The organism is Zunongwangia sp. HGR-M22 (assembly GCF_027594425.1).
Classification (GTDB): domain Bacteria; phylum Bacteroidota; class Bacteroidia; order Flavobacteriales; family Flavobacteriaceae; genus Zunongwangia.
Genome location: NZ_CP115159.1, coordinates 3,833,775 through 3,949,117, shown reverse-complemented (window position 1 = coordinate 3,949,117; position 115,343 = coordinate 3,833,775). Strand labels below are relative to the sequence as shown.

101 protein-coding genes and 2 tRNA genes (1 of these 103 only partly in view) are annotated in these 115,343 nt (G+C 35.6%); 53 read left to right on the top strand and 50 right to left on the bottom strand.

Features of this window, described 5'->3' with window-relative positions; genetic code table 11:
• Nucleotides 1–67: 67 nt before the first annotated feature.
• From hemB to hemA, 8 genes are read right to left on the bottom strand one after another with little or no spacing between them, the layout of a single operon-like run.
• Nucleotides 68–1,060, bottom strand: a complete 993-nt coding sequence (gene hemB, locus PBT91_RS17125) for a porphobilinogen synthase (RefSeq protein WP_270059675.1) — start codon at nucleotides 1,058–1,060, stop codon at nucleotides 68–70.
• A 39-nt stretch (nucleotides 1,061–1,099) separates the two neighbouring features.
• Nucleotides 1,100–2,002, bottom strand: coding sequence for an oxygen-dependent coproporphyrinogen oxidase (hemF, locus tag PBT91_RS17120; protein WP_270059674.1), 903 nt, complete (start codon nucleotides 2,000–2,002; stop codon nucleotides 1,100–1,102).
• A gap of 1 nt (nucleotide 2,003) precedes the next feature.
• Entirely contained in the window at nucleotides 2,004–2,402 is a 399-nt protein-coding gene (locus PBT91_RS17115; protein WP_270059673.1) for a hypothetical protein, read from the bottom strand.
• Nucleotides 2,403–2,405: 3 nt separating this feature from the next.
• On the bottom strand, nucleotides 2,406–2,885 hold the full coding sequence (locus PBT91_RS17110; protein ID WP_270059672.1) for a DUF6973 domain-containing protein: 480 nt from the start codon (nucleotides 2,883–2,885) through the stop codon (nucleotides 2,406–2,408).
• Nucleotides 2,885–3,913 (bottom strand): uroporphyrinogen decarboxylase, encoded by a 1,029-nt coding sequence (gene hemE / locus PBT91_RS17105; protein ID WP_270059671.1) that lies wholly within the window; start codon nucleotides 3,911–3,913, stop codon nucleotides 2,885–2,887. The genes PBT91_RS17110 and hemE overlap by 1 nt, the downstream gene beginning before the upstream one ends.
• A gap of 43 nt (nucleotides 3,914–3,956) precedes the next feature.
• Complete coding sequence (locus PBT91_RS17100) at nucleotides 3,957–4,622, bottom strand: uroporphyrinogen-III synthase (RefSeq protein ID WP_270059670.1); 666 nt, start codon at nucleotides 4,620–4,622, stop codon at nucleotides 3,957–3,959.
• A 5-nt stretch (nucleotides 4,623–4,627) separates the two neighbouring features.
• A complete protein-coding gene (gene hemC, locus PBT91_RS17095) occupies nucleotides 4,628–5,542 on the bottom strand; it encodes a hydroxymethylbilane synthase (RefSeq protein ID WP_270059669.1) in 915 nt (304 codons plus the stop codon).
• Nucleotides 5,539–6,792, bottom strand: a complete 1,254-nt coding sequence (gene hemA / locus PBT91_RS17090; RefSeq protein ID WP_270059668.1) for a glutamyl-tRNA reductase — start codon at nucleotides 6,790–6,792, stop codon at nucleotides 5,539–5,541. The genes hemC and hemA overlap by 4 nt, the downstream gene beginning before the upstream one ends.
• A gap of 202 nt (nucleotides 6,793–6,994) precedes the next feature.
• Here hemA and PBT91_RS17085 point away from each other — a divergent pair, with 202 nt between their 5' ends.
• The 8 genes from PBT91_RS17085 (at nucleotide 6,995) to PBT91_RS17050 (ending at nucleotide 14,959) form a co-directional block, all read left to right on the top strand.
• Complete coding sequence (locus PBT91_RS17085) at nucleotides 6,995–7,891, top strand: AraC family transcriptional regulator (RefSeq protein WP_270059667.1); 897 nt, start codon at nucleotides 6,995–6,997, stop codon at nucleotides 7,889–7,891.
• Between the two features lie 161 nt (nucleotides 7,892–8,052).
• On the top strand, nucleotides 8,053–8,760 hold the full coding sequence (locus PBT91_RS17080) for a ThuA domain-containing protein (protein ID WP_270059666.1): 708 nt from the start codon (nucleotides 8,053–8,055) through the stop codon (nucleotides 8,758–8,760).
• A gap of 118 nt (nucleotides 8,761–8,878) precedes the next feature.
• Complete coding sequence (gene hemH / locus PBT91_RS17075; protein WP_270059665.1) at nucleotides 8,879–9,913, top strand: ferrochelatase; 1,035 nt, start codon at nucleotides 8,879–8,881, stop codon at nucleotides 9,911–9,913.
• Nucleotides 9,913–11,265, top strand: a complete 1,353-nt coding sequence (locus PBT91_RS17070; RefSeq protein ID WP_270059664.1) for an MATE family efflux transporter — start codon at nucleotides 9,913–9,915, stop codon at nucleotides 11,263–11,265. Before hemH ends, PBT91_RS17070 begins: the two co-directional genes overlap by 1 nt.
• The gene (locus PBT91_RS17065) at nucleotides 11,265–11,960 is read left to right on the top strand and encodes a ZIP family metal transporter (RefSeq protein ID WP_270059663.1); all 696 of its coding nucleotides are present in this window, start codon (nucleotides 11,265–11,267) and stop codon (nucleotides 11,958–11,960) included. The genes PBT91_RS17070 and PBT91_RS17065 overlap by 1 nt, the downstream gene beginning before the upstream one ends.
• Before the next feature lie 55 nt (nucleotides 11,961–12,015).
• On the top strand, nucleotides 12,016–12,564 hold the full coding sequence (locus tag PBT91_RS17060) for a CopD family protein (protein ID WP_270059662.1): 549 nt from the start codon (nucleotides 12,016–12,018) through the stop codon (nucleotides 12,562–12,564).
• Nucleotides 12,565–12,662: 98 nt separating this feature from the next.
• A complete protein-coding gene (locus tag PBT91_RS17055; RefSeq protein ID WP_270059661.1) occupies nucleotides 12,663–14,117 on the top strand; it encodes a sensor histidine kinase in 1,455 nt (484 codons plus the stop codon).
• A gap of 59 nt (nucleotides 14,118–14,176) precedes the next feature.
• Nucleotides 14,177–14,959, top strand: a complete 783-nt coding sequence (locus PBT91_RS17050; protein ID WP_270059660.1) for an enoyl-CoA hydratase/isomerase family protein — start codon at nucleotides 14,177–14,179, stop codon at nucleotides 14,957–14,959.
• A 67-nt stretch (nucleotides 14,960–15,026) separates the two neighbouring features.
• Here the strand turns inward: PBT91_RS17050 and PBT91_RS17045 are convergent, their stop codons facing one another.
• Together PBT91_RS17045 and PBT91_RS17040 are read right to left on the bottom strand one after the other, a co-directional pair.
• The gene (locus tag PBT91_RS17045; RefSeq protein ID WP_270059659.1) at nucleotides 15,027–15,821 is read right to left on the bottom strand and encodes a hypothetical protein; all 795 of its coding nucleotides are present in this window, start codon (nucleotides 15,819–15,821) and stop codon (nucleotides 15,027–15,029) included.
• Nucleotides 15,814–18,213 carry an erythromycin esterase family protein gene (locus tag PBT91_RS17040; RefSeq protein ID WP_270059658.1) on the bottom strand — a complete coding sequence of 800 codons (2,400 nt, stop codon included), beginning with the start codon at nucleotides 18,211–18,213 and terminating at the stop codon, nucleotides 15,814–15,816. Before PBT91_RS17040 ends, PBT91_RS17045 begins: the two co-directional genes overlap by 8 nt.
• 165 nt (nucleotides 18,214–18,378) lie before the next feature.
• On the opposite strand from PBT91_RS17040, the gene PBT91_RS17035 reads away from it, so the two are divergent.
• The 3 genes from PBT91_RS17035 (at nucleotide 18,379) to PBT91_RS17025 (ending at nucleotide 22,817) form a co-directional block, all read left to right on the top strand.
• Entirely contained in the window at nucleotides 18,379–19,455 is a 1,077-nt protein-coding gene (locus tag PBT91_RS17035) for a PA0069 family radical SAM protein (protein WP_270059657.1), read from the top strand.
• Nucleotides 19,456–19,671: 216 nt separating this feature from the next.
• Nucleotides 19,672–20,463, top strand: a complete 792-nt coding sequence (locus PBT91_RS17030) for an Fpg/Nei family DNA glycosylase (RefSeq protein ID WP_270059656.1) — start codon at nucleotides 19,672–19,674, stop codon at nucleotides 20,461–20,463.
• 89 nt (nucleotides 20,464–20,552) lie between these two features.
• Nucleotides 20,553–22,817: a S9 family peptidase gene (locus tag PBT91_RS17025; RefSeq protein WP_270059655.1), complete on the top strand. Its 2,265-nt coding sequence runs from the start codon at nucleotides 20,553–20,555 to the stop codon at nucleotides 22,815–22,817.
• A 122-nt stretch (nucleotides 22,818–22,939) separates the two neighbouring features.
• On the opposite strand, the gene PBT91_RS17020 is transcribed toward PBT91_RS17025, so the two are convergent.
• The 3 genes from PBT91_RS17020 to PBT91_RS17010 form a co-directional block, all read right to left on the bottom strand.
• Nucleotides 22,940–23,596, bottom strand: a complete 657-nt coding sequence (locus tag PBT91_RS17020; RefSeq protein ID WP_270059654.1) for an HD domain-containing protein — start codon at nucleotides 23,594–23,596, stop codon at nucleotides 22,940–22,942.
• A gap of 3 nt (nucleotides 23,597–23,599) precedes the next feature.
• A complete protein-coding gene (locus PBT91_RS17015) occupies nucleotides 23,600–24,331 on the bottom strand; it encodes a lysophospholipid acyltransferase family protein (protein ID WP_270059653.1) in 732 nt (243 codons plus the stop codon).
• Nucleotides 24,332–24,507: 176 nt separating this feature from the next.
• Complete coding sequence (locus tag PBT91_RS17010; protein WP_270059652.1) at nucleotides 24,508–24,918, bottom strand: BrxA/BrxB family bacilliredoxin; 411 nt, start codon at nucleotides 24,916–24,918, stop codon at nucleotides 24,508–24,510.
• Nucleotides 24,919–25,096: 178 nt separating this feature from the next.
• Here PBT91_RS17010 and PBT91_RS17005 point away from each other — a divergent pair, with 178 nt between their 5' ends.
• Both PBT91_RS17005 and PBT91_RS17000 read left to right on the top strand, forming a co-directional pair.
• Nucleotides 25,097–25,834, top strand: coding sequence for a TerB family tellurite resistance protein (locus PBT91_RS17005; protein ID WP_270059651.1), 738 nt, complete (start codon nucleotides 25,097–25,099; stop codon nucleotides 25,832–25,834).
• 209 nt (nucleotides 25,835–26,043) lie between these two features.
• Nucleotides 26,044–26,556: a hypothetical protein gene (locus PBT91_RS17000; protein WP_270059650.1), complete on the top strand. Its 513-nt coding sequence runs from the start codon at nucleotides 26,044–26,046 to the stop codon at nucleotides 26,554–26,556.
• Here PBT91_RS17000 and PBT91_RS16995 read toward each other — a convergent pair whose 3' ends face one another.
• Together PBT91_RS16995 and PBT91_RS16990 are read right to left on the bottom strand one after the other, a co-directional pair.
• Nucleotides 26,557–27,036, bottom strand: coding sequence for a thioredoxin family protein (locus tag PBT91_RS16995; RefSeq protein WP_270059649.1), 480 nt, complete (start codon nucleotides 27,034–27,036; stop codon nucleotides 26,557–26,559).
• 360 nt (nucleotides 27,037–27,396) lie between these two features.
• Nucleotides 27,397–29,757 carry a TonB-dependent receptor gene (locus PBT91_RS16990; protein ID WP_270059648.1) on the bottom strand — a complete coding sequence of 787 codons (2,361 nt, stop codon included), beginning with the start codon at nucleotides 29,755–29,757 and terminating at the stop codon, nucleotides 27,397–27,399.
• A gap of 100 nt (nucleotides 29,758–29,857) precedes the next feature.
• Between PBT91_RS16990 and PBT91_RS16985 the strand changes: the two genes are divergently transcribed.
• The 4 genes from PBT91_RS16985 to PBT91_RS16970 are packed head-to-tail and all read left to right on the top strand — an operon-like array spanning nucleotide 29,858 to nucleotide 33,711.
• A complete protein-coding gene (locus tag PBT91_RS16985; protein WP_270061485.1) occupies nucleotides 29,858–30,520 on the top strand; it encodes a metal-dependent transcriptional regulator in 663 nt (220 codons plus the stop codon).
• The gene (locus PBT91_RS16980; protein ID WP_270059647.1) at nucleotides 30,513–32,405 is read left to right on the top strand and encodes an Nramp family divalent metal transporter; all 1,893 of its coding nucleotides are present in this window, start codon (nucleotides 30,513–30,515) and stop codon (nucleotides 32,403–32,405) included. Before PBT91_RS16985 ends, PBT91_RS16980 begins: the two co-directional genes overlap by 8 nt.
• A gap of 14 nt (nucleotides 32,406–32,419) precedes the next feature.
• Entirely contained in the window at nucleotides 32,420–33,241 is an 822-nt protein-coding gene (locus PBT91_RS16975; protein WP_270059646.1) for a ZIP family metal transporter, read from the top strand.
• A gap of 50 nt (nucleotides 33,242–33,291) precedes the next feature.
• On the top strand, nucleotides 33,292–33,711 hold the full coding sequence (locus tag PBT91_RS16970) for a hypothetical protein (protein ID WP_270059645.1): 420 nt from the start codon (nucleotides 33,292–33,294) through the stop codon (nucleotides 33,709–33,711).
• 183 nt (nucleotides 33,712–33,894) lie between these two features.
• Here PBT91_RS16970 and feoB read toward each other — a convergent pair whose 3' ends face one another.
• The 3 genes from feoB to PBT91_RS16955 form a co-directional block, all read right to left on the bottom strand.
• Complete coding sequence (feoB, locus tag PBT91_RS16965) at nucleotides 33,895–36,000, bottom strand: ferrous iron transport protein B (RefSeq protein ID WP_270059644.1); 2,106 nt, start codon at nucleotides 35,998–36,000, stop codon at nucleotides 33,895–33,897.
• The gene (locus PBT91_RS16960; protein ID WP_270059643.1) at nucleotides 35,997–36,227 is read right to left on the bottom strand and encodes a FeoA family protein; all 231 of its coding nucleotides are present in this window, start codon (nucleotides 36,225–36,227) and stop codon (nucleotides 35,997–35,999) included. Before PBT91_RS16960 ends, feoB begins: the two co-directional genes overlap by 4 nt.
• Nucleotides 36,228–36,308: 81 nt before the next feature.
• Nucleotides 36,309–36,983, bottom strand: a complete 675-nt coding sequence (locus PBT91_RS16955) for an SCO family protein (RefSeq protein ID WP_270059642.1) — start codon at nucleotides 36,981–36,983, stop codon at nucleotides 36,309–36,311.
• 153 nt (nucleotides 36,984–37,136) lie between these two features.
• Between PBT91_RS16955 and rseP the strand changes: the two genes are divergently transcribed.
• Nucleotides 37,137–38,456, top strand: coding sequence for an RIP metalloprotease RseP (rseP, locus tag PBT91_RS16950; protein ID WP_270059641.1), 1,320 nt, complete (start codon nucleotides 37,137–37,139; stop codon nucleotides 38,454–38,456).
• A 110-nt stretch (nucleotides 38,457–38,566) separates the two neighbouring features.
• On the opposite strand, the gene PBT91_RS16945 is transcribed toward rseP, so the two are convergent.
• From PBT91_RS16945 to PBT91_RS16915, 7 genes are all read right to left on the bottom strand, one after another.
• Nucleotides 38,567–39,466: a carbohydrate kinase family protein gene (locus tag PBT91_RS16945; protein WP_270059640.1), complete on the bottom strand. Its 900-nt coding sequence runs from the start codon at nucleotides 39,464–39,466 to the stop codon at nucleotides 38,567–38,569.
• Nucleotides 39,466–40,230, bottom strand: coding sequence for a type I methionyl aminopeptidase (map, locus tag PBT91_RS16940; RefSeq protein ID WP_270059639.1), 765 nt, complete (start codon nucleotides 40,228–40,230; stop codon nucleotides 39,466–39,468). Before map ends, PBT91_RS16945 begins: the two co-directional genes overlap by 1 nt.
• A 26-nt stretch (nucleotides 40,231–40,256) precedes the next feature.
• A complete protein-coding gene (locus PBT91_RS16935; protein WP_270059638.1) occupies nucleotides 40,257–41,837 on the bottom strand; it encodes a glycoside hydrolase family 32 protein in 1,581 nt (526 codons plus the stop codon).
• Between the two features lie 376 nt (nucleotides 41,838–42,213).
• Nucleotides 42,214–43,506: a PepSY-associated TM helix domain-containing protein gene (locus PBT91_RS16930; protein WP_270059637.1), complete on the bottom strand. Its 1,293-nt coding sequence runs from the start codon at nucleotides 43,504–43,506 to the stop codon at nucleotides 42,214–42,216.
• A gap of 2 nt (nucleotides 43,507–43,508) precedes the next feature.
• Complete coding sequence (locus tag PBT91_RS16925) at nucleotides 43,509–45,977, bottom strand: TonB-dependent receptor (protein WP_270059636.1); 2,469 nt, start codon at nucleotides 45,975–45,977, stop codon at nucleotides 43,509–43,511.
• A 356-nt stretch (nucleotides 45,978–46,333) separates the two neighbouring features.
• Nucleotides 46,334–46,407: transfer RNA gene (locus tag PBT91_RS16920), tRNA-Asn, on the bottom strand.
• 57 nt (nucleotides 46,408–46,464) lie between these two features.
• Nucleotides 46,465–46,538: transfer RNA gene (locus tag PBT91_RS16915), tRNA-Asn, on the bottom strand.
• A 519-nt stretch (nucleotides 46,539–47,057) separates the two neighbouring features.
• Here PBT91_RS16915 and PBT91_RS16910 point away from each other — a divergent pair.
• From PBT91_RS16910 to PBT91_RS16900, 3 genes are read left to right on the top strand one after another with little or no spacing between them, the layout of a single operon-like run.
• On the top strand, nucleotides 47,058–48,467 hold the full coding sequence (locus PBT91_RS16910; protein ID WP_270059635.1) for a nicotinate phosphoribosyltransferase: 1,410 nt from the start codon (nucleotides 47,058–47,060) through the stop codon (nucleotides 48,465–48,467).
• A 5-nt stretch (nucleotides 48,468–48,472) separates the two neighbouring features.
• On the top strand, nucleotides 48,473–49,075 hold the full coding sequence (gene pncA / locus PBT91_RS16905; RefSeq protein WP_270059634.1) for a bifunctional nicotinamidase/pyrazinamidase: 603 nt from the start codon (nucleotides 48,473–48,475) through the stop codon (nucleotides 49,073–49,075).
• The gene (locus PBT91_RS16900) at nucleotides 49,065–49,688 is read left to right on the top strand and encodes a hypothetical protein (protein WP_270059633.1); all 624 of its coding nucleotides are present in this window, start codon (nucleotides 49,065–49,067) and stop codon (nucleotides 49,686–49,688) included. The genes pncA and PBT91_RS16900 overlap by 11 nt, the downstream gene beginning before the upstream one ends.
• A 3-nt stretch (nucleotides 49,689–49,691) precedes the next feature.
• Here the strand turns inward: PBT91_RS16900 and PBT91_RS16895 are convergent, their stop codons facing one another.
• Nucleotides 49,692–50,450: a THC0290_0291 family protein gene (locus tag PBT91_RS16895; RefSeq protein WP_270059632.1), complete on the bottom strand. Its 759-nt coding sequence runs from the start codon at nucleotides 50,448–50,450 to the stop codon at nucleotides 49,692–49,694.
• A gap of 201 nt (nucleotides 50,451–50,651) precedes the next feature.
• Between PBT91_RS16895 and gdhA the strand changes: the two genes are divergently transcribed.
• From gdhA to PBT91_RS16855, 8 genes are all read left to right on the top strand, one after another.
• Nucleotides 50,652–51,995 (top strand): NADP-specific glutamate dehydrogenase, encoded by a 1,344-nt coding sequence (gdhA, locus tag PBT91_RS16890; RefSeq protein WP_270059631.1) that lies wholly within the window; start codon nucleotides 50,652–50,654, stop codon nucleotides 51,993–51,995.
• Between the two features lie 86 nt (nucleotides 51,996–52,081).
• Nucleotides 52,082–52,801: a DNA repair protein RecO gene (gene recO, locus PBT91_RS16885; RefSeq protein WP_270059630.1), complete on the top strand. Its 720-nt coding sequence runs from the start codon at nucleotides 52,082–52,084 to the stop codon at nucleotides 52,799–52,801.
• Complete coding sequence (locus PBT91_RS16880; RefSeq protein WP_270059629.1) at nucleotides 52,801–55,197, top strand: TonB-dependent receptor plug domain-containing protein; 2,397 nt, start codon at nucleotides 52,801–52,803, stop codon at nucleotides 55,195–55,197. The genes recO and PBT91_RS16880 overlap by 1 nt, the downstream gene beginning before the upstream one ends.
• A 235-nt stretch (nucleotides 55,198–55,432) precedes the next feature.
• Nucleotides 55,433–55,834: an ExbD/TolR family protein gene (locus PBT91_RS16875; protein WP_270059628.1), complete on the top strand. Its 402-nt coding sequence runs from the start codon at nucleotides 55,433–55,435 to the stop codon at nucleotides 55,832–55,834.
• Nucleotides 55,835–56,262: 428 nt separating this feature from the next.
• Nucleotides 56,263–59,667, top strand: coding sequence for an isoleucine--tRNA ligase (gene ileS, locus PBT91_RS16870; RefSeq protein ID WP_270059627.1), 3,405 nt, complete (start codon nucleotides 56,263–56,265; stop codon nucleotides 59,665–59,667).
• A 4-nt stretch (nucleotides 59,668–59,671) separates the two neighbouring features.
• Nucleotides 59,672–60,055, top strand: a complete 384-nt coding sequence (locus PBT91_RS16865; RefSeq protein ID WP_270059626.1) for a TraR/DksA family transcriptional regulator — start codon at nucleotides 59,672–59,674, stop codon at nucleotides 60,053–60,055.
• Nucleotides 60,056–60,121: 66 nt separating this feature from the next.
• The gene (locus PBT91_RS16860; RefSeq protein WP_270059625.1) at nucleotides 60,122–60,757 is read left to right on the top strand and encodes a DUF4097 family beta strand repeat-containing protein; all 636 of its coding nucleotides are present in this window, start codon (nucleotides 60,122–60,124) and stop codon (nucleotides 60,755–60,757) included.
• Nucleotides 60,758–60,792: 35 nt separating this feature from the next.
• A complete protein-coding gene (locus PBT91_RS16855) occupies nucleotides 60,793–61,401 on the top strand; it encodes a lipoprotein signal peptidase (RefSeq protein ID WP_270059624.1) in 609 nt (202 codons plus the stop codon).
• Nucleotides 61,402–61,599: 198 nt separating this feature from the next.
• Here the strand turns inward: PBT91_RS16855 and PBT91_RS16850 are convergent, their stop codons facing one another.
• Genes PBT91_RS16850 through PBT91_RS16835 form a run of 4 tightly spaced genes read right to left on the bottom strand, consistent with a single transcriptional unit; the run spans nucleotide 61,600 to nucleotide 64,458 of the window.
• A complete protein-coding gene (locus PBT91_RS16850) occupies nucleotides 61,600–62,163 on the bottom strand; it encodes a 5-formyltetrahydrofolate cyclo-ligase (RefSeq protein WP_270059623.1) in 564 nt (187 codons plus the stop codon).
• Nucleotides 62,156–63,142 carry a succinylglutamate desuccinylase/aspartoacylase family protein gene (locus tag PBT91_RS16845; RefSeq protein WP_270059622.1) on the bottom strand — a complete coding sequence of 329 codons (987 nt, stop codon included), beginning with the start codon at nucleotides 63,140–63,142 and terminating at the stop codon, nucleotides 62,156–62,158. Before PBT91_RS16845 ends, PBT91_RS16850 begins: the two co-directional genes overlap by 8 nt.
• 7 nt (nucleotides 63,143–63,149) lie before the next feature.
• Nucleotides 63,150–64,022, bottom strand: coding sequence for a 30S ribosomal protein S6--L-glutamate ligase (rimK, locus tag PBT91_RS16840; RefSeq protein ID WP_270059621.1), 873 nt, complete (start codon nucleotides 64,020–64,022; stop codon nucleotides 63,150–63,152).
• Entirely contained in the window at nucleotides 64,012–64,458 is a 447-nt protein-coding gene (locus PBT91_RS16835) for an ATP-dependent zinc protease family protein (RefSeq protein WP_270059620.1), read from the bottom strand. The genes rimK and PBT91_RS16835 overlap by 11 nt, the downstream gene beginning before the upstream one ends.
• Before the next feature lie 177 nt (nucleotides 64,459–64,635).
• Between PBT91_RS16835 and uvrC the strand changes: the two genes are divergently transcribed.
• Genes uvrC through PBT91_RS16820 form a run of 3 tightly spaced genes read left to right on the top strand, consistent with a single transcriptional unit; the run spans nucleotide 64,636 to nucleotide 69,023 of the window.
• Nucleotides 64,636–66,438 (top strand): excinuclease ABC subunit UvrC, encoded by a 1,803-nt coding sequence (uvrC, locus tag PBT91_RS16830; protein WP_270059619.1) that lies wholly within the window; start codon nucleotides 64,636–64,638, stop codon nucleotides 66,436–66,438.
• Nucleotides 66,439–68,655 (top strand): patatin-like phospholipase family protein, encoded by a 2,217-nt coding sequence (locus tag PBT91_RS16825; protein WP_270059618.1) that lies wholly within the window; start codon nucleotides 66,439–66,441, stop codon nucleotides 68,653–68,655.
• A 35-nt stretch (nucleotides 68,656–68,690) separates the two neighbouring features.
• Nucleotides 68,691–69,023, top strand: coding sequence for a ribosomal maturation YjgA family protein (locus PBT91_RS16820; protein WP_270059617.1), 333 nt, complete (start codon nucleotides 68,691–68,693; stop codon nucleotides 69,021–69,023).
• A 1-nt stretch (nucleotide 69,024) separates the two neighbouring features.
• On the opposite strand, the gene PBT91_RS16815 is transcribed toward PBT91_RS16820, so the two are convergent.
• Nucleotides 69,025–70,041 carry an LLM class flavin-dependent oxidoreductase gene (locus PBT91_RS16815; RefSeq protein ID WP_270059616.1) on the bottom strand — a complete coding sequence of 339 codons (1,017 nt, stop codon included), beginning with the start codon at nucleotides 70,039–70,041 and terminating at the stop codon, nucleotides 69,025–69,027.
• A gap of 201 nt (nucleotides 70,042–70,242) precedes the next feature.
• Here PBT91_RS16815 and PBT91_RS16810 point away from each other — a divergent pair, with 201 nt between their 5' ends.
• The 11 genes from PBT91_RS16810 (at nucleotide 70,243) to PBT91_RS16760 (ending at nucleotide 86,899) form a co-directional block, all read left to right on the top strand.
• Nucleotides 70,243–71,412: a homogentisate 1,2-dioxygenase gene (locus tag PBT91_RS16810; protein WP_270059615.1), complete on the top strand. Its 1,170-nt coding sequence runs from the start codon at nucleotides 70,243–70,245 to the stop codon at nucleotides 71,410–71,412.
• Nucleotides 71,413–71,444: 32 nt separating this feature from the next.
• Nucleotides 71,445–72,587: a 4-hydroxyphenylpyruvate dioxygenase gene (gene hppD / locus PBT91_RS16805; protein WP_270059614.1), complete on the top strand. Its 1,143-nt coding sequence runs from the start codon at nucleotides 71,445–71,447 to the stop codon at nucleotides 72,585–72,587.
• Between the two features lie 297 nt (nucleotides 72,588–72,884).
• Nucleotides 72,885–73,661, top strand: a complete 777-nt coding sequence (locus PBT91_RS16800) for a DUF3108 domain-containing protein (protein WP_270059613.1) — start codon at nucleotides 72,885–72,887, stop codon at nucleotides 73,659–73,661.
• 1 nt (nucleotide 73,662) lies between these two features.
• Nucleotides 73,663–74,622: a tryptophan 2,3-dioxygenase family protein gene (locus tag PBT91_RS16795; RefSeq protein WP_270059612.1), complete on the top strand. Its 960-nt coding sequence runs from the start codon at nucleotides 73,663–73,665 to the stop codon at nucleotides 74,620–74,622.
• Between the two features lie 9 nt (nucleotides 74,623–74,631).
• Nucleotides 74,632–75,864 carry a peptidoglycan DD-metalloendopeptidase family protein gene (locus tag PBT91_RS16790; protein ID WP_270059611.1) on the top strand — a complete coding sequence of 411 codons (1,233 nt, stop codon included), beginning with the start codon at nucleotides 74,632–74,634 and terminating at the stop codon, nucleotides 75,862–75,864.
• 67 nt (nucleotides 75,865–75,931) lie between these two features.
• Nucleotides 75,932–77,566: a glucose-6-phosphate isomerase gene (gene pgi, locus PBT91_RS16785; protein ID WP_270059610.1), complete on the top strand. Its 1,635-nt coding sequence runs from the start codon at nucleotides 75,932–75,934 to the stop codon at nucleotides 77,564–77,566.
• Nucleotides 77,567–77,931: 365 nt separating this feature from the next.
• Nucleotides 77,932–80,601: a TonB-dependent receptor gene (locus PBT91_RS16780; RefSeq protein WP_270059609.1), complete on the top strand. Its 2,670-nt coding sequence runs from the start codon at nucleotides 77,932–77,934 to the stop codon at nucleotides 80,599–80,601.
• A 601-nt stretch (nucleotides 80,602–81,202) separates the two neighbouring features.
• Entirely contained in the window at nucleotides 81,203–83,764 is a 2,562-nt protein-coding gene (locus PBT91_RS16775; RefSeq protein ID WP_270059608.1) for a TonB-dependent receptor, read from the top strand.
• A 23-nt stretch (nucleotides 83,765–83,787) separates the two neighbouring features.
• Entirely contained in the window at nucleotides 83,788–85,200 is a 1,413-nt protein-coding gene (locus tag PBT91_RS16770; protein WP_270059607.1) for a hypothetical protein, read from the top strand.
• A gap of 91 nt (nucleotides 85,201–85,291) precedes the next feature.
• Nucleotides 85,292–86,434 carry an endonuclease gene (locus tag PBT91_RS16765; RefSeq protein ID WP_270059606.1) on the top strand — a complete coding sequence of 381 codons (1,143 nt, stop codon included), beginning with the start codon at nucleotides 85,292–85,294 and terminating at the stop codon, nucleotides 86,432–86,434.
• Between the two features lie 24 nt (nucleotides 86,435–86,458).
• A complete protein-coding gene (locus tag PBT91_RS16760; protein WP_270059605.1) occupies nucleotides 86,459–86,899 on the top strand; it encodes a hypothetical protein in 441 nt (146 codons plus the stop codon).
• 36 nt (nucleotides 86,900–86,935) lie between these two features.
• On the opposite strand, the gene PBT91_RS16755 is transcribed toward PBT91_RS16760, so the two are convergent.
• Nucleotides 86,936–87,970 carry an endonuclease/exonuclease/phosphatase family protein gene (locus PBT91_RS16755; RefSeq protein ID WP_270059604.1) on the bottom strand — a complete coding sequence of 345 codons (1,035 nt, stop codon included), beginning with the start codon at nucleotides 87,968–87,970 and terminating at the stop codon, nucleotides 86,936–86,938.
• A 114-nt stretch (nucleotides 87,971–88,084) separates the two neighbouring features.
• On the opposite strand from PBT91_RS16755, the gene PBT91_RS16750 reads away from it, so the two are divergent.
• Genes PBT91_RS16750 through PBT91_RS16740 form a run of 3 tightly spaced genes read left to right on the top strand, consistent with a single transcriptional unit; the run spans nucleotide 88,085 to nucleotide 92,703 of the window.
• Nucleotides 88,085–90,904, top strand: a complete 2,820-nt coding sequence (locus tag PBT91_RS16750; RefSeq protein ID WP_270059603.1) for a TonB-dependent receptor — start codon at nucleotides 88,085–88,087, stop codon at nucleotides 90,902–90,904.
• Between the two features lie 2 nt (nucleotides 90,905–90,906).
• Nucleotides 90,907–92,274, top strand: a complete 1,368-nt coding sequence (locus tag PBT91_RS16745) for a DUF5689 domain-containing protein (protein WP_270059602.1) — start codon at nucleotides 90,907–90,909, stop codon at nucleotides 92,272–92,274.
• A 30-nt stretch (nucleotides 92,275–92,304) separates the two neighbouring features.
• Nucleotides 92,305–92,703 carry a hypothetical protein gene (locus tag PBT91_RS16740; RefSeq protein WP_270059601.1) on the top strand — a complete coding sequence of 133 codons (399 nt, stop codon included), beginning with the start codon at nucleotides 92,305–92,307 and terminating at the stop codon, nucleotides 92,701–92,703.
• On the opposite strand, the gene PBT91_RS16735 is transcribed toward PBT91_RS16740, so the two are convergent.
• Complete coding sequence (locus tag PBT91_RS16735) at nucleotides 92,704–93,441, bottom strand: hypothetical protein (RefSeq protein ID WP_270059600.1); 738 nt, start codon at nucleotides 93,439–93,441, stop codon at nucleotides 92,704–92,706. It lies immediately after the preceding gene.
• A gap of 70 nt (nucleotides 93,442–93,511) precedes the next feature.
• Here PBT91_RS16735 and PBT91_RS16730 point away from each other — a divergent pair, with 70 nt between their 5' ends.
• The gene (locus PBT91_RS16730; protein WP_270059599.1) at nucleotides 93,512–94,024 is read left to right on the top strand and encodes a ClbS/DfsB family four-helix bundle protein; all 513 of its coding nucleotides are present in this window, start codon (nucleotides 93,512–93,514) and stop codon (nucleotides 94,022–94,024) included.
• A 62-nt stretch (nucleotides 94,025–94,086) separates the two neighbouring features.
• On the opposite strand, the gene hflX is transcribed toward PBT91_RS16730, so the two are convergent.
• The 13 genes from hflX to PBT91_RS16665 form a co-directional block, all read right to left on the bottom strand.
• Nucleotides 94,087–95,307 carry a GTPase HflX gene (gene hflX / locus PBT91_RS16725; RefSeq protein ID WP_270059598.1) on the bottom strand — a complete coding sequence of 407 codons (1,221 nt, stop codon included), beginning with the start codon at nucleotides 95,305–95,307 and terminating at the stop codon, nucleotides 94,087–94,089.
• 118 nt (nucleotides 95,308–95,425) lie between these two features.
• The gene (locus PBT91_RS16720) at nucleotides 95,426–96,322 is read right to left on the bottom strand and encodes a DUF3078 domain-containing protein (RefSeq protein WP_270059597.1); all 897 of its coding nucleotides are present in this window, start codon (nucleotides 96,320–96,322) and stop codon (nucleotides 95,426–95,428) included.
• A 2-nt stretch (nucleotides 96,323–96,324) separates the two neighbouring features.
• Complete coding sequence (locus PBT91_RS16715; protein ID WP_270059596.1) at nucleotides 96,325–96,840, bottom strand: DUF2480 family protein; 516 nt, start codon at nucleotides 96,838–96,840, stop codon at nucleotides 96,325–96,327.
• 10 nt (nucleotides 96,841–96,850) lie between these two features.
• Nucleotides 96,851–97,174, bottom strand: a complete 324-nt coding sequence (locus tag PBT91_RS16710; RefSeq protein ID WP_092539958.1) for an iron-sulfur cluster assembly protein — start codon at nucleotides 97,172–97,174, stop codon at nucleotides 96,851–96,853.
• A gap of 1 nt (nucleotide 97,175) precedes the next feature.
• Complete coding sequence (locus PBT91_RS16705) at nucleotides 97,176–97,553, bottom strand: SufE family protein (RefSeq protein WP_084841237.1); 378 nt, start codon at nucleotides 97,551–97,553, stop codon at nucleotides 97,176–97,178.
• Nucleotides 97,554–97,596: 43 nt separating this feature from the next.
• A complete protein-coding gene (locus tag PBT91_RS16700; protein ID WP_270059595.1) occupies nucleotides 97,597–98,058 on the bottom strand; it encodes an META domain-containing protein in 462 nt (153 codons plus the stop codon).
• Complete coding sequence (locus PBT91_RS16695; RefSeq protein ID WP_270059594.1) at nucleotides 98,051–99,289, bottom strand: aminotransferase class V-fold PLP-dependent enzyme; 1,239 nt, start codon at nucleotides 99,287–99,289, stop codon at nucleotides 98,051–98,053. The genes PBT91_RS16700 and PBT91_RS16695 overlap by 8 nt, the downstream gene beginning before the upstream one ends.
• Before the next feature lie 48 nt (nucleotides 99,290–99,337).
• Entirely contained in the window at nucleotides 99,338–100,651 is a 1,314-nt protein-coding gene (gene sufD, locus PBT91_RS16690) for a Fe-S cluster assembly protein SufD (RefSeq protein ID WP_270059593.1), read from the bottom strand.
• A gap of 73 nt (nucleotides 100,652–100,724) precedes the next feature.
• Nucleotides 100,725–101,477: a Fe-S cluster assembly ATPase SufC gene (gene sufC, locus PBT91_RS16685; protein WP_270059592.1), complete on the bottom strand. Its 753-nt coding sequence runs from the start codon at nucleotides 101,475–101,477 to the stop codon at nucleotides 100,725–100,727.
• Nucleotides 101,478–101,520: 43 nt separating this feature from the next.
• Nucleotides 101,521–101,904: a hypothetical protein gene (locus tag PBT91_RS16680; RefSeq protein ID WP_270059591.1), complete on the bottom strand. Its 384-nt coding sequence runs from the start codon at nucleotides 101,902–101,904 to the stop codon at nucleotides 101,521–101,523.
• Nucleotides 101,905–101,916: 12 nt separating this feature from the next.
• The gene (gene sufB / locus PBT91_RS16675) at nucleotides 101,917–103,362 is read right to left on the bottom strand and encodes a Fe-S cluster assembly protein SufB (protein WP_270059590.1); all 1,446 of its coding nucleotides are present in this window, start codon (nucleotides 103,360–103,362) and stop codon (nucleotides 101,917–101,919) included.
• A 35-nt stretch (nucleotides 103,363–103,397) separates the two neighbouring features.
• Entirely contained in the window at nucleotides 103,398–103,787 is a 390-nt protein-coding gene (locus tag PBT91_RS16670; protein ID WP_270059589.1) for a four helix bundle protein, read from the bottom strand.
• Between the two features lie 33 nt (nucleotides 103,788–103,820).
• Complete coding sequence (locus PBT91_RS16665) at nucleotides 103,821–104,150, bottom strand: HesB/IscA family protein (RefSeq protein WP_270059588.1); 330 nt, start codon at nucleotides 104,148–104,150, stop codon at nucleotides 103,821–103,823.
• Between the two features lie 297 nt (nucleotides 104,151–104,447).
• Here PBT91_RS16665 and thiL point away from each other — a divergent pair, with 297 nt between their 5' ends.
• A complete protein-coding gene (gene thiL / locus PBT91_RS16660; protein ID WP_270059587.1) occupies nucleotides 104,448–105,503 on the top strand; it encodes a thiamine-phosphate kinase in 1,056 nt (351 codons plus the stop codon).
• Here the strand turns inward: thiL and PBT91_RS16655 are convergent.
• The 4 genes from PBT91_RS16655 to PBT91_RS16640 all read right to left on the bottom strand — a co-directional run bounded on the left by PBT91_RS16655 (nucleotide 105,500) and on the right by PBT91_RS16640 (nucleotide 108,981).
• Complete coding sequence (locus tag PBT91_RS16655) at nucleotides 105,500–105,757, bottom strand: DUF1660 family phage protein (protein WP_270059586.1); 258 nt, start codon at nucleotides 105,755–105,757, stop codon at nucleotides 105,500–105,502. The two genes, thiL and PBT91_RS16655, sit on opposite strands and share 4 nt — an antisense overlap.
• A 93-nt stretch (nucleotides 105,758–105,850) precedes the next feature.
• A complete protein-coding gene (locus PBT91_RS16650) occupies nucleotides 105,851–106,621 on the bottom strand; it encodes an alpha/beta fold hydrolase (protein ID WP_270059585.1) in 771 nt (256 codons plus the stop codon).
• A 67-nt stretch (nucleotides 106,622–106,688) separates the two neighbouring features.
• Complete coding sequence (locus PBT91_RS16645; protein ID WP_270059584.1) at nucleotides 106,689–107,987, bottom strand: aminopeptidase P family protein; 1,299 nt, start codon at nucleotides 107,985–107,987, stop codon at nucleotides 106,689–106,691.
• A 229-nt stretch (nucleotides 107,988–108,216) separates the two neighbouring features.
• Complete coding sequence (locus PBT91_RS16640) at nucleotides 108,217–108,981, bottom strand: SDR family NAD(P)-dependent oxidoreductase (protein WP_270059583.1); 765 nt, start codon at nucleotides 108,979–108,981, stop codon at nucleotides 108,217–108,219.
• A 288-nt stretch (nucleotides 108,982–109,269) separates the two neighbouring features.
• On the opposite strand from PBT91_RS16640, the gene asnB reads away from it, so the two are divergent.
• The 5 genes from asnB to PBT91_RS16615 form a co-directional block, all read left to right on the top strand.
• Nucleotides 109,270–110,952 (top strand): asparagine synthase B, encoded by a 1,683-nt coding sequence (gene asnB / locus PBT91_RS16635; RefSeq protein WP_270059582.1) that lies wholly within the window; start codon nucleotides 109,270–109,272, stop codon nucleotides 110,950–110,952.
• Between the two features lie 329 nt (nucleotides 110,953–111,281).
• Nucleotides 111,282–111,944 (top strand): succinate dehydrogenase cytochrome b subunit, encoded by a 663-nt coding sequence (locus PBT91_RS16630; RefSeq protein WP_270059581.1) that lies wholly within the window; start codon nucleotides 111,282–111,284, stop codon nucleotides 111,942–111,944.
• A gap of 12 nt (nucleotides 111,945–111,956) precedes the next feature.
• Complete coding sequence (locus PBT91_RS16625; protein WP_270059580.1) at nucleotides 111,957–113,960, top strand: fumarate reductase/succinate dehydrogenase flavoprotein subunit; 2,004 nt, start codon at nucleotides 111,957–111,959, stop codon at nucleotides 113,958–113,960.
• Nucleotides 113,961–114,034: 74 nt separating this feature from the next.
• Nucleotides 114,035–114,781, top strand: a complete 747-nt coding sequence (locus PBT91_RS16620; protein ID WP_270059579.1) for a succinate dehydrogenase/fumarate reductase iron-sulfur subunit — start codon at nucleotides 114,035–114,037, stop codon at nucleotides 114,779–114,781.
• A 110-nt stretch (nucleotides 114,782–114,891) separates the two neighbouring features.
• On the top strand, nucleotides 114,892–115,343 hold the beginning of the coding sequence (locus tag PBT91_RS16615) for a DUF3427 domain-containing protein (protein WP_270059578.1). 2,686 nt of this gene lie beyond the right edge of the window; 452 of the gene's 3,138 nt are visible here — the first part of the coding sequence; the start codon lies at nucleotides 114,892–114,894; its stop codon lies off the right edge, out of view.

Here is a 115,343-nt window from a genome sequence, read left to right as displayed (position 1 = left end):
AAGAAAACCTCATAGATTTTAAAACCTATGAGGTGCTTAAAATTAACTTTGTAAAACTAATTGCTAATTATTGAAGCAATTTTGCAGCTTCCTTAGCGAAATAAGTAGAAATAATGCTTGCGCCGGCTCGCTTGATGCAAAATAGCTGCTCTAGCACAATTTTATCGTGATCTAACCAACCTTTTTCAGCAGCAGCTTTAATCATGGCGTATTCTCCGGAAACATGATAAACCGCAACAGGAACATCTACATGATCTTTAACTTCTCGAACTATATCCAAATAAGCCATACCTGGTTTTACCATTACAATGTCAGCTCCTTCTTCAACATCATCAACCGCTTCTTTAATAGCTTCAATACGGTTGGCATAATCCATTTGATAGGTTTTCTTGTCTTTAGGCACAGGTTCTGTACTTGCTTTTGGAGCAGAATCTAATGCATCTCTAAACGGGCCGTAAAAGGCTGAAGCATATTTAGCACTATAGCTCATAATCCCTACATTATGGAATCCGTTTTCTTCTAAACCATTTCGGATAGCAAGGATACGCCCATCCATCATATCACTAGGTGCAACAAAATCGGCCCCCGCTTCAGCATGGCTAATACTCATTTGGGTTAGCGCATCTACGGTAGCATCGTTAATAATTTGCCCATTTTCAATAATTCCATCGTGACCGTAAATCGAGTAAGGGTCTAAGGCTACATCGGGCATCACAATCATTTCAGGTACAGCATCTTTAATGGCTTTTATGCTTTGTTGCATAAGACCATCTTTGTTCCATGCTTCTTTACCGGTGTTATCTTTTAGATTTTCACTAACTTTTACATAAAGATTTACCGCTTTTACGCCCAGATTCCATAATTCTTTAACTTCTTTTACTGTGCCATCTATCGATTGGCGGTAAATGCCGGGCATCGACGGTATTTCTGTTTTTATTCCTTTACCTTCCGCAATAAACATTGGAAACATAAAATCTTGCGGACTCAAATTTGTTTCGCGAACTAAACTTCTTATAGATTCATTAGTTCGTAATCTTCTACTTCTTCGTAATGGAAACATAATTTTTCTAATATCAATTCAAAATTCTAGTGATCTATTTTATACCCACTCTTTAGGTTTCTTCAAAACCTCTAAAAGTTTATCTTCTTCGGATCCTGCTTTCGGATGGTGATCGTAAACCCATTGTACATGCGGAGGTAAACTCATTAAAATACTCTCAATCCGGCCGTTGGTTTTTAATCCGAACAGCGTTCCTTTATCATGAACAAGATTAAATTCTACATAGCGACCGCGACGAATTTCTTGCCAGTTCCGGTGAATTTGGTCGTATTCCAGATCTTTTCTTTTCTCAACAATTGGTACGTAAGCTTCCAGAAAGCTATTGCCAACTTCAGTCACAAAATGGTACCAATCGGTAATGCTATGTTGTTCAGAATCTTTTAAATAATCGAAAAACAATCCGCCAATGCCACGCGCTTCATTACGATGAGCATTCCAAAAGTAGAGATCACATCTTTTTTTATATTCAGGATAAAATTTTGGATCATGTTTGTCGCAGGCATTTTTAGAAACCTGATGAAAATGAATCGCATCTTCTTCAAAAAGATAATAAGGTGTAAGATCCTGCCCGCCACCAAACCATTGATCTAGCGTTGTTCCATCTTTATCGTACATTTCAAAATAGCGCCAATTGGCGTGTACTGTAGGAATCATTGGGCTTTTTGGATGAATAACTAAACTTAAGCCGCATGCGAAAAAATTAACATCGCCAACGCCAAAGTATTCTTGCATTGCAGGATTTAGCGGCCCGTGCACCGCTGAAATATTAACGCCGCCTTTTTCGAAAATTGCTCCATTCTCGATCACTCTAGTACGGCCACCGCCTCCTTCGTCACGTTTCCAGAGGTCTTCTTTAAATTTTGCTACTCCGTCGATTTCCTCTAGTTTCGAGGTGATCGTATCCTGAAGTTCCTGTATATATTGATAAAATTGGTCTTTCATGCTAATCATTTATCCAACTTCTTGCTTCGTTAATTTTTTGTGTAAGACTGAACGAAAACGTACTACTTATCTCTTGTGCGGTTTTATAAATTATAAGCGTTTTTTGAGCAAGATCGGCCTGCTTCTCTTCGGCTTCTAACTCGATACTTCTAAGAAGAATATCGCCAAGCGCTTCATAATGCGAAAATTCTAAGTTAAGATTAGCTAAGATCTCCATTAATTTTTCTTCATGAAGATTTTCGATTTCTTCTAAGCCAATGCCAATGGCCTCTTTTAATCTTCGATCTAGATCAAGCCTAATTTCTTCCCATTCATCGGGAACATGTCCCATTTCCATAATCGCACGCAGTTGTGTATCAATGCGCTCTTTCTCTTCGTCTCGATAATTTTTGTTCAGCATAATCTAGTTTTCTATAAAAACGAGTTTATTTTTATCTAATTTCGATAGATCTGGATCTTTAATTTTTATTGCGGAATTCATTAAATCTTGAAATTTTTTAACGATATTTTCTTCTGGATTATTGCTGAAGATGTTTCGTCCCACTGCATTATTATGAAGATCCATTGCTCGTGCTAGTGCTTTATTTGGAGCCAAACGCTCATGAAGATCGGTAATTTTCTTGGTCCAGTTTATCGACTCTTCAATCGAAAAGTTTTTTCTGAAAAGTTTTTCAGCAATAAGAAAATTCCAATAGGCATGTCTAAACGCGTTTTCTTTGGTATCGCTATAATGTTTTTTTCCAAAAAGCCGATCGCAAGATTTTAAAGTTTCTCGGGTAGCTTTATATATTGGAAAAATATATGATGGTTTGGGCAAAAATAACTTCAGCAGAATAAAAATTTCTTTAAAATTAAGCTGTTGTATTCTCGCCCCAATTGCCATTATTTAGCGCGATATTCTTTAACCGCATCTACAAAAGCTTTGGCATTATCTACGGGAATATCTGGTAGAATACCATGGCCAAGATTTGCGATATAACGATCTTTACCAAACTCATCAATCATTTGGTGTACCATTTTTTTAATTTCTTTAGGTGGAGAGTATAATCTTGAAGGATCAAAATTACCCTGCAATGTGATTTTTCCACCACTTAAATAGCGTGCATTTTGTGCACTACAGGTCCAATCTACGCCTAAAGCGGCAGCACCAGAGTTTGCCATTTCCTGCAAAGCAAACCAACAACCTTTACCAAAAGCGATTACAGGAATTTCATCTTTTAAAGCATCTATAATTTGCTGAATATACTTCCAGGAAAATTCCTGGTAATCTACAGGACTCAACATACCGCCCCAAGAATCAAAAACCTGAACAGCATCTACGCCAGCTTTTACCTTTGCTTTTAAATAAGCAATGGTTGTATCTGTAATTTTTTGTAATAATTGGTGCGCTGCTACTGGATTCGTAAAACAAAATTTCTTGGCTTTATCAAAGTTTTTGGAACCTTGTCCCTGCACCGCATAGCACATGATCGTCCATGGAGAACCGGCAAAACCAATTAGCGGAACTTCATTATTTAATTGTTGTTTGGTTAGTTTAATGGCATCCATAACGTAACCAAGCGTTTCTTCGATATTGGGAACAATAACCTGCTCTACATCTTTTGCGCTACGAATAGGATGTGGTAACCAAGGGCCAAGACCGGGTTTCATCTCTACCTCAATATTCATGGCCTGCGGTACCACCAAAATATCACTAAATAAAATGGCAGCATCGGTTCCTACCTGTTCGATGGGCATTACGGTAATTTCTGTAGCCAACTCTGGAGTTCGGCAGCGCGTAAAGAAATCGTATTTTTCTTTTAGCTTCATAAAATCAGGAAGATAGCGGCCTGCCTGGCGCATCATCCAAACAGGTGGTCGCTCTACAGATTCTCCTTTTAAAGCTTTTAAGAAAAGATCGTTTTTAATCATGTTTCTTGGTTTATTGCAAAATTCGGTAATTCCCAGTTAAAATTCAGGAATTAGAGATTTCATTTTTATTGAATGTTTTTACTACCTGCACGATTACATTTTCTATACTAGGTTGGGTAGCCATTATAATATTTTCAGTATAATTTTTTGCTGAATTTGCTGTAGTGGTACCAATACAAAATGCCGTAGTGGTTTTAATTTTATTTTTGCTGAAATAACTTTCTACTCCGCTTGGACTAAAGAATAAGATTCCATCAAATTCTTGGTGAAATTCAGCATAATTCAGTTTGGTTTTATATACCTGAATTTCTTCAAAAGAAATTTCATTTTTGTTTAGTTGAATTTGCAATTCATCTCGGCGTTTATTTCCGCAGAAAAAAACAAAGTGCTTATTTTGATGATTTTCGATGATTTTTTTTGCTAATGCTGAAGCATTATCCGCAACTTCAGTAATCTCGATATCATTTTCCTGAAGTAAATTAGCGGTTTTAGTACCTACCACAAATGCTTTTTCTACTTTCACTTTATCTTGAATCGCTTTGAAAGCATTTTTACTAGTGATAATAGCATTTTTTACTAGTTTAAAATTAAATGAAAAAGGGATAAATTCTATTTTTATGGCGTTGTATTCCACCAAACCAATTTTAGCACCAAGCAATAATTGCTTTTGCGAAACGCTAAGTTTTTTTGTGGAAAGTACAGTGGCCATAAGCCTTAATTTAAAACTTCCTTGATTTGTTTCATCAATTCAGCGCCACCTTTGGCAAGAATTTCTTCGGCACAAAATTTTCCGAATCCCTCAACATTTTCGGCAGCGATCCTCTTTTCTACTTCAATTTTTTGTGTTCCATCTAAACTTAAAAGAGCGGCTTTAAAATGTAAAATCTTATCATTGTCGATTTTTGCCAACCCGCCAATAGGTGCTGTACAGCCTCCCTCTAAAGTTCTTAAGAACTCTCGTTCTACATGTACCTCAAGATCTGTTTGATAATGATTTAATGCACCAATTGCTTTTCTGGTAAATTCATCTTTCTCTAAAGCAACGATTAGCATTGCTCCCTGTGCAGGTGCTGGGATCATCCAATCGAGATTGATAAAATTATCAGGTTTTATTTCGATTCTTTCTAAACCAGCAGCGGCGAAAATAGCTCCGTTCCAGTCATTATCTTCCAGCTTCTGCATTCTGGTATTCACATTTCCGCGAAGATCTACTACCTGGTGATTTGGATAGCGATGTAGCCATTGCGATTTTCTGCGCAGGCTTCCGGTAGCAATTGTTCCGTTGCCATCTAAAAAATCGGTACCTTTATGAATAAGTATATCACTAGTGTTTGCACGTTTTAAAACAGCCGCTTCAACAATTCCTTTTGGTAATGCTGTAGGGACGTCTTTCATAGAATGTACTGCGATATCTACTTTGCCGGTAAGCATGGCAACATCTAAAGTTTTAGTAAAAATCCCGGTGATTCCCATTTCGTAAAGCGGAACATCCAGATTTAGATCTCCGGTAGATTTTACGGGAACAAGTTCGGTTTGGTGGCCTAGCTTTTCTAGTGCCGATTGTACAGTTTTTGCCTGCCACAAAGCCAGCTCGCTGTCTCGTGTTCCTATACGTATCACTTTATTCATCGTGCTTGTTCTTCTAACTGAAAGACTTTTTGGATAAGCTCAAGGCTCTCATCGGTAGTGTTTGAGTCTTCTTTAAGATGATTGGCAAATTGCTTCATGATCTTTTGGATAATCCTGTTGCTCACTATTTCTGCCTGTTCATCATTAAAATCTTCTATCTTTTTTCGCTGAAAGTCAAGCTCTGCATCTTTCATCATTCTTAGCTTTTTCTTTAGCGCTTTAATTGTAGGGGCAAATTTTCTGGTTTCTAGCCATTTACAAAATTCAGCCTGAACTTCTGCAATTATTATTTCAGCTTCAGGAATAAACTTTTTACGACGTTGTAGCGTTTCGTCGGTAATTTGAGAAAGATGATCTAAATGAACCAGTTTTACATTATCTAATTCCTCTACATCTTCAGCTACATTTTTAGGGATAGAAAGATCCAAAATCAATAAATCTTTTTTACAATATAAAAGTTCTTTGCTAATGGTTGGATTTTGTGCACCGGTAGCCACAATTAGAACATCTGTATTTCTAATCTCTGCTTGTAGATCGGCATAATCTTTAACCGTTAAACTAAATTTTCCGGCAATTTTTTCAGCCTTATCTTTCGTTCGGTTAATTAAAGTAATATGTTTATTCTGGGTGTGCTTAATTAAATTTTCGCAAGTATTTCTTCCAATTTTACCAGTTCCGAAGAGCAAAATATTTTTGTTAGAAACATCTTCTATATTTTGTAAAATATACTGAACGGAAGCAAAAGAGACAGAAGTGGCTCCTGAAGATATTTCGGTTTCATTTTTAATTCGCTTGCTCGCCTGGATTACTGCATTTACCAAACGCTCTGTAAAAGCATTGGCTAATCCCACTTTTTTAGACTGCGCAAAAGCCAGTTTTATTTGGCTAATAATTTCAAAATCTCCAAGAATTTGGCTGTCTAAGCCAGTACCTACACGAAATAAATGTGAAATGGCTTGTTTACTTTTATAAACATAAGCTACTTTTTCAAACTCTTCTACCGTACCGTGTGTATGCTCACAAAGAAGTTTTATAAGCTGAAATGGATGCTCTGCAAATCCATAAATCTCAGTTCGGTTGCAAGTAGAAGTAAGTAAAACACCATCGATGCCTTCTCGCTTTGCCTGGATTAGTATTTTAGATTTTGCTTCTTCAGTAAGACTAAAATGTCCTCTAATTTCGGCATCTGCTTTTTTGTAGCTTAAACCAATAGTATAAAAATGTCTGCCTTTAGAAATTAAACTTTCCATGAACTCTTTAGGGATTGCGTGGCAAAATTAAATTATTGTTAACATAAAAAATAACGCTTAAAGTACTATTTGTGTCGCTTACAGGGATTTTGTGTATTTTATGTCTGTAAATTAGCTAAATAGCTTATTTTTGTAGTATTAGCAACTGGTTTAAATGAATTAGTTTAGACTGTTTCTAAATAAATAACTAGTATTTAATATCATGGAAGAAGGAAAAAATATCGCTATAAGTTTATCTGAAGAGACTAAAGTAGAAGAAGGATTTCATATTATAAAGTTTCAAAATGAAACAGCTGATAGCCAGACTATTGAGCGTGAAATTGATAGTAGTTTTATACAATTTCACTTTAATGTAAAAGGTGATAGTAAGTTTATTTTTAATGAGGGGCGTTACGAATTACCTTTGGCCGAAGAGAAATCCTTGTTATTATACAATCCGCAGCAAAATTTGCCGCTTAATGTTGCTTTAGGACCCAAATCTTGGTTGGTCACTTTGGTGATTTCGATTAAGAAATTTCATGCCTTATTTTCTGAGGAAGCCGATTATATCACTTTTCTAAGTACCGATAATAAAGACAAAAAATACTACAAAGATTCACCAATATCACCATCTATGGCAATCGTGCTTAACCAGGTGATGAATTTCAATTTAACACCTACTATTAAAAGTCTGTATTTTAAGGCTAAATCTTACGAGTTGTTAAGTCTTTATTTTAATAGGGCAGAAGATGCTAATGTGGAACAATGTCCTTTTTTGAGTGATGAAGAAAATATCCTAAAAATTAGAAAAGCCAAAGACATTGTGATTTCCAGAATGGCCGAGCCGCCTTCGCTTCAGGAGCTATCAGATGAGATCAATCTAAGTTTAAAGAAACTAAAAGAAGGCTTTAAGCAAATTTATGGCGACTCGGTGTATAGTTTTCTTTTTGATTATAAAATGGAATATGCGCGTAAATTATTGGATAGTGGTGAATATAATGTGAACGAAGTTGGTTTAAAAGTAGGGTATAGCACAGCCAGCCATTTTATAGCAGCTTTTAAGAAAAAATTCGGCACAACACCCAAAAAGTACGTCATGTCTTTACCGGCGGCGCACTAAGTAATTTTCAATTAAGAAGTAAGTATTCAGAATATAGATCGCTACTTTTTTCGAAAATTGATATAGCATAGACAGGAAGAAAAAATCAAGAAAAAGGATTTTAAGGAGCTTGAAAGTCACCTTTAAAAATCTCTAATTTGAATTAAATTGGAAAAACCAAAATGAAACGAATTCACTTATTATTTCTACTGTTATTTTTGGGAGGTAGCGTGCTTTATGCGCAGCAAAATCTCTTGATTTTTTATAAAACGGAAGGTTTTAAGCACGAATCAATTCCTACTGGAATCAAAGCTTTAAAAGAAATTGCTGAAGAAAATACCTGGGTGGTTACTGCTACCGATAATGCAGAAGTTTTTGTTTCAGAATTGTCAAAAATCGATCTTGTTATATTTCTAAGTACAACGGGTAATGTTTTTAACGAATCTCAGGAAAAGGAGTTCAGAAATTATATTGAGAAGGGTGGGAGTTTCTTCGGAATTCACGCCGCAACAGATACTGAATTTGACTGGCCGTGGTATGGAAAGTTTATAGGCGCGTATTTTGAAAGTCATCCACATATTCAGCAAGCAAAAATCAATATTGAAAAGCCAAACCATCCTACGGTCGCTCATCTTCCTGAACACTGGACTCGAACAGACGAATGGTATAATTTTAAAAATATAAACCCTGAAATTCAGGTATTATTAACTTTAGACGAATCTTCATACGAAGGTGGAAAAAATGGATATGATCACCCTATCGCCTGGTTTCAGAAATTTGAGGGTGGCGGTAAAATGGTTTATATTGCCGGAGGTCACACCAAAGAATCCTATCACGAAGCTTTTTTTCGAGAACATTTAGAACGATGTATTAAATATTTGCTCGATTAGTACAGTTCCTTTTTTGAGCTAACAAGTAGTTTTAGCTATTGTTTAATAAAAAAGTATAATACTTCTTTACAGGCGAACAAATTTATAGGCTTAACTTTGTAATGCAAAAGAGATAGAAATGAGCAAAGGTGTATTACTTGTTAACTTAGGATCTCCAGAAAGTACAGATCCAAAAGATGTTAAAAAATATTTAGGTGAATTTTTAATGGATGGTCGTGTAATTGATCTTCCTTATTTTTTTCGTGCTTTATTGGTTAAGGGAATTATCCTGAATACCAGACCTAAAAAATCTGCAGCTGCATATCAAAAAATATGGTGGGAAGAAGGTTCGCCTTTAATTGTTCTTTCAGAAAGATTGCAGAAGAAAGTAGACGATCAAACTGCGGTACCAATTGCTCTTGCAATGCGTTACGGCACACCAAGCATTTATGATGGTTTAAAAGAACTGAAAGATCAGGGAGTAGATGAGGTATTGCTTTTTCCATTGTATCCTCAATTCGCAATGGCTACAACAGAAACTATTTTGGTTTTGGCTGAAGAATTGCGTCAAAAACATTTCCCGGAAATGCAGTTTACCTCGGTTCCTGCATTTTATAATCATCCAGATTATGTTCGGGTTTTGGCCAATAGCATTCAGGAAAAATTAAATGGTTTGGATATCGAACACTTACTCTTCTCATACCATGGTGTTCCAGAACGCCATATTCGTAAAAGTGATATTACAAGCTCACACTGTAAAATAGATGGTAGTTGCTGCCAAACAGCATCTTCAGCACATCAATTCTGTTATCGCCACCAATGCTATGAAACTACACGATTAGTGGCCGAATATCTTCAGCTTAAAAAAGATTCTTATAGTGTTAGTTTCCAGTCGCGTTTAGGATTTGATCCTTGGTTAAAACCGTATACCGATCGAACTATCGAGCGTTTCGGAAAACAAGGAATTAAGAAAATGGCGGTGGTAACTCCGGCTTTCGTTTCCGATTGTTTAGAAACATTAGAAGAAATAGCGATGGAAGGAGAAGAGATCTTCCATGAAGTTGGCGGAAAAGAATTTACCGTGGTACCATGTTTAAACGATCGGGAAGAATGGGTCAAAATGCTTTCACGCTGGGTAGACGAATGGGCGCATCAAAAACCGGTTGAAGCATAATGGCAAAAATAAGCTCAGAAGCGCTTGGGAATGAGTCTATAGGCAAACTTTTAATTAAGCAGGCAGCACCGGCATCTATTGGGATTCTGGTGATGTCTCTAAATATTTTAGTAGATACCATCTTTGTAGGAAACTGGATTGGTTCTACTGCAATCGCCGCGATCAACGTGGTGCTGCCTATTTCATTTTTTATAGCCGCTTTGGGGATGAGTATTGGGATAGGAGGTAGCTCTATAATTTCTCGTGCACTTGGTGCTAATAACGATAAAAAAGCTTTAAAAACTTTTGGGAATCAGATCACACTTACACTGCTGCTTTGTTTGAGTTTGGTGGTTTTAGGCCTAGTTTTTATTAATGAACTTATTCCGGCTTTTGGCGGTAAAGGCGATATTTTCGAACCGGCTAAAATCTATTATCGCGTCGTGTTATACGGGGTGCCCATCCTCGCACTAAACATGATGGGAAATAATGTAATTAGAGCTGAAGGAAAACCAACTTTTGCAATGATTTCCATGATTATTCCTTCCGTCGGAAATATTTTAGGAGATTACTTGCTTATCAACGTGATGGATTTGGGAATGTATGGTGCAGCATGGGCAACAACAGGATCATATTTTGTTTGCTTTTTATACGTACTTTGGTTTTTTATGTTCTCTGGAAAATCGGAATTAAAGATTGATTTTAGTCATTTTAGGCTTGATGTCCCCATTATTAAAGAAATCGGATCTTTAGGTTTTGTCACTTTAGCGCGACAAGCGGTAGTGAGTATTATTTATTTATTGATGAATAATATCCTTTTTGATCTTGCTGGTGAAGATGGTGTCGCAGTTTATGCAATTATTGGCCGAATGCTAATGTTTGCGCTATTTCCTGTACTGGGAATTACACAAGGCTTTCTACCAATTGCCGGTTATAATTATGGAGCTGAAAAATATCAACGGGTAAGAAAGACGATCAACAAAGCAATAATGTATGCGTGCTTAATGGGCGTAGTGATTTTTGGGCTTATCATGGGATTTTCGAGAGAAATAGCTATGGTTTTTACTCAAAATGAAGGTATTATAGAAAGAACACCCTCGGCGATGCGATGGGTATTTGCAGCAACCCCAATTGTTGCGCTACAATTAATTGGCGCTGCATACTTTCAGGCGATAGGTAAAGCTGTTCCGGCGCTATTGCTTACCTTGTCCAGACAGGGATTTTTCTTTATTCCGTTGGTCCTGATATTACCAAAATTTTATGGAGAATTAGGGGTTTGGATTAGTTTCCCGATAGCCGATTTACTTTCCACTATAGTAACAGGATATTTTCTAAATCGTGAAATAAAAAAGAACTTGAGTCTCACTGAGTAATGACAATAATCGTAGTTTTAGTAGTATCCTTTGCTTTAATACTTGGCGCAGTTTGGGGTATTTATGGTAATTTATCTGATAAGCTAGAAGGTTTTCTAGTGGCTTTGGCAGGTGGAGCATTAATTGTTTCAGCAGTCATAGAGCTTATCGATCCAGCAACCAAAGAAGCTTCTTTAACTTTGGCATTGGTATCTGTTTTTGTTGGCGCATCTGTATTCGTATTGTTGGATTATTTGGTTAAGAAAAAATGGGGAGCTAAGGGTGGTGGAGGTCTGCTTGCTGCAATTACTTTAGATGGTATCCCAGAGAATCTAGCTCTAGGTGTGGCACTTATTGGTGCGGGTCCCATGGAGGTTGCCGCCCTCGCAGGATCAATTTTTCTATCTAATTTGCCAGAAGCTGCTGGCGGTGCCAAAGGAATGGTAGAAAATGGAAGGTCTACAAAAAATGTTCTAATCTTATGGACGGGAACTGCTTTTATTTTGGCACTTGCAGCCGTGCTAGGAAATTATTTTTTGGCAGAGGTATCAAATGATATTCTTTCGTATATAAGATGCTTTGCAGGAGGCGCTGTTGTGGCAAGTTTAGCTACAGAAGTTTTTCCCAAAGCTTTTAAGAAAGACGATTATTTTGCTGGGATTGCAACAGCCTTAGGGTTAATTCTTGCATTTTTATTAAATAGCCTTAAGAAATAAGGCTGTTTTCAACTTACTCTTTTTACTTTTGAAAAATAAAATAAATAAACGCTAATTGGAATATTATAATTATATAAAATCGCTTCATCTTATTTTTGTGATCACCTGGTTTGCAGGGCTTTTTTATATTCCTCGTTTATTTATTTATCAAATCGAAGCCTTCGATAAACCTGAACCAGATAAGACTATTTTAGGAAACCAGCTAAAGTTAATGGCCAAGCGTTTATGGTTTATTATTACCTGGCCATCTGCGGTTTTGGCAACTTTATTTGCTGTTATTTTATTGATTATGCAGCCGGTTTGGTTACAGCAAGGTTGGATGCATGTAAAACTTGGTTTCGTGATTTTACTTATAGCTTATCATTTAAAAACACATCATATTTTTAAACAACTTCAGGTAGATAAAGTAAAATACACTTCTTCGCAAATGCGCCTTTGGAATGAAGGTGCTACCGTTATCCTTTTTTCAGTAATATTTTTAGTGATCGTTCGTAGTGCGCTTAATTGGATTTATGGCGTGATCGGAATTTTTGCACTTGGAATTCTTTTAATGCTGGGAATTAAATTATATAAAAAAATAAGATCTAAAAATCCCAATGCTTAATTGGTGTGATAATTGATTCTTCAGTAAAAAATTATTGCGATTAGGATTAGAGATTATTATCCCAATGATTTTAACTAATTTGCAGTAACGGGAAGTTTATGAAGCTTTTAAAATTATCCTTACGTACTCGTATTTTTATCTCCATGATACTTTTGGTGCTTGGAGCTTCAATTTTAATAGCCGGGGTTACTGTTTATCAATATAAAGAAGAAGCAGAAGATTATCACCGCGAACGCTTAGAACGCAAAGAGCAAGCTATTAGAGAAAATATAAATTTTGTATTGGCTAGCACCACTTATGTTATTAATACAGAAAATATTGCTTCTATATTTAAACAGAACCAGAAGATTTATGAAATGTCTCAGGTACATGAAATGCAAATCAATATTTATGATCTTGAGGGAAAATTATTAATAAGCTCTAAAGAAAATTTTTTTAAGGATACCACAGATTATACGATTTCCACACCTATTCTTAAAAAACTTGAAGCTTCTTCGCACCGGCGTTATTTGTTGAAAGGAGAGTCGAATGGCGAAAAATTCCAGTCATCTTACACTTATATTACCGATCAAAAATTTAAGCCTCTAGCGATCTTATACTTACCGTATCTACAGGATGATAGTGTTCTTAATCGTGATTTAAACGATTTTTTAATGCGGTTGGGCGAAGTGTATCTTTTTATGCTGGCTATAGCGATAATCATGTCTTATTTTCTGTCAAAATATATTACAAAATCGCTTAAAATTATTTCAGAAAAGATAAATCAAACACGCTTAGATAAGCGCAATCAAAAAATCGAACTCAGCAATGCTTCCGAAGAAATTTACGCACTAATTGCAGCATACAACAGCATGATCGACGAGTTAGAAGAAAGTGCGGTGAAGTTAGCCACCAACGAGAGAGAGCAAGCCTGGCGAGAAATGGCAAAACAGGTGGCACACGAGATTAAAAATCCGCTTACACCCATGCGCCTTAGTGTACAAAGTTTTGAGCGAAGATTTGATCGCAATGATCCCGAAATTGAGCACAAAGTAAATGAGTTTTGCGATACCTTGATCAATCAGATCGATACAATGAGTTCGATTGCTTCTGCCTTCTCTAATTTTGCAAAAATGCCGGCACAGCAAAATGAAACTCTTAATGTGCCCAAAATCACCAAACTGGCCTTAGATATATTCAATGAAAATTATATTATATTCCATTCAGAAAAAGAAGAAATACTGGCAAAGTTTGATAGAACTCAGCTTATTAGAGTAGTTACCAATTTAGTGAAAAACGCCATACAGGCGATGGATAATGTGCAAGAGCCAAAGATTGTTGTAGATATTCAGGAAGAAGATAAAAGTGTTTGTTTAAGCATTTCTGATAACGGCCACGGAATTACCGAAGATAATCGCGAGAAGATCTTTGAGCCCAAGTTCACCACAAAATCCAGTGGTATGGGTCTGGGCTTGGCAATGGTTAAAAATATCGTAGAAACTTATAACGGAACTATAAATTTCATTTCAAAACCAGGTAAAGGAACTATCTTTAAAGTTCGTTTTCCTAAGTAACTATCGCTGTTTTTTGGAAGACGGGTTTAAAACTCTACCTTTAATAAAAAACGGATACTATGAGTTACCAGAATATTTTAGTTGAAGAAGAAAAAGAAATTCTATACATTACAATAGATAGACCGTCTAAACTAAACGCTTTAAATAAAGATACTATACAAGAACTTCATGAAGCTTTTGTTGAAGCGAAAGATGATGAAGATATTAAAGTAATTATTCTTACCGGAAGTGGAGAAAAAGCTTTTGTGGCTGGAGCCGATATTAGTGAATTTGCAGATTTTTCTCCGGAAGAAGGAAAAAAGCTTGCGGCTGAAGGCCAAACGAAATTGTTTGATTTAGTGGCTAATTTTCCAAAACCTGTAATTGCGGCGATTAATGGATTCGCTTTAGGTGGCGGATTAGAATTAGCGATGGCGGCACATTTTAGAACCGCTTCAGAAAATGCAAAAATGGGTTTGCCAGAAGTTTCTCTTGGGGTGATCCCCGGTTATGGCGGGACACAACGTTTAACGCAAATTGTGGGTAAAGGAAGGGCTATGGAAATGATCATGACGGCCGGAATGATTGATGCCAACCAAGCTTTGCAATACAATTTAGTGAATCATGTTACTCCGCAAAACGAACTTATAGAGTTTACAGAAAAGTTAGCTTCTAAAATTATGAATAACTCGATGGTAGCTATCGAAGGCGCCATTAAAGCCATAAATGCCAGCTACGAAAAAGGCGTAAACGGATTTGAGGTTGAAATTAGCGAATTTGGAAATGCCTTTGGGACTGAAGATTTTAAAGAGGGAACTTCAGCTTTTTTAAATAAGCGAAAAGCAGAATTTCCCGGGAAGTAACTATTTATCATTTTATAATTATGTGGCGCTATTTCAAATAAATTGGATAGCGCCAAAAGTTTTTATATTACTGATATCTATTTTCAAAAAAATCTCTGGTATTTCTTAAAACAGGACCTTCAATTACTTTATCTAATTTTAAATTTATTTCTATTCCGCTAAATAAAGTATAGTGTAGTGCAACGAAACCATATTCTTCTGAATAGTAAGCTTTCAACCGCGATTGGCCTATTTCTGAAGTTGCAATTGCATTTATCACGGAACATTCTATTTCCCCAAAAGGAGTATTTAAAATTTCAGTTTCAGTAATTTCATATTTATAATTTAGTATTAACCGATCATTCCATTCTCCCCATAGTTTATTTCCCCAATGTTTACCTATACTCATGCTGTCTTTCCATTTAAAACCCACAGGTTTATCTTTTACGATATATGGAAAAGGACAAGTTTCCAACGCTTTGAAAAATCCGTTTCTGGGAGGGTGCAACCAAATATTATTCTGATTTTCTACAATTCCTGTTGCTGAAATTGAAGTAGGATTAGGCTCGTAACTGTAATAAATTTCAGTTTGATGTTTATTTGTTCTTTGAAATAATTTTGGTTTGATAACTGTTAAATGAACTTCGGTTATCGCTGCTGAATCACGATTGTTAGTGAATTGAATTGATTCATCTTCATTATTTTCGATATAAAGGACTTCTCCATTATTTTTAATATTTATGTTGAAAACAAACTCTTTTCCTAAAGTGTAAATCGTATTGTTTTTATCGATTTTGGATTTTTCGATTTCAACACCATCATATTGCTGGCATATTCCACTGAAAGAAATTAAAATGCTAATAATTAAGATGGTTTTAGTCATTTTGCTGATTTATTTTAAGATTAAAAGCATTCCAAAATTCAGGATTGTAATCTATACGGTTTAAAAGCGTTTGCTCTTCTTTTCCAAAATATTCATATTTTATTTCTTCTACATCTTCAAATTTATAATTGTATAAATAAGAGTTTATTTCAAACACATTATTGACTTTCTTTCCGTTTTTATATTCTCCTTCCTTGAACTCTCTTCTAAAATACCTTGATGGATAATATTTACCATTATATATTTTATTGTAAAAAGCTATATTTTCTTCTTTTATAATAAGACTTTTTTCTTTTTGGTAATCTCTCCTGTAAGAATAGTACTTTTCGACTTCTTTTTGATCTAAATTGGTTTCCCAGTTTTCCACCACCTTAGTAATGGCAAAACTAGATTTATCAATATATACTTTGCCGGAATATGAAGTAGGATAGCCTCTATTGGTATAATTCCATTTATTTCGGCTGGTTTTAAAAGCGATAATGTAATTTCCTTTATCTTGTGCTAATCCTGAGCTTACAAACTCTAAATCGAACTTTTTATATTTTCGTTTATGCAAAATGTTAGCATAACGAATAGGATCTTCGCGATAACCAAAGAATTGTCTTGTATTTTTATAAGCGTTACCTACCAGATTTTTATTCCAGCGTATTTGCTCGACTCGTTTATCAGTCACATATTCGGATTTAAAACCGTTATCATAATTCTTTGTAATCAGGTCTAAATCAATAAAAGTAGTGTCTTTAGTATTCAGTATAATATGGCTATAGCGTTGGTAATTAAAGTCATCTTTTGAATGATTTTTAAACTTTGCTTTAACCGCCTTTTTTAATACCGAAATTGGAGTAAGATGTGCCGAAATTACAACTTCGCCCAAACTCTCAAAACTAGGATTAAGTGATATTTCTTTCTGTAATTTATTAAGCGCAATTGTTTTTCTTTCATATCCCATTGAAGAAATTTCGACGGAAGATTCCTTAAACATTCTATCGTTAATTGTAAGCTCAAAATGGCCATTTTCATCGGCTACTCTATAAATTTGCTCATCTTTCATAATCAAATTCGCAAAAGCTACCGGTTCGTTATTCGCAGCGTCTATAAGTTTTCCTTTTAATCTGACGATTTTACCAGACTTTTCTTTTTCAGCCTTAGGCGAAGCAATTTTATTTTCTGTTATAGTATCTTCTTTAGCCTCAGTTATTGCTTTCTTTTCGCTTTTAGGTAAGCTTGCTTTTTTAAAGAATATATAGCTATCATGAAATTCATTTAATTGAAGCTCATAAAAATTTATAAAGCTTAATAACCTAGAATCGTAAGATTTATCCATTGCTGTTTGATGAGCATCTATAAACAAATAGTCAGCTTCTTTCTTACGAAGGATATCCTCAAAAGAGCCAGTTTTAATAGGTGTTTTTTCCCATTTTCTTCTTCCATCGTCATATAGAGAGTCGTTAGCATGAATGGTGGCCAAGCTATACACGTCATCCTGAAGTTTTTCTTTGATATAATTTCCTGCGGAAACAAATTCTCCAATTATCGGTTGATTAATGGAAGAATTATCTAGCATAATATGAATATTATCGGCCCAAACTATAATTTTTTCTTTAGGATTTCTTTCAACATAAGAAATTAAATTATCAGCCATTTGAGCATCTCTAAAATTATGCTGTTTATTTGCAAAATCTTCGCTTAAGATAGGCTCCGCATTTTCGTAAACGTCGTTTGCTGAGGCCAAAAGGCTTTTAGTGAATTGCAGCCAATAATAATTTTCTTCTGTTTTAGGAAGTTTTTCAATTTGCCGAATTATAGATTCAATTTCTTTTTTAAACTGACTAAAATTTAGGTCTGAATCATCGAAAGTTAAATTTTCTAAAATCCCTTCGATTATAATTCCTAAATCATTTTCATCATATTTTAAACGGAGCTTATTTTCTTCAATAAAATCAAAAAAATCGTCAGTAAAATTTGAGGTGTTGATTACCTGAGAATCAAACCCAATAACGTTAAGGTCATTCGTTTCAATATACTGTACCAGCCGCTGGAATTCTTCATTATTTCCCCAAACTCCAAATATGGCTTTGTTAAACGTATAGGGTTCAAATCCTGTTTGGTTCATTTTCCAAATATCATACATGGGAGATTCCATAGCAATAGTGTTAAAGCCTAATTCCTGATGCAGATATTCGATAATCCGAATTTTCATTTCAAAAATATTCGCGTACATATGGGTTTGTTCCCCTAACATAACAACACTTTTTTGTTGGATTTGATCTTTCAGAAAATCTAAATCTTCATAATTTTTACTTTCAGGAGAAGAAAGTGGAATGGTTTTTAGTTGCTGAGCGTTTGTAATAAACGATAGCATAAAAATGGCTAAGGTTACTATTCTAGTCATGTAAATTTGGTTGATGATGGTTTCTATTAATCAAGACGCATATTTTCTAAGAAAGGTTGCCTGATAATTAAAGTATGGAAGTTAACGCTTAAGAATATAAATTATTATTTAGGTATTAAAAAGGATAAAATCCAAAATGATGGAAAATTTCCTTAATTTTGAAATATGTCAATTTTAAAGGAGTATATAAAAGGAAGAGGAGCGCAAAGCAATGTGCCCAATCGATTTGATGTTCATAATCATGAATTTCGAGATGATTTTTTAAATTACTGTGCTGCTGAAGGGGATGATTTTCAAGAAAGTAAAACGACGATTATCGATACCTTTCCCAAAACCATCGTAAATAAAGTAGCCAGTCCGGATGTTGGGATGGAATTTTCCCTTAATCCTTATCAGGGTTGTGAACATGGGTGTATTTATTGTTACGCTCGAAATTCTCACGAGTATTGGGGGTTTAGCCCCGGATTGGATTTTGAACAGAAAATCCTGGTTAAAAGAAACGCAGTAGAAGTGCTCGAAAAAAAGCTAAGAAGCAAGAGTTGGGAAGCTGTTCCTATTGTTTTGTCTGGTAACACCGACTGCTATCAGCCCATTGAGAAAAAACTAAAAATCACGCGGCAGCTACTAGAGACTTTCTTAAAATATAAGCATCCGGTGGGGATTATTACCAAAAATGCGTTGGTGCAGCGAGATTTTGATATTTTAAAAGAACTAGCACAAGACAATCTGGTAACAGTAAACCTATCGGTAACTTCATTATCAGAAGATACGCGCAGAATATTAGAACCACGAACAGCCAGCATTAAAAAACGCTTGGAAACGATAGAAAAACTTGCTGCAGCAAATGTTCCGGTAAGCGTGATGATGGCACCGATTATTCCATCAATCAACAGTCACGAAATTATGCCGCTGGTAAAAGAAATTGCAAATCGAGGAGCGCTAAGTGTAGGTTATACCATTGTAAGATTGAACGGTGCTATTGGTGGAATTTTTACCGATTGGATCAGGAAAACCATGCCCGATAGGGCAGAGAAGGTGCTTCATCAAATTGAAAATATACACGGCGGAAGTCTTAACGATAGCCGATTTGGAACCCGAATGAAGGGCGAAGGTGAATTTGCCGATCAGGTGAAGCAGCAATTCAAAATTGCAAGAAAATTATATCTAAAAAATAGAGAAAGAAAGCCGTTAAGCTGTGATTTACATGAACAATATAAAGATGGCCAACTGAAGTTGTTTTGAATTTTAGCAGGAATTTAGCGAATTCTGGGTTTAGGTTTTTTAATTTTAGAGACAAGAGACAAGAGACAAGAGACAAGAGACAAGAGACAAGAGACAAGAGACAAGAGACAAGAATCAAGACTAATTTATTTTGAATTTTAAATGCTGAATTCTGAATAAGCCGATAGCTGATAGCTTAAGGCTGAAAGCTAAACCGAAAACTGTAAACTTAAAAATATGCCCGAACTTCCTGAAGTTGCTTACCAAAAGAAATATGCAGATGCGACGATTCTACATAAAAAAATCGTTGAGGTAGAAACCGGAGATAAAAAGATATATCAATCACCAAAATCTGATTTCGAAAAAAAATTAAAAAACAATCAATTTGAGTCAACCGATCGAATAGGAAAATATTTATTTCTGAAGTTAAAGGACGGCGGCGTTTTGGTGATGCATTTTGGGATGACTGGAAAATTGGAATATTATCAGCATGACGACACGCCAAAATACACACAATTTAAATTAATTTTTGATGACAATTCTAAGTTGGCGTTTACCTGTCCGCGTAAATTTGCGAAACTATATCTGGCTAAAAGTGTTGAAGAATTTCAGGAATCTCATAATCTCGGGATAGATGCTTTAGCGATTTCCGAAGAAGAGTTTTTAGAAATCTGTGAGGGTAGAAGCGGCACGATAAAAGGCTTGTTGATGAATCAAAGTTTAATTGCCGGGATAGGAAATATGTATGCCGATGAGGTTTTATTTCAAACAAAAATTCATCCAAAATCAAAAGTAAGTTCGCTTCACAAAAAAGAATTGCAATCGATTTTCGATAAAATTGGCGATGTTTTAGAAAAGGTAAAAGAAGCCAGGATTGAAGGGAAGCGAGTACCGGAATCGTATATTACTTCTATCCGTAAAGAAGGCGAGGGTGCCGACTGCCCAAGAAATAATGGTAAAATCGAACAAACCAAAGTCTCAGGAAGAACAACCTATTACTGTCCTGTTTGTCAAAAAGAGACAGTTTAGTTTTTATAATTGTCTAAATATTAAAGTGATAAGTTGGTTTGAAGTGTAACAAAAACATTTTGCTTCTACTAATCAGTAAACCAACTACCATGAAAAAATTATTTACAACTTTACTTTTAGTAGTTCTTGGAGTTTCTGTAAAGGCGCAAGAACTTAATGGTTCCTACTCAGGAGAACTTGCTGTGCAAGGCATGCAACTGGAGCTTATTTTTAATATTAGCCCGACTGAAGATGGCTATACCGCCACTTTAGATGTTCCTGCCCAGGGCGCTTCAGGAATCGAAATGGATTCGGTAATTTTGCAAAACGATTCGTTGACAATCAAGTCAGCAAAAATGAAAATGACGTTTACCGGAAAAATAAACGGTGATAACATTGAAGGAACTTATGAGCAAATGGAGCAAAATTTGCCTTTAAATTTAAAGAAAACTGTGAAGAAAAAACCAGGAAATACATCATTACCATCTAGTGAAGAAGAATTAAAAAAACTTGCTGCTAAAGAGACTGGAGCTTATAAATATTCTGTAGAAGACTATTTTCAAACTCCGCAAACTTATGGGTTTCAGCTGTCTCCCGACGGGAATCATATCGCATATATGAAGCGTAGAGATTCAGGAGAACGCGATTTGTACATAATGGATACGGAAACAAAAAAAGAAAGCCTCTTAAAAAAGCAGGAAGAGGATTTGATTCGAGGTTTCGACTGGGCTAACAACAATCGTATTCTGTATGTTCAAGATAAAGGAGGCGATGAAAACTATCACGTGTATGGTGTAGATCTTAACGGTGAAAATGATAAAGAACTTACGCCTTTTGAAGGAGTGCGTGTTAGTATTTTAGAATCTTTAAAAGAAGATAAAGACCATGTTATTGTGCAGATGAATAAAGATAATTTGCAACAAGAAGAACCTTATCTTTTAAATATCAATACTGGTGAAGTAACCAAATTATATACTGTTAAAGAAGGAGAGCCACCGGTAGCCGGTTACGATTTTGATCGCAAGGGCAACTTAAGAGCCATTAGCCATATTGTTGATGGGGTGAATACCGAAATATCATACAAGATAGATGGAGAATTCAAACAGGTAAAATTAACCGAATTTGGAGATAGTTTTGGGATTTATTCTTTTAACCCAAGTTCCGACAATCCAGATGAAGCCTATGTAGTTTCCAATCTTGAAGGTGATAAAACAGAAATTCAACTTTATGATTTAAAAAAGAATAAGAAAATTAAAACGGTCTTTAGCAATGATACATTCGATGTTTCCGGCATGTCTCTCTCTAGAAAACGAAATTATGAAATCGACTATTTTTCATATACCGGAGAGAAAACAAAAATAATTCCGGTGAGTGATACCTATAAAAAAATCTATAATCGATTAGAAAAAGAATTTGGAGAGAAGCAGTTTTTTACGGTAGGCAGAACCGATGATGAATCTAAATATATGGTTGCCGTAACTAGTGATAAAATTGTAGGAGAATACTATTTGTACGATGTAGAAAAAGATACCGTAAGCTTATTGTATAAATTATTGCCACATCTTAAAGCTGAAGATATGGCCAGTATGAAGCCGATTACTTTCAAAAGTAGAGACGGGCTAACTTTACATGGTTATATCACTTTGCCTCATAATTATAAGGAAGGTAAACAAGTACCTTTAGTTGTAAATCCGCATGGTGGTCCACAAGGAATTCGCGATAGCTGGGGCTTTAATCCGGAAGCACAATTGTTTGCTAGTAGAGGTTATGCCACTTTGCACGTAAATTTTAGAATATCAGGAGGTTACGGTAAAGAATTTTTGAAAGCAGGTTTTGGCGAAATTGGTCGAAAAGCCATGGATGATGTTGAAGATGGAGTAGATTATGTAATCGAACAAGGTTATGTAGATAAAGACCGTGTTGCTATTTACGGAGGTAGCCACGGAGGCTATGCTGTTTTACGCGGAATGACAAAAACTCCGGAAAAATATGCTTGCGGAGTAGATTATGTTGGGGTAAGTAACCTAAATACTTTTATGGAAACTATTCCGCCGTATTGGGAAAAATATCGCGAGTTGTTATATAAAATATGGTATAATCCAGGAATCCCTGAAGAAAAGGTGATTATGGATGAAATTTCTCCGGCATTACATGTCGATAAAATTAAAAACCCACTATTTGTCGTTCAAGGTGCTAACGATCCTAGAGTGAATATTAATGAAGCCGACCAGATTGTAGAAACCCTTCGATCTAAAGGTGTAGAAGTGCCGTATATGGTAAAATACGACGAAGGTCACGGTTTTGCTAAAGAAGAAAATCGATTAGATTTATATAAAGCAATGATGGGCTTTTTTGCTGAACATTTGAAAGATTAGAACTTAGATTGCTTCGCGATTAGAAGTTAGATATGAGTAAAAATTAAAAGCCTCACAAATTTATTGTGAGGCTTTTTTATAAGATAAAATACTATGTGCAAATAGCTTAATCATTTAATAAGTCATGCTTCTCCATTCCATTCGGCATAAAACTGGTTTAAAAACAGCTCCATAAATTCATGGCGTTTTTGGGCAATTTCAGCACCTGTTTTGGTATTCATTCGATCTTTCAGCAGTAATAATTTTTCGTAAAAGTGATTAATGGTTGGCGCGTTAGAAGCTTTGTATTCTTCTTTAGTCATATTCAGTTTTGGTTCGATTTCAGGATCGTAAAGCGCTCTTCCTTTAAACCCTCCATAATTAAAGGTTCTGGCAATGCCAATAGCACCAAGGGCATCTAAACGATCGGCATCTTGTACAATATCCAGTTCTGCGGAATGAAATTGCTGCTCGATATTTCCGCCTTTAAACGATATATTCTGAATGATTTTTACAACATGCTCAATCACTTCCGAAGAAACATTTTGGGATTTTAAGAATTCTGAAGCAAATTTAGGGCCTATAGTTTCATCACCGTTATGAAATTTAGAATCAGCTATATCATGTAGCAAAGCTCCTAACTGAACAATAAAATTATCCGCATTTTCGGTTTTAGCGATAAGTTTTGCATTATTTAATACTCGCTCAATATGAAACCAATCGTGACCACCTTCGGCATTCGCTAAAGTTTCCTTTACAAACGCAATCGTATTATCTATAATCAATTCGTTTTGAGTCATATTTTATCGAATATCAGCAATAATGGTACGTTCTACCAAGGCTACCAGGCTTTCTGGATCTGTAGAATCGATTTCAATAGGGTCATGAACTTTCATACGTAATTTTACCCCTATCGTTAGTGGGAAGCTTCCATCTTTTAGTAGTCTCCAGCAATTATTGATAGTAATGGGAACAACTATGGCATTGGGCATTTGCTTAAAAAGCATTTGCATTCCGCTAGCTGCAAATTTTTTTGGCTGCCCATCACGACTTCTGGTACCTTCAGGAAAAATTACAGCAGATCGATTAGTTTCTTTTAAATATTTGGCGAATTTGGCCATTTTGAGTAAACTTTCTCGTCTATTTTTACGATCGATTAAGACCGATCCACCATGTTTCAGGTTAAAAGAAATACTTGGGATGCCTTTTCCTAATTCTTTTTTACTAACAAATTTTGGATGATGTTTTCTTAAATACCATATAATAGGGGGGATATCATAAACGCCTTGATGATTAGCTACGAAAATACATGGCCGATCAACTGGAATATTATGTTCGTTTTCAACAATAAACCGGGTTCCCAAAATGTTTAAGCAACGTAACAGGAAAAAATTAAAAATATCTACGCTTTTTTTATGAGCCGAATAACCACCCAATTTTAAAGATATCCATTGGATTGGATGAAATACGAGTAATGTAAGAAAGAAAAAAAAGTAAAAAATTACCGTTAACGGATATGATAGTAGTTTTTTCATTATTCAATTTAAAAACTACAAAAATAAACTTTTATGTATAATCGCCCATAAGTTTCTTATTCGATCATTTTGGCGCAGGAGAGTAGGCCGAAAATCGTTAATATGAGCGCTTTTGGAGCATAAAAAAACCGACAAAATTATTTGTCGGTTTTTAATATCTTGAATGTGAATGCTATCTAGCAAAATTCATCGTAAGCACCTGTAAGGTTTTCTGCGATCATTTCAGCAGGTCGACCTTCAATGTGATGACGCTCTAACATGTGAACTAATTCTCCATCTTTAAATAAAGCCATAGATGGAGAAGATGGTGGAAATGGTACCATAAATCCACGAGCTAAATCTGTAGCTTCACGATCTACCCCTGCAAAAACAGTAAATAAATTATCTGGTTTTTTTGCGTTTTGTAAAGACATTCTAGCTCCTGGTCTTGCATTCGCTGCAGCACATCCACAAACCGAATTTACTACAACTAGCGTAGTCCCTTCTTTTTTCATTGCTGCTTCAACATCTTCTACAGTGTGTAATTCTTCAAAACCTATGCTTGTAAGATCTTCTCGCATTGGTTTTACTAAATCTGCTGGATACATATATTGTAATTATTTATATTAAACGTTATTAGACACAAAGGTATTAAATTAAGTTCAGCTTAATGAATATCAATGCTTAAACCTATATTTCTTATCAAGTTGTCGCTTAGAAAACCTGTGCCTTACAATAAAAGCTTTTAGTTTTGTAAATGTTATCTTTGCTAAAAATTTGCAATCTATGATAAAGTGGCTTCTAGCTGTTTTAGGTTTTATGTACATGCGATTTCCAGGAGCGATCCTTGGATTTATTATCGGGACACTTTTAGATAATTGGAATCGTAATAGCGGTGGTTTTCTACAATCCATGATGGGAAAACAAGAATCTAAGGTATCTCCCGGCGATTTCGAACTCAATTTATTGTCGCTATGTGCACTGGTTATTAAAGCCGATGGGAAAGTCTCTCAAAGCGAACTCGATTATGTACGTTCTTATTTTGTACGTGCCTATGGGAAAGAGCGTGCCAATGCAACCTTTAGAACTTTTAACGATGTAATTAAAGATCGACAATTATCGGCTTCTCGCATTTCTCAGTATTTAGCCAGCCGAACCCAATATCCAACACGATTACAAATTACTCATTTTCTATTCGGGATAGCTCAGGCCGATGGCACGGTAAGTAGTGCCGAGGCCAATATGATTCAGCAAATAGCCAGTTATCTAAAGATTGGAGCTAAAGATTTTGAGAGTATAAAAGCGATGTTTTTTAAGCCGTCGCCAGCGAATGCTTACAAAATTTTGGAAATCGAGAAATCAGCATCAGATGCCGAAGTGAAAAAAGCTTACCGGAAAATGGTCAAAAAATATCACCCAGATAAGTTAGAACATATGGACGAAGCTTATAAAAAAGGTGCAAGAGAGAAATTTGATAAAGTTCAGGAAGCTTACGATACCATCCAAAAAGAACGAGGCTTCTAAGGCTCATCGAGCCATTTGTAATTAATTTAGCACATGTTCGATTGTTCGATGGATTAAATTTTGGGCGTTGCCTTCGGCCGGGCTTTACGCTACAATCTTTTGCTCGTGCCTCGCAAAAGGATTTTCACTGCAATCCCTAACGCAAATTATTTATATATAGGTACGCAATCATTTAGTATTTTAGGTATCTATCTATTAAACAGTACTTTATGAAAGCTAGTTTACGATATTTATATTTATTGATATTTCTGGTAGGTTGCGCAGGTGATGATGATGCGGAAACCGAATGTTCTTCACGAGGTCTATTACTAGATTCTTATTATGCTCCGGAATGTTTAATACGACTGGTAGATGCTTCGGGAGAAAATCTTCTTGAAAACGGAAGTATCGATCCAGAGACCCTTACAATAGAATCAGATTTAGGGAATCCCGAATTTATTTATATACCCGAAATCGAATACGCAGAACCTAATTCTATACTTAGCGAAACTCAATATTCTCTGGGAGTATTTTTGCTCGGTAATATGGAAACTTTTCAATATCAAATTAGTATTGATGGGTATGAAACAGTCGATCTGGTTATACAGACAGAACAAATAGAAGAACCTTGTTATTCTTATATTATTCCGGTGGGAGCATCGGTAAATGGAGAAGTTCTAGAAGAGATAGAGATTTCTGATTTTGAATTACTTGTTATTTTACCTTTAGCAGCGCAAGAATAGTTAATTATGACTAAGCAACTCCAACATTTTTTCAGTCGCTAAATAATTAAATTCGCGATGTAGAACCCTAAATTTTTCGTCCAAAATTAATATTGCTGGTAAGCTAAGTTCACTCTTTTCCCTGCTTGCCAAGAGCAACGGAATCTGATGAATGCCATTCCGTTGTGTTTCGGCTTGTTGATTGTAAAATATCTGACCTTCAAAAGTGATCGTATCGGTGCTTTCCGCGTTCATTTTTACGGCATAGAATTCTGAATTCAATTTTGTAATAATTTCAGGGTTTTTAAAAGCATTTCGATCCATTTTTTTGCAATACACGCACCAATCTGCATAAAAATAGATAAAGGTTTTCTTAGGTTTTACGCTAAGAGAACCTTCTAATTGCTCAAAATCCAGCCAGTTTATTTTATCGTTTTCCTGACTACGCCCTAGTAAGGGAAGAGCTAGGAATAAGATTAAAATTTGAAAATTTTTAGTCATATTCTGGTTTTATCTATTCAATTTTAATTAGTTAACGGTTTTCGGAAAACAATTAGCCTTCATATTTTTTTATTCAAAATTCAGCATTTTACTCTATTTTCTCATCAGGATGAGATGCTGGATCAAGTTCAGCACGACGACAGCAGAAGCATTCATATGAAGTTAAATCTATCCACCAGTCGGCATTCAAAATCTCATATCTCTTCTCTATTTCTAAGAATGCAGTGATCTAAATTCTTATTTCGTATTAAGGCATTTCCAAATTATCAAATCTTCAAATTGAATATAATTTAGTCCTGTTTCTTGCCTCTTTTCTCTATTATCTAAATTCTAACAGCGCAGCGATCTCATTTCTAAATTCTATAAATTATGCAGGTTTCCAAACTTTATTCCGAAGTAAAAAGTTCGGGGTTGTGCTGGGCCGTAAATATAATCGGAATCTCGAGCCGCGCCTGTATCAAAATCGTCTTGATACTCATTAAATATATTCTGAACTCCGCCATAAACATTCATCTGAAAATTTTCAGTAATATCGATATGATGGGTTACTTTTAGATTAATATCGTAAAAAGAATCACTTTCGTTAAGTTCTAGAAAACCGGAGTCGCTAATTACGTGTGGTACCGTCATCGATCCGGTGTAGGTTCCGGTAATGTCGAGACTTGTTTCTTCAAAAATAGATACATTAGTATTTAAATACCCATATACATTTGGATTACGCACAAATTCAGAAATAACAATATCACTTTCATTTGGGGTGTTTCCGTCACTTTCAAATAAAACCTGATTTTCTTTATATCTGGAATTCTGAATAGTTCCGCCCATCTGAAAACTTAATTTTGAAGAAGGAGAAATGCCAATTTCAATATTCGTTCCGCTTACATAGGCGCCGCTACCATTTCTTACTTCTTCTAAAATAGAACCATTTGGTAAACTGGCACCGGTACTTATTGTAGTAAACGGATTTTCAAGATCGGTATAAAAGCCTTCTAACAAGAAATTGGTTTGCAGTTTATTAAAATTATTGGAATAGTTTATCGAAGCAGTGTAGGCGTTAGAGTATTCGGTTTCTAAATCGTTCGATAAAATAACAAATTGTGGTTCGCCTCCTACAGAGGAAACATGAAGATCTTCGTTAAAGGCTTGCGGAGCTCTAAAACCGCGAGCATAACCTCCTCTAAACTGCCAATCGTCAGATAGCTTATAGCGTAAGGTTAAACGCGGACTTAAAACAGTTTGATCGATTTCTGAATTTCGATTGATATTTTGGATAGTATAACTTCCATCAACATTTACATAATCTAACCGGCCACCAATAAGTGCCGTAAATTTTTGTGAGGGTTTCCATTCGTACTGAGCAAAAGTTCCGATTGAATTCACTTTTTGATCGATATAGCAATTGTAACCGGGAATATTGTCTTCGGTATTGCTTAGGTTATATTCGGTTCCGACGGTTAAAATATTATCATTATTTTTAAAGTTTCGAGTGAATTGCCCACCCACTAATAGCGCTAAATCCTTCGTATTCCCGTAGGCATTGGCAGCGCTAATCGAATCCTGTCGAGTACGCCCCCCACCCAAACCGCCATAAAAGCTTTTTCGATCGGTATGCTGGGCAGAAGTGTATATTGAAAAATTGTTGCTGCCATCTTCATTCCTAATGTCATAGGTAATTCCGCCAATTACGGTATTATGGTCTAATTCTTCAGTAATATCAGTAAGATGCGGAGCTAAATCTAATTTGTTTCCGCCACGGCGATATTCTTCTAAAGCGGTAATATCTAAGGTTATCTTACTTTTTTCGTTTGGTTTTAAAAAAGCTTTAGCGCCTAAGCTGGTGTTGGTGAGTTCGGTTATTTCAGTAAATCCATCGCCGTTGGCATCGTAACTATCGCGGTCGCGTTTCATTCCGAAAACTGTGATACCATTGTTTAAATCTTCACTCACTACCGATGCATTTAGATTTAATGTTCGGTCTGGAGTTTTTCCGTCGATCAAACCAAGATTAGAAGAAAATTGCCATGAATTCAGCACAGGATCTTTGGTTATAATATTTACCGTTCCTGCGATGGCGTTAGAACCATACAATGCAGAGCCACCACTTCGAACCACTTCTATCCGATCTAAAATAGAAGTCGGAATTTGCTCTAACCCATACACGCTGTTTAATGCTGAAAATACGGCTCGACTATTAATTAAAACCTGAGTATAACTTCCGTCAAGTCCATTTAATCGAACCTGAGTAAAGCCGCAGTTTTGGCAATTGGTTTCCACTCGAACACCGGGTTGAAAATTTAAACTTTCTGCAACCGAAATGGATTGGGTGGCATTAAATAGTTTTGGACTTAGAACATTTACAATTACGGGAGCTTCTTTGATGTTCACTCTATTTCTGGTGGCGCTTACTACAATTTGATCTAAACCTAATTGGTCTTCTTCAAGCTGAATAATTGAAGGCTGATTTTGTATAATTTCAGGTGTGATTTTTATGATTTTTGTTTTATAACCAATGGCCTGAAACTTTAGAGATGTTTTTTCTGAAATGCTTAAACTGAAGTTGCCTTCACGATCGGCTGAAGTACCCTGCTCTTTTCCTACTACTAAAATATTTGCGAAAGGTACAGGACGACCGTTACTTACTACTTTTCCGGTAATCTCAATCTCTTGCTGGGCTTGTAAAATCACCGGAAAAATAAATAGTAACAGTTTTAAAATCTTCATATTACCAATTTAATTAGCTGAGTTAAATATTATTTTTAGACAAATCTAAAAATTTGTTTTAATTTAAAAAAATGTATTTTTGTGTATAATTAAATTTGAAATGACGCTTTCCGAAGAAAACTATCTAAAATCGATTTATCACTTACAGAAAAAATATGTTCGTGGTGTAAGTACTAATGCGCTCGCAGAAGAAATGGAGACCAAAGCTTCATCGGTAACCGATATGGTGAAGAAACTTTCAGAAAAAGAACTGGTAAATTATAAAAAGTATCAGGGCGTAAAGCTTAGCGAGAAAGGAGAGCATATTGCCATTCAGGTGATTCGTAAACATCGATTGTGGGAGTATTTTTTGGTGGAAAAGCTTCAGTTTAACTGGGATGAGGTGCACGACATTGCCGAGCAATTAGAACATATTAAATCTGATGAACTAATAGATAAACTGGATAAATTTTTAGAATTTCCTAAACGCGATCCTCACGGAGATCCAATTCCCGACGCCGAAGGTAATTTTGTGAATCTGGAGAAGAAAATTTTAGCTGAATTCGATCAGGGTGAACAAGGCGTATGTGTAGGCGTAAAAGATTCTTCCGCAGCTTTTCTTCAGTATTTAGATCGTAATAAAATTAAATTGGGCAAAACTATAAGCATTCTTGAAAAGGAACAGTTTGATGGTTCTATGATACTACAGATAAACAGTAAGGAGCTTACCATATCTAAAGTGGCAGCGAATAATATTTATCTAAAACCGGCCAAAGTTGAGTAATTTCAACCAAAATAAATCTTTGGGTGAGGTTCATCACTCGGTAAACACTTCCGGTAAAAAAACGGGTTGGAAGCGTATTTTGGCATTTTTGGGTCCGGCGTATTTAATAAGTGTGGGGTATATGGATCCCGGTAATTGGGCCACAGATCTGGCTGGTGGTAGCCAGTTTGGTTATTCATTGCTTTGGGTGCTATTGATGTCTAATATTATGGCATTGCTCTTACAAAGTTTATGTACGCGGCTGGGTATAGTTAGAGGTGTCGATCTAGCTCAGGCTTCCAGAGAAGAATATCCTCCTTTTGTAAATTTTATACTTTATATTTTTGCTGAAATTGCCATAGCAGCCTGCGATCTGGCTGAAGTTGTAGGGATGGCGATTGGACTGCAGTTATTATTTGATATTCCGTTGCTTTGGGGAGTTTCAATTACAGTATTCGATAGTTTTCTATTGCTTTTTTTACTGAATAAAGGCATGCGAAAAATGGAAGCTTTTATCGTAGCACTTATCGCTATCATTGGCGGATCATTTTTACTGGAAATGTTTTTAGCAAAACCAGATCTTCCTGAAATTGCAAACGGATTTATTCCTACAATACCAAGCAGCGATGGTCTTTACATTGCTATCGGGATTATCGGGGCGACGGTAATGCCGCACAATTTGTATTTACATTCTTCGCTGGTACAAACTCGTAAAATTAAAAGAACCAAAAACGGTATTCGCCAGGCTCTTCGATATAATTTTATTGATTCTGCCATAGCTTTAAATCTTGCTTTTTTTGTAAATGCTGCCATTTTAATTTTAGCAGCTTCGGTATTTTTTAAAAACGGAATGTTTGAAGTTGCTGAAATTCAGGATGCCCACCAATTACTAGAACCACTTTTAGGATCTTCTTTAGCGCCTGTACTTTTTGCGTTGGCACTTATTGCGGCAGGACAAAGTTCTACATTAACAGGAACACTGGCAGGGCAAATTGTAATGGAAGGCTATTTAAATTTAAGAATTCAGCCTTGGGTAAGACGTTTAATTACGCGATTACTCGCTATAATTCCCGCATTTCTAACGATTATTTATTTTGGGGAGCGAGCCACAGGAGAGCTTTTAGTACTTAGTCAGGTGGTTTTAAGTTTACAGCTAGGTTTTGCTATTATTCCGCTTATCCATTTTGTAAGCGATAAAAAATCGATGAATGGTTTTCATATTAAATGGCCTATCATTATTGCTTCCTGGATTATCAGTATAATCATTGTTTTGCTAAACGCTAAACTTGTTTTTGATGAATTAAAAAACTGGATTGCTTCCTCGAATGATGCTACTTACATCTGGATTTTTGTCGTACCCATAGTTTTAGCTACCGCATTGCTTTTACTATTTATTTCTTTCTGGCCATTTTTTAAAGAGAGAATGGCGAAAGAGTGGATTAAGAATCATGCGCCACACAAGGATCCGGAAAGGATCGATGCTATTTCAGAAAAAAACTTCAAACATATAGCGATTGCCATAGATTTTTCAGCTTCAGACAAAAAAAGTATTTCCGCAGCGCTAAATCTTGGAGGCAAGGCTTGTAAATATACGCTTTTGCATACCGTTGAAACACCCGGTGCAGTTATCTACGGAAAGCAAATTCAAGATTATGAAACCGATAAGGATACCGAGTTTTTAAAAAACTATAAGAAGCAATTAGAAGATTTAGGCTATATCGTCGAAATAAATCTTAGCTTCGGTACGCCTAAAAAAGCAATTCCGCAGCTTTTAAATTCAGAAGCAAATAACTGCGATTTATTGGTAATGGGTCGCCATGGTCATAAAATGCTTAAAGATCTAATGTTGGGAACTACTGTGGATGCTGTGAGACATCGCATTGAGATTCCTATATTTATTACATAAAATTCAATTCTATAATGGATAAAATTATAAGTTATTTAGAAAGTATCGATCCTGTTTTAGCAGCATTTTATGCTACGCTTTTTACTTGGGGATTAACCGCGCTAGGTGCTGCTTTGGTATTCTTTTTTAAGAAAATGAATCGGATGCTTTTTGATGGTATGTTAGGTTTTACTGGTGGTGTGATGGTTGCCGCAAGTTTCTGGAGTTTACTTGCTCCCGGGATAGAAATGAGCCCTGGTGAAGGTTTTGAAAAAACAATTCCGGCTGTAGTAGGTTTTGGACTTGGAGCTCTCTTTATTTTCGCATTAGATAAAGTTTTGCCACATCTACATGTAAACTTTAGTAGTACTGAAAAAGAAGGAATTAAAACCCCATGGCATAAGTCGATTTTGCTGGTTTTAGCCATTACCTTACATAATATTCCTGAAGGTCTTGCTGTGGGTGTTCTATTTGGAGGTGCAGCAGCTGGTTTTGAAGGCGCAAGTATTGCCGGGGCGGTAGCTTTAGCAATAGGAATTGGATTACAAAATTTCCCTGAAGGATTTGCGGTTGCGATGCCATTAAGAGGGCAGGGCTTTAGCCGAAGAAAAAGTTTTAATTACGGTCAACTATCAGCGATTGTTGAGCCTGTGGCAGCGGTGCTTGGAGCCTGGGCCGTTATGACCTTTCAGCCAATTTTACCCTATGCGTTAGCTTTTGCTGCGGGAGCAATGATCTTTGTAGTAGTGGAGGAAGTAGTACCAGAATCTCAACAAAGTAAATATACCGATGTTAGTACCTTAGGCTTTATAGGTGGGTTTATGGTGATGATGACTTTAGACGTAGGGCTTGGATAAAATTTGCAACATTCTTTAATATTAATCGTCTTTAAATAAAGAAGCCGGTTATGAAGAAATTTTTGCCAATAATTTTAATGGTACTTTCAATTTTTAGTGCATCTGCTCAAATAGATTCCACTTCCGTGTTTGTAACTCAGATTGGCCTGAAGATAGGACAGGAGTTTGATAATGGTGACTATAAGGTGATTCTAAAAAAAGTAATTTCAGATTCGCGATGCCCTAAAAATGTAACTTGTATTTGGGCAGGAACTGCTGAGGTTTTAATTGAACTTAAAAAAGGGGGAATAAGCTGTAGAGAATATCTACTCGAAATTGGTAGTTCTGTAGACCTCAATCTTAATAATTTACCGCAATTGTCCAATATCAATCTGAAAGTTAAAAGCTTATCTCCTTATCCAGAAACACCTATAAAAATTAAAGAAGAAGATTACAGGTTGTTATTACAAATATCAGAAACGATAAATTAATGACAACCGCAATCGCTCATACCGCAAGCTTTGTCGTTTTTTGGTGTTTTTTTTAGGAAAGCAGGTTTCCACACAAACTTAGTTATCAAGTATCCAACAGCGGTTAGAAAAGTTAGAAAGACTAAAATATGTTGTATCATTTCCATAGATTTTAAGTCGAAATTTTACAAATTACTTACAATTTTATTTCAATACCTGAAATGCAATGAGCGCTACCACATAAGCAAACACACTCATAATTATAAGTTGTAAGGTTGGCCATTTCCAGCTATTGGTTTCTTTCTGTACAATAGCCAGCGTACTCATACATTGCATCGCGAAAGCATAAAAAAGCAGTAAGCTTACGCCACTTGCCAACGTGAATAGAGGGCCGCCAAGTATTGGATTGGTTTCTGCAGCCATTCTATTTTTAATCGTTTCTTCTTCGTCGCTACCAACGCTATAAATAGTTGCCAGTGTACCTACAAAAACTTCACGCGCTGCAAAAGAACTTATTATGGCAATACCAATTTTCCAATCGTAGCCTAAAGGAGCAACCACAGGCTCGATACCACGCCCCATAATGCCTATGTAAGAATGTTTCAGTTTATAGCTGGCAATTTCTTGCTCTAATTCGGCATTTTCTGGCGTTGTTTGTTCGGTATAATTATCACGGACAATTTCTTCAGCTTTATTAAAATTATCACCGGGCCCATAGCTGGCGAGTACCCATAGAATAATAGAGATTGCCAAAATTATTTTACCTGCGCCTAATACAAAAGATTTTGTTTTTTCAACAACATTAATTCCGATGTTTTTAAGCATAGGAAGTTTGTAGTTGGGCATTTCTATCACGAAATAACTTTTGGTCTTTATTTTTAAAATTGAATTTAATATCCAGGCCGAAACAATGGCAGTTCCAAAACCTATCAAATAAAGAAACATAAGCATTAAGCCTTGTAAGTTGAAACCTAAAAATGTATCATCGGGAATTACAAGGGCAATGATAATTAGATAAACAGGCAATCTGGCCGAGCAGGTGGTAAAGGGAACGACTAAGATAGTAATTAAGCGTTCTTTCCAGTTCTCTATATTTCTGGTAGCCATAACAGCCGGGATAGCACAAGCAGTACCTGAAACTAATGGCACCACACTTTTACCACTTAATCCAAAGCGTCGCATGATTCTATCCATTAAAAATACCACACGGCTCATATAACCGGTTTCTTCCAGTATCGATATAAAGAGGAATAGAAATGCGATCTGCGGAATAAAAATTACAATTCCGCCTAAACCTGGTATAATCCCTTCTGAAATAAGATTCGTAAAAACTCCTTCAGGAAGGTTTGTTTTTGCCATCTCACTAAGTGAAGCAAAAGTACTATCAATAAGATCCATAGGATAACTGGACCAATCGTAAATCGCCTGAAATATCAATAAAAGAATACCAAAGAAAATAAAATAACCCCAAACTTTATGCGTCAAGACACGATCTAATCTTGATCTTAAATCTTTGGCAGCGTGTGCGTTTACAGTTAATGTTTCTTTTAAAACTCCGTTTATGAATTGATAACGATGTATGGTTTCTTTTTGCTGAAGCCGTTTAAGCTCAGAAACTGGCTTTGTGCTAAAGCTAGAATTTTTACTGAGCTCATTTCGGTTTATATTTCCGAAGTTCACATCCTGAGTAATTACCAGCCAGAGTTTGTATAAAGATTGCTTCGGAAATGCTTTTCTCAAACTATCAAAATAGTCTGGATCGATTACAGAAGCATTTACACAAGGCGTTTTTGAAATGTTGCGATAATTGATAATAAGCTCTTTTAGCCTATCAATTCCCATATTTTTTCTGGCACTTACTAAGGCAATGCTCGTATTTAATCGCTCTTCTAAGGCATCAATATCTAAAGAAATACCTTTGCGTTCCATACGATCGGCCATATTGATAACCAATATTGTAGGAATTCCAAGATCTTTTATTTGAGTAAAAAGAAGAAGATTTCTTTTAAGGTTTTCAACATCACTAACAACTACGGCAACATCTGGATAATCTTTGTCGTTTTTGTTCAGTAATAATTCAATCACCACATTTTCGTCTAGCGAAGATGCGTTTAGGCTATACGTCCCGGGAAGATCAAGAATGTGTGCTTTTAAACCACGAGGGAGTTTACAGATTCCTTCTTTCTTTTCTACAGTAATACCGGGATAGTTACCAACTTTTTGATTTAAACCGGTTAACTGATTAAATACAGAAGTTTTACCCGTATTAGGATTTCCAATTAGCGCTACATTAATCTGTTTGCCGGTCATTTGATAAGCTCTATTTCAATTTGTAAAGCAGTTTCTTTTCTGATGGCTAAGTGACTTCCGTTGATGTTAAGGTACATAGGATCTTTAAAAGGTGCGGTTTGTACCAGTTCGACCTCGTTACCGGGAAGACATCCCATTTCGAGTAATTTTAATGGTACATTATCTGCGGAGAATTCTTTGATTATCCCGCGTTCGCCTCGATTTAATTGAGCTACTGTAACCTTCAAATTTATTTAGATTGAATTTAAACAACGCAAAAATAATGGAATTTGAGCAGTAACAAAAGTTTAGGCGTTAAAATGTACTTTTCAGTCTTGGTATTCCTGTTTCAGGATTTTAAGATCTTCCATTAATTCTTCAATGGCTTCAGGATTAGTACCATCATAAAAACCTCTTATTTGTCGGTTTTTGTCCACTAGCACAAAATTTTCGGTATGTACCATATCATATTTACCTCCGTCGCCTTCGCTTTTAGCAGCTAGATAAGATTTTCTTGCTAGATCGTAGATTTGCTTTTTATTTCCGGTAACCAGATTCCATTTTTCATCAATCACGCCTTTTTCTTCAGCATAACGTTTTAATTGTGCTACAGTGTCTGTACGTGGCATTACTGTATGAGAAAGCAATAAAACCTCAGGATCATTTTTAATTCGATTTTGAATGTTCACCATATGATCGGTCATTATAGGGCAAATCGTTGCACAGGTGGTAAAAAAGAAATCGGCAATATAGATTTTGTCCTTATAATTCTTATTGGTAATGGTATCGCCGTTTTGATTGATTAGCTTAAAATCGGCAATTTTGTGATACTTGCGAACGTATTGCATCGTCGTATCTACAAGTTCATTATTTACCATATCTGGTTGGTAAATGGCTAATTTCTTTTCGGGTTTTAATAAAGAATAAATAGACCACATGATTACGACGCAGAGTATCCCGAAAGTGATAATGAAAATCTTATATCTGGAAAGAAATTTACGCATAGCAAATTTTTATGCAAAATTAAAGCCTGATGCCGAATTAGCCGCAATAAATTAGTGAAAATTTTGGCAGTATAAGGCCTAACTGATATTCAGACTTTTCTAGGTCTTATGAAAAGACTACTTTTGTGCGATTTTAAATTTGAATTTTAGCGAATGGATCCATTTATAATTAAGGCAATACAACTTTTACTTAGCTTGTCATTGCTTATAGTGCTGCATGAGTTTGGACATTTTATACCGGCAAAATTATTTAAAACAAGAGTTGAAAAATTCTTCTTGTTTTTTGATGTGAAATTTGCCCTTTTTAAGAAGAAAATAGGAGAGACCGTTTACGGGATTGGTTGGTTGCCTTTAGGAGGTTATGTAAAAATCTCTGGGATGATCGACGAGAGTATGGATAAAGAGCAAATGGCTAAACCACCACAGGATTGGGAGTTTAGAAGTAAGCCAGCCTGGCAACGTTTAATTATCATGCTTGGTGGTGTTACTGTAAACTTAGTATTAGGTTTCCTTTTGTTTATGATGATTCTCTTTGTTTGGGGGAAAAATTATATTGGTCCAGATGAAATGCCTGAAGGTTTTGCAGTGGTAGACGAATTTAAAGCCTATGGTTTTGAAGACGGTGATCGTGTTCTTGAAGTGAATGGTGAAGAATTTAAGAATAGTGTAGATATTAACCGAAATCTGTTTATGCGTGATGTAAAAACAGTAACAGTGCTACATCAAAACGGAACTGAAGAAACAATAAATATTCCAGAGCATATAGGGCAGCAAATGTTTCAGGATGGTATTATGCAACCTTTTATCCCGATACAAAGGCCGATTTTGGACAGTGTAGCTCCAGAAACTGCAGCGCAGATTGCAGGTCTTAAAAAAGGGGACAGTATCATTTCTATCAACGATCAGGAAATGGGATACTGGCACGAAATGACTAAGGTAACCAAAGAGCATAAAAACAAAGAAATGGAAATTGTTTTTGAGCGTGATGGTGAGATTAAAAGCGTTATGGCTACGCCAGATGAAGATGGAATTTTAGGAGTTACACCAAGAAGAGATTTTGAAGTAAAAACTAGGGAATATAGTCTTGCAGAAAGTGTTTCGGCTGGTTTTAGCGAGTGTTACTGGACTTTACATGATTATGCATATCAATTTAAATATGTCTTCACTAAGAAAGGTGCTACGCAAGTTGGTGGTTTTGGTTCGATTGGCGGACTTTTCCCCGATGCATGGAATTGGAAAGCATTCTGGCATACTACAGCTTGGATTTCTATAATTTTAGCGTTTATGAACATTTTACCAATCCCCGCATTAGATGGTGGTCACGTAATGTTCTTACTTTATGAAATTATTACCGGAAGAAAACCAAACGAAAAATTTATGGAATATGCCCAAATGGTAGGTTTCTTTATTTTGATTGCTTTGGTTTTATACGCTAACGGAAATGATATCTATCGCGCGATATTCGATAAATAAGACTGAGAATTTATAAAAGAAACAGCCCGAAATTGTAAAATTTTGGGCTTTGTTTTTTGACAATATTATAAGCGCTATTTCATTTTTAAACTGAATAAGTTTTTAAAACCTTAGTCAACTTCTGGAAACATAAATGCTTCAATTTCTTCGGAAGAGAATTCAGGATTTGCACCTTCTTTTGAAGCAACCATAGCGCCCATTGCACAAGCATAATTCAACGCTTTTTGTGGCGTTTCATCTTTTAATAATTTTGAAATTAGCGAAGCTAAAAAGCTATCCCCAGATCCTACGGTATCGGCAACTTTTACTTTGTAACCGCTGTTATAGTACAATTTTTCTTCAGTAAAAAGCACGGCTCCGTGGCTACCTTTGGTAACACAAATAGATTTAGCATTAGTGATCTTGGCCATGTAGCTAAGATTTTGTTCTAGAGAATGGAAAGGAGAATCAAACATTTCAGCAATTTCATACAATTCATCATCATTAAATTTGATAAAATCTGCCTTCATTATTAAATGTTCAATAATTTCTTTGTTGTAATGTGGTGGCCGTAAATTAATATCAAAAACCCGGAATTTCGCATGCGTTAAAAGCTGAAGTAACGTTTCTCTACTTTGTGCATCACGACACGCCAAACTTCCGAAGATAAAAGCATTTGACGCTTTTACAGTTTCTTTCATTTTTTCAGAAATCTCGATTTTATCCCAAGCTGCGGGATGTTCGATAGTATAAGAAGCAGATCCGCTTTTGTCTAGACTTACATTTACCACTCCAGTAGGATAATCACTAGTTTTAGCGACTAAAGTATTATCAATATTTCTAGATTTTAAATACTTAAGCAGGTTTTCTCCTTTTTTGTCTTGGCCAACGCTACTAACCATTCCCGTTTGTATGCCATTAGCACTAAGCCGTGATGCTACATTTAGAGGAGCACCTCCTATTTTCTCTGAATTTGGAAAAATATCGTACAATATTTCTCCAAAGCATACTGCGTTTAAATGCTGTGACATTAATTCCAAATTTCGTTAGCTGCGGTTAAAATTACCGGAAGCTTATCGGTAACTAAAATGGTGTGTTCGTGTTGTGTTACAAAGCCACCTTTATTGCCAACCAGCGTCCAACCATCATTTAACTCTACGGTCTCAGTCGATTTTGTCGAAATAAAAGTTTCTATAGCTACCGTAGTATTTTTTCTAAAACGCTCTTTGTTTGTTTTAATACGATAATTAAGAATGTTTTCAGGTTTTTCATGTAGGCTGCGTCCCACTCCGTGGCCGGCTAGATCTCTAATGACTTTAAATCCCGATTTTTTAGCTTCGGTTTCCATTAAATGTCCAATATCTGCGATTTTCACTCCGCCCCGAATTCTATTGATAGCTTTTTGTAAGATATCTTTAGAAGCATCTACAAGCGGCTGATGATGATTTATATCCTCACCTACAATAAAAGAACCACCGTTATCTGCCCAAAATCCATTTAATTCAGCCGAAACATCGATATTAATTAAATCACCTTCTTTCAGAATTTTTTTAGCTGAAGGAATCCCGTGTGCTGCTTCATTATTTACACTAATGCACGTATATCCAGGAAAGCCATAAGTCACGTAAGGAGCAGATTTTGCGCCGTATTTTTCCAGAATTTTACCACCGTAGTCATCAATTTCTTTTGTAGAAATCCCTGCTTTAGTAAATTCTCTCATTAATTTTAGTGTGGTAGCAACTACTTCACTAATTTTCTTCATTCCTTCTAATTCGGCTTCAGAATTTATAGACATCTTTTTATTTTTACGTGTATGTAAATTTAATCAAAATTAAATTCAGCCGCTTCAATATCGATTACCGGTACGCCTTCATTAATTTTTAAACTTGTATAGGGTTGCTTCGGAAAAAAGATTTCAGTCATTACTGTTTTTCCGTCATCATAGAAAATTTCAACACTCATATTATCCAAAATCATCATCACTTTTAGGGAATCTGAAGTTGATATTCGCTGTCCGGTAGATACGGTAGAGGCAAATTCTTTTCCGAAGTCGGTAATCCCAGATTCCGACCGATCGATATAAAATTCATTTTCTTCTTTTTTGAAACCAAATTTAAATTGGTCTTCTCCCTCGCTTATTAAACTGAAATGAACATCTTTAGTTATTTTAGGAATTAAAAATGATACCTGCGCTTTGGTAAGATCCAGGTCGTTATGATCGACAATAGAATGATCCTCATCGGTTAATTTCCATTTGGTAATGGTTTCTCCAACATACTTTTCTAATTCTTCAACAGGATTCGAAGTTATGATATAATCATTATTTTCTTTAATAAGGCGGAGTTCTCTGGCGATGGTCATCGCACTTCTCCAGGTCTCTGTAGGAACTTGTTGTGCATAAAGCCAGTTAGACATCCATCCTATAAATAAAGTTCTGCCGTCTTCTTTCGGAATATTAGACCAGGTAACGCCCGCATAATTATCTTTACCGAAATCCAGCCAATATGGATGGTTTATATTCTTTCCGTACAAATCTGCTTCAGGCGTAAAATTTTTCCCATCCCAATCACCTACGAAATATTGGGTTCCAGATCCTCCATTATAACCACCGGGATTCGTACTTTGGATAAGTACCCATTTGGTTTCATTATTTCCTTCAACCTGCATTTGGAAAAAGTCTGGACATTCCCAAACGCCATCCTGAGCAGCATAATTTTCGCCAAATTCAGATACTTTTTTCCAGTCTTTTAAGTTTGCTGAAGTATAGAAGTAAGCACGATCTTTTGCAGAAAGTACCATAAGCCATTGTTTATGATCCTCATCCCAAGTGATTTTAGGATCTCTGAAGTCTTGCAATTCGGGATTATTAATTACCGGGTTGGCTTCATACTTAGTCCAGGTTTTTCCTTCGTCTAAGCTATAAGCAATAGCCTGTGATTGGTAATCTATGCGTTTTTCTTCTTCCCCTTTTGGATCATGATAGGTAAACATCGCAACAATTGGAGTGTTTTTGCCATCACCGAAGCCTGAAGTATTATCGTGATCTACTACTGCACTTCCGCTAAATATATATCCTTTTTCATCTGGCTTTAGAGCAATTTCCTGCTCTTTCCAGGTAACCATGTCTTTGCTGGTTGCGTGTCCCCAATGCATTGGCCCCCAAATGTTATCTTCTGGATAATACTGAAAAAAAAGATGATAGGTGCCATTAAGATAAAACATTCCGTTAGGATCGTTCATCCAATGTTCTTGTGGTGAAAAATGAAAAGAAGGTCTAAAGTCTTCATTTTCTTGTGAAGCCAAAGATTTCGGGTTCTCCGTTTTTTTTTCTTTGCCAGTTTCTTTGCAAGAAAACACTATTAGAAATAAAACAAGAAGCGCTGCAGGTCTCAAAATTTTCATAGAATCTCAAAATTAATAATCAACAATAAAAAGCAGCTAGAGGTTAAGATTATATAAAAATAGGGAAAATTTCAGCGATTTTCCTAATCTTACTAATCTGAGTTTGATTCCATAAAAAATACCGAAGGATGAGTGAAATCTTTAATAAAAAAAATTATCCAAACTTCCATTTTGGGTTTATTCAGTGAATTTTCAAACGAAAATTTGCATCGAAATATCACAAAAATGCTCGCTATAATCGATATCGGTTATCATTGAGGTAAAAATTAATAAATAGCAAAACTTTCGTACTAAAAAGAGTATGGCTTTTATAAAACTGATTTTAGAAAAGGCGTATATCACTAATCATTACAATTTCAGGAAAGTCTAAGATCTGCTATTTTGCATTAACCGCCTTTTTTAAGCGGTAAACAAAAATATAGTATGTAAGGAGTAAAAGTAGTAACCAACCACAAGTAATGATTAGGATTCCAGTAAGCGAAGTATGATAACGGTAAACCAGTTGCACATACATGCTTATTATTATGGGCATATAGACTCCCCAATTTATAAATTTCCATTTACCAAGTATAGGTGCATGCTTCTTTTTTCTTTGTAATGCCTTTCGTTTTAGAGTAATCCAAATTCCTGTTAATATCAATGAAGAAATGCCTAGGCCTATAATAAACCAGATGATTTTTGTGGTTAGTCCGCCCCAATATCCAAAATGGAGCGGATCGGCAATATCATTTATCCACATGATATTACTTATATTTTTAGCGTTTTGAACCTTTACTACATTATAGTTGTATGGATTTACATAAACCCTATTGGCACGTTGGCGAACCAGTGGAACATCTGAGTTTCCTCTAACATATACCGGCTCATTCGGCGAATTAGGAATATTTATACCTTCTGCTTTAAAACATGGAATTTCTTTTTCGGCTACCTGAACGATACGGTCATAATCAATGTTATAGGTAAGGTTAATAGTATCGCTAGTTGCAGTGCTATGCCTTAGCTCTGGAGATACGGGATTTGCTTTTGTGCGTACATCGGCGATATTGGTGCGCTCTACAAAATACCATATTCCGGTAGCTGAAAACAGAATAGAAAAAGGAATCGACCATAATCCCACGAGCCGGTGAAGACTTCTGAAAAATACTAATGGGCCTTTTTTTGTTTCGAGTTTAAATAATTTTCTCCACCATTTTTTATAAAAGAATAGAGCTGTTAAAAAGGAAATCAGCAACAAAAAAGCAAAGCTCAATACCACTAAATAACCAAATTGATAAAAAGGCATGAATAAAAAATAGTGAAGATCCCTGAAAAAGCGTTGAAAGGTTAGATTTGCATTTCCCTGTATTTTTCCGGTATATGGATTCGCAAAGACATAGGTTTGTTTGCCATTCTCTTTGGTATAGATGATATCACATAAATAAGGTTCTTCTGCCCGCATCCAATAGGAAATCTGAGCATTGGGATATTTCTTTTTGAGATTACTGATAATGGTATTTCTCGAGGCAAATTCTTTTTTGGGTTTAGCTCTGATTTCAGAAATAAACAACCAGTCCATCTCATGGCTAAGGGTAGCCATAGTACCTGAAAAGCATACTATAAAAAATAGTATGCTTAATTTGGTACCAATCCAACTATGAATTTTAAATAATTTTTTCTTTGATAATTTCAATGCTAGAAAGTATATGAAACGGTAGACATAATGTTTCGAGGCCTACCCGGGAAGGCTCGTAAGAAATCATAACCGCCTACCCAATGTGTTTTATCGAATACATTATTAATATTCAATTGTATCTGGAATTTATTCACTTTATAATAGATTGCGGCATTAAACAATCCATAACTAGGAAAAACCGGTATCAACTCTGGATTTCTAACAATTGATCCATTTCGTTCGCCTACATAATCGTAACCAAGTCCAAATCCTAATCCATTAAAATCTCCATGATTGATGATGTATTTTGACCAAAAATTGAACGTATTTCTAGGAGCGTTGGGTTTTTGATTACCAAAAGTGGCAAGCGTAGATTCATCGGCTTCGGTAAAATAAGCATGGTTATATGCATAGTTCATAATCACGCTCCAGTTGGACATAATCTGGCCGTAAATATCAACTTCAACACCTTCCGATTTTTCTTCACCAATTTGCTTTAGTAAATCAGAGTTACTGGAATCATTAGCATTGTATAAAGCGCCTTTCTGGCTTAGTTTGTAAACGGCTATAGTAGCGCTTAAGCGTTTATTGAACCATTCTGTTTTTATCCCAGCTTCAAACAATTCACTGGTCAGAGGATCAAAAGGCCCTCCGGCTTCAGGATTATTAATAGTGGTAGCCGTTTGCGGTTGGTAACCCTTTACCCAGGTGCCGTAAAAGTTAACATTTGGTTTAAGCTTGTATACCATTCCGATTCGTGGTATAAATTTATCCTGACTAATTTTTTCTTCTTCAGCAGTCTCATAGTTTAGGTAATCTGTAAAATCATCATAGCGTAGCCCCACCAAAAGATTAAATTTCTTGTATTGAAATTGGTTTTGTAAGTAAATACCATTTCCGGTTTGTTTGTACCGGTCATAATTTCTAATACCATACACGTAATTGCTCATGTCGCGCATAGCGTTTCCGTTGGTAGAAGTTAGATCAAAAGGCGCTACATTGGCTACAGGGTTGCCATTTTCGTCAAGCACATAATTATCTTTATTGGAAAGGTTGAAGGAATTTGTTGCCTTGCCGTTTTTTAAAAGATAAGCGTTGGCCTCTAGTTGAGATCCTCCCGGCTCCAGTTCCTGTTGAAAATAATCATAGCCCACCAAAAAGGTGTTTTCTATAGCTCCAAGGTTAAAATCAATATTGAGGTAATTGGTAAAGTTTTGATTGTTCCATGATCGCTTACGATTAAATACTCGCATGGCCACTTTCGTAATATCGTATGAGCCGTCACCAAGGGCTAAAAAGTTGTTGGCAGTTCTGTGCTCTAACAAATCTTCATCGTAGCCAGAATTCATATAAGAACTATTAAAACTGATGTTTTCATTGAATTTATGCTGAAATGATAAAGTTACATTTAGGTTTTGTTCGTTCAGGTAATCATTTTCTGCACTTAAGGAAGTTGTTATTGGTGTAGAAAAGAGGTCACCATCGCCAAAAACGGCTTGTCCACGATCCAGTCTTCCTTTATTGTCCTGATAGACTACATCTAAATTTAAACGTGTTTTTTCGTTAGGGATAAAAGAGAACGAAGGTGCCACAACAATATTTTTGTTGAATTGCAAATCCCTGAAACCATCGGTGTTTTGATAGCCTAAATTTAAGCGGTATAAAAACTTTTTGTCCTTGCTCATTGGTCCGGTAAAGTCGCCTAACAACCTAAACGTATTAAAACTACCCATGCTGGCACTTATAGACTGTTTAGTAGTTTGTAGCGGTTTTTTTGTAACGGTGTTTATTGTTCCACCTGGAGAAGCATTTCCAAACAGGGCAGAAGCAGGCCCTTTAATAACTTCTACTCGCTCGACATGGGGAATAATCTGCTGACTCCAAAAACTGGTCATCATTCGCGAACCATTTAAAAGCATACTACTGTTTCGTTGTCCCTGAACTCTAAAGCCTCTAATCGTTAAATCGTTATAAAATGAAAATTGATTTACACCACTAACATTATTAACCACGTCATTCACGGTAAAGGCTGCCTGATCTAAAATAACCTCTTTAGTTACGTAGCTTACCGCCTGTGGTACGTCGATAAGCGGAGTAGCTGATTTAGTACCAACAAAAGAGGTGGTGTTTTTGTAGTTGCGTTCCTTCCGGCCAATAATCTCTACCCCTTGTAGTTGGGTGGCCGATTCATTTAATGTGAAGTCTAGTTCTGCTTGTGTTCCTTCCTTTACAGTGATTGATTGATTTATAGATTCATATCCAAGATAGGAAGCTTTTATAGTGTATCTGCCGGGAGCAAGATTTTTAAGTTCATAGTATCCGTTCTTATTGGTCATAGCGCCAGTATTGGAGTTTAGTACAATTACATTGGCGTTATAAATTGGAGTTTCCGAATCGGAAAAAACTTTTCCGTGAATGGAACTATTCTGACCATAGGCCGTGCTAAATAGTGCTAGTAAAAAGAAGGAGAGAACGTAAAATTTTTTCATTATGAATTTTATTTAAAACAATTCTTAATAATCGGTTGCGAATTTAGAACGAACAAGCTTTTATCGCAAATTTTAATTAGATTAATTTTAAATAAAATTTAGGTATGCGCCTACTGACGCTTCAGCAGAATCAAATAATGTAAAATAAAAGCCTTCAGAAGTCAGTTAGAAATGTGAAAAATATAGAATTCTTCCTGTTCAGATTAACTGGTATTTTTACTTAGTCCTCAAAAATTAGGCTTTATTTTATATACAGCTTTTGAGATTGATCCCAACTTTCTCAGAATAGATAATGTAAACAAAATTCATGCTTTCAGCAAACAAAAAAGCCACGCTAAAAATAGCGTGGCTTTATGCTCCCCCTCTTGGGCTCGAACCAAGGACCCTCTGATTAACAGTCAGATGCTCTAACCAACTGAGCTAAGGAGGAATATATCAATATGTCTTCAGCATTCTCGGCAGCTGAATTTGCCCTAAAAATTTTTTGCTCCCCCTCTTGGGCTCGAACCAAGGACCCTCTGATTAACAGTCAGATGCTCTAACCAACTGAGCTAAGGAGGAATTTGCAATCAATTTTGCGGATGCAAATATAACGGAATTTTTAATTATCGCTAAATAATATTCAAAAAAATAGAGTAGTATTTTAAATATTTTTAGTTCAATACAAAATAATTCTCCTATAGTATTGGTAATCTACATATTATAATTCAGTTTTGAAGCTGGATTTTTTTCAGAATTTTTTGCATTTAATAACATCTTCGGGCTTTGAAGAATGTTTTAAAAAGATCCGGCAAGAGATTCAGTATAAATAATAAAGCAATTGGCGCTAAATCCATAAAATAAATTGATCAGAATCGAAATTGGATCGTTGCGAGATGTTTTAATACAATTTTGAGGAATGCGAATGTGCTAAAACATTTTCAAAGCCTTAAATTTGTTGGCGAGTCAGGTATATTCGAGAATTGATAGAATACGCTTGGCTTTAAAACTAATAAAATGCCTTAACAATCAATAGGTGTTTTATTTGAGAATTTTTAATTCGGGATTCACAATGTGGATTATCGAGTAAAAACCAAACATATGTTCGATTTTACGGCTACTTATACCGATCAATACCAGCTTGCCATGTCGCAAGTATATTTTAAAAATGGAAAGCGAAATTCTAGAGCGGTCTTCGATTATTATTTCAGAAAGATTCCCTACGGAAGTGGTTTTGCGATTTTTGCAGGTTTAGAAGATTTACTTGAAATTATTAGTAATCTTCGTTTCAATAAAAAAGATATTGAGTTTTTAAAGCAGTACGATTTTGAAGACGATTTTCTGGAATATCTGGAGAATTTCAAATTTTCTGGAAATATTTATTCAGTACAGGAAGGGGATATTGTTTTTCCAACAAGACCGGTTTTGCAGGTAGAAGCCAACTTGATCGAAGCACAGATCATAGAAACTATTCTACTCAACTTACTAAATTTTCAAACGCTTATCGCTACTAAAGCTGGCAGAATGCGATTGGTCTCTGGAGAACGAACTTTGTTAGATTTTGGTTTACGACGTGCGCAGGGGCCGGGCGGATACTACGCTTCCAGAGCGGCAATGATCGGTGGCTTTAATGGCACTAGTAACGTTATCGCCGGTCGTGATATGGATATTCCTGTTTCGGGAACAATGGCCCATTCATTTATCCAAAGTTACGATAACGAGATCGATGCTTTTAGAGAGTTTGCTAAAAGTAGGCCTAAAGGCTGTGTACTTTTAGTAGATACCTACGATACCCTAAAAAGCGGAGTACCTAATGCGATTATCGTGGCTAAAGAAATGGAAGCGAAAGGACAAAAGCTACTTGCGATACGCCTCGATAGTGGAGATTTGGCTTATTTTGGTAAAATGGCAAGAAAGCAGCTGGACGATGCAGGTTTGGAATATGTGAAAATTGCAGCTTCTAATCAATTAGATGAATATGTGATTAAAAGTTTACAAGAGCAGGACGCGCCAATTGATATTTATGGAGTAGGCACTAATCTTGTAATCGGAAAGCCAGATGCAGCATTGGATGGAGTATACAAATTAACTTTTTCAGATAAGCAGCCTAGAATTAAGATATCAGAAAGTTTAATTAAGACCACACTTCCTCATCGTAAGCAGGTCTATCGAATGAAAGATAATAACGGTGAGTGCGCCGGTATCGATATCATTGCGATGGAAGATGAAGCGGAAACTGAAATATCAAAAGTTTTTCATCCTTCAGAACCTTATAAATTTTTAGATGTTTCAGCATATAAAAAAGAAGCTTTATTGAAGCCAGTAATGAGGGATGGTAAAATGAACATCGAAAGAAGAACACTTACTGAAATTGCCGAATATAGTAAGTCGAGATTGGCCGAATTGCCTTTAGAGTATAAACGCTTCAATAATCCACATATTTATAAAGTCAGCATTTCAGAAAAGCTGAAAGAAGAAAGAGATCGATTAATTAGCGAACACAAAATGTAACTCTCATGAAAGCTTTAGTTCTTATAGATGTACAAAACGATTTTATGCCGGGTGGTGCTTTAGCGGTTCCTGGCGGAGATGAAATTGTGCCAATTATCAATAAACTTCAGGAGAAATTTGATTTGGTAATTGCCACTCAGGATTGGCATCCTGCCGGGCATGCCAGTTTTGCAAGTACCCATAGTAAAAAAACGTTCGAAGTAATCGATCTAAACGGAATCGATCAGGTAATGTGGCCAGATCATTGCATCCAGGGAAGCGACGGTGCAGCATTCCATAAGGATTTGAAATTGGATAAAATTGAAGCCATTTTTAGAAAAGGAACAAATCCTGAAATCGATAGTTATAGCGGTTTTTACGATAATGCTCATTTAAAATCTACAGGTTTAAGTGGATATCTAAAAGAGAAAGAGGTTAACGAACTTTATTTTGCTGGTTTAGCCTGCGATTTTTGTGTCGCTTTTAGTGTTAAAGATGCTTTAGCTGAAGGTTTTAAATCTTTTTTAATTGAAGATGCTACCAGAGCGATTGATGCTGAAGGTTTTAAAAAAGCAAAAGCTGAAATTGAAGCAAATGGAGGTAAGATTTTAAATTCAGATGAAGTATAAATTCTTTTTTGTAGTAATTGTATTGTTGCCTTTTTTGAGTTGTAAAAATGATGAAACTCAAAAAAACGAAACAGCGACTATTCCTGAAGATCTATATGTGATACCGTCTGATAGTATCCCCGAGCGTACAAGAGCTTCAGCTTTAAATCTTGAGGAATATCAATTATTTATTGATACCACCAAGACTTCAAAATTTTACGAGAATCTAGTTTCAGAAGTTTCTTTAGAAAGTAAAGATCAATCTAAAGCAATTTATCGGTTTATCGAGCTAAAGAAATATAATGATCGTTTCGTGATTTATAAGCCATGCAGTGGTAAAGTTCCTCGCTATTATATTTCAAAAGAAAAGATCGTCACAAAAGGGAATCTTGAAAATATAGAATATCCTTTAAAAGACTTTATGCTTTCTGCCGGAAACCGTGTGTTGTTTAAAGATGAACAAGGTGTATCTCTAGGCCTGAAAGAAATCAACGAGCAGGTAGTACAATTGAAATATCCAAAACTTAATCATTCCGTTTATCTCACTTCAGTAGAAAATCTAAGAAACTTTGAAATGATGATTAATAATTGTCTGGGGGAAAAAGTAAGAGAATTCGACAAATTTCAGGAATAAACCCTAGAAGTTAAGATAATAAATATAACCGAAGTTTAACCATACCGACCAATCATTAGATTTGTTTTGTGGCCCCTGTACATCAAGCCCTTCTACATAATCGCTACCGTAATATTGCCATTTAATTTCAGCAACCAAATCGCTATTTCTTCCTAACCTATAACGAGTTCCACCACCAAAAATAAGATTGTAGGTAATATCATTGTCTAAATTCAAACCATCTGTAAAAGAAGGGAAAAGTACTCCCGGACGATCGAGCGGACCAAGGTCACTATAGGCATCGGGCATATAATATGCTAAATGGGCTCCTGCTGTTATATAGGGTGAGAAGCGATAAGAAAAGATAAGAAACTCTCTAATTTGGGTAAAATGCCATTCTAGTTGTGTCCCAAATTCTATTAGTTGCGTTTCACCATGCATGGCACGTAGCATCTCTCCTCTGGGGTTGTTTTGGTAAGAAATAGGGCCGTAATGGTCTAGATAGGTATGAAAATAATCAATTTCTGTACGTACTCTAAAAAAGTCTTTAAAATAATTAGTTTGAGTATTATTACCGGTAAATACAAAATTCATATAATGCTGAAAACCGATGCCAAAACCGGTATTCAAATAAAGGTTTCTAAGCTCACCTCGCTGGCCATAATCTGTAGTAATAGCAAGTGGCCCTGCTGTCACTCCAATTTCATGTAGCACCTGCCCATATCCTAAATCAGATAAAAGGCATAAAAAAACGATCAAAAAACTAATACGAATCCGCTTCAATACAGGGGTTTATAGAATATATCGGCAAATATATGAAAAGAAGGTTAGCTTCAATTTAAATTGATTTTTTCTTTTTTTTTTGAATTCGCCGGAAAGTTAATATTATATGAAAAACTAAATTTTTGGCGCTATTTTTTATATATCTCATATATTTGCACCTCTAAACAACATATTCTTTAAAACAAATTTAAGCGACACCATATGGAAAAAAATATACAAGATTTCTTGGATAAAGTGTCTCAAAGAAATCAAAACGAACCAGAATTTTTACAAGCGGTTCATGAAGTTGCTGAAACCATTATACCTTTTATAGAACAAAATAGTAAATATCAAAATACCAAACTATTGGAGCGCATGGTAGAGCCAGAGCGCGTTATCATGTTTAGAGTTACATGGTTGGACGATAAAGGGGATATACAAATTAACCGCGGATATCGTATTCAAATGAATTCTGCAATCGGGCCATACAAAGGCGGATTACGTTTTCATCCATCAGTAAATCTAAGTATCCTTAAGTTTTTAGCTTTCGAGCAAACCTTTAAGAATAGTCTTACAACATTGCCGATGGGTGGTGGTAAAGGAGGATCAGATTTTGATCCCAAAGGAAAATCTGATAATGAAGTGATGCGTTTTTGCCAAAGCTTTATGACAGAGCTTAGCAAGCATATAGGATATAATACCGATGTTCCTGCCGGTGATATAGGAGTAGGTGCTAGAGAAGTGGGCTATATGTTTGGGCAATACAAAAGAATTCAAAACGAATTTACTGGTATATTAACGGGTAAAGGTCTTTCTTATGGAGGTTCCTTAATTCGTCCCGAAGCTACCGGGTACGGGAATGTATATTTTACCCAGAATATGCTTAAAACAAAAGGTGAAAAGCTAGAAGGGAAAACAGTAGTAATTTCTGGATCTGGTAATGTAGCGCAATATGCTGCAGAAAAAGCAATTCAGCTTGGAGCAAAAGTGGTTACGATGTCTGATTCTCAGGGATACGTTCACGATGAAGATGGGATTGATGCAGAAAAACTTCAATACATCATGGAGCTTAAAAACGAAAAACGTGGTAGAATTAAAGAGTATACTGAAAAATATACCAATGCCAAATTCTATGCAGATACCACTCCATGGGAAGTAAAATGTGATGTAGCATTGCCATGTGCAACTCAAAACGAGTTAAAAGAAGAAGATGCTAAGAAATTAGTAGATAATGGATGTATGTGTGTTGGCGAAGGAGCTAACATGCCATGTACTCCAGAAGCTGTGGAAGTTTTTCGTGATGCGAAAATTTTATTCTCTCCTGGAAAAGCTTCAAATGCCGGTGGTGTAGCTACTTCAGGATTAGAAATGACGCAAAACTCAATGCGTTATAACTGGACGGCTGAAGAAGTAGATAAGAAACTTCACGAAATCATGAATGATATTCATGAGAAATGTGTAGAATATGGTACCGATAAAGATGGTCATGTAGATTACGTAAAAGGAGCAAATATCGCTGGTTTTGTTAAAGTAGCCGATGCAATGTTAGCCCAAGGCGTTGTATAAACTTCAATACCGATAAATAATTAAAAGCCGCTTTTAAAAGCGGCTTTTTTTATACCTTCCGTTGCCAAAATCCTATAGTCAATTCGATGATCGTAAATTCTAAAGCAATTGTAATTAGCGCGCTAAAATATGGGGAAGCAGATCTTATTGTAAACCTGTATTCTTTAGAAAGTGGGTTGCGCACCTATATGCTACGCGGAATTTTAAAATCGAAAAAAGGGAAATTTAAAGCCAGTCAATTTCAGTTGCTAACTCAGCTCGACATCGTCGCGAGCCACAAGAATAAAGGCACCTTAGAGTATCTAAAAGATGCTAAGGTTATAAACACGTATAATTCGTTACACACTAACATGATCAAAGCAAGTTTGGTGATGTTTATTGCTGAAATTTTAAAAAGTGCAATTAGAGAAGAAGAAGCTAATCCTGCATTATATCACTTTTTGGAAACCGCCTTTAGTTGGCTTGATTTGCACGATAAGATTGCTAATTTTCATATAATGTTTTTGCTGAAATTATCTGGATTTTTAGGTTTTCAGCCAGACGATTTAAATACAGAGCAGCCATTTTTTAATTTGCTGGAAGGAACCTTTGAATCTGTTAAAACCAATGAATATTGCATAGAAGGCGAAAATCTTGATATTTTGCGAGCATTTTTAAATGTGAGCTTTAATGATATGCAGCAGATAAAATTAACGGGCGAGCAGCGATCTGATTTTTTAAAAATGTTGGTGTTGTATTACGAGTTGCATATCGAAGGATTTAGAAAGCCAAAATCTCTAACCGTACTCAACGAAATCTTTAATTAATGCGTTTTTTAGTCTTTTTCTTCTTTATTTTTTTAAGCGGAAATTTATTTTCTCAACATATCATTGTTCTCGATAGCGCTACAGAGGAGCCGTTAAGCGATGTCATTATTTTTAATGCTGAAAAGGCCAAAACCAGTTTTAGTAATTTTGAAGGTCGCGCCGATATATCAAAATTCGATACTTCTGAAGTCCTTTTTTTTCAGCATGTTTCGCATCAATTATTTGAAATTATAAAGTCTGAAATCAAAGATCAGATCGTTTATCTTAAGGAAGACCAGAATAAGCTCGATCAGGTAGTGCTTTCCGTAGCAAAATTTCAGCTTAAAAAAGATGAAATTCCGCAGAAAATAGTCAGCATAGACAAAGAAGACGTTTTATTAAACAGCCCACAAACTTCCGCAGATCTTTTAGAAAGCACCGGGCAGGTTTTTGTACAAAAAAGTCAGTTAGGCGGCGGGAGTCCAATGATTCGTGGTTTCGCGACCAATCGCGTCTTAATTTCTGTAGATGGAGTGCGAATGAATACCGCCATTTTTAGAAGCGGAAACCTGCAAAATGTGATCAACATCGATCCTTTGGCAATCGAAAGGTCTGAAGTTATTTTGGGTCCGGGATCGGTAGTTTATGGAAGTGATGCAATTGGCGGTGTGATGAATTTTTATACGCTAAAACCTCGATTTTCGTTTGGAGCGGAAACTTCGGTTAGTGGTAATTTCTACGGAAGATATTCATCAGCAAATAATGAGCAAACTTTGCATGCAGATGTTAATGTTGGAAGACGAAATTGGGCATTTCAAACCTCGGTTTCCTATTCCGATTTTGGTGATCTAAAAATGGGAGAGCATGGCCCCGATTCTTATTTAAGGCCAGAATATGCGGTAAGAGAAAATGATAAAGATGTGATTTTGCAAAACGACGATCCATTAATTCAAAAACCAACCGGATATACGCAGCTTAGCTTGCTAGAAAAAGTGAAATATATGCCCAATGAAACCTGGAATTTCAACTTAGGGCTTATTTACAGTGAAACTTCAGATTATCCAAGATATGATCGTTTGTACCGAAGAAGAAATGGGCAGTTACGGGCAGCCGAGTGGCATTATGGGCCGCAGCGATGGTTTTTAGGCGATTTTAAAATCAATAAAAAAGGCAATGGTGAACTTTATGATAAAGCGCAATTTATGCTGGCATATCAGTTTTTTGAAGAAAGTCGCCACGATCGTGATTTTGGTTCGGAAATTTTATTTAATACTGAAGAAAATGTAGGCGCTTATTCGGCGAATCTTGATTTCGAAAAAGCTTTTGAAGGCAGCAAATTGTTTTACGGACTAGAATATGTAAATAATCAGGTAAAATCTGAAGGTTTTCAGGAAAATATAAACTCTGTCGTAGAACAACAAACTGCTTCCCGATATCCAGATAATTCCAATTGGAAATCTTTGGCAGCGTATGCAACGTATCAATGGCAAATTCAGGAAGATCTAAATTTCCAGTCGGGTTTACGATATAATCATATTTTATTAAATGCGAAATTCGATGAAAATCTATATGATTTTCCGTTTAGGGATGCCGATATCAATACGGGGGCATTGACAGCCAGCGCCGGAATTAACTGGAAACAAAATCAATACTTGCAATGGCGTGTAAATGCATCTACTGCCTTTAGAGCACCAAATATTGATGATGTTGGGAAGATTTTTGATTCTGAGCCAGGCTCAGTGGTAGTACCTAATCCCAACCTAAAACCCGAGTATGCTTATAATGCTGAAATTGGAGTGAATTGGTCGCCGGCTGAAAATATCCGTTTTGGTTTTGCAGGTTTTTATACTTGGTTGGAAGATGCGATGGTACGCCGTGATTTTAATTTGAACGGGCAAACAGAGATCGACTATCAGGGTGAAGCAAGCAACATCCAGGCCATCCAAAATGCATCTAATGCTCATGTTTATGGAGTTGAAGGAAATATTGAGGTCGATTTTTCAGTGGCTTTAAGACTGGCTTCAAAAATTTCTATCACCGAAGGAGAGGAAGAATTGGATGATGGCTCGGTAGCACCTTTAAGACATGCTGCCCCACTATTTGGGAATACGCATTTCATCTGGCATAAAAAGAAAGTAAAGCTCGATCTTTTTGCGCAATATAACGGAGAGATCAGTTATAAAGATTTAGCAACTTCAGAGCAGGGAAAAGCCTATTTGTATACGGTCGATGCGAATGGAAATCCATATTCGCCATCTTGGTATACTTTAAATTTAACCGGGCAGTACGATTTAGATGAAAACTGGTTGCTCACTGCTTCAGTCGAAAATATTACCGATCAGCGTTACCGAACGTATAGTTCTGGAATTGCAGCTGCCGGGCGAAATTTAATTATTTCAGCTAGGTTTAGGTTTTAAATTAAGTTTTAGGCAATACCGTTAATTTTTTAGATTTAAACTAACTTGTTAGTTTAAATGATTATATTAGTAATTTAACAATAAATACCCGTTTCAATAAACTATTTTTTTTATTAGTTCGCTAACTGTTCTAAAAAAACTCTGAATTTTAATAAATTCAGGTCTTTAGAGTGTGGATAGTAAGAGGAGTTAAGGAAAATAGATTTATTGGAAGACTTTAAAACTATTGGGAGTTATGGCTAATAAATTTTACATCTTACTATGTTTTTTAGGGTTCGCAATTATAACAAAGGCTCAATCTAATACGGAGAATAGTAATACTTTTTACTTGAATGTATTTATAGATTCGAATAAAACTATTTATGTAGAAGAAGCAAAAACCTCTTTTCAAAATGTACAAAAGCAGGTGTCTGAGATTTTAAGGAATCAACCTTTTAAGATAGATCAACAGATTATATTTAGAATCTTTGGGGATAAAGATCTTGATATGGGCTATATCATGGATGTAAATGCTGAAATGAGAAAAGCAATTCGAGAAAATATGAAAACAGAACGCTACCTTTTAGAAACGAAAAAGTTAAATATCGATGGTGAAAACTGGTTCCAGAAAATCGATTTAAAAGCTTTAAAGCAATAAAGGATTTAGAGCGCTACATTTTTAGATGTTGGAGACCAGAAAAAGTAAACATTTTTATATTGAATTCCGAATGCTAAAATGGAAAAACCTATCACTTCGAGTGATTGCGAATTTAGAAGCAATTGTATCAAGAACTAAATTTTCGTCAGAATTTAGAATTTTAAAAGAATGTCACCGAAGATTCAAGAATCTAGATTCTTATGCTTAATTCTTTAATCAAAGCTAAAGGCTAGAATCTCTGCAAACCATTAAACACCCGCCGCAAACTATTTTCAAAACAAAAGAAAAAACCTATATAAATATTACGTTTTCTTTAATTCGGTTTTACCATTACATTAAAATTCCTAAGAATGGGTAATTTAAGCAGATACCGACCGCTGTTTTAGCAAAATTCCTTATTTTCGCACATCATTAGAAATTTTGAGGAAATGAGCACAAAGTTCCCTGAATATAAAGGACTTGACTTACCAAAAGTTGCAGAGGAGACATTAAAATATTGGAAAGAAAACCAAATATTTGAAAAGAGTATAACTTCACGTGAGGGTGAAAAGCCATTTGTGTTTTTTGAAGGCCCGCCATCGGCAAACGGATTGCCGGGGATTCACCACGTGATGGCAAGAGCAATTAAGGATATTTTTTGTCGCTATAAAACTCAAAAAGGATTTCAAGTTAAACGTAAAGCAGGTTGGGATACTCATGGTCTTCCGGTAGAGCTTGGCGTAGAAAAGGAACTTGGAATCACCAAAGAAGATATAGGCACTAAAATTAGTGTAGAGCAATATAACGAAGCTTGTAAAAATGCGGTAATGCGCTACACCGATGTGTGGAACGACCTTACCGAAAAAATGGGGTATTGGGTAGATATGGACGATCCTTATATCACCTACAAGCCAAAATATATGGAGACGGTTTGGTACCTGCTAAAAGAGATCTATAACAAAGGTCATATTTATAAAGGCTATACCATTCAGCCATATTCACCAAAAGCAGGTACGGGTTTAAGTTCTCACGAGCTTAATCAGCCGGGAACCTATCAGGATGTTTCGGATACTACGGTAACCGCAATGTTTAAATCTAAAAAAGAAACACTTCCGGCAGGATTAAAAGAGTATGCAGAAGAGGTATTCTTAATTGCCTGGACAACCACTCCATGGACGCTTCCTAGTAACACCGCGCTTACTGTAGGCCCAAAAATTGAATATGTAGCGGTAAAAACGTATAATCAATATACGTTCGAGCCTATTACTATTTTGGTGGGTAAACCGCTTGTGGCTAAACAATTCGATAAGAAGTTTAAGCAGGTAGAAAGTGAAGAAAAACTTAAAGCTTACAAAGAAGGCGATAAGAAAATCCCTTTTTTAATTGGCGAAACTTACTTAGGAAAAGATCTAGTAGGAATCGAATATGAGCAACTATTGCCATACGCGCTGCCTTATGAAAATCCAGAAAATGCATTCCGTGTAATTGCTGGTGATTTTGTAACTACAGAAGATGGTACCGGTATTGTACATACCGCACCGACTTTTGGTGCAGATGATGCTATGGTTGCCAAACAAGCAACTCCTGCAGTGCCACCAATGTTGGTGAAAGATGATAATGATAATCTAGTCCCGCTAGTTGATTTACAAGGAAAATTTAGACCAGAAATGGGCGAATTTGCTGGTAAATATGTGAAGAATGAATATTACGGCGATGGTGAAGCACCTGAAAAATCTGTAGATGTAGAAATCGCTATTAAGCTGAAGGAAGAAAACAGAGCTTTTAAGGTTGAAAAATATGTGCACAGTTATCCAAACTGTTGGCGTACCGATAAGCCAATTTTATATTATCCGTTAGATTCCTGGTTTATTAAAGTGACCGATGTTAAAGATCGTATGCACGAGCTAAATACCGGAATTAACTGGAAACCAAAATCTACCGGAGAAGGTCGTTTTGGAAACTGGTTAGCCAATGCGAACGACTGGAACTTGTCTCGAAGCCGATATTGGGGAATTCCGTTACCAATTTGGAGAACCGAAGATGGTAGAGAAGAAAAGATCATTGGCTCTGTTGAAGAATTAAAAATTGAAATCACAAAAGCTGTTGAAGCAGGAGTGATGGACAAGGATATTTTTGCTGATTTTAAAATTGGCGATATGAGTGAAGAAAACTACGCTAATGTAGATCTTCATAAAAATGTGGTAGATACGATTACGTTGGTTTCTGAATCTGGAAAACCAATGAAGCGTGAAGCCGATCTAATCGATGTTTGGTTCGATTCTGGTTCTATGCCTTATGCGCAATGGCACTACCCATTCGAGAATAAAGAGAAAGTAGAGAAAGACTGGCGTAAAGCCGATTTTATTGCTGAAGGTGTCGATCAAACCCGTGGTTGGTTCTATACTTTACATGCAATAGCAACTATGACTTTTGATGATGTTGCGTATAAAAATGTAGTTTCAAACGGACTCGTTTTAGACAAAAACGGACAGAAAATGTCTAAGCGTTTGGGTAACGCAGTAGATCCGTTCGAAACTTTGGCTGCTTACGGGCCAGATGCTACACGGTGGTACATGATTGCTAATGCGAATCCGTGGGATAATTTAAAGTTTGATATCGAAGGAATAGGAGAAGTAAGCCGTAAATTCTTCGGTACACTATATAATACCTATTCATTCTTTACGCTGTATGCAAATATTGATAACTTCACCTATGCTGAAGCTGATGTTCCGTTAGCAGAACGTCCTGAAATCGATCGTTGGATTCTTTCAGAATTACATACACTTATTGCAAAAGTTGATAAATTTTATGCAGAATACGAGCCAACCAGAGCAACCAGAGCCATTTCAGAATTTGTTCAGGAAAACTTAAGTAACTGGTTTGTGCGTTTAAGCCGTAGAAGATTCTGGAAAGGCGATTACGAGCAAGATAAAATTTCAGCATACCAAACCTTATATACTTGTCTTGAAACTGTAGCCAAGCTAGGTGCTCCTGTAGCGCCATTCTTTATGGATGCATTATATAAAGATTTAAATAGCACTACTAATAAAGAAAATTACGAGTCGGTTCACACTTCTTTGTTCCCGGTTTACGACGAGAAGTTTGTAGACAAATCTTTAGAACGTAAGATGGAAAAAGCACAAACAATTTCAAGTTTGGTACTTTCACTTCGTAAAAAAGAAATGATCAAGGTAAGGCAACCACTGCAACGCATCATGATTCCGATTTTAGATCAGCAACAGGGAGAAGAAATTCTAGCCGTTCAGGATTTAATTAAATCTGAAGTGAATGTAAAAGAAGTGGAGCTTATCGATGATGCTTCAGGCATTTTGGTAAAACAAATAAAACCGAATTTCCGTGTTTTAGGACCTCGTTTCGGAAAGGAAATGAAGCACGTGGTTGCTAAAATTAATCAACTTCAAGCCGATGATATTGCCACTATTGAAAAAGAAGGTAAAATAGATGTTGAAGTAAATGGAGAATTGATTACTTTGGACGCCAGTGAAGTGGAAATAAGTTCACAAGATATCGAAGGTTGGTTAGTGGCCTCTAGTGGAAATATAACAGTAGCCTTAGATGTAAATATTTCTGAAGAATTAAAGAAAGAAGGTGTTGCCAGAGAATTGATTAATCGAATCCAAAATATGAGAAAAGATAGTGGATTTGAGGTGACCGATACTATAAATGTAACCATAAAGAAAGACGGGATTGTCGAGGATGCTGTCAATGAAAATTTAACCTATATCAAAACTGAAACTTTAACTGCAGCACTCGAACTTGCAGAAGTAGTAAACGATGGAGTAGATGTTGAATTTGATGATGTTACTACTAAATTATTAATCACAAAAAACTGAGCCTATGTCAAGTGATGTAAAAGAGCGTTTTAGCGACGCAGACCTGGCTGAATTTAAGCAGCTAATTCAAGGCAAAATTGCCAAAGCTAAGGAACAACTAGAAATCTATCAAAATGCGTATAAAAATGATGGTAATAATGGTACAGATGATACCTCACCAACATTTAAGGCATTCGAGGAAGGTAGCGAAACGATGAGCAAAGAGGCAAATTCTCAATTAGCCATTCGTCAGGAGAAATTCATAAGAGATCTTAAAAACGCATTAACGCGTATAGAGAATAAAACTTATGGTATTTGCCGTGTAACCGGAAAGTTGATTAACAAGGAAAGATTAAAGCTTGTTCCTCATGCTACACTAAGTATTGAAGCTAAAAATATGCAGAAATAATCTTACTTTAAGATAAACAGCCAACGCTCCTTAATTTTAGGAGCGTTTTTTGTTGTCTTATAATTGATGAACAATTTGCAGAAATATTTTGTTTTAATAGCGCTATGTATTTTTGCTAATCATAGCGAGCTTTTCGCACAAAGAGATACGCAAAACATTCTAAGTTCAGATTTTAATGAGATTGTTTTTGATGCCGACGAGGTTTTTAAAATCAATATTTATAGTGAAAATCGAGAAACGGTAAAATTCAATACACATTCTGAAGGAGAATATTTTAATAATATTCAGCTGAAGACAAAGCTAGATAACGGAATTTTGATTTTAGAGAGTCAATATCCAGAGCGCTTAGTTGGAGGTTTTGATAAGCTTAGTGCGCACAAAGTATTTTCTTTTGAAGTTGATATTTATATTCCGGAGGGAAAAATAATGACTATAAATTCAAATTCAGCTTCGATAATTATTAAAGGCAAATTTGAAAGTTTAACAGCTAATCTTCAACGAGGATATTGTATTTTAAAAAACTTCGATGGTAACTGCACGGTTAATACCTATAAAGGAGATATTACAGCACAGGTGGCTTCCGGAAAAGTTACGGCTAAAAGTAGGAATGGAGAAGTTTTTGTCGATCAACACTTATCTGGAATGCACCAAATTAAATTAACTTCTATTAATGGAGATATAAGCGTGCAAAAAACTAAATAATTACTATTTTTGGTGCGTTTTTAACAAAAAAAGAAATGTCTTTAAAGAAAGCAGGCTTAATTATATTTATTGTTCTTTTAATCGATCAGGTTTCTAAGATTTATATCAAAACCAACTTTATGCTTGGTGAAGAAGTAAAAGTTTTAGATTGGTTTAGAATTTTGTTTGTTGAAAACGAAGGAATGGCCTGGGGAACCAAAATTCCCGGTCAATACGGCAAACTGGCGCTTACTTTATTTAGATTAGTAGCAATTTTTGGAATAGGTTATTGGCTGGTGGATTCTATTAAAAAGAATGGAAGCCGAATTTTGATTACTTCTATTGCTTTAATTTTTGCCGGTGCATTTGGAAATATCATCGATTCTGTTTTCTACGGAATTACTTTTAGCGATAGCTATAATAAAATAGCGACCTTTTTACCTGAAGGAGGAGGCTACGGGACACTTTTCCACGGAAAGGTGGTAGATATGCTCTATTTTCCTTTATATGAAGGCTATTTACCAGATTGGATTCCGTTTTGGGGTGGCAAATTTTTTACTTTTTTCGAGCCTGTTTTTAATATTGCAGATTCTTCGATAAGTATTGGTGTAGTTTTGTTGCTGCTTTTTAATAAAAGAGCTTTCCCGAAAGAAGAGAAGGAGTAGTTAAGTTTACGGTTTACAGCTGTTACCTTTAATTGTATTCCTATCTGGAAAAAATTGGGATATCTCCGTTTCTTTGCTGCGGGCGAAGAAAATTGTCATTAAAAGGGACTTCATTCAAAATTATGACTTAAGAATTAAACATTAATAAGAAAGTCTATTTTCTACAGTCTAAAAGCGAAACGGTCTATATTCTACGCTCTAAAACTTATAAACCTGCTTGGGAGTAACGCAGTAATCAAGCGGAATGTCACTAGAGTAGACATCTTCAAAAGCATCTTCAGCTTCATAAAAAGAAAGGCCGATTTTAATAACATTGGGTTTGCAGGAACTCAAAAACGTATCGTAATAGCCTTTTCCGTAGCCAATGCGATGTCCTGTTTTATCAAACGCTAGTAACGGCACAAAAACAACGTCTATATTATCTGGAGCGATTTCAATTCCATCGACAGGTTCAGGGATGTTCCAGCGATTTTTCTGGATTTTGGTGGTGTCGGTAAGTAAATAATTAATTAGCGCATTTTGCTCAATATCAGTTCTGGGAATCACCACATTCTTATCTTTTCCTTGTAGAATATGTAAGATGAATTCGGTGTCAACTTCCATTTGTTCAGCAATGCTTAAAAACAAATGGTAAAATTCGTTCTCCCAGATGTCTAATTTCAGCAAATTATTGGCAATTTCTAAACTGAGTTCTTCAATAACTTCCGTAGAAAGTTTTAATCGTAAGGCTTTGTATTTTTTACGTAACTGGTGCTTATTCATCTATATTTTTTGATAAAGATGAGATGTGGAAAATAGCATCTCCCTGATAAACGATTGGGGCTTCGTTAACGTTAATGATGTAGCCCTGGCTACGGGATTTAATTTTATGTCTAAACTTTCCGTAGGGATCGGTGATAGTACCTATATATTCTCCTTTTTCAACATGCTTACCACAGGGAACTTTTAGATGTAAAAGTCCGCTGTATTTAGCGCGCATCCATGAAGTGTTTTCAATTAAAATTGATTCGGCATGAGCATCTGGTAGATCAAATTTAGGCTTTAGCATGTCAAGGTGATTAAGAATTCTCATTGTACCTTCAACACCGTGTCTTGCAATTTCTTTATTACTATCCTGTGATTTACCACCTTCAAAAAGTAAGATAGGGATTCCCATTTTTGAGCAAGTTTCGCGATACGACTTGGTAATCGTCGTGGAAACCACAGTAAATGGTGCTTTAAAGATATTAGCAAGTTCTATACTCTTTTTGTCGCCTTTTTTTACTCGAATTTGAGCTACATTAAATCTACTGGCGCCTCCTGTGTGAAAATCTAAACAGAAATCTGCAATCGGTAAAATTTCTTGTACAAATTGAAATGCAAACCTTCCGGCTAACGAACCATTTTTGGTTCCCGGAAACATTCGGTTAAGATCCCGACCATCAGGAAATTCTCTCGCCATATTTAAAAAACCAAATACGTTTACTACAGGTATACAAATGGTTGTGCCGCATTTAGGTTTGTTAATTTCTTTGCTTATGAGTTGTCTTACCACTTCAACGCCATTCAATTCGTCACCATGGATTCCGGCAGTAATTAAAACCACAGGCCCCGGGTTTTTGGATCGCTCGATAATCACAGGAACTTCTACCGATGTTGTCGTATAGAGTTTTGCCATGTTAAGATTAATCGTAGCGCTTTTGCCGGGTAAAATCTTTTTGCCCAGAATTTCCAGGACGTTATCTTTTGTGATTTGAGGCATAAAAAAATTAGGCGTGTTTTTCGATATATCTAATGATGGTTTTGGCAATATCTTTCCCTGTAGCTTTTTCGATCCCTTCTAAACCTGGAGAAGAATTAACTTCAAGAATTAATGGCCCGCGTGAACTTTGTAGCATATCTACACCGGCAACTCCAAGTCCCATTGCTTTTGTAGCTTTTACCGCTGCAATTTCTTCGTCATCACTAAGTTCTATAGATTCTGCGCTACCGCCTCGGTGAAGGTTAGAACGGAATTCTCCTTCCTTTCCTTGACGCTTCATTGCACCAACTACATGACCGTCTACCACAAATGCTCTAATATCTGCACCTTTTGCTTCTTTAATAAATTCCTGGACGATCACACGAGCCTGTAAACCGTTAAATGCTTCAATAACAGATTCTGCTGCATTTTTAGTTTCAGCAAGAACAACACCAACACCTTGTGTTCCTTCTAATAGTTTAATTACCAATGGTGGTCCTCCAACCTGACTGATAACACCGGAAACATCTCTCGAGTAATTTGTAAATACTGTTTTAGGAAGGCCAATTTTAGCACGAGAAAGTACTTGTAAACTTCTTAATTTATCCCGGCTTCTTACTAAAGCTTCGCTATCTGTAGTCGTAAAAGCTCCCATCATCTCGAATTGGCGAACCACAGCAGTACCATAAAAAGTAACCGAGGAGCCTATTCTAGGGATAATCGCATCTACATCTTTTATATAGTTACCCTTATAATAAATATTTGGGTTTCTCCTTTCAATCACGATGTCACACTTTAGTGGATCTACGACCTCTACTGTGTGTTTACGTTTCTGTGCGGCTTCAATTAGCCGTTTTGTGGAATAAAGTTGTGAGTTTCTGGAAAGGATTTTAATGTTCATCGTTTTGGTGTTGCTGGTTAAAGGATAAATCGATTAATTGTGGATCTACAATAAATTTATTGCTTAAAAATTTTCGCCCTAAAAGAACAGGGAAACGCATTTCCTGGCGTGACGACAAAGAAAGTGAAATTTTATAAACTTTATTAAAAAGCTTTATCTTAGATTCAATCTGATAACGCTTTTGGATGATGCCGTTGCTGCTTCTAACATAAATAATTTCATAATCTTTAAAAGTGAATTCTTTACCATTGTACGATTCATGTTCATCATCAAGAAATTTACAATGCAAAACTTCATCTTTTTCGATAATCTCGTCGCAATGAATAGATGAAGTATAGGCACCTGTATCTATTTTTACCGAAATTTGCTCTAAATCCAAAATTGGGAAATCGGCTTTATCAAAACGACCAATAATTGTTTTTTTGTTTTCGCCCATATACACAAGATAGCCAAAATAAATGTTTTCAGATTTTACTGAATTATAAAATACTTTTAAAACTTCGAATTTCTGTATTCTTACTGAACTAAAAAAATAAGTAAGAAGGCCAAATTACGACAAATTTTAGCTAATTTTTTTCGAAATACCCCCAAAAGATATTTTAAATTTGAAGTGATGGAAACACCTTCTCTAGATGTACAATTAAAAACTTTGCCTAACAGTCCCGGCGTGTATCAATATTTCGATAAGAACGGGAAGATTCTTTATGTAGGTAAAGCCAAAAATCTAAAAAAGCGAGTAACTTCTTATTTTACCAAACGCCATGATAGTCATCGTATTGGCGTGATGGTAAAAAAGATTAATGAGATTAGGCATATAGTAGTTTCGTCGGAAACCGATGCATTATTATTAGAAAACAATCTAATTAAAAAGCTTCAGCCGCGGTTTAATGTGATGCTGAAAGATGATAAAACTTATCCCTGGATCTGTATTAAAAATGAGCGTTTTCCAAGAGTATTTCCAACTAGAAGACTTATAAAAGATGGTAGTGAATATTACGGACCTTTTACCAGTTTTAAAACCGTAAATACCTTACTCGATTTAATAAAAGGGCTTTATAAATTACGTACCTGCAATTACGACCTTGCTGAAGATAAGATTAGAGAAAACAAATTTAAAGTTTGTTTAGAATATCATTTGGGAAACTGTAAAGGCCCATGCGAAGGTTATCAGGGCGAAGCAGAATATAACCGAAATATCGATCATATTAGGCAAATTGTAAAAGGGAATTTTAAAGATTCGCTAAATCAATTTAGAGAACAAATGCAGGAGCATGCTGAAAATATGGAATTTGAAGATGCGCAACGAATAAAAAATAAGATCGATGTTTTAGAAGGCTATCAATCCAGGTCTACGGTGGTAAACCCAAAGATCAATAATGTAGATGTATTCTCTGTAATAAGTGATGAAGGCTATGGCTATGTGAATTTTCTTCAATTAATGCATGGATCGATTATCCGTTCGCATACTATAGAGATGAAGAAAAAGTTAGATGAAACCGATGAAGAATTGCTTGAGCTTGGTATTACTGAAATAAGGCAGCGTTTTAATTCGAAATCGCCTGAAATATACGTACCTTTTAAACTTGATTCCTGGGACGATGTAAAAGTAACCGTGCCAAAACTTGGCGATAAACGTAAAATAGTAGAATTATCAGAGCGAAATGCCAAATATTTCCGTCAGGAACGGTTTAAGCAAATGAAGATTGTCGATCCAGATCGCCATGTAAATCGTATCATGGCACAAATGAAGGAAGATCTTCGACTAAATGTAGAGCCAAGGCATATCGAGTGTTTTGATAACTCTAACATACAGGGAACTAATCCGGTAGCAGCTTGCGTTGTTTTTAAAAACGGTAAACCAAGTAAAAAAGATTATCGTAAATTTAATATCAAAACTGTTGAAGGTCCCGATGATTTCGCATCGATGGAAGAGGTAGTTTATAGACGCTACAAGCGTTTGTTGAATGAAGATGAAGAATTACCGCAATTAATTATTGTCGATGGAGGGAAAGGACAACTTCGCAGTGGCGTAAAGGCTTTAGAAACTTTAGGCTTGCGAGGTAAGATTGCCATTGTAGGTATTGCTAAACGTTTAGAAGAACTATTTTATCCTGGCGATCCAATTCCGCTGTATTTGGATAAAAGATCGGAAACCTTAAAGATTATTCAGCAACTAAGAGATGAAGCCCATAGATTCGGAATCACCTTTCACCGAAATAAAAGAAGTAAAGCTGCGTTAAATACAGAGCTTGAATCTATAAAAGGAATTGGGGAAAAAACGGTGGTAGAGCTTCTTAAAAGTTTCAGGTCTTTAAAACGAGTTAAAGAAGCTTCAGAGAAATCACTGGCCGATGTTGTGGGAAGTGCTAAAGCCAAAATTGTTTACGACTATTATCACGCAGAACCATCAGATTAAATGAAAAAAGTCCTCTGTATTCTATTATTGTGTAGTTCACTTTTAAGTTTTTCTCAAGAAGAAAAATTAAAAGTAGGGCTAGTGTTGAGTGGAGGAGGCGCAAAAGGTTTGGCTCATATAGGGGCTTTAAAGGTAATAGAAGAAGCTGGTGTGCATATCGATTATATAGCCGGCACCAGTATGGGGGCAATTGTTGGTGGTTTGTATGCTTCTGGATATACCGCGGCCGAGTTAGATTCTATTGTAAATCATACCAATTTTAATTTGCTAATTCAGGACGAGATTCCCAGAACAGCAATGACTTTCTACGAAAAAGAAAATACCGAACGGTATGCGCTAACGCTTCCTTTTGATAATTTTAAGGTCGGTTTTCCTTCCGGTTTAAGTAAAGGTCAAAATATTTATAATTTGATGTCTGGCTTAACCGTTCATCTGAACAATAAAACCGATTTTTCTAAATTACCCATTCCATTTTTTTGCGTTGCTACCGATATTGAAACCGGTGAAGAGGTGATTTTAGATAAAGGATCCCTCGCAAAATCTGTGGCAGCAAGTGGCTCTATACCTTCTTTAATTGCTCCTGTGAAAATTAATGATCGATTGTTGATAGATGGCGGAGTAGTGAATAATTATCCGGTTGAAGAATTACGAAGACGTGGTGCCGATGTTATTATTGGGGTGGATGTTCAGGATTCTTTAATGAATCGTAAGGACTTAAAAGGTGCGTTCGATATTTTTACACAAGTAAGTAACTTCAGGACGATTAACGATATGAAGCATAAAATTCCGAAGACCGATATCTATATTCGTCCCGATATTGGTAAATTTTCAATTTTATCTTTTGAAGAAGGAAAAGCTATTATTGATTCTGGTAGAGTTGCAGGCGAAAAACAAGTTGATGCCCTACGAGCATTGGCTGAAAAGCAAGGAACACATCATCAATCTTTCAAACGAAAGCCTTTAGATTCGCTAAAACTAAGCCGGGTTGATCTTGCAGGAAATACCAATTATCCCCGCTCTTTTATTTTAGGACGCTTGCGATTGCAAACCCCTGGTAATTATAGTCTTTCAGAAATTAATTCTAGTATCGATTTCTTATCGGCTTCTGGAAACTTCGACAAAATAAATTATTTTTTAAGTCCAGAAGAAGATGAATCGTATGCCTTGAATATTAGTTTAGATGAAAGTGAAAATAAAACGTATTTAAAGCTTGCCCTGCATTATGATGATCTTTATAAAAGTGCGGCGCTGGTAAATTTAACGCGGAAAAGTTCGATTTTCACTAACGATGTGACTTCAATGGATTTAATTGTTGGAGAAAACCTTCGGTATAACTTTCAATATTACATCGATAAGGGATATTATTGGAGTATTGGTATAAAGTCGCGTTTTAATACTTTCGATACCGGGGTTAATTACAGTCTTATTCAGGATGATATATCTCAGCAACAATTAAATATTAATAAAATTGATATCGATCTTAAGGATATTACCAATCAGTTTTATGTAGAAACACTTTTTAAGCAGGTTGCGTCTTTGGGGATTGGTGCCGAGCATAAGTATATTAAAGTATCTTCAGAAACTATTAATAGTGAGACAGAAGTAGATGTCCAAGGAACCGAGTTTGAAAATAACGATTATTACAGCGCTTTTGGATATCTAAAATATGATTCTTTCGATAACAAATATTATCCCAAAAAAGGAGTTTATTTTAATGGAGATTTTCATATTTATCCCTTCTCATCTGCAGACAATTTCACCGAGTTTTCGATTGCTAAGGGAAAAATTGGTTATGTGTTTACGCCAATCACTAATGTTAGTTTTCGTTTATTTTCTGAAGCAGGATTTAAAATAGGAAAGGGCGATCAGCAAACCTTAGATTTTCTTTTAGGCGGCTACGGAAATAATTTTATTAATAATATGGTACCGTTTTACGGTTATGATTATCTAAGTATAGGTGCAGACAGCTACATAAAAAGTCTGGCTGAAGTTGATGTGGAGCTTTTTAAAAATAATCATGTTACTTTAAGTGCTAATATTGCTAATGTAGAGGAAGATTTATTTTCTACCGGAAACTGGTTGTCGTTGCCAGATTATACCGGTTATGCTTTAGGTTACGGTATAGAAACCTTTTTGGGGCCTATGGAAGTGAAATATTCCTACTCTCCTGAAGTGAATTCGTCGCAGTGGTTTTTTAGCTTAGGATTTTGGTTTTAGTCAGAATTTCGAGAAAATATTTGCTAATCGCAGCGATGCTGTTTGCTTTAGAGATTTTAATCGCAAGCTTTGTAAATGGCGGTTTTATAAGAAATGTGCTAGGCGATTATATTGTAGTGTTTTTAATCTATTATTTCTTTCTATCCTTTTTAGAAACCTCCAGAATAAAGCTCGCCATATTCGTATTATTTTTAGCTTACACCATCGAATTGTTGCAGTATATAAACATCTTAAAGCTTCTAAAAATAAAAAGAACCATAGCCACAACTATGATTTTGGGTTCTTCTTTCGATTGGTTGGATATGCTTGCTTATACTTTGGCTTTTTTGACTCTAATTTTAATAGCCAGGTTTAAACACTCTAAGTGAATTACACTTCAACATTAATCATATTAAAAGCTTCTGCAACGAGCTCAAAGCTTCTAAAACGCAAATCTTTACTAAAACTCATTGTAGAGATCATTACTTCATCAACGTCAAAATCGCTAGCAAGGCTGCTAATTTTTTCCTGAACGCGATCTGGAGTACCGGATATTATTCTGCCGGCATTATAATGTAATCGCTGTTTTTCGAATGATGTGAAATTGTGATTTTTAATATCTTCAAAAGCAGGCAGTTCTTGATAATTACCTTTATCAAACTGCAATAAAATATAATCGATATACTTTCGCATCTGGTTTGCTTCTTCTTCCGTTTCGCCACACATTACAAAAGATGAAACTAAAACCTTAGGTTCGGGCTTGTTTTCAGTAGGGATAAAATTTTTGCGATAGTTCTCTACTACGCCAGGAGAAATACTCCCGTTTATAAATTTTGCCACCGCCAGATTTAATCCGAGATCTGCCGCTATTTTCGCACTGTCACCGCTACTGCTTAAAATCCACTGTTGCGGTGTTGTTTCCACTTGCGGCATGGCGTAAATAGACTCTGAATTTACGCTAGCATCATCTTTAAAAAATTGATTGATATGCTTAAGCTGACTTATATAATCTTCTTTCTGAAAAGTATTCGAAGGATTTAACAGGCTCGTACTGGTGTGATCGCCTCCTGGCGCACGTCCCATTCCAAGATCAATTCTACCGGGATATAGAGCTTCTAACATTCTAAAATTTTCGGCTACTTTTAAAGAACTGTAATTAGGAAGCATTATTCCTCCGCTCCCAAGTCTTATTTTAGACGTTTCGGCACCTAATCTTGCCAACAAAACCTCTGGAGTAGATCCAGCGATAAATTTAGAATTATGATGTTCAGAAATCCAAAAACGATGAAAACCTAAATTATCTGCAAAAACAGCGGTATCGATAGTTTCCTGAACCGCAGCTCTTGGAGTTGCATTGGTTCTTACCACTGATTGATCTAATATTCCAATTTTTAAATCGCGCTTCATGTTCAAAATCTTCTTATGTTATTCGGAATTTAGCAAAAAACCTTACATGCTAATTAAGGTATTGATTTTTAGATTTACGTTTCATTTAAGAAATATTAGTGCTTTTTTGTTTAAATTTATCAATAATCAATTTATATTCAAATAAGTTGATGATTTTTTAATTTTAGCTATCAAGAAAGCAGTTTAATTAAATATTTAATTATGCCTTTTTATCATAAGTTAGGTAAGGTTCCTCATAAAAGACATACGATTTTTAAGAAGCCAGACGGAAACCTTTATTACGAACAAGTTTTTGGTACTATTGGATTTGACGGGATGTCTTCGATTTCTTACCACGAGCAGCGACCTACGCAGGTTAAGGAAGTAAAAAAAAGTTGTAGCGTAAAACCTTTAATTTCAAAAGAAAATAATTTGAAGTCGTATCGACTAAAAGGTTTTCGTGTTCAGCCAGAACAAGATTATGTGGAAAGTAGAAAGGTGATTTTAACCAATAGTGATGTAAATATTATTCTAGCAGCGCCACAAAAATCTACCGATAATTATTTTTATAAAAATGCCGATAGTGACGAGTTATTATTTATTCATAAAGGAAGCGGAAAATTAAGAACGCATTTAGGGAATCTTGATTTTAAGTATGGCGATTATCTGCTTATCCCTCGCGGAACGATTTATAAATTGGATTTTGAAGATGAAAATAACCGATTATTTATCGTAGAATCCAGGCGACCAATCTACACGCCAAAAAGATACAGAAACTGGTTTGGGCAACTATTAGAGCATTCTCCATTTTGCGAACGTGACCTAAGACAGCCTTATGAACTCGAAACAAATAATGAAAAAGGTGATTTTTTAATCAAAATTAAAAAGCAGGAAGAAATTTTTGATACTATTTATGCTTCGCATCCTTTTGATGTGGTAGGTTACGACGGTTATAATTATCCTTATGCGTTTTCAATTCACGATTTTGAACCAATTACAGGTAGAATTCACCAACCGCCACCGGTGCATCAAACTTTTGAAACCGATGCCTTTGTAGTTTGTAGTTTTTGCCCGCGTAAATACGATTATCATCCAGAAAGCATTCCTGCACCTTACAGCCATAGTAATATTGATAGTGATGAGGTTCTCTATTATGTAGATGGCGATTTTATGAGCAGAAATGATATTGAAGCAGGGCATATTTCTCTGCATCCTGCCGGAATCCCACATGGGCCGCATCCGGGAGCTGTAGAAAGAAGTATCGGTAAAACCGAAACCGAAGAATTAGCAGTAATGGTAGATACGTTTAAGCCTTTAAAACTTACCGAAGATGCGATTGCTATTGCTGATGAGACCTATTATAGATCCTGGCTAGAAGACGAGGACAAATAGAAAACATTTAAAAAATAACGAATATTAAGATTATGTCTAAAGATAATTCATCCCTACAATTAGAAAAAGTAATTCCTGAAGCCGAAGATTTTCTTCCCATCTTAGGGACAGATTTTGTAGAACTCTATGTTGGGAATGCTAAACAGGCCGCTTATTATTATCAGCATGCCTGGGGATTCCAGCCGGTGGCGTATTCTGGTTTAGAAACCGGAAGGAAGGATAGTGTTTCTTATGTTTTGCAACAGGGAAAGATAAGGATTGTACTAACATCTCCTTTACAGCCTTCCGGAGAAATAAATGCGCATATCGATAAACATGGGGACGGAGTTAAGTTTGTAGCGCTTTGGGTAGATGATGCGAGAAAAAGTTATAAGGAAACCACCAAGAGAGGCGCTGAAAGCTATGTTGAACCTTATGAATTAGAAGATGATCATGGTAAAGTAGTGCTTTCTGGAATTCATACGTATGGTGAAACAGTGCATCTTTTTATCGAAAGAAACGCTTATAAAGGGCCTTTTATGCCTGGTTATAGAACGTATGCTCCGCTAGCCCAATCTCCAGAAACTGGCTTAAAATATATCGATCACATGGTGGGGAATGTAGGTTGGAACGAGATGAATAAATGGTGCGAATTTTATGCAAAAGTGATGGGATTTGCACAGATGGTTAGTTTTGATGATAAAGATATCTCTACAGATTATACCGCTTTAATGAGTAAGGTAATGAGTAATGGGAATGGTCGCATTAAATTTCCAATTAACGAACCTGCGGAAGGAAAAAAGAAGTCCCAAATCGAAGAATATATCGATTTTTATAATGGTGCGGGAGTACAGCATATCGCATTAGCTACAGATAATATTATTGAAACCGTAACAGCTTTGCGTGACCGTGGAGTAGAATTTCTGTATGTTCCAGAAACTTACTATGATGATGTGTTAGAGCGAGTTGGTGAAATCGATGAAGAACTAGCGCCATTAAAGGAATTAGGGGTGCTTATTGATAGAGATGACGAAGGTTATTTACTGCAGATTTTTACAAAACCAGTATTGGATCGACCCACGATGTTTTTTGAAATAATCCAGAGAAAAGGAGCGCAATCTTTTGGTAAAGGTAACTTTAAGGCTCTTTTTGAAGCAATAGAAAGAGAGCAAGATTTAAGAGGAACGCTAAATTAATCGAAAAATATTGATTTATAGGAAATTAAATAGCTTCTTCTTTATTTAAAAATCAATGATTTAGTTAAAGTTTATTTTTGGTTTTTTTTAACGGAAGAAATTGCAGAATTTTGCGCTCGCATTTTTGGAGTGGTTACCAAATTTGTTTTTTCATAATTTAAGTTTTAGTTGGTTAATAAGACAAAAAACCTCATCATTAATTTGATGGGGTTTTTTGTTTTGATACTTTTGGAATAGTAATTGTAAATTTCAAAAAAGTTAGTCTTTCAAAAATGAAACTACTTCAAATCTAAACCGATGATTAAAAAACTTACAATTACGATATTCCTCTTTTTTATTGCACTTTCATCACATGAGGCCCAAACTGCTTATGATGCTGGGGAGTGGTTCAAATTTAGAATTCATTACGGTCCCTTTAATGCCAGTTATGCAGAACTTCAGGTAAATGAAGATTATTTAAGCGGTACGCCCGTTTACCATATTGTTGGAACGGGAAAATCTACCGGAATGATGCATTGGTTCTTTAAAGTAGATGATAATTACCAAACTTACATAGATCGCAAAACAGGACAACCATTAAAATTTATCCGTAAAATAGATGAAGGTGGGCATACTAAAGATTTAGAGATTGATTTCGATCAAAAGTCGAATACTGCCTATGTTCATGATAAAAAGCATAATAAGAAAAAGACCTATTCTACAAAGGAAAATATCCATGATATGTTGTCGGCATTTTACTATATTCGCAGCAACATAAATGAGGAGGCGCTAGAGCCCGGTTATGAAGTTCATCTAAATCTTTTCATAGATGATGAAAATATGGATTTTAAGGTGAAGTTTTTAGGACGGGAAACCATAAAAACAAAGTTTGGTAAGGTTAACGCGCTCAAGTTTAGGCCTTATGTAATGGCAGGTAGAGTTTTTAAAGAGAAAGAGAGCCTTACTTTTTGGGTAAGCGACGATAAAAACAAAGTGCCTTTAAAAATTGAAGCCAACCTGGCGGTAGGATCTCTAGATGCAGATCTTGATGCCTATAAAGGTCTAAAATATCCCTTCAGGATTATTGTAGATTAGCATGGAAATTAAACCCGAAATAGCCGAAAGAATAGAATTACTTGAAGAGAAATTCAAAAATTCTGGTCAGGATATGGGTTCTTATTTAGACGGTCTGCTTTACGATCGTTATCTAACATACTGGGATTATATAAATCTGGATACACTTTTGAGCTTGCAAAAACCGGCAACTCATTTTCCCGATGAAGAAATTTTTATTACCTATCATCAAATAACCGAATTATATTTTAAGCTGATTATCCACGAGCAAAAGCAGGTAATCGAAAATCCTAATTTGACCGCCACATATTTTGTGGAAAAGCTAAATAGGATGAATCGTTATTTTAGAGTGCTTATCAATTCTTTTGATGTAATGATTAAAGGAATGGAGCGTGAACAGTTTTTAAAATTCAGGATGGCTTTGTTACCGGCAAGCGGTTTTCAGTCGGCGCAATTCAGGATGATTGAATTTTATGCGACTCCGGTTCAAAATCTGGTAGAATATAAAATTAGAAAACAGTTCAATTTAGATAATTCCGTAGAAGAATTATTCGATAATATTTACTGGAAAAAAGGAGGTATAGACCTTAAAACCGGTGAGAAGACCTTAACCTTAAAGCAGTTCGAAAAAAGATATACGCCCCGATTTTTAAGAATTGCGAATGAGGTTAAAGGTAATACGCTTTACGATTGCTATCAGAACTTAGCGCCAACTGATAAAAACAATCAAAATTTAATTAAAGCTTTACGTACTTTTGATACCAGTGTAAACGTTAACTGGTTGCTTATGCATATTGGTGCTGCTCATAGATATTTAGATAAAGGGAAAAAAACGGTTAAGGCAACCGGAGGAACAAATTGGAAAGAATTTTTACCACCGGGATTTCAAAAAATATCATTTTTTCCTGAATTGTGGAGTGAAGATGAGCATAATGAATGGGGTAAAGATTGGATAAACCACATGTTTAATACTGAAAAATAAGAACAAGAATTGAAGAAATTTAGTTTTTTATTCCTGCTATTGTTAATTTTTGCAGGATGTAAAGAAGACAAAAAAGAGCAAGCTATAGCAGAAACTAAAAAACCAGCACCCAAGCCGGTCGTTAAAGAATATGGCTTTGTTCTGGACGATTTCGACGTGGTTGTAGATACCATAGAGCGAGGTGATAATTTTGGATTTATTCTGGATCGTCACGGTGTCGATCGTGGGAAGGTTTTTGAAATTTCGCAGACCGTTAAGGATACTTTTAACCCTGCCCGAATAACTGCTGGTAAAAAATATCTTATTTTAAAAGCTAAAGATTCGGCGCATACGCCACTTCATTTTATATATCAGAATAATAAAATCGATTATACGGTTGTAAATATTGGTGATAGCATTTCAGCATTTAGTGCTAAAAAGCCTGTTTCAATAAAAAGAAGAGAAGTTTCTGGAGTGGTAACGTCTTCTTTATCTGAAGCAATGCAAGCCCAGGGATTAAGTAATCTTTTGGTATATCAATTATCTGATATTTACCAGTGGAGTATTGATTTCTTTAAACTTCAAAAAGGAGATCAATTTAAAATGATCTATAATGAAAAATATATCGACGATACGATTTTCGCCGGTGTAGAAAGTGTAGATGCAGCTGTTTTTAAACATTCGGGCAGACCATTTTATGCGTTTAATTATGAGACCGATTCGGTAACCGGGCAAGCAAGTTTTTATGATGAAGAAGCTAAAGCTTTGCAAAGCTTTTTTCTAAAAGCACCTTTAAATTATAGTAGAATTTCTTCTAGATACCAAAGACGAAGATTTCATCCGGTTCAAAAAAGATGGAAAGCACATTTGGGTACAGATTACGCGGCACCAACTGGAACGCCAATAAAAACCACTGCAGACGGTACAGTAATCGCTTCAAGTTACACCTCTGGAAACGGAAATTATGTAAAAGTACGTCACAATAAAAAATACACCACTCAATATTTGCATATGAGCAAGCGAAATGTAAGAAAAGGACAGGCCGTAAAACAGGGCGACGTTATTGGTTTTGTAGGAAGCACAGGGCTTGCTACCGGGCCACATGTGTGTTATCGATTTTGGGTAAATGGAAAACAGGTAGATCCTTATCGCCAAAATTTACCAACGGCTAAGAAAATTGAAGGTGAGAAGAAAGATGAATATTTCGCTTTTATAGCACCGCTTAAAGAAGAATTAGATAATATCTCTTATAAAAAGATCTAAAAAACGTTTCTGGCGGTTAGAATTATTATTTTAGGATATAATCGTCTGATACCAAAAAACCAGAAAAATGAAAAACATTAATCCAACTACAACACAAGCCTGGAAAAAATTAGCGTCTCACTATGCAGAGACTAAAGACCATTCTTTAAAATCCTTATTTGAGAAAGATCAGGATAGAGCTTCAAAATTCACTGTAAAGTGGAGCGATTTTTATGTAGATTTCAGTAAAAATAAAATTACAGAAGAAACCAAATCACTTCTTATTGATCTTGCTGAAGAATGCGGACTTAAAGAAGCGATGAATGCTTATTTTGGAGGAGAGTCGATAAACCAAACAGAGGGAAGACCAGTATTGCATACCGCATTGCGCGCTTCTAAAAATGCTGAGGTTAAAGTTGATGGCGAAAATGTAATGAATGAAGTTGAAGAAGTTAAGGCAAAAATTAAAGCTTTTTCTTCGGAAGTTATTCAGGGCATCAGAAAAGGATTTACCGGAAAGAGCTTTACTGATGTTGTAAATATTGGTATTGGTGGTTCAGATCTAGGACCAGTAATGGTTACGGAAGCCTTAGAGTTTTATAAAAATCACTTAAATGTACATTTTGTTTCGAATGTTGATGGTGATCACGTACATGAAACTATAAAGGATCTTAATCCAGAAACTACGTTGTTTGTTATTGTTTCTAAATCATTTACCACCCAGGAAACCTTAACCAATGCAACTACGATTAGAAACTGGTTTATGAAAACAGCTCCAGAAGAGGAGGTTTCTAAACATTTTATCGCGGTTTCCAGTAACGTGGCCAAAGTAAAAGAATTCGGAATCGACGAGAATAATATTTTCCCAATGTGGGATTGGGTTGGTGGTCGTTTCTCTTTATGGAGTGCGGTTGGATTATCGATAAGTTTAGCTATCGGATATCCTAATTTTGATGCGATGTTAAGCGGAGCTCAAAAAATGGATGAGCATTTTAAAGAAACTGAATTCGAAAACAACATACCTGTGCTTGCTGGTCTTTTAAGTGTATGGTATAACAATTTTTATAAGGCAGAAAGTGAAGCAGTAATTCCTTACTCACAATATTTGCACCGATTACCAGCGTATCTGCAACAGGCGGTTATGGAAAGTAACGGTAAAAGTACCGATCGTAATGGTGATAAAGTAGATTATCAAACAGGTTCAATAATTTGGGGGGAGCCGGGAACAAATTCTCAGCATGCCTTTTTTCAGTTAATTCATCAGGGTACCAAATTAATCCCAGCCGATTTTATTGGCTATAAGATATCTTTGTTTGATGATAAAGATCATCACAAAAAACTGATGGCAAACTTCTTTGCACAGACCGAAGCTTTACTTCAAGGGAAAACTGAAGAAGAAGTTAGCGCTGAACTTACTTCTAAAGGAATGAGCGAAGAAGAAATTAAAGAATTGCTTCCATTTAAATTATTTGATGGAGATAAACCAACAACTTCTTTCCTTATCGATAAGCTTACTCCAGAAAGTCTGGGTAAACTCGTAGCGATGTACGAGCACAAGATTTTTGTGCAGGGTATCATTTGGAACATTTTTAGTTACGATCAATGGGGAGTAGAATTAGGTAAGCAATTAGCTAGTAATATTCTAAAAGATATAGACAGCAAAGAAATCGAAAATCATGATTCTTCTACAAGTAATCTGTTAAAGGTTTTCCTAGCGAAATAGATAAACGTTTATAAAGTACTTGACAAAAAGCACTCTTTTATAAGGGTGCTTTTTTTTTATGGCAATCAAATTATGGCAAGCTTATCAACATACTAGCAAATCTTAGTAAACTCTAAAAATATAGCGTGAAAATATATAAAATATCATTAATATGAATCTAAAATTTTAGATAGAATAAAAATACACCAAAAGTGATCTCGCTACTAAAAGTTTTAGCCCCTCAGTTTCAGTGGGTTTTAAAAATGTTTTAGTTTTGACACGCATAATGATGTTAAATCCAAATCCTTAACATTACGTTAAACTCAGGTTTTTGAATTATAACTTCTTTTGCGTTGAACTAAAATCAAATCAAACAAATTTTACACATGAGGAAATTAATTACCTTATTAATGCTGTTTTTTACAGTAGGAATTTTTGCTCAGGGAACTATTACCGGTACGGTAATGGACGCTGAAATGAATGCGCCGCTTCCCGGTGCAAATGTTATGATTGTTGGTACTAACACTGGTACCACTACAGATTTTGATGGAAACTTTTCTTTAGAATCTGCAAAAGCTTCTGGAACAGTAAGAGTAACATTCGTTGGATTCGAAAGAAAAGATATCAAGTTCGATCTTAGCGGTGGAACTCAGGATCTTGGAAATATTATGCTTGCTTCTGATGCTGATGCTTTATCGGAAGTAGTAGTAATAGGATCTGGAGTAATTGATGTTGCTATTGGTAGACAAACTCCTGTAGCAGTAAGTACTGTAACTTCTAAAGATATTCAGGCAAGAGCCGGTAACGAAGAATTCCCAACGTTGTTAAGAAGTATGCCTTCTGTTTATGCCAACACTTCTGGTGGTGGTTATGGTGATTCAGAGGTTAGAGTACGTGGTTTTGATCAAAGTAATACTGCTGTATTATTAAACGGTCAGCCAATTAATGGAATGGAAGATGGTAACATGTACTGGTCTAACTGGCAAGGTGTAAGAGATATTGCTAATGCCATTCAGGTTCAAAGAGGACTTGGAGCTTCAAAGCTAGCAATTTCTTCTGTAGGGGGAACAATAAATATTGTAACGCAGTCTTATAACAATACCGAGAAAGGATATGTGCAACAAGATATAGCTAATGGAAATTATACCAAATCTACTGCATATTATTCTACAGGAAGTAACGATTTAGGTTGGTCTTCTACTTATATGCTTTCTTACTGGCAAGGAGATGGTAACTTTTATGAAAATACTGAAGGTAAAGGTTTAACATATTTCTTTTCAGTGGGTTATAAACCTTCAGATGAGCATGCCTTCAACCTTTTATTTACTGGAGCACCACAAACTCATGATCAAGCTTACCAAAATAGTCTTGCTGATGCATTAGAATATGGTAGAGATTATAATAGTAATTGGGGTTATAGAAATGGTTCAGCTTATAATGAAAGAACTAATTTTTATCATAAACCAGTTGTGAACTTAAACTGGGATTGGGATATGTCTAGTGATTCTCAATTGTCAACCGTTGCTTATGCTTCTGTTGGTCGTGGAGGAGGAACAGGTCCTTTGGGTTACTATAGCAATAAAACTAATGATAATGGGCAAATTAATTTCGATGAAATTATTGCTAATAATAGAGGTTTAACTCCTACAAGTATTAACGGATCAGATTATATAATTGGTAATAATCCAGATATTGATGGTGATAATGGATATATTACAAGAGCGTCTGTGAATAATCATTTCTGGAGTGGTATAGTTTCTAACTTTAATCATCAGATTAATGAAAATCTAGAATTTAACATAGGTGTTGATGGACGTTATTATCAAGGGAAACATTATAGACAAGTAGTTGATTATCTTGGGTTAGACGGATGGTATAACAACAAAATGGATGCGATTCCAAACGGGCAAATTGCTTTTGAACATTATGATGTAAATTTATTTGATCCAACTTTTGAAACTGCCAGAGCAGATCAAAGAATAGATTATGGTTATTCGGAAAAAATAAGTTATTTAGGAGGTTTTGGTCAAGTAGAATATAAAACTGACGTATTTTCTGCATTTGTTCAGGGTGCACTTTCTACGCAACATCACCAGCGTTTTGATTATTTTAATTATTTATTGCCAGATGATCAAGAATCAGCATATATTAAAAATACAGGTTATAATATAAAAGCTGGATTAAACTTTAATATTAACGAGAATCATAATGTGTTTGTTAACGCAGGTCATTATTCTCGTCAGCCTTTCCATGATAATTTATTTTTAAATTATAAAAACGATCTAAACCCATTAGCAGAGAATGAGGATATTACAGGAATTGAATTGGGGTATGGATTTAATAATAGTTTCCTAAGCGTTAATTTAAATGCATATTTCACTAAGTGGGCAAATCGTGTAGATACCAATTCTACTCGACTAGATTTGGATAATGATGGTATAGACGAAGATTATTTCGCTAACTTTTCAGGTATCGAGCAAACCCATTATGGGGTAGAATTAGATTTTAGAGCCAGACCAATTGACGCTCTTACTTTTACTGGTTTCGTTTCTTTAGGTAACTGGGAGTATTCAGATAATACACGTCAAAGTTTATTTTTACAGGAAGATCTTTCGCCAGTAGAAGGTTATTCTGCAATCACTTCTTATGTAGATGGACAAAAAATTGGAGATGCACCTCAAACTTCTATTAACTTAGGTCTTCAATATAATATTTTAGATAATCTGTCTGTTAATGCAGATTGGTTTTACTATGCAGATCTTTATGCAGGTATAGACCCTGTAAGCTTTACAGAAGAAGGTAACGAAGTTGTAAAATTACCTTCTTACGATATTACTCGTATAGGAGCATCTTACGAAATAGATCTTGGAGGTAGAAAATCTTTAACTTTTAGAGGAAGTATAGACAACTTATTTAATGAAGTTTATTTAACAAGTTTAGCAACAAATAGACCTGTTACTGATGGAAGTACTACTTATAAAGGAATTAATACGTCTAATCGAGGATATTGGGGATTTGATCGCCAATGGAGTTTAAGTGCTAGATTTAGTTTCTAATTAGTATTTATAATAAACAAAAAACCCCTCCATTATGGAGGGGTTTTTTGTTTATTAAAATCTATAATTATTCAATCAATTGATTTGAAACTTGTCAAAAATTAAGGAGTAAATTACTCAAACTGCACATTCTTACTTAGCTTTGTTCGTGATACCTTTTAATATTAGCACCTATTTACTTACATTAAAATTCTGCAAATAGAGTGCTTTAAAAATTAGAAATTTATTATTGAAATATTTTTCATCATATTGAGTTGTATATTATGCAATTTGGAGCATCTAGTTGTGATGATTGCTATGATGTGTTAAGCATCCTTTTTTGCAAAACAGAAGAGAAAATTAGCTTAAAAACTAATTTTTAAAGCTTTATAAATATTTATAAGATTATTTTTTTGATATGGATTTTTAAAAAATCTAGCCTGTATTTATATAAAATTATCTTTTAAGATATTGAAAACTCTCATTTCTGGCGAGATTTTTTTTATTTATAATAATTGGGTTTGTTGGGATTACATTCTTATTTGTTAACACTGTGTTAACATTGAAGATCGTTTAATTAATTTCTTTTGCGGCGATCTAAAATCAAATCAAACATAGTGCAATGAAAAAAATTACAAATCTATTATTTGTAGCATTCATGATGCTTACCGCTTTTGCGCAAGCTCAAGGAGTTTTAACAGGTAAGGTTGTTGACGGTGAGACAGATACCCCACTGCCTGGTGTAAACGTAATTGTGAAAGGAACATCGATTGGAGTTACTACCGATTTCGACGGTTTATTCGAAATTAAAGTAGAAGAAAATCAAGGAATACTTAATCTTTCCTACGTTGGTTTCGCTTCTAAATCTCTTAATTTTACTTTGAACAACAGTGAAGAAAAAGATTTAGGAACTATTCAACTAGAAATGGACGAAGGTGCTTTAGATGAAGTTTTAGTAACAGCTTACTCTTTAGCAATAGATCGTAAAACTCCAGTTGCAGTTTCTACAGTTAAGTCTGAAGAAATAGCACTAAAGTTGGGTACTCAGGAATTTCCGGAGATTTTGAAGACAACTCCTGGTATTTATGCTACCAAACAAGGTGGCGGATACGGAGATGGTCGAGTTAATATTCGAGGATTTAACTCTGAAAATGTTGCCGTGATGATTAATGGCGTTCCTGTTAATGATATGGAGAACGGGGCGGTATATTGGAGTAACTGGGCAGGTTTAGGAGATGTAACTTCTACAATGCAGGTACAGAGAGGTTTGGGAGCTGCTAAAGTAGCAGTGCCTTCTGTAGGTGGTACAATTAATATTGTTACTAAAAGTATTGATGCTATAGAAGGTGGAAAAATCATGTCTTCTATTGGGAATAATGGTTATTTAAAATATGGAATGACTTATTCTACTGGTCTTTCTGAAAAAGGTTTTGCTGCTACTGTTTCAGCATCAAAAATTTCAGGAGATGGTTATGTTAACGGTCTTGAATTTAGTGGATATAATTACTTTGTTAATTTATCTCAGCAGATAAACGAAAATCATCTTCTTTCTTTCAACGCATTTGGTGCACAACAAGAACACGGCCAACGTTATACAAGGTTTACAATTGAAGACTATAAAAGATCAGAAGCAGGACCTAGAAGGTTTAATGCAGATTGGGGATATAAAAACGGAGAAGTTTATAACTCAGCTTATAATTTTTATCATAAACCACAAATTTCTTTAAATCATTACTGGACGGTTAATGATAAAACGAATATTTCTACCGCTTTATATGCTTCTTTTGGATCTGGAGGAGGTCGTAGAACAGATGGTGATAAAATTGGAGCAGACGATTATAGGTTAGGAGGATTTGATCAGCCAATAGATTTTGATCAAATTGTTGATGAAAATATTGAGCGAGGATCTATGGGTGCAGGTTCATCAGATATGATTTATGCTTCAAAAAACAGCCATGAATGGTATGGGATTCTTTCTACTTTTAAAAACAGAACGACAGATAAATTAACTATTTCAGGAGGTTTAGATGCAAGGTACTATATAGGATCTCACTGGTACGAAATTACCGATTTATTAGGAGGCAGCTACTGGATGAATGATAGATCGAACGATTTAAACGAAGGACAAGCATTGCAGGTAGGAGATACTTTCGGGAAAGATTATGATGGACAAGTAATTCGAGGTGGTGTATTTGGTCAGCTAGAGTATGATGTGTTAGATAATTTAAATGTTTTTGCTTCTGCAAACGTTTCTAGAACAGTATATAGTTTAGAAAACAATCTTAAAGATATTGAAAAGAAAAATTCAGATCACGTATATTTTACTGAATATGGTGTAAAAGGTGGAGCAAATTATAATTTCACTGATAACCAAAATGTATTTGCTAATGTAGGCTACTTTACTAGAGCGCCTTTTCTTACTAATGTTTTTCTAAATGCTACAGGTTCTACAGAAGCTAATACAGATGCTGTAAACGAGAAAATATTTAGTGCCGAGTTAGGATATGGGTTTAGATTACCTAACTTAAAAGTAGCTTTAAACTTATATAGAACAAATTATATGGACAAAGCGGTAGCGGGATCATATTCTAATCCAGATGATCAAAATACTAGGTTATTTTATAACCTTCAAGGTGTGGATGCCGTTCACCAAGGGATAGAGTTAGAAGCATCTTACAACATTACTGATAAATTCAAAGTTAACGGAATGCTTTCTCTTGGGGATTGGGAATGGCAAAATAATGTTGAAGGCGTAAAACAAGATGAGGATGGAAATGTAACTGGTAACATTTTTGTTTACTCGAAAGATTTAAAAGTAGGTAATGCAGCTCAAACTACTTTTGCTTTAGGTGCTAGTTACGATTTCGCCCCTAAATCTACACTTTTCGTAGATTATAATTATGCAGGAAATATGTATGCAGATTATTACGTTGAGGATAGAGATGATCCTGATGCTGAAGGAATACAAACATGGAAAGCACCAGAATACGGATTGTTCGACTTAGGAATAAAACATGCTTTTGATTTTGGCCCTTTTAATGCATCATTAATTGGAAGAATTAATAATGCTTTGAATACAGAATATGTGTCTGATGCGAATGATCAAGGAAATGGCGCTCAAAATGCTCTAGTATATTTTGGAGCAGGAAGAACTTACAGTGTAAGCTTTAACCTTAAATTTTAAACATAAAAGATAAAAATATAGAAATGAAAAAATTTTTCACTCTAATAGTAGGCTTAACCACTCTTTTATCGGTTGGTTGTGATCCTATGGACGATATTTATGATGATATCGACACCTCTTTTGTAAATGAAGCAATCTTAGAGATCGAGCTTACAGACGAAGATTATGAAATGCTCGGTTTAGAGGAAACAAAAAATTTCAATAGTGTTGATGAAGCAATAGCGCTAATTCCTAATCTATTATCGAAAAAGTATCCTACATTAACCAAGAATTCTTCTGCAACTGTTTCCTTTAATGTGAGTGGTGGTACTGCTTATCGAGTAACTGAATATACTGCAGTGAATTCTGATTATACAGGTGATAAATATTTTGCAGATCTTAATGATGTACAGTCTTTTCTGTCTAATAAATATCCAGAAGCAAAAGAAGGTGATTACGTTGTTTTAACATACACAACTAAAGCTACTCAAAATGAGTATATACTTAAAGAGGATGATTTTATTTTACTTGGAGATGAACTGGCTTCAAAATATCCTGACCCTGCTGGAAATGCAGCCAATTTTAAAAATTTTGATTTAAGATCAGATAGAGATACTTACTGGAGTGATGCTATGATTCTTGAAGCATTAAACATTGTTATGACAGATGTTTATCCTTCAGCGCCTGATGGTGAAAAATATACCGTAACCTATAAAACATATGATGGTTCTTCAGGTAACCAAAGTAAATCGCTAATTAAAACATCTAATGGTTTTGAAGTAGATGCTAATGCTTCAGAGGCTACAGAAGTGATTACAAAGGCTTATGCTTTTATTGATTCTGATTGGGATGAAGCTCTAACTTTAGAAAGAGCCGATTATACTGCTATGGGGCAAAGCTATCCCAATTTTGACGATGAAGATGAAGCGGCCTATAAGTTAGGTATCTATTTAAATAAAATGTATCCATATGCAGAACCTGGAGATCAAGTTGCGTTAACATATGATTATTATAATGGAGGCTCAACAGCTCCTGTATATGCCAATTTTATATTCAAAGATGGAGGGTTTTCTATTTTGCCTTCAGATCCAGAAGATATCGAGGATGTAAAAAGTTCATATCAGTTTTCTTTCAATGGAGAAGAGTGGATAGGAGAAGTTATTGTAAGGTATCAATTGACTGATGCAGATTACGATGCTATTGCTGAAGAATTTAAAACTAAGTACGAAGCACAAGCTGATAACCTAGAAAACTATGGTAATTTCAATAGACAAGGATCCAGTAATAGCTGGACTGATGAGATGATGGTAGAAGTGATGTCATTTTTACTTAATTCCATCGCTGCAGATGCTGAAGCAGGTCAAAAATATATCGTTACCTATAATTCTTATCCTGGCCCATCAGAGACATTGAACTTGGTTAAAGCTGAAGATGGAACTTGGACTAAACAAGAGTAATATAACTTGAATTTTAAAATATAAACCTCCTACATATTTTGTTGGAGGTTTTTTTCTCCTATTGAAAATTTCTTAAATAAAATTATATATAATGAAACAAAATAAAACCATATTAAGATTAGCTGTTGCGTTCAATTTAGCGCTTTCTTTAGTTATTTCAGGTTGTAGCAGTGATGATGATATTAACCTAACAGATGATTCGGTAGATACAGGTTCTGAAGTTGAGCTACCTGTTGCCAAGCCAGATAGTTATACCGTGTTTGAAAATGAATCTCTTATTATTAAAGATTTATTAGCTAACGATGAAATTTTTGAATTTGGTCGCGTAGGAGCAATAGATGATGAATCAGAAGAAGGTGGTGAGATTATTGATAATAGAGACGGTTCTTTTGTTTATACTCCTGCAGAAAATTTTACAGGAGAAGATAAATTTGAGTATACTTTATACGATGCAGAAATCCCTGCTAATAAATCTGAAACTACAGTAACTGTACTAGTAGAGAAAAAGCCTGTTGACGGTCCTATATTGGGAGATGCTGAAGTTGTAGAATTCAATATTCCTGCTGATCTAGAATCGTATTATGAAGATGTTACATTTGCAAAGGATGAAGATTATACTTATGCTGTTTTGCACAATCTTACAGAAGATAAGCACACCACGTATTTAAGTTACGGAGAGCGTCATGATTATTTATATTCTGCAGATGCAGATTTAGATAACGCTGAGAATGTAATTTTATATTATAGCGGCGAGAGCCGTGATGCTAGAGAGTATGAGTCAGGTAACAATTCTCATAAGCCTCAGACATTCAATACAGAGCATACTTACCCGCAATCTCTTTTTGACAGAGAAGAGAATATAAGAGGGGATTTGCATCATTTACGCGCTGCCGATAAAGAAGTAAACTCCTTACGTTCTAATTATCCATATGCAGAAGGAAGTGGCGAATATAAGCTTATAGGTACAAATTCTTTTTATCCTGGGGATGAGTGGAAAGGTGATGTAGCGCGTATGATACTTTATTTAAATGTACATTATAGCTTAAGTTTTGACCAAGTAGGAAACTTAGATCTTTTCCTTAAATGGAATAGAGAAGATCCTGTTTCAGAATTCGAGATGCAAAGAAATAATGTAATCGAAGCTGCGCAGGGTAATCGTAATCCATTTATAGATAATCCATATCTTGCAACTCTTATTTGGGGAGGTGAAGATGCGGAAAATCGATGGGAATAGCCTACTTTTGTAAAAAAGATAATCATGTACCAAACTGTTCAATTTATACATTCATACTGGGCTTATCTAGTTGTAATTATGCTAACCGTAGCAGCTGTTAGCGCCATTATTGGTTGGGTTTCTGGTAAAGAATATAGTGCCGGCAATTTTAGAATTTCGCTATTTACGCTTATTGTTTCCCATATTCAGTTACTTATTGGGATTGTACTTTATTTTACAGCACCATATTTTAAAATGTGGGGCGAAGTTGGGATGAGCGGAGTAATGGCTGATGATACACTTAGATTGTATAATATGGAACATCCACTTATGATGATTATTGCTATTGTTTTAATCACCGTAGGATATTCTAAACACAAGAAGAAGCTAACCTCTACGCCAAAATTTAAAACTTTAGCGATATTTTATACGATTGCTTTATTGGTACTTCTTTCAAGAATTCCTTGGAATGCTTGGTTGTCGTAAAGAAATATAGTCTATAACTATTAAAAATCCTCGCTTTCAGTGAGGATTTTTCTTTTTAATGAGGTGTAGATATACAGGAAAATGATCGCTAAACCCACCTAAATAGCCATTATAGCCATAACTTCGGAAAGGGTAGTCTTTATACTGCCCGCTTGAAGTAATCAAATAATCTTTTTTGAAAATTCCGGCTCTATAGTATTGAAATTGCTCATAATTTTTAGTGGTCATAGCACCTGAAACTAAAATTTGATCGAATAAATTCCAATTATCACGATAGGCTAAACTTCCTAAGCCTCTTTTATACATTTTGAGCATGGGATTATAAAACTGAAATTGATTAGCCTTTTCTGAAGTTTTCAGCAGATCCTTCACATTTTCATTTTTAGGATCATCATTAAAATCTCCCATATTTGCAATTTTGAATGAAGGATCGATGGCCCAAAGCGAATCGCAAATTCTTCGATTCGTTAATGCAGCCGATTTTCTATAATTTCGGCTCGCTTTTTCCCCACCACTTCTGGAAGGCCAGTGATTTACTAAAAATGCAAAATTCTCAGCTTCAATACTTCCTGTAGTAACTAAGATATCCCTGGTATAAATTCTTTTTCCCTCATTGTTCTGAATAAAAACAGCAATAGCTTTTGATGTTTTTGGCGTAAATACATCTTTGTTATAGAGTAGTGCATTATCAATACCACGGCGATCTGGGGAATCAAAATGAATAACTTTATAATTCCGGTTTTGTAATTCCTCGGTATTCAATAGATCTTCGAGTACGCCATAATTTTCGATTTCGCATAAGCCAATAATTTCTGGACTGCTGCCAGAGAGTTCTGTTCCGATTTCAGAAAGAACCCGGCCAATATTATTTAATTTTAGCTGATATTTTGTTTTAGTCCACACGTCTTTACCTTCAGGTGTACGATCGTCATCAAATGTAAAATTGTCGTTTTCAGTATCAAAAAGGTTCTCAGTGTTATAAAATGCTACGGTCAAAACTTCATAAGCAGCCTGATCTTGAGCAACCAAATTTCCGAAGAAAAAGAGAAGTGTATAGTGTATTGGGTTCATTTTCAATCTCATAAGCTATATGAAATCAATGTTAAAATTATACTATAATAAAAATAATAAATACGGTTTAGTGTATAATTTACTAATTTAACGAATATAAGTAATTGTTTTTCAATGCGTAGTGCTGTTTTTGTTTGGACGATTGTATTTTTTGCTGGTTTTATTCAGGCTCAAGAAATAAAAATTTCAGGCAAAATAATTCACGTTCATTCCCAAGATGTAATTGGTGGCGTTACGATTCGTTTAGAAAATCAATTTTTAGAAGTACGAAGCACTGCTAGCGGAGAATTCAATTTAAACTATAATGATTTGGAAATGGGAAACTATATTCTAAATATTTCAAAATTTGGTTTTAAAACATTGCGCTTTCCTATTCTTATAAATCGAACAAGTTTAGATTTAGGTGCGATTACGCTTACTCCAGATTTTACCGAGCAGCAAGCGCAATTAGGAAGTGTTAACCTTAGCGAAAACGAGCTTGACGATGACCAAATTGATGCCGGTTTTTCTTCTATTTTGAATGCTGGAAAAGATGCTTTTTTAAATGCTGCAGCTTACGATTTTAGCCAGACATATTTTAAACCGCGTGGCTATGATAGCCAGTATGGCTTGGTGATGATCAATGGAGTTCCACTAAATAAAATCAGCAATGGTAGACCGCAGTGGAGTAATTGGGGCGGGTTAAATGACACGCAGCGAAATCAGGATTTTAATTTTGCGGTGAGTCCTGTGGATAATAACTTCGGAAGTTTGGCAGGATCTACAAATTTTGTAATGCGTGCCTCAAAATTCTCGAAAGGAGGACGGCTTACTTTATCGGCTGCCAATAGAAGTTACCGATCCAGGATTATGGCGACGTATAGCTCGGGTGAATTAAAAAATGATTGGTTTTATACTATTTCGCTTTCCGGCAGATTTGCTGATGAGGGCTATATGGAAGGAACCTCGTACAACGCAAAATCAGCTTTTCTTTCCGTAGAAAAAAAGATAGATGAAGCTCATAGTTTAAACTTTGCAGCAATTTATACGCCTAATATTCGTGGAAAATCGGCGGCGATTACAGATGAAGTTTTTGAACTAAAAGGAAGAAAATATAATAGTTACTGGGGATATCAGGGAAATGAAATTAGAAATTCCCGTCAACGGCGCGTAGAAGAGCCTATTTTGATGCTGAATCACTTTTGGGAACTCTCAGAAAATACTCAGATAGTTACAAATCTCGCCTACCAGTTTGGAAATATTGGAAATACCCGGATCGATTATGGAGGTACAAATTTAATTCGGTTTAACGATCAGGTGTCTTACGATGGCGGCGGCCAAAACCCAGATCCCGCCTATTATCAAAATTTACCAAGTTATTTTTTACGATTTAAAGGAAGTGAAAATTACGAAGCCGCATATCGAAGTGCGAATGCATTTCGAGAAAATGGCCAATTAAACTGGGATGCGATCTATGAAGCCAATATTGCTGAAACCAATGCAGGAAATAATGCCGTCTACGCCTTAACCGAAGACCGTAATGATGATCGCTCGATTTTTTTAAATTCCACTTTCGATCATAAAATAAATTCAGATTTTAAGCTGAATGGTGGAATTAATTTTCAGCATTTACAAAGCCATAATTATGCAAAAATCGATGATCTTTTTGGTGGAAATCGTTTTCTGGATATCGATTTTTTCGCTGCGCCAACAAATGATTTTACGCTGGAAGAGGTAGCTCAAAGTGATCTTCAAAATCCAAATCGATTGGTGGGTGAAGGGGAGACTTATAAATATAACTATGATCTAAATTCGACAAAATTAGAAGCTTTTTCTCAGCTTCAATTTATAACTAAAAATATCGAAACTTACCTCTCAGCAAAGGTTAGTTCAACAAACTATGATCGAGTTGGCAATTATCAAAACGGACTTTTTCCCGATAATTCTTTAGGAAAAAGTTCAGCATTACATTTTATGGATTTTGGTTTAAAATCTGGACTAACTTATCATTTCACAGGGCGTCATTCGGTTTCTTCTAATCTGTTTTTTGCTACTAATTCTCCAACGCTTCAAAATAGTTTTGCGAATCCGCGGCAAAATAATACGGTAGTTCAAGATCTGGATAGTGAACAAATTTATAGCGCAGATGTGACGTATCGTTATCGCTCGCCAAATTTCAACTTAAAAATTAGTGGATATTTCACTCAATTTCGAAATGTAACCGATGTTTCTTTTTACTATGTTGACGGACTTTCGGGCCTTGGCAGAAATACCACTACTGCATTTGTTCAGGAGATTTTATATGATGCCGAAAAACAGCATGTGGGAATCGAATTTGGTGCTGAAGCGCAGGTAACTTCTACGATTAAATTAAAGTCGGCCTTAGCGCTTGGACAATTTATTTTTTCCAATAATCCCAATTTGTATCTAACCAGCAATAGTTTTGCCGGCAATGTGAATTATGGGGAAACTCGCTTAAAACATTATCGTCTTGCCAACGGGCCACAGCATGCAGCACAAATAGGTTTTGAATATCGCGATCCCGATTATTGGTGGTTTGGTGTTACGGTAAACTATTTTGCAAATGCATTTATTAATGTGAGTCCTTTGTTGCGAACTTCAAATTTCGCTACCGATACAGATGGACTACCGCTTGAAAATTATGATGCGCAACTTGCTAGAGCGTATTTAAAACAAGAGAATTTAGGCGATTACTTTTTGCTGAATGCTATTGGAGGCAAATCCTGGAAATTGGGAGATTATTATGTGGGCCTTTTTATTAGCCTGAATAATATTTTGGATCAGCTTTACAAAACCGGTGGTTACGAACAATCCAGAAATGCCAACTTTATCAGCTTGCAGGAAGACCGTGAGCGCGAAACGCCTGTATTTGGCAATCGTTACTGGTACGGTTACGGCACTACTTATTTTGCTAATCTATATGTTCGGTTTTAAAAATGAAGAAATTTTTACTCCTTTTAATTCTTATTGTAATCAGTTGTGTGACGACAGATGATTATGACGTGCCACAAACTCAGGTTCCGGCAAATGTAAATATAGAAGGTAAGGAAATTAGCCTAAGAGCGGTAAAGAATAACTATGATGAAGAAACTGGTGATATTTTTACATTTTCGGGCGATCAATATTTTGAAGGCTATGTGATTTCTTCAGATCGAGCGGGTAATTTTTATAATGAATTGATCCTTCAGGATAGCCCTGAAAATCCGGAAGCGGGGATCCAAATTTTAATTGATGAAAATGCCCTTTATCAACGTTATAACTTCGGAAGAAAAGTTTTTGTGAAACTAAACGGATTAAGTATTTCAAAAAATAGTGGTTTAATTCAGCTAGGAAAGCAAAATAGGGGAGATCTTGATCCTATAACGCCTTCAGAAATCGACGAATATTTAGTTCGTTCAGAAATTGTAGAAGAAATTATTCCGCAGCAAATCGATATTGGTGATTTTTCAGCTGCATTTTTATGCACTTACGTGGAGTTGGATAATATTCAGTTTAACCGAAATCTATTCACGCAAACCAACAGCACCTTTGCTGCAGAAACTTACGATCAATTTGATGGTTTGCGGCAGATCGAACAATGCGGAAGCGACGACACTGCTTTATTAAGCACCAGCACGTATGCCGATTTTAAGTCGATAAATTTACCGGAAAGCTCGGGTACGATATTGGGCGTTTTAGGACGTGATTTTTATGATGACTTTTATGTAGTTCAGGTGAATTCTACTGAAGATCTTTCTTTTGGAAATGAGCGCTGTGACCCCAAATTTTTTAGCTGCGGAAAGAATACTGAAGAAGGTGAGAGGATTTTTTTTGAAGAAAACTTTGCTGAGATCACCAATGAGAATAAGTTGGATCCTTTAGGATGGACAAATATTAACTTAACCGGTGGCGAAGAACGATTTGTTGATGCCACTTCTAACGGAAATCGAACGATTCGAATCTCGGGATACGACACAGGAGAAAATCCTTTGGAAGCCTGGCTGGTTACACCACCAATCGATCTTTCTCAGACGCAAAATGAGGTGTTATCTTTTGATATTAGGGCATCTTACGATAACGGTACCATTTTACAAGTTTACGTAAGTGATGATTTTAGTGGAGATGTGAAAGATGCAAATTGGAACTTATTGGAAGCCAATATTCCAATGGGACCTTCTAATCAAAATGCTACCGTATTTAGAAATTCTAAAATAGATCTTTCGTGTTTTGATGCAGAAGTTTATATCGCCTTCCGGTATCGCGGTAGAGATCCTTCTCGAACCACAACTTATGATATTGATAACATCAAAATAAGTGTTAGATAATTAACTTAGCTGCGTCCTAAAAACAAGAAAATGAAATTTACTATTTGCTTTATTTTACTGCTTTTTGGTATTCATTTTATGAATGCTCAAGATCTTGAAGGTGTTTGGCTATGGAACTCACCAGATGGCACTCAGAATTTTGAAGTGGAATTAGAAAAAGTAAATGACAAAGAATATCGTGGCAGGCATTGTGCTGTTTTTGATAACGGCAATCGTATTGACTGTAATAGTGAAAAGGACACTTTTTCTATCACTATGGTGAAGATTGCTGAAGATAATTATGCCGGTACAATAGAGAGCAGTTACGAAAAATCAATAGGAAAAATAAGAATGCAATATTATGTAGAAGATGATCTATTGCACTTCAATCTTACCGAAAATCCAGTTGGAATCTTTTATTTGCCTGAAGAAGCTATTTTAACCCGATAATTAATCCTGAATGATTTCACTAGCTTTGTAAGGAGACCAAATTTCGTAAATAGGATCGCCACTAGAGCTCTTGCCGCGATGATTCCATTCGTTATTCATGAGCTGATAATCGAAAGTTAAGCTGGCGCCGACGCGAAAATCGTCTTTAGAGAAAAATTCGATATTTTCGATATATTTCCCATAGCTGGCGGAATACGTTCCACCGCCTGTGGCAAAAAATTCTCCTGTGGCCGAGTTGTATGCTATCCATTGAAAGCGAGTTCCGTTAAGTATCTTGATCGTTTTACGATCTCCAATTTCACGTCTTTGCATTGCGCCATCTCGCTCGCGACCTGTTATGATCCAAACTCCAGAAAGATCGTCCTGAAAATCACTAATCTTAAGCCAGGTTTGTGAGAAACCATCATTCCACATTTTTAGAGTATCTTCTTTAATATCAATATCGTACTTTTCAGTAACACCAACTTTTAGAGAATCTTCCGAGTCAAATTCATATTTTTCGGAATATAAAGATTCACCTGTTTTATAAAATCCGCCCCTAGCACTTTTAAATTCATAATCACCTTCTTTGGTTCCTTCAGCAAAAAAACCATCTTGATAAATTCTAACTGTAGTTAGTTCAGTAGGAATTTTATTTTTTGAAATAAGCTCCCAAGAGCCTTCCAAGCCTGCCAAAAATTGTGCATTTACAAGCTGAAATATACTGAAAGCTATAAATGAAAAAAGTATCCTCATCATCGAGATTTTTAAAATGAAGATACTAATTTTAGTTCATAATCAAACTGAAGTTTATTATAGTTGAATCTTTATGGCAGTTCCAACAAATAAGAGAGAGTTAATAGACGATATCAAAACAACCTATTCTAAATTGAAAAAAGATTTAGAAGATATCCCATTGAAATCAACTAAAACTAAAGAGCTTGAAGGACATGCAAAAGACACCAATATGAGTGTTTGTAACCTGGTGTCTTACTTAATTGGCTGGGGAGAACTTGTCTTGAAGTGGGATAGAAAAATGAAAAATAATAAACAGGTTGATTTTCCCGAAACTGATTATAAGTGGAATGAATTAGGCAAATTAGCTAATAAATTTTATTTGGATTATGAGCATCTCCAGTATTTGGAACTGCTCGAAAAATTAGATAAGGTTTTTGTAGAGATTCTAGAAATTATCGAAAATAATTCGAATACGGAATTATATCAAATAGCTTGGTATGGAAAATCGACAAAAGGAAAAATGATACAGTTTAATACCTCTTCACCTTATAAAAATGCAAGGACTAGAATAAGGCACTGGAAGAAGTCTAAGGGAATTACATAATAGAAACAGCGAGTGAAAACGATAATTCACCCGCCGCTGTATGTTGATGGAATAATTTTTACCTATTTCTCTTCTCCGTATTTATCATATTCGGGATACAGAAAATTATTGTACGGAAATCTGGTAATATGAATTTGGCGTACAGCTTCGTAAACCTTTCTTCTAAAGTGCTCCATATTTTCCTTTTCTAAGGCTGAAATAAACAATACGTTATCACCAAGGCGATTCATCCAGGTTTGTTTCCATTCTGCCAGTGTATAGTGTGCTGTAGTTTTTTCAGTAACAAGATCGTCTTCTTCAATTTCTTCAGGAACATATTGATCGATCTTGTTGAAAACCATAATCGATGGTTTATCGGAACTTTTTATTTCATCCAAAATTTGGTTTACAGAATTGATATGATCCTCAAAATTAGGATGGGAAATATCAACTACATGTAAAAGCAAATCTGCTTCTCGTACTTCATCTAAAGTCGATTTAAAAGACTCTACAAGTTGTGTAGGTAATTTTCTAATAAATCCTACCGTATCTGTAAGAAGGAACGGTAAATTACGTATCACAACTTTTCTAACGGTGGTATCGAGTGTTGCGAATAGTTTATTTTCAGCAAATACTTCACTTTTGCTAATCGTATTCATTAAAGTAGATTTTCCAACATTGGTGTAACCTACCAAAGCAACGCGAACTAATTGTCCACGGTTTCCTCTTTGCACTTCCATTTGCTTGTCGATCGTTTCCAACTTCTTTTTTAGCAAAGAAATTTTATCTCTAACGATACGACGGTCAGTTTCAATTTCGGTTTCCCCGGGACCACGCATTCCAATACCACCACGTTGACGCTCTAAGTGAGTCCACATACCGGCAAGACGCGGCAATAAATATTCATATTGTGCTAATTCAACTTGCGTTCTTGCATAGCTGGTTTGTGCACGCTGGGCAAAAATGTCTAGAATTAAATTGGTTCTATCTAATACCTTGCATTTTAATATTTTTTCAATATTCTTTTGCTGAGCTGGAGAAAGCTCATCGTCAAAAACAGCGGTTCCTATTTCGTTGTCAGATATGTACTGTCTTACTTCTTCCATCTTCCCAGTACCAATAAATGTTTTTGGATTGGGAAATTCCATTTTCTGGGAAAATCGTTTGGCAACTTCCCCTCCGGCAGTATAGGTAAGGAATTCTAATTCATCAAGATATTCCTCTAATTTATCTTCTTTCTGATCTTTGGTTATGATCCCAATTAGAACAGCTTTTTCGTAACTTAAATCGGTCTTTTCAATCATAACTACAAAGGTACATAATAGATTAGTATTGTGATTTTTCAGTCGTTTTTTTCAAATAATTTTAACCAAAAAAGCCTGTAATTTTAAATACAGGCTTTAAAAATTTCGTATTTGTGTTTTAGAAATTATAATTAAACCCTAATCCAAAAACTTCCCTTACCTGAAAAGCTCCAACGGCATTATCATCATAAATGGTTTGGAAAATGAAATTAGTCGATAATAATTCGTTAATTTTCATTTTTACATTAACCGTGTAATCGATATCTACGTTTTGCGGATCTTCAAGGTAATTAGAATATAGGTTTAGAATGTTTTCCACTTTCACATTCTTTATCAACTCAAATTTCGCATAGGCAGAGATCGCTGCACCAAGCTCAAATCTGGCAGATTTACCTTGATCTACACCAAAATAGTCACCATCTTGATAACCATCAACACTTGTAAAATAAGAATCGACAATTATAAATCTTCCTGTTGCCGGTGCGATGTTTACATAGAAGTTTTCATTTTTCTTCCAAAGCATACCGGGACCAAACTGGAGGTAAGCTGGAGACAAGAAGTTGGTACGCTCGGTACGAATAGTTTCTCCCGTATCGGCATCTGTACTATAATTATAGCCTTTAGTAACCTGTGTTCTAAAATTTGTAAAAAATGAATAATACCAATTAGATTCTTCTACTTGCTTACCTGCAACCGAGTTGATCTCTAAGCGGTCACTAGTTTTTCTTGGAAATTCGTCACCTTTTTGCTTTGTCATTCCGTAGTCTACTAAAACTTTAGAATCCCAGGTGAAATCGTCTTTTAGATAATTGAAATCGTAATTAAAAATTAAGTTTCCAGAAATGTTGGAAGTTCCTCCTCCAGTCCATTCCGCATTAAAGGCCGATTGATTAAAAAGAAGTTGGATGTTTCCTTCTGTAGTCCAGCCTTCTTTTTGCTCTTCTGAATCGTCATCTTGAGCGCTCATGCTTAACGTTCCACCTAAAATTAGCAGGCTAAGTAAAAGTTTTTTCATTTTTAATTTTTTGGTTTTTTGTACAATGGTACTGAAGAGCATGCTTCACCATACATTATACTTTTGGCTATGGGTTGTAGTTTATTAATAAGTAATAAATAGGCATTTTTAGGTACTGGCTTATTGGCACATCCTTTAATAATTACCGGTTTATCTTTTAATTCTGAAAGATCCATTTGCTGAATAACTTCAGTATAAAGAATGGTTTCTAGGTACTCTAAAGAACCGTTAACCGTTTTTTTAGCATAGGGTTGAAGGTAGGTGGCTATAAGCATATAAGCCCATGCCGGGATAATAGCATCTGTACTGCATTCTAAGGCAACATAGCAATCTTGATACTGGCTCCAATCATGGTTTTTAGCCTCTTCTCTAAAAGTGCTTTCTCGAAGTACAAAACCTTCCAACAACCATCCTGAAATATCAAAAGTCACTCTTCGACCTTTTGGATAATAATCCTCTAGATTGAAAGTGACTAATTTGCTATTTGCTACGCGATTTACGATTTCTTCTGTAGCCATAAACGTTCTTTTATAAAAGTCCTAATTCTAATTTAGCGCCTTCGCTCATTAGATCCTGGCTCCACGGGGGATCAAAAGTAATTTCAACTTCAGCGTCTTTTACTTCGTTTAAAGATTTTACTTTTTCTTCCACTTCCTGAGGTAGCGATTCTGCTACCGGGCAATTTGGCGTAGTAAGGGTCATTAAGATCTTTACATCGTAATCTGTACTTACCATTACATCGTAAATAAGTCCTAGCTCGTATATATCTACAGGGATTTCAGGATCGTAAATGGTTTTAAGCACTTTTACGATTTTTTCTCCCAATTCCTGAGTGTCGATTTCCTGTTCCATTTTATTTTAATTGGGTTTGATATGCTATTGCATACATTTTTAGTTGTTTGATCATACTTACCAATCCGTTTGCACGGGTAGGGGATAAGTGTTCTTTTAATCCAATTTCGTCGATAAACTGAGTGTCTGCTTCCAGAATATCTGATGGATGATGCCCTGAAAATGCTCTAATTAAAATGGCTACGATACCTTTTGTAATTATTGCGTCACTATCTGCTGTGAACTCTAGTTTCTCGCCGTTTAACTCGGCATGAACCCAAACTTTACTCTGGCAACCTTTAATTAGGTTTTCTTCGATCTTATATTTTTCGTCGATTAGCGGAAGTGATTTTCCAAGCTCGATCATATATTCATAACGCTGCATCCAATCGTCGAACATTGAAAATTCATCTATAATTTCTTCCTGTATTTGCTGTATAGATTTACTCACTTTTTTCGGTTTTTATAAGGCTTATTAAAACCTCATTATTACTTGATAATAATCTAAGTTCTTTTTCAGAAAAATCGAATTTGGTAATTTTAGGCAATATTTTAGAGATGATATTCTCGTTATCCATTGCTCCCTGGCAAAATTTCCTGGTACTTATCGCATTAGAAAATGTAAGCTGATCTTTACCAATTTCGTATTCAGCGGCTATATTATTACAATCTGTATTAATTGCCAGCCTTTTTTCTTCTGAAATAAAATCAAATATAAGATTCCCAAGATTCTCTTTCTTACGATTCAGTGTTTTAACCGAATATTCACCTGAAATTTCAGAATTATTTAACGTTTTTTGGTCGCTCTCGCTAAGATTGGGCGTTTCTTTAGGCTTATTTTCTTCTTTACAGCTAATAATTAAAAGGGAACTAAAAATTGCTAAAATCGATAAAGATTTATGCAAGCATGGTTTTAGCTTTAATAACGGCTTTAATAAATGCATCTATTTCTTCTTTTGTATTATAAAACGAAAAAGAAGCGCGAACCGTACCCGGAATTTTATAAAAATCCATAATTGGTTGTGCACAATGGTGCCCGGTTCTCACTGCTATTCCCAATTTGTCGAGAATAGTCCCGATATCATACGGATGCATACCGTTAATATTGAAAGAAATTACGGCTGTTTTTTCTTTTGAAACTCCGTAAATCTCCATTCCGTCTATTTTCAGAAGTTCTTTTGTGGCATAATGAAGCAATTCTTCCTCGTAAGAAGCAATCTTATCAAAACCAAGAGCATTCATATAATCTAATGCTGCTCCAAAAGCGATCCCACCGCAAATATTAGGAGTTCCTGCTTCAAATTTATGTGGAAGATCGGCAAAAGTAGTTTTCTCGAAAGTTACTGTTGCGATCATCTCACCACCACCTTGGTAAGGAGGTAATTTGTTTAGCCACTTTTCTTTTCCGTAAAGCATGCCAACACCGGTTGGTCCACACATTTTATGGGCAGATACTACATAAAAATCTACATCTAAAGCCTGTACATCTGCTTTGATATGTGGCGCTGCCTGGGCACCATCTATTAAAACTGCCACATCATATTCGTGTGCTTTGGTGATGATTTTTTCAATAGGATTTACCGTACCTAAAGCATTGGAAACATGATTTAAAAATACAAGTTTGGTTTTTTCTGAAAGTAATTCTTCAAAAGCAGAATAGATTAATTCTCCCTCCTGGTTCATTGGAATTACCTTTAAAATCGCTCCAGTTTTTTCAGCTAAAATCTGCCACGGTACAATGTTAGAATGATGTTCCAAAGCAGAAACGATAATTTCGTCACCTTGATTCAGCAAAGAAGCAAAACCATTTGCAACCAGATTTATCCCATGAGTTGTTCCAGAGGTGAAAATGATTTCGTGTGCCTTTTCTGCATTAAAATGCTTTTGTATCGTATGGCGAGCATGTTCATACTTATCTGTAGCTTCCTGAGATAAAGCATGGACACCGCGATGAATATTTGCATTGTAATTTGAGTAATAATCTACAATCACGTCGATTACCTGTTGCGGTGTTTGTGAAGTTGCAGCATTATCAAAATAAACGAGAGGATAACCGTTTACTTCTCGTTTAAGAATAGGAAAATCCTCTCTAATTTTTTCTACGCTATATTCTAATGCTTCAGTAGCTGTACTCATATCTTAAAATTTTTGCTGAATAAAATGGGCTACCTAAAAAATAGCTATCTATAAATTGAAACCTAGTTCTACGCCTAGTTTTTCAGCAATAATATTATTGATTCTTTTCTTAATTTCAGGAATTTTGACGCTTGCTAAAACGTTGTTTGCGAAGGCATACATCAATAATCCACGAGCTTCTTTATGCGGAATTCCACGCGATTGTAAATAAAATAAAGCATCCTCGTCTAACTGTCCAATTGTACAACCATGGCTACAACGTACATCATCTGCAAAGATCTCTAGCTGAGGTTTGGAGTTTATCGTTGCTTTATCATCTACCAGGATATTGTTGTTGGATTGATATGCATTGGTTTTCTGTGCTTCTTTTTCTACAACTACTTTCCCATTAAAAACACCTACAGATTTATCGGAAAAGATTCCTTTATAATCCTGGTGGCTCTCACAATTTGGATAAATGTGATGAACCAGTGTGTTGTGATCTACGTGTTGTTTTCCTTCGATAATCGTAACTCCTTTCATGGTAGAGTCGATTCTTTCTCCTTTTTGATAGAAGTTTAGATTATTTCTGGTAAGATTTCCGCCTAAAGAGAATGTATGTACAGAACAATTGCTTTCGTCTTTCTGCTCGATAAACGTATTATCTATTAAAGAGGAACTTGTCTTATCATTCTGGATTTTATAATAATCTACGATCGCACGACGATCTGCAAATACCTCTGTTACCGAGTTTGTTAGCACCGGATGATCGGTAAGACTTTGATGTCTCTCGATAATTTGTACATGAGAATTTTCGTCGACTACCACAAGGTTTCTTGGCTGAAGCAATAAAGAAGACTCATTTCCTGTAGAGAAATTTATGATCTGAATTGGCTTATCGGCCATTGTATTTTTGTGGATATGGATGTACGCACCTTCTTTGGTGAAGGCGGTATTTAGCGAATTTATACCGTTTTTAGGTGCTAGTTTATTGAAATAATTATCTATTACCGGCTTAAACTTTGTTTTGTTTAATGCAGAAGACATTAAACAAACATCGATCTTATCGTGTGTAGTGTTAGATAAATGAGAAGAATAAATACCATCGATAAATACCAAATCATAAGTATCGATATCGTGAATAAGGTATTGCTTGATTTGGCTATATTCTATCGCATCTTCCTTTTTAGGAAAAACACTGTAATCGTGCTTAAGAGTAGATTTTAAAGAAGTATATTTCCAATCTTCCTGCTTTTTAGAAGGAAACCCAAGCGTTTCAAATTCTTTAATCGCCTGGCTTCTTATTTGCTGAACATCATCATCCACCTGATATTGCTCGTCGAAAGCTAAAAATGATGATACTAATTTATCTTTTAATTCCATTTTCTTCAGTTTATCAGTTGTAATACAAATTCATAATTCGGGAAAATCCCATTGATTTTATTGAATTTCAGTATTAAACTGCGCTTTCCTGCTTAATCCAATCGTACCCTCTTTCTTCCAATTCGTAAGCCAGTTCTTTACCGCCTGTTTTTACAATTTTACCGTCAATCAAAACATGAACTACATCTGGTACGATATAATTTAAAAGTCTTTGATAGTGTGTGATTACCAGAACGGCGTTGTTTTCGTTTCTAAGTTTATTCACACCGTTAGAAACAATTTTAAGAGCATCGATATCTAATCCAGAATCTGTTTCGTCTAAGATGGATAGTTTAGGATCTAGCATTGCCATCTGGAAAATCTCATTACGTTTCTTCTCACCACCAGAAAAGCCTTCGTTAAGAGATCTTGATAAAAATTTGCGATCTATTTCCAGTAATTCAGATTTTTCTCTGATAAGCTTAAGCATTTCATTTGCTGGCATGTCTTCTAAACCATTTGCTTTTCGATGTGCGTTAATTGCAGTTTTCATAAAGTTGGTTACAGAAACACCAGGAATTTCTACTGGGTATTGAAACGAAAGGAAAACGCCTTTGTGAGCTCTTTCTTCGGGATCTAATTCAGATAAATCTTCTCCTTCGAAAATAATTTCACCATCAGTCATTTCGTATTCTTCTTTACCTGCAATAACAGAGGATAATGTACTTTTACCAGAGCCGTTTGGTCCCATGATGGCATGTACTTCTCCTGGATTAATCTCAAGATTAATTCCTTTAAGAATTTCCTTTTCTTCTATACTTGCGTGTAAATTCTTTATCTTAAGCATAATTATATGGTATGCATTTGAGCATGCGCTCAAATTATGTTTGTTATTCTTTGCTATTATTTTTTGTGCTATCGGCCAAGACAGCTATAATTTCTCGTAATTCTAAATTTTTTCTAATCCCCGTTTGTCCAGGACTTTGCTTTATTTTACCTCTTACTTTAACCGGAATCATTTCAAAATCATCGGTTTTGTAAGCTTTTAATTGATGTGCTAAAGAGCGGCTTAGGCTATCGATTTCAACATTATAAATAAAGTCTTCCCCTCTAAAAAGTGCAGCTTCATCAGCATAAATAAAATTCCCTATAAGTGTAGGAACTGTGTCTTGTTCTGTTTCTATAACGGTACTTTTTTCAACAGTACTTTCAGGTTCTTCTTCACAGCCAATACAAATAAGCGCTAGTAAAAATATGCACAAAATCTTTTTCATGAGATTCTTAAATTATCCTACCGATCCTTCCAAAGAAATTTCAAGTAGTTTTTGAGCTTCCACAGCAAATTCCATAGGAAGTTTATTTAAAACCTCTTTACTAAAACCGTTAACGATTAATGCGATAGCTTTTTCAGTATCGATTCCTCTTTGGTTACAGTAAAAAATTTGATCTTCTCCAATTTTACTTGTAGTTGCTTCGTGCTCTACTTTTGCAGTTTTGTTTTTAGCTTCGATATAAGGAAACGTGTGTGCACCACATTCATTACCCATTAACAGCGAATCACATTGTGAAAAGTTTCTAGCATTTTCAGCCCGGGGATTAATCTGCACTAAACCACGATATGAATTTTGTGATTTTCCTGCTGAAATACCTTTAGAGATAATGGTACTCTTAGTGTTTTTACCAAGATGAATCATTTTAGTACCGGTATCTGCCTGCTGAAAATTATTGGTTACAGCGATCGAATAAAATTCTCCAACAGAGTTATCGCCTTTTAGGATACATGAAGGATACTTCCAGGTTACTGCAGATCCTGTTTCTACCTGTGTCCATGAGATTTTTGCGTTTTTTTCGCAAATCCCTCTTTTGGTTACAAAATTATAAACACCACCTTTACCATCTTTACTGCCTGGGAACCAGTTTTGAACGGTACTGTATTTTATTTCAGCATCATCTAGCGCTACCAGTTCTACTACGGCAGCATGTAATTGATTCTCATCACGTGTTGGTGCAGTACAGCCTTCTAAGTAACTTACGTAACTAGATTCGTCTGCTACCACTAGCGTTCTTTCGAATTGCCCGGTACCTGCCTGATTAATTCTGAAATAGGTAGAAAGTTCCATAGGGCAACGAACGCCTTTCGGAATATAACAGAAAGATCCATCACTAAATACTGCGGAATTTAATGCAGCATAAAAATTATCTTTCTTAGGTACAACGCTCCCAATATATTTCTTAACTAGTTCTGGATGTTCTTTTATTGCTTCAGAAATAGAGCAGAAAATAATTCCTTTTTCAGCTAAGGTCTTTTTAAAAGTTGTAGTTACAGAAACTGAATCCATAACCACATCTACAGCAACACCAGCCAATTTCTTTTGCTCGTCTAGCGATATTCCAAGTTTTTTGAAGGTATCCAATAACTCAGGATCTACCTCGTCCAAACTTTCGTATTTCGGTTTTTTATTAGGAGCAGAATAATAAGAGATGTTCTGAAAATTAGGTTTTTCATAATGAACGTTTGCCCATTCTGGTTCTGTCATTTTCTCCCATTCTCTATATGCTTCAAGTCTCCATTCTGTCATCCATTCTGGTTCCTCTTTCTTTTTAGAAATTGCTCTAACAATATCTTCATTCAAACCAATAGGAAAAGTATCAGATTCTATATCGGTATAAAACCCATACTCGTATTCTTTGGTTTCGAGTTCTTTTTTTAAGTCGTCTTCAGTATATGCCATCTCTGTATTTTATATTCAAGGCTCAAAATTTAAGGTTATTTAAATTTCGTTCCTTTAAAATCACTCTTTTGCAAATAGTCTATAAAACCATTTATTTGCCTGCTCAATGAAATAACTTTGCTCTTAAAATCTTCAAAATCATCTTCATTTAAATATCCGCGATCAAAAGCTCTATATATTTGTGACCTTGTCTCTCCACATGATGCCTTTGCAATTGAAAGAAATTGAATAAATTCTCTATTTCCGTTTCTTTCAAAACCTTCGGCTATATTATCCATTATAGAACCTGAGGATCCGTTTAATTGACTATATAATTTATAGTCATTTTTAAGATTTGTATTCTTTTTCAAATTATAAACAATCTGACAAATTTCTCTGGACTTCTGCCAAATTTCTAAATCTTCAAATTGTTTAATCGTCGCCAACTTCGAATTTTAAACCTTTAATTTTAAACTTTTTTAAAGGGAAAAACTTTCTCCACATCCGCAGGTTCTTTGGGCGTTAGGATTATTAAAAATAAATCCTTTTCCATTTAATCCGCCAGAATATTCTAAAATAGTTCCGGCAAGATATAATACACTGCGTTTATCTACCACAATTTTAATATTGTTGTCTTCAAAAAGTTTATCATCTTCAGCTTTAGCTTTATCGAATTTTAATTCATACGATAAACCTGAACAACCGCCACTCTTTACGCCGACACGCACAAAATCCTGAAGGCTGTTAAAACCTTCTTCTTCCATAAGAGCAGAAATCTTTTTTCTTGCGTCTTCACTAACTTTAATCATAGCTAAAAAAGATTATTTTAAATCGGTTACAAATATACATTAAAACAAGCGTTTTACCATATCGGCAATATTTGTTTTAAGAATGCATTGATAAATGTATTCGATTGAAATTTAATGCTATTGCAACACCGGAATTGGCAATAGCAGGATTGTTTTGTTACAAAAACCTTCCGATGGTCTTTTATTCTTAATGCTTTAGTAGGATTTTATTATAAACCTTTCATTAATACATATAAAATCTGTTTTGAATATGCAGTTGAAATAATATTCGTTTATTTTGCATAAAAATTATTTGCAATGTTTGATAATAGTGGGCAAACCAGAACAAGTTTATCTGAGTTAGGAGAATTTGGACTTATAGATCATCTAACAAAACACTTTTCACCTAAGCATACTTCTACTGTGAAAGCAATTGGCGATGATGCTGCTGTGCTTGATTTTCAAGATAAGCAGGCCTTAGTGAGCACAGATATGCTTGTTGAAGGAGTTCATTTTGATCTTGCTTATATGCCGCTAAAGCATTTAGGATATAAATCGGTAATGGTTAATGCATCCGATATCTACGCAATGAATGCTAAAGCGACACATATTACGGTTTCTGTAGCGGCGTCAAATCGTTTCCCGGTAGAAGCTTTAGAAGAATTGTATGCAGGGATTAAATTGGCTGCAGATTTATATAATATTGATGTTGTGGGAGGGGATACCACTTCTTCAACTTCAGGACTTTTTATTAGTATTTCTGTATTTGGGGAAGCAGATAAAGAAGACATCGTTTACCGCAGTGGTGCCAAGCCAAATGATTTACTGGTAGTAACCGGTGATCTGGGAGCTGCTTACATGGGGTTACAGGTTTTAGAGAGAGAAAAACAGGTTTTTAAAGCTAATCCTAATGCTCAGCCAGATTTGGACCAGTATACCTATTTGATCGAACGTCAACTAAAGCCGGAAGCTCGTAAAGATATTCCGCCACTTTTAAAAGAACTTGGGGTTAAACCAACATCTATGATCGATATTAGTGATGGTTTATCTTCTGAAATAATACATTTATGCAAAAACTCGAAAACAGGAGTGAGTCTTTATGAGGAGAAAATTCCTTTGGATCCTGCAATGATATCGGTATGCGAGGAATTTGAGATTGATAGTACCACTATTGCTTTAAGTGGCGGTGAAGATTACGAACTTCTGTTTACTATTTCCCAATCAGATTTCGATAAAATTAAGGGCAACCCTAATCTTACCGTAATTGGACATATGAATGATGAAAATGCCGGTATGCATTTAATTACACGTGCAAACCAAGCCATTCCATTGGTCGCCAGAGGTTGGAATTCGATGGATGAAGATAAAGCTTAAGAGGCTTTGGCGTAATGGCGCAATCGACGGTTTTTACGTTTTCTGTGGATTTTGGCGATGTAATTGTTCGTATCCTTAAATTTCTTTGTTAGGGGTGCTAAAAATCCATTCGCTGTATCTGTCATTTCTTGTCCGCAATTAGCGCATTTGTATTCGTGCACATGATCGGTGACATTTTTAGTCACCTTTAACTTATGGCCAAAAATCTTGCAGTATACTTTAGCGAAAGAAAATTTATTGGGGGTGTCTTTCATAAAAGCTTGATTTTTAATTTTTTGACACCATAAAGTTACTAAACTCTTACGAAATTCCCAAAAAACAGCCAATTTTTTGTTAAAGATTATTTTTTAGCTTTTTGATTGTAAAAAATGTAATAATTGATCTTTATTCTCAATATATGATAAATGACCATCCGGGAAGGCTATCAAATTGGTATGTGTGCTTTTTGCAATTTGCGTTATTTTTGTAGTATCTAATACCGGATCTTGCATACCTAAGATTATAAATTTATCCCCGTTAAATTGCTTTAAAGCTTCAGTGCTATCCCCGCGGTCTCTCATTCCCAACGTAGCTGCAATTATATTTTCTGAAGACATTTTCTGTGCTTCACTTTTTAATAGCTCAATTTCTGGTTTGTATTTTTTGTTGTTTTCAGCGGTAAGAAGATTAGATATAGCCATACTTACAAAAGCTTTTTTATTTTTTCTTACTAGGCTGGCTACTCGATTTCTATTTTCTTTTTTTTCAGAATTGTCTTCAGCAGGAGAGGAATTAACAAGACTTATTTTAGTGATTTTTTTAGGATGTTTTTTTAAGATCTCCATAATCACGTAACCACCCATTGAATGTCCTGCGAAGCTAGCTTGTTTAATTTCTAAGTAATCGAGCACAGTAATTACGGCATCGCACATGTCTTCCATAGAATGGACTTCGCCGGTACTTCCCGATTCGCCATGTCCTAAAAGATCAATCGTAACTACCTGGCGATCTTTAGAAAGTAGTTGCTGGTAGTCTCTCCAAATTTCTTTTGTTTCTAAAAATCCATGTAAAAGTATCAAAGGATTGCCTTTTCCCTTTTTTGTAAACTTTAATTGTGTATTTTTATGCAGTATTTTCATAAGCATTACATTAAAAAAGGCCGCAAAATTGACGTAAAAATCAATTTCTGTGGCCTTTTTGTATTTTTTATGAATTCATAAGTTCCTCAATCTCATCAGCTTCGATTGGGATATTTCGCATTAAATTAAAAGGTTCTCCCTTTTCCTGGATTACAACATCATCTTCAAGTCGAATTCCGAAACCTTCGTCAGGTAAATAGATTCCAGGTTCAACAGTAAAAACCTGATTGGCTTTCATAGGCTCAGTTAAAATTCCGTAGTCATGTGTATCCAAACCAATATTGTGAGCTGTGCCATGCATAAAATATTTCTTGTAAGCTGGCCAATCTGGGTTTTCATTTTGAACATCGGCTTTATCTAGTAATCCAAGATCAAGCAATTCTGAAGTCATTAGTTTTCCAACTTCTTTATGAAACTCGTCCCACATAGTTCCCGGTCTAAGCCATTTTGTAGATTCAGATTTTACTTTATTAACCGTGTTGTAAATTTGTTTTTGGCGTTCGGTGAATTTTCCAGAAACCGGGATCGATCTTGTCATATCGCTTGAATAGTTTGCATACTCGGCTCCTGTATCTAGTAATATAAGCTCGCCAGCTTTACATTGTTGATTATTTTCAGTGTAGTGGAGGACGTTGGCGTTATTTCCGCTGGCAATAATAGGAGTGTATGCAAAACCTTTAGAACGATTTCTAATCATTTCGTGCCAGTATTCAGCTTCGATTTCATATTCCCAAACACCAGGTTTCGTGAATTTAAGAGCTCTTCTAAAAGCCTTCTCGGTAATATCGCAGGCTTTTTGCATTAAATCCAACTCGATAGGATCTTTTACAGCACGTAACCTTTGCAAGATGGGGTTACTTTTAGCAACCTGGTGCGCCGGGTATTTTTCTTTACACCATTTTATAAAGCGATCGTCACGGGTTTCTGTCTGGATGCTGCCCTGAACACGATAATGCTCATTTTTATTAAAATAAATAGTCTCAGACTGTGCCATAACTTCAAAAAAGATTTTCTCGAAATCCTGTAGCCAGTAGACCGTTTTGATACCGCTTACTTCAAAAGCTTTTTCTTTGGTAAGTTTTTCGCCTTCCCAAACAGCTATATGCGGATTGGTTTCGGTTAAGAAAAGTATTTCCCGGTGTTCTGGTTTTGGAGCATCCGGGAATAAAACTAAAATTGCTTCCTCCTGATCCACTCCGCTTAGATAGAATAAATCTCGATTTTGCTGAAAAGGCATGGTACTATCGGCCCCAATCGGGAACACATCATTAGCATTAAAAACAGCTAATCCCCCGGGAACCATGCGTTCCATAAAGTTTTTTCGGTTTTTAATAAAAAGTTTGCGGTCTATTTGATCGTATTTCATAACTGTAATTTCAAAATTATCCCTCAAAGCTAAAAAACAGCGATTAGAATGCCTGTTAATCCAAGGCTAATATTTCTTTTTTTCAAGTGCCTAAAGCAGTTTCTGTTCGTGTTTTCGAGTTCATTAAAATTTGTGTTTAATATTCTTCTTCGATTTATGCAAACTGGATAAAATATAAAAGGAATCCGTTTTATGGATCCCTTTTATATAAAAAAACATTTAAAAATACTTAAGCTTTCATTCCGCCATCGATTACAAATGTTTGGCCGTTGGCATAAGAGGCTTTATCAGAAAATAGGAAGCAAACCATATGTGATATATCTTCAGGTGTGGCGTATCTTCCTAGCGGAATGGTAGATTCGTAAGCTTTTTTTACCTCGTCTCCATGTCCTGGATTTACGCCATCTTCAAGAGAACGCATCATGCGATTATCTACAGAGCCGGGATTTACGCAGTTTACACGCACATTTCTTTTTCCCAATTCTAAAGCGGCAGTCCGCATGATTCCTATAACCGCATGTTTAGATGTGATGTAGGAAACCATTTTAGGAGAGCCTTGTAAACCAGCTACTGAAGATGTAATTACGATACTACCTCCATCTTCAATTTTCGTGATTACATGCTTCATTCCTAAGTAAGTGCCTTTTACATTAACCTCCATCACTTTATCAAAAATGTCATCTGGGTACTCCTCTAAAGGTGCCACTTTACCTTCTATACCGGCGTTATTAAAGAAATAATCAATTTTACCATAACGCTCAATACAGGTGTCTACGTAATTTTTTACATCCTCTGGTTTACTTACATCGGCGACAACGTAGGAAATATTTAAATTCTCTTTTTTTGCGGCCGATTCTTTTTCTTTTAAAGATTCTTCATCGATATCAACTAATAATACATTCGCACCTTTTTCTGCTAATTCTAATGCGGTAGTATAACCAATGCTTCCGGAACCGCCCGTAATTATTGCTGTTTTATCTTTGAAATTACTCATAATATTGAATTTTACCTTAAAGTTACAATTATTGCTTCATTTTGAGTCTTAAAGAAATATTATAAATATGTTATCAATTCTTGCACTTTTAAAATAAGCCTGAGATGCTGGATATAAAGAATTTTACTGCTGAAAAAAAATCATTATATTTATACTTCTGAATTTTTATTATTTAATCATATTTTGATTATATGGTTTATAAATGTAATCGAAATAGATATTGTGACTTTTTTAATGAAATGATTAATCGATATTTGTTTCATCTTTAATACTTAAAATTTTAAAACTGTGTGTGGAATTGTATGTGCGTTCGATTTAAAAGAGAAGTCTGATGATTTAAGACCTCAATTATTAGAAATGGCCAGATGTTTACGACATCGTGGTCCAGACTGGAGTGGGATTTACAGTAATGATAATGTGATTATGGCGCACGAGCGTCTTGCTATTGTCGACCCAATTTCAGGAGGGCAGCCATTATTGTCTAAAGATGAAAAATTAATACTTGCCGCAAATGGCGAAATATATAATCATAAGAAATTAAGAGAGCAGTGCCCAGATTACGAGTTTCAAACAGCATCAGATTGTGAAGTGATCCTTGCTTTATACAAACAAAAAGGCGCAAAGTTTCTTGATGACCTTAACGGAATTTTTGGTTTTGCGATCTATGATGTTGAAAAAGATGAGTACCTAATCGCAAGAGATCATATGGGGATTATTCCATTATATATTGGATGGGATCATAACGGTACTTTTTATGTAGCTTCAGAACTTAAAGCTTTAGAAGGAAAATGTTCGAAAATCGAATTATTTCCTCCTGGTCACTATTTATCTAGTAAAGAAGAAGGTTTCCAGAAATGGTACGAGCGTGATTGGATGGATTATGATGCAGTTAAGGATAACCCAACGAGTATCGAAGACTTAAAAGAAGCTTTAGAAAAAGCGGTACACCGCCAGTTAATGAGTGATGTTCCTTATGGAGTTTTACTTTCTGGAGGTTTAGATTCTTCAATTACTTCAGCAGTCGCTAAAAAATATTCAGAAAAAAGAATAGAAAGTGATGATAAAGATGCAGCATGGTGGCCAAGATTACACTCCTTTGCTATTGGATTAGAAGGTTCTCCAGATCTTGCCGCTGCACAAAAAGTTGCTGATCATTTAGATACGGTACATCATGAGATTAAATTCACGATTCAGGAAGGTCTAGACGCGATAAAGGATGTAATTTATCATCTAGAGACTTATGATGTAACTACGATTCGAGCTTCCACGCCAATGTATTTAATGGCCAGAACCATCAAATCTTTAGGGATTAAAATGGTGCTTTCTGGAGAAGGATCTGATGAACTTTTTGGCGGGTATCTATATTTCCATAAAGCACCAAATGCGAAAGAGTTTCATGAAGAAACTGTTCGTAAATTAGATAAATTACATCAATACGATTGTTTAAGAGCTAATAAATCACTTTGTGCCTGGGGAATCGAAGGGCGTGTACCATTCTTAGATAAAGAGTTTATGGATGTTGCAATGCGTCTTAACCCCGAAGATAAAATGATCACTGGTGAGCGTATAGAAAAGTGGGTGCTAAGAAAAGCTTTTGAAGATTACTTGCCAGAAAGTGTTGCTTGGAGACAAAAAGAACAATTTTCTGATGGTGTTGGATATAGCTGGATCGATACTTTAAAACAGTTAGTAGAATCTGAAGTGACAGATGAGCAATTGAAAAACTCGCACTTCAAATTCCCAATACAGCCACCAACAAGTAAAGAGGAATACTACTATAGATCTATATTCTCTCAGCATTTCCCAAGTGATGCTGCGGCATTATCAGTTCCTTCAGTTCCTTCAGTAGCTTGTAGCACACCAAGAGCTTTAGAGTGGGATGAATCGTTTAAAAATATGAACGACCCATCTGGTAGAGCAGTTGCCAACGTTCACTCAGATGCTTACAAAAAAGATCTTGTAGAAGGCTAAATCTGAATTAAAATAAATAATAGAGCTATTCAAAATTCGATATTTTGAATAGCTTTTTTTTATGCACTGTATTTATCATCTTACTTTATAAATTGTAGAATTTCAATCGATTGAAAAAGTTTTATAAATAATGCGCTTCATTCTTTTTAAGCCTTGATTATAGGGACTTTTCCTTATAAGTGATGTTCTTTTTTCTAAATCTGAAGATTAAACAAAAATGCGGCTTAATTATACTTATTCTAAATAGCCTTATAAAGAAGCATTAAAGTTTGTCCATAAGTTAATTGGAGTGTATTTTTGCTGTTAAAATTCTATAAATAATCAAACCAATGGGTGGATTTTTAAAATCATCTATCGCAAAAAAAGTTGCGATGGCCTTGTCGGGACTGTTCCTAGTCTTATTTTTGCTTCAACACTTTACTATTAATCTTACTTCAGTAATTAGTAAAGATCTATTCAACGAGCTTTCTCATTTTATGGGAACCAATTTTTTAGTACAGGCGATTCTTCAGCCGGTATTGATCTTTGGAGTAATATTCCATTTTGTAATGGGATTTGTGCTTGAGGCTAAAAACCGAGGGGCTAGAAATATAAAGTATGTAAATTATAACGGAAGCGCTAACTCGAGCTGGATGTCCAGAAACATGATTTATTCTGGATTAGTAGTTTTAGCTTTTTTAGCACTTCACTTTTATGATTTTTGGGTGCCAGAATTAGTGCATAAATATGTAGAATCTCACCCAGAGGATGCCTCAAGATATTATGGTGAGTTGGTTGCAAAGTTTCAGGACCCAATTCGGGTGGCAGCTTACTGTATATCGTTTGTATTCTTAAGTTTACACCTTCTTCATGGTTTTTCTTCTTCTTTTCAATCGATGGGATGGAATAACAAATATGCTAAAGGAGTAAGAGGCATTACACTGGCTTATGCTATAATCATTCCGCTAGGATTTATTTTTATAGCATTGTTTCACTATATCAATAACCTTTAATTCGCGAGATTTATGTCAGTTTTAGAATCAAAGATACCAGAAGGGCCGCTTAAAGATAAGTGGACTAAACATAAAAATGATATTAACCTGGTAAACCCTGCCAATAAGCGTAATATTGATGTTATCGTTGTAGGTACAGGACTTGCAGGAGGAGCTGCTGCTGCAACACTTGCAGAGTTAGGTTATAATGTAAAGACTTTTTGCTACCAGGATTCTCCAAGACGTGCGCACTCTATTGCTGCACAGGGAGGTATAAATGCATCAAAAAATTATCAGGGAGATGGTGACTCAGATTACCGCCTTTTTTATGATACTGTAAAAGGTGGTGATTATCGTTCTAGAGAAGCGAATGTTTACCGTCTTGCTGAGGTATCAGGGAATATTATCGACCAGTGTGTTGCACAAGGTGTTCCTTTTGCACGTGAATATGGTGGTTATTTAGATAACCGTTCTTTTGGTGGAGTTTTGGTTTCCAGAACTTTTTACGCAAAAGGACAAACGGGTCAGCAATTATTGTTAGGAGCATATTCTGCAATGAACCGCCAGATTAATCGTGGTAAGATTCAAACCTTTAATCGTCACGAGATGATGGATCTTGTTTTGGTTGATGGTAAGGCAAGAGGAATTATTGCCAGAGATATGATTACCGGAGAGATCCAGAGACATTCGGCTCACGCAGTTGTATTGGCTTCAGGAGGTTATGGTAATGTGTTTTTCCTTTCTACCAATGCGATGGGAAGTAATGTGATGGCAGCCTGGAGAGCTCACCGTAGAGGTGCTTACTTTGCAAATCCATGTTATACGCAAATACACCCAACTTGTATTCCTGTTTCAGGAGATCATCAGTCTAAATTAACTTTGATGTCTGAGTCTCTACGTAATGATGGGCGTATTTGGGTTCCGAAGAAAAAAGAAGATGCAGAGGCAATTAGAGAAGGAAAGAAAAAGCCTACCGAGCTTTCTGAAGAAGAAAGAGATTATTACTTAGAGAGAAGATATCCTTCATTTGGTAACCTTGTACCTCGCGATGTAGCCTCTAGAGCTGCAAAAGAACGTTGTGATGCAGGTTTTGGAGTTAATAAAACTGGCCAGGCTGTATTTTTAGATTTCGCCAGTGCAATAAAACGTTACGGAAAAGAAGCGGCATTCTCGGCTGGTAAAAAAGATGCATCTGAATCTGAAATTATTAAACTAGGTAAAGAAGCTGTAGAAGCTAAATATGGTAACCTTTTCCAGATGTATGAAAAGATTACCGATCAAAATCCTTACGAAACACCAATGATGATCTTCCCGGCAGTACATTATACGATGGGAGGTCTTTGGGTAGATTATAACCTACAAACAACAATTCCTGGATGTTACGCTGCCGGAGAAGCCAACTTCTCAGATCACGGTGCTAACAGATTGGGAGCTTCTGCTTTAATGCAAGGACTTGCAGATGGTTATTTCGTTCTGCCTTATACAATAGGTGATTATCTTTCAGGCGATATTAAAACCGGTAAAATCCCAACAGATTCTCCAGAATTTGATGCTGCTGAAAAAGACGTTACAGACCGAATCAATAAACTGATGAATGCTGGCGGAAAACATTCTGTAGATACTTACCATAAGAAATTAGGTAAGATCATGTGGGATAAGTGTGGTATGGCGCGTAATGAGCAAGGTCTTAAGGAAGCTATTGAAGAAATTAAAGCTTTAAGAGAAGATTTCTGGAAAAACGTAAAAATTACCGGAACTGCAGATAGTAAAAATGCTGAATTAGAAAAAGCAGGTCGTGTGGCCGATTTCCTTGAACTAGGAGAACTTTTCGCTAAAGATGCATTACATAGAAATGAGTCTTGTGGAGGGCACTTTAGAGAAGAATATCAAACCGAAGAAGGTGAAGCTTTAAGGGACGATGAAAACTTTAAATATGTAGCTGCCTGGGAATATAAAGGACAACCAAGCGATGCAGCGCTTCATAAAGAAGAGCTTATTTTTGATAATATCGAATTAAAAACAAGAAGTTATAAATAGATGCAAGTGTTGAGATATGAGCTGTTACAAATAGCGACTCAAGACTCAATACTCAATACTAAAATCTAAAGAATATGAAACTTACATTAAAAATATGGCGACAAGAAAACGCTAAGTCTAAAGGGAAGATGGTATCCTATCCTATCGATGGTATCGAAGGCGATATGTCTTTTCTAGAGATGTTGGATGTTTTAAATGAAGAGCTTGTTGCTAAAGGAGAAGACCCAGTAGAATTTGATCATGATTGTCGTGAAGGGATTTGTGGTTCTTGTTCATTACAAATTAACGGTGAGCCTCACGGCCCAGATAAGTTAATTACAACCTGCCAGTTGCACATGCGCTCTTTTAAAGATGGTGATACTATTGTGATCGAGCCTTTTAGAGCAAATGCGTTCCCGGTAGTTAAAGATTTGATCGTAGATAGAACTTCTTTCGATCGTATTCAGCAAGCGGGTGGATATGTTTCTGTAAATACTTCAGGAAACACTATCGATGCCAATAGTATTCCTGTAAACAAGCATGATGCAGATGATTCTTTTGCTGCAGCAACCTGTATTGGTTGTGGTGCGTGCGTTGCAGCTTGTAAAAATGCAAGTGCAATGTTATTTACTTCAGCCAAAGTTTCACAATATGCTTTACTTCCGCAGGGACAGGTAGAAGCTACAGATCGTGTAATGAATATGGTTCGCCAAATGGATCTAGAAGGATTTGGTAACTGTACAAATACCGGTGCTTGTGAAATTGAATGTCCTAAAGGAATTTCTTTAGAGAACATTGCTCGTATGAACCGTGAGTATTTATCGGCAAGTACTAAAGGATAAAATATATTTTTTCTGAATAAATGTGATCCCGATTTCTTTCTAGATTTCGGGATTTTTTATTTCTATATTGTTAAGAATTAAATTTCTCTATAAAATAAATCAAAGCAAACATGCAAACAGGGATTTATGAAAAGCTTATAAACAAATTAGTCCTTTCCGAAATTAATAAGCTGGATCATGATCAATTTTACATCAAAAAAACTAAAATTGACAAATCCGAGGCAGCAAAAATCCTTGGCCAATATTTAGCTAACTTAATTAAAGGGGCATTGAGCTTAATTACGGGAGATGATTCAATTGAAAAGCAAATTAGTTTAGCAAACAAAATTATTTATTTAATAAAAGAAGAGCTACAAATTCAAGATTTTGATGATGATTTGATTTCTGTAGAAGCAAAGATACTTTCTGCTGTTTTTTCTAAGATAGATGCTGATGTATCAGATTTTAACAAACATTTAAAGCATATCACTCCATATTCAAGGCTTTCTCAAAGTGAGCTTTTTACAGGTAGTAATTCTGGGATATCTTTAGAAAGTGAGATAAAAAAAGAAATCCTCTCAGC

What these genes read in the sequence shown, in the direction of transcription:
- PBT91_RS16990 (WP_270059648.1), bottom strand. Translation starts at nt 29,757, where the DNA reads ATGAAGATTTTAAAACTGTTACTATTTATTTTTCCGGTGATTTTACAA.
- PBT91_RS17040 (WP_270059658.1), bottom strand. Translation starts at nt 18,213, where the DNA reads ATGACTAGAATAGTAACCTTAGCCATTTTTATGCTATCGTTTATTACA.
- PBT91_RS16780 (WP_270059609.1), top strand. Translation starts at nt 77,932, where the DNA reads ATGAGGAAATTAATTACCTTATTAATGCTGTTTTTTACAGTAGGAATT.
- PBT91_RS16900 (WP_270059633.1), top strand. Translation starts at nt 49,065, where the DNA reads ATGAAGTATAAATTCTTTTTTGTAGTAATTGTATTGTTGCCTTTTTTG.
- PBT91_RS17035 (WP_270059657.1), top strand. Translation starts at nt 18,379, where the DNA reads ATGTCAATTTTAAAGGAGTATATAAAAGGAAGAGGAGCGCAAAGCAAT.
- PBT91_RS16880 (WP_270059629.1), top strand. Translation starts at nt 52,801, where the DNA reads ATGCGTTTTTTAGTCTTTTTCTTCTTTATTTTTTTAAGCGGAAATTTA.
- hppD (WP_270059614.1), top strand. Translation starts at nt 71,445, where the DNA reads ATGTCTAAAGATAATTCATCCCTACAATTAGAAAAAGTAATTCCTGAA.
- PBT91_RS16935 (WP_270059638.1), bottom strand. Translation starts at nt 41,837, where the DNA reads ATGAAAATTTTGAGACCTGCAGCGCTTCTTGTTTTATTTCTAATAGTG.
- PBT91_RS16865 (WP_270059626.1), top strand. Translation starts at nt 59,672, where the DNA reads ATGTCAAGTGATGTAAAAGAGCGTTTTAGCGACGCAGACCTGGCTGAA.
- PBT91_RS16765 (WP_270059606.1), top strand. Translation starts at nt 85,292, where the DNA reads ATGAAACAAAATAAAACCATATTAAGATTAGCTGTTGCGTTCAATTTA.
- PBT91_RS17010 (WP_270059652.1), bottom strand. Translation starts at nt 24,918, where the DNA reads ATGTATCCAGCAGATTTAGTAAAACCAATGCGAGAAGATCTTACAAGC.
- PBT91_RS16630 (WP_270059581.1), top strand. Translation starts at nt 111,282, where the DNA reads ATGGGTGGATTTTTAAAATCATCTATCGCAAAAAAAGTTGCGATGGCC.
- uvrC (WP_270059619.1), top strand. Translation starts at nt 64,636, where the DNA reads ATGGAAACACCTTCTCTAGATGTACAATTAAAAACTTTGCCTAACAGT.
- sufB (WP_270059590.1), bottom strand. Translation starts at nt 103,362, where the DNA reads ATGGCATATACTGAAGACGACTTAAAAAAAGAACTCGAAACCAAAGAA.
- PBT91_RS16745 (WP_270059602.1), top strand. Translation starts at nt 90,907, where the DNA reads ATGAAGAAATTTTTACTCCTTTTAATTCTTATTGTAATCAGTTGTGTG.
- hemC (WP_270059669.1), bottom strand. Translation starts at nt 5,542, where the DNA reads ATGAATAAAGTGATACGTATAGGAACACGAGACAGCGAGCTGGCTTTG.
- PBT91_RS16995 (WP_270059649.1), bottom strand. Translation starts at nt 27,036, where the DNA reads ATGACTAAAAATTTTCAAATTTTAATCTTATTCCTAGCTCTTCCCTTA.
- PBT91_RS16810 (WP_270059615.1), top strand. Translation starts at nt 70,243, where the DNA reads ATGCCTTTTTATCATAAGTTAGGTAAGGTTCCTCATAAAAGACATACG.
- PBT91_RS17005 (WP_270059651.1), top strand. Translation starts at nt 25,097, where the DNA reads ATGATAAAGTGGCTTCTAGCTGTTTTAGGTTTTATGTACATGCGATTT.
- pgi (WP_270059610.1), top strand. Translation starts at nt 75,932, where the DNA reads ATGAAAAACATTAATCCAACTACAACACAAGCCTGGAAAAAATTAGCG.
- PBT91_RS16750 (WP_270059603.1), top strand. Translation starts at nt 88,085, where the DNA reads ATGCGTAGTGCTGTTTTTGTTTGGACGATTGTATTTTTTGCTGGTTTT.
- gdhA (WP_270059631.1), top strand. Translation starts at nt 50,652, where the DNA reads ATGGAAAAAAATATACAAGATTTCTTGGATAAAGTGTCTCAAAGAAAT.
- PBT91_RS17065 (WP_270059663.1), top strand. Translation starts at nt 11,265, where the DNA reads ATGACAATAATCGTAGTTTTAGTAGTATCCTTTGCTTTAATACTTGGC.
- PBT91_RS16975 (WP_270059646.1), top strand. Translation starts at nt 32,420, where the DNA reads ATGGATAAAATTATAAGTTATTTAGAAAGTATCGATCCTGTTTTAGCA.
- map (WP_270059639.1), bottom strand. Translation starts at nt 40,230, where the DNA reads ATGTCTATAAATTCTGAAGCCGAATTAGAAGGAATGAAGAAAATTAGT.
- PBT91_RS16945 (WP_270059640.1), bottom strand. Translation starts at nt 39,466, where the DNA reads ATGTCACAGCATTTAAACGCAGTATGCTTTGGAGAAATATTGTACGAT.
- PBT91_RS16650 (WP_270059585.1), bottom strand. Translation starts at nt 106,621, where the DNA reads ATGAAAATACTGCATAAAAATACACAATTAAAGTTTACAAAAAAGGGA.
- PBT91_RS16855 (WP_270059624.1), top strand. Translation starts at nt 60,793, where the DNA reads ATGTCTTTAAAGAAAGCAGGCTTAATTATATTTATTGTTCTTTTAATC.
- PBT91_RS17080 (WP_270059666.1), top strand. Translation starts at nt 8,053, where the DNA reads ATGAAACGAATTCACTTATTATTTCTACTGTTATTTTTGGGAGGTAGC.
- PBT91_RS17045 (WP_270059659.1), bottom strand. Translation starts at nt 15,821, where the DNA reads ATGACTAAAACCATCTTAATTATTAGCATTTTAATTTCTTTCAGTGGA.
- sufC (WP_270059592.1), bottom strand. Translation starts at nt 101,477, where the DNA reads ATGCTTAAGATAAAGAATTTACACGCAAGTATAGAAGAAAAGGAAATT.
- PBT91_RS16850 (WP_270059623.1), bottom strand. Translation starts at nt 62,163, where the DNA reads ATGAATAAGCACCAGTTACGTAAAAAATACAAAGCCTTACGATTAAAA.
- PBT91_RS16695 (WP_270059594.1), bottom strand. Translation starts at nt 99,289, where the DNA reads ATGAGTACAGCTACTGAAGCATTAGAATATAGCGTAGAAAAAATTAGA.
- PBT91_RS16985 (WP_270061485.1), top strand. Translation starts at nt 29,858, where the DNA reads ATGACGCTTTCCGAAGAAAACTATCTAAAATCGATTTATCACTTACAG.
- PBT91_RS17110 (WP_270059672.1), bottom strand. Translation starts at nt 2,885, where the DNA reads ATGGCAATTGGGGCGAGAATACAACAGCTTAATTTTAAAGAAATTTTT.
- PBT91_RS16875 (WP_270059628.1), top strand. Translation starts at nt 55,433, where the DNA reads ATGGCTAATAAATTTTACATCTTACTATGTTTTTTAGGGTTCGCAATT.
- PBT91_RS16705 (WP_084841237.1), bottom strand. Translation starts at nt 97,553, where the DNA reads ATGTTCGACGATTGGATGCAGCGTTATGAATATATGATCGAGCTTGGA.
- PBT91_RS17030 (WP_270059656.1), top strand. Translation starts at nt 19,672, where the DNA reads ATGCCCGAACTTCCTGAAGTTGCTTACCAAAAGAAATATGCAGATGCG.
- PBT91_RS16730 (WP_270059599.1), top strand. Translation starts at nt 93,512, where the DNA reads ATGGCAGTTCCAACAAATAAGAGAGAGTTAATAGACGATATCAAAACA.
- feoB (WP_270059644.1), bottom strand. Translation starts at nt 36,000, where the DNA reads ATGACCGGCAAACAGATTAATGTAGCGCTAATTGGAAATCCTAATACG.
- thiL (WP_270059587.1), top strand. Translation starts at nt 104,448, where the DNA reads ATGTTTGATAATAGTGGGCAAACCAGAACAAGTTTATCTGAGTTAGGA.
- PBT91_RS16860 (WP_270059625.1), top strand. Translation starts at nt 60,122, where the DNA reads ATGAACAATTTGCAGAAATATTTTGTTTTAATAGCGCTATGTATTTTT.
- PBT91_RS16640 (WP_270059583.1), bottom strand. Translation starts at nt 108,981, where the DNA reads ATGAGTAATTTCAAAGATAAAACAGCAATAATTACGGGCGGTTCCGGA.
- hemE (WP_270059671.1), bottom strand. Translation starts at nt 3,913, where the DNA reads ATGATTAAAAACGATCTTTTCTTAAAAGCTTTAAAAGGAGAATCTGTA.
- ileS (WP_270059627.1), top strand. Translation starts at nt 56,263, where the DNA reads ATGAGCACAAAGTTCCCTGAATATAAAGGACTTGACTTACCAAAAGTT.
- PBT91_RS16625 (WP_270059580.1), top strand. Translation starts at nt 111,957, where the DNA reads ATGTCAGTTTTAGAATCAAAGATACCAGAAGGGCCGCTTAAAGATAAG.
- PBT91_RS16770 (WP_270059607.1), top strand. Translation starts at nt 83,788, where the DNA reads ATGAAAAAATTTTTCACTCTAATAGTAGGCTTAACCACTCTTTTATCG.
- PBT91_RS17070 (WP_270059664.1), top strand. Translation starts at nt 9,913, where the DNA reads ATGGCAAAAATAAGCTCAGAAGCGCTTGGGAATGAGTCTATAGGCAAA.
- PBT91_RS16740 (WP_270059601.1), top strand. Translation starts at nt 92,305, where the DNA reads ATGAAATTTACTATTTGCTTTATTTTACTGCTTTTTGGTATTCATTTT.
- PBT91_RS16645 (WP_270059584.1), bottom strand. Translation starts at nt 107,987, where the DNA reads ATGAAATACGATCAAATAGACCGCAAACTTTTTATTAAAAACCGAAAA.
- PBT91_RS16815 (WP_270059616.1), bottom strand. Translation starts at nt 70,041, where the DNA reads ATGAAGCGCGATTTAAAAATTGGAATATTAGATCAATCAGTGGTAAGA.
- PBT91_RS16835 (WP_270059620.1), bottom strand. Translation starts at nt 64,458, where the DNA reads ATGGGCGAAAACAAAAAAACAATTATTGGTCGTTTTGATAAAGCCGAT.
- pncA (WP_270059634.1), top strand. Translation starts at nt 48,473, where the DNA reads ATGAAAGCTTTAGTTCTTATAGATGTACAAAACGATTTTATGCCGGGT.
- PBT91_RS16655 (WP_270059586.1), bottom strand. Translation starts at nt 105,757, where the DNA reads ATGAAAGACACCCCCAATAAATTTTCTTTCGCTAAAGTATACTGCAAG.
- hemF (WP_270059674.1), bottom strand. Translation starts at nt 2,002, where the DNA reads ATGAAAGACCAATTTTATCAATATATACAGGAACTTCAGGATACGATC.
- PBT91_RS17020 (WP_270059654.1), bottom strand. Translation starts at nt 23,596, where the DNA reads ATGACTCAAAACGAATTGATTATAGATAATACGATTGCGTTTGTAAAG.
- PBT91_RS16820 (WP_270059617.1), top strand. Translation starts at nt 68,691, where the DNA reads ATGCTGTTTGCTTTAGAGATTTTAATCGCAAGCTTTGTAAATGGCGGT.
- PBT91_RS16755 (WP_270059604.1), bottom strand. Translation starts at nt 87,970, where the DNA reads ATGAACCCAATACACTATACACTTCTCTTTTTCTTCGGAAATTTGGTT.
- hemB (WP_270059675.1), bottom strand. Translation starts at nt 1,060, where the DNA reads ATGTTTCCATTACGAAGAAGTAGAAGATTACGAACTAATGAATCTATA.
- PBT91_RS16775 (WP_270059608.1), top strand. Translation starts at nt 81,203, where the DNA reads ATGAAAAAAATTACAAATCTATTATTTGTAGCATTCATGATGCTTACC.
- PBT91_RS16760 (WP_270059605.1), top strand. Translation starts at nt 86,459, where the DNA reads ATGTACCAAACTGTTCAATTTATACATTCATACTGGGCTTATCTAGTT.
- PBT91_RS16715 (WP_270059596.1), bottom strand. Translation starts at nt 96,840, where the DNA reads ATGGCTACAGAAGAAATCGTAAATCGCGTAGCAAATAGCAAATTAGTC.
- PBT91_RS17025 (WP_270059655.1), top strand. Translation starts at nt 20,553, where the DNA reads ATGAAAAAATTATTTACAACTTTACTTTTAGTAGTTCTTGGAGTTTCT.
- PBT91_RS16665 (WP_270059588.1), bottom strand. Translation starts at nt 104,150, where the DNA reads ATGATTAAAGTTAGTGAAGACGCAAGAAAAAAGATTTCTGCTCTTATG.
- PBT91_RS17085 (WP_270059667.1), top strand. Translation starts at nt 6,995, where the DNA reads ATGGAAGAAGGAAAAAATATCGCTATAAGTTTATCTGAAGAGACTAAA.
- PBT91_RS16800 (WP_270059613.1), top strand. Translation starts at nt 72,885, where the DNA reads ATGATTAAAAAACTTACAATTACGATATTCCTCTTTTTTATTGCACTT.
- rseP (WP_270059641.1), top strand. Translation starts at nt 37,137, where the DNA reads ATGGATCCATTTATAATTAAGGCAATACAACTTTTACTTAGCTTGTCA.
- PBT91_RS17055 (WP_270059661.1), top strand. Translation starts at nt 12,663, where the DNA reads ATGAAGCTTTTAAAATTATCCTTACGTACTCGTATTTTTATCTCCATG.
- sufD (WP_270059593.1), bottom strand. Translation starts at nt 100,651, where the DNA reads ATGGAATTAAAAGATAAATTAGTATCATCATTTTTAGCTTTCGACGAG.
- PBT91_RS17050 (WP_270059660.1), top strand. Translation starts at nt 14,177, where the DNA reads ATGAGTTACCAGAATATTTTAGTTGAAGAAGAAAAAGAAATTCTATAC.
- PBT91_RS16680 (WP_270059591.1), bottom strand. Translation starts at nt 101,904, where the DNA reads ATGAAAAAGATTTTGTGCATATTTTTACTAGCGCTTATTTGTATTGGC.
- PBT91_RS17100 (WP_270059670.1), bottom strand. Translation starts at nt 4,622, where the DNA reads ATGGCCACTGTACTTTCCACAAAAAAACTTAGCGTTTCGCAAAAGCAA.
- rimK (WP_270059621.1), bottom strand. Translation starts at nt 64,022, where the DNA reads ATGAACATTAAAATCCTTTCCAGAAACTCACAACTTTATTCCACAAAA.
- recO (WP_270059630.1), top strand. Translation starts at nt 52,082, where the DNA reads ATGATCGTAAATTCTAAAGCAATTGTAATTAGCGCGCTAAAATATGGG.
- PBT91_RS17015 (WP_270059653.1), bottom strand. Translation starts at nt 24,331, where the DNA reads ATGAAAAAACTACTATCATATCCGTTAACGGTAATTTTTTACTTTTTT.
- PBT91_RS16845 (WP_270059622.1), bottom strand. Translation starts at nt 63,142, where the DNA reads ATGCCTCAAATCACAAAAGATAACGTCCTGGAAATTCTGGGCAAAAAG.
- hemA (WP_270059668.1), bottom strand. Translation starts at nt 6,792, where the DNA reads ATGGAAAGTTTAATTTCTAAAGGCAGACATTTTTATACTATTGGTTTA.
- PBT91_RS16735 (WP_270059600.1), bottom strand. Translation starts at nt 93,441, where the DNA reads ATGATGAGGATACTTTTTTCATTTATAGCTTTCAGTATATTTCAGCTT.
- PBT91_RS16795 (WP_270059612.1), top strand. Translation starts at nt 73,663, where the DNA reads ATGGAAATTAAACCCGAAATAGCCGAAAGAATAGAATTACTTGAAGAG.
- PBT91_RS16620 (WP_270059579.1), top strand. Translation starts at nt 114,035, where the DNA reads ATGAAACTTACATTAAAAATATGGCGACAAGAAAACGCTAAGTCTAAA.
- PBT91_RS16955 (WP_270059642.1), bottom strand. Translation starts at nt 36,983, where the DNA reads ATGCGTAAATTTCTTTCCAGATATAAGATTTTCATTATCACTTTCGGG.
- PBT91_RS16925 (WP_270059636.1), bottom strand. Translation starts at nt 45,977, where the DNA reads ATGAAAAAATTTTACGTTCTCTCCTTCTTTTTACTAGCACTATTTAGC.
- PBT91_RS16970 (WP_270059645.1), top strand. Translation starts at nt 33,292, where the DNA reads ATGAAGAAATTTTTGCCAATAATTTTAATGGTACTTTCAATTTTTAGT.
- PBT91_RS16825 (WP_270059618.1), top strand. Translation starts at nt 66,439, where the DNA reads ATGAAAAAAGTCCTCTGTATTCTATTATTGTGTAGTTCACTTTTAAGT.
- PBT91_RS17115 (WP_270059673.1), bottom strand. Translation starts at nt 2,402, where the DNA reads ATGCTGAACAAAAATTATCGAGACGAAGAGAAAGAGCGCATTGATACA.
- PBT91_RS17000 (WP_270059650.1), top strand. Translation starts at nt 26,044, where the DNA reads ATGAAAGCTAGTTTACGATATTTATATTTATTGATATTTCTGGTAGGT.
- PBT91_RS16710 (WP_092539958.1), bottom strand. Translation starts at nt 97,174, where the DNA reads ATGGAACAGGAAATCGACACTCAGGAATTGGGAGAAAAAATCGTAAAA.
- PBT91_RS16720 (WP_270059597.1), bottom strand. Translation starts at nt 96,322, where the DNA reads ATGAAAAAACTTTTACTTAGCCTGCTAATTTTAGGTGGAACGTTAAGC.
- PBT91_RS16910 (WP_270059635.1), top strand. Translation starts at nt 47,058, where the DNA reads ATGTTCGATTTTACGGCTACTTATACCGATCAATACCAGCTTGCCATG.
- hemH (WP_270059665.1), top strand. Translation starts at nt 8,879, where the DNA reads ATGAGCAAAGGTGTATTACTTGTTAACTTAGGATCTCCAGAAAGTACA.
- hflX (WP_270059598.1), bottom strand. Translation starts at nt 95,307, where the DNA reads ATGATTGAAAAGACCGATTTAAGTTACGAAAAAGCTGTTCTAATTGGG.